At 72.2% G+C, this 113,350-nt stretch carries 103 protein-coding genes and 2 riboswitches (1 of these 105 cut by a window edge); of the genes, 35 read left to right on the top strand and 68 right to left on the bottom strand.

All coding sequences use genetic code 11. From position 1 onward, the window contains the following. From pgeF to rsmH, 12 genes are all read right to left on the bottom strand, one after another. Positions 1–644: the 5' portion of a peptidoglycan editing factor PgeF gene (gene pgeF, locus AB0G52_RS13270; RefSeq protein ID WP_132886263.1), read on the bottom strand. It extends 85 nt beyond the left edge of the window; 644 of the gene's 729 nt are visible here — the first part of the coding sequence; the start codon lies at positions 642–644; its stop codon lies beyond the left edge, outside the window. A gap of 10 nt (positions 645–654) precedes the next feature. Then, entirely contained in the window at positions 655–1,851 is a 1,197-nt protein-coding gene (ftsZ, locus tag AB0G52_RS13265) for a cell division protein FtsZ (protein ID WP_132886264.1), read from the bottom strand. A 279-nt stretch (positions 1,852–2,130) separates the two neighbouring features. Then, positions 2,131–2,925: an FtsQ-type POTRA domain-containing protein gene (locus AB0G52_RS13260; protein ID WP_361336363.1), complete on the bottom strand. Its 795-nt coding sequence runs from the start codon at positions 2,923–2,925 to the stop codon at positions 2,131–2,133. A gap of 29 nt (positions 2,926–2,954) precedes the next feature. Beyond that, positions 2,955–4,043: an undecaprenyldiphospho-muramoylpentapeptide beta-N-acetylglucosaminyltransferase gene (gene murG / locus AB0G52_RS13255; RefSeq protein WP_132886266.1), complete on the bottom strand. Its 1,089-nt coding sequence runs from the start codon at positions 4,041–4,043 to the stop codon at positions 2,955–2,957. 6 nt (positions 4,044–4,049) lie between these two features. Beyond that, positions 4,050–5,405 carry a putative lipid II flippase FtsW gene (gene ftsW, locus AB0G52_RS13250; protein ID WP_361336361.1) on the bottom strand — a complete coding sequence of 452 codons (1,356 nt, stop codon included), beginning with the start codon at positions 5,403–5,405 and terminating at the stop codon, positions 4,050–4,052. Positions 5,406–5,471: 66 nt separating this feature from the next. After that, a complete protein-coding gene (gene murD, locus AB0G52_RS13245; protein WP_207921603.1) occupies positions 5,472–6,905 on the bottom strand; it encodes a UDP-N-acetylmuramoyl-L-alanine--D-glutamate ligase in 1,434 nt (477 codons plus the stop codon). Then, positions 6,887–7,957, bottom strand: a complete 1,071-nt coding sequence (gene mraY / locus AB0G52_RS13240) for a phospho-N-acetylmuramoyl-pentapeptide-transferase (protein WP_132886995.1) — start codon at positions 7,955–7,957, stop codon at positions 6,887–6,889. The genes murD and mraY overlap by 19 nt, the downstream gene beginning before the upstream one ends. Beyond that, positions 7,957–9,384 (bottom strand): UDP-N-acetylmuramoyl-tripeptide--D-alanyl-D-alanine ligase, encoded by a 1,428-nt coding sequence (gene murF, locus AB0G52_RS13235; protein ID WP_361336359.1) that lies wholly within the window; start codon positions 9,382–9,384, stop codon positions 7,957–7,959. The genes mraY and murF overlap by 1 nt, the downstream gene beginning before the upstream one ends. 28 nt (positions 9,385–9,412) lie before the next feature. Then, positions 9,413–10,942 (bottom strand): UDP-N-acetylmuramoyl-L-alanyl-D-glutamate--2,6-diaminopimelate ligase, encoded by a 1,530-nt coding sequence (locus AB0G52_RS13230; protein WP_361336357.1) that lies wholly within the window; start codon positions 10,940–10,942, stop codon positions 9,413–9,415. Between the two features lie 178 nt (positions 10,943–11,120). Then, positions 11,121–13,100 carry a penicillin-binding protein 2 gene (locus AB0G52_RS13225; protein ID WP_361336355.1) on the bottom strand — a complete coding sequence of 660 codons (1,980 nt, stop codon included), beginning with the start codon at positions 13,098–13,100 and terminating at the stop codon, positions 11,121–11,123. Positions 13,101–13,105: 5 nt separating this feature from the next. Next, positions 13,106–13,687: a septum formation initiator family protein gene (locus tag AB0G52_RS13220; protein ID WP_132886271.1), complete on the bottom strand. Its 582-nt coding sequence runs from the start codon at positions 13,685–13,687 to the stop codon at positions 13,106–13,108. Positions 13,688–13,729: 42 nt separating this feature from the next. Next, on the bottom strand, positions 13,730–14,686 hold the full coding sequence (gene rsmH / locus AB0G52_RS13215; RefSeq protein WP_132886272.1) for a 16S rRNA (cytosine(1402)-N(4))-methyltransferase RsmH: 957 nt from the start codon (positions 14,684–14,686) through the stop codon (positions 13,730–13,732). Between the two features lie 355 nt (positions 14,687–15,041). On the opposite strand from rsmH, the gene AB0G52_RS13210 reads away from it, so the two are divergent. From AB0G52_RS13210 to AB0G52_RS13195, 4 genes are all read left to right on the top strand, one after another. Next, the gene (locus AB0G52_RS13210) at positions 15,042–15,590 is read left to right on the top strand and encodes a carbonic anhydrase (protein WP_132886273.1); all 549 of its coding nucleotides are present in this window, start codon (positions 15,042–15,044) and stop codon (positions 15,588–15,590) included. A 318-nt stretch (positions 15,591–15,908) separates the two neighbouring features. Next, the gene (locus AB0G52_RS13205) at positions 15,909–16,949 is read left to right on the top strand and encodes a MoxR family ATPase (RefSeq protein ID WP_132886274.1); all 1,041 of its coding nucleotides are present in this window, start codon (positions 15,909–15,911) and stop codon (positions 16,947–16,949) included. Beyond that, on the top strand, positions 16,949–18,292 hold the full coding sequence (locus AB0G52_RS13200; protein WP_132886275.1) for a DUF58 domain-containing protein: 1,344 nt from the start codon (positions 16,949–16,951) through the stop codon (positions 18,290–18,292). The genes AB0G52_RS13205 and AB0G52_RS13200 overlap by 1 nt, the downstream gene beginning before the upstream one ends. Further along, on the top strand, positions 18,292–20,676 hold the full coding sequence (locus AB0G52_RS13195) for a DUF3488 and transglutaminase-like domain-containing protein (RefSeq protein ID WP_361336352.1): 2,385 nt from the start codon (positions 18,292–18,294) through the stop codon (positions 20,674–20,676). The genes AB0G52_RS13200 and AB0G52_RS13195 overlap by 1 nt, the downstream gene beginning before the upstream one ends. 82 nt (positions 20,677–20,758) lie before the next feature. Here AB0G52_RS13195 and AB0G52_RS13190 read toward each other — a convergent pair whose 3' ends face one another. The 3 genes from AB0G52_RS13190 to AB0G52_RS13180 form a co-directional block, all read right to left on the bottom strand. Continuing rightward, positions 20,759–21,145: a DUF3040 domain-containing protein gene (locus AB0G52_RS13190; protein WP_132886277.1), complete on the bottom strand. Its 387-nt coding sequence runs from the start codon at positions 21,143–21,145 to the stop codon at positions 20,759–20,761. Positions 21,146–21,422: 277 nt separating this feature from the next. Beyond that, on the bottom strand, positions 21,423–22,193 hold the full coding sequence (locus tag AB0G52_RS13185) for a methyltransferase (RefSeq protein WP_132886278.1): 771 nt from the start codon (positions 22,191–22,193) through the stop codon (positions 21,423–21,425). Positions 22,194–22,323: 130 nt separating this feature from the next. Then, a complete protein-coding gene (locus AB0G52_RS13180) occupies positions 22,324–22,893 on the bottom strand; it encodes an SAV_6107 family HEPN domain-containing protein (protein WP_132886279.1) in 570 nt (189 codons plus the stop codon). A 189-nt stretch (positions 22,894–23,082) separates the two neighbouring features. On the opposite strand from AB0G52_RS13180, the gene AB0G52_RS13175 reads away from it, so the two are divergent. The 5 genes from AB0G52_RS13175 to AB0G52_RS13155 all read left to right on the top strand — a co-directional run bounded on the left by AB0G52_RS13175 (position 23,083) and on the right by AB0G52_RS13155 (position 29,068). Then, the gene (locus tag AB0G52_RS13175; RefSeq protein ID WP_132886280.1) at positions 23,083–23,865 is read left to right on the top strand and encodes an ATP-binding cassette domain-containing protein; all 783 of its coding nucleotides are present in this window, start codon (positions 23,083–23,085) and stop codon (positions 23,863–23,865) included. Then, entirely contained in the window at positions 23,837–25,921 is a 2,085-nt protein-coding gene (locus AB0G52_RS13170) for a YhgE/Pip domain-containing protein (RefSeq protein WP_361336349.1), read from the top strand. The genes AB0G52_RS13175 and AB0G52_RS13170 overlap by 29 nt, the downstream gene beginning before the upstream one ends. A 62-nt stretch (positions 25,922–25,983) precedes the next feature. Next, complete coding sequence (locus AB0G52_RS13165; protein WP_132886282.1) at positions 25,984–26,610, top strand: TetR/AcrR family transcriptional regulator; 627 nt, start codon at positions 25,984–25,986, stop codon at positions 26,608–26,610. A 287-nt stretch (positions 26,611–26,897) separates the two neighbouring features. Beyond that, positions 26,898–27,512, top strand: a complete 615-nt coding sequence (locus tag AB0G52_RS13160) for a DUF4126 domain-containing protein (RefSeq protein ID WP_361336347.1) — start codon at positions 26,898–26,900, stop codon at positions 27,510–27,512. A gap of 47 nt (positions 27,513–27,559) precedes the next feature. After that, positions 27,560–29,068 (top strand): NAD(P)/FAD-dependent oxidoreductase, encoded by a 1,509-nt coding sequence (locus tag AB0G52_RS13155; protein ID WP_361336345.1) that lies wholly within the window; start codon positions 27,560–27,562, stop codon positions 29,066–29,068. A 24-nt stretch (positions 29,069–29,092) separates the two neighbouring features. Here the strand turns inward: AB0G52_RS13155 and AB0G52_RS13150 are convergent, their stop codons facing one another. The 5 genes from AB0G52_RS13150 to AB0G52_RS13130 form a co-directional block, all read right to left on the bottom strand. Further along, positions 29,093–30,088, bottom strand: coding sequence for a hypothetical protein (locus AB0G52_RS13150; RefSeq protein ID WP_361336343.1), 996 nt, complete (start codon positions 30,086–30,088; stop codon positions 29,093–29,095). A gap of 56 nt (positions 30,089–30,144) precedes the next feature. After that, positions 30,145–31,068 carry a methylenetetrahydrofolate reductase [NAD(P)H] gene (metF, locus tag AB0G52_RS13145; protein WP_132886285.1) on the bottom strand — a complete coding sequence of 308 codons (924 nt, stop codon included), beginning with the start codon at positions 31,066–31,068 and terminating at the stop codon, positions 30,145–30,147. A 129-nt stretch (positions 31,069–31,197) separates the two neighbouring features. Continuing rightward, entirely contained in the window at positions 31,198–31,845 is a 648-nt protein-coding gene (thiE, locus tag AB0G52_RS13140; RefSeq protein ID WP_361336340.1) for a thiamine phosphate synthase, read from the bottom strand. Positions 31,846–31,885: 40 nt separating this feature from the next. Further along, positions 31,886–32,251, bottom strand: coding sequence for an Rv2175c family DNA-binding protein (locus AB0G52_RS13135; RefSeq protein ID WP_132886287.1), 366 nt, complete (start codon positions 32,249–32,251; stop codon positions 31,886–31,888). Between the two features lie 116 nt (positions 32,252–32,367). Then, positions 32,368–33,606, bottom strand: coding sequence for an FAD-dependent oxidoreductase (locus AB0G52_RS13130; RefSeq protein ID WP_361336338.1), 1,239 nt, complete (start codon positions 33,604–33,606; stop codon positions 32,368–32,370). A gap of 133 nt (positions 33,607–33,739) precedes the next feature. After that, positions 33,740–33,851: riboswitch (TPP riboswitch) on the top strand. On the opposite strand from AB0G52_RS13130, the gene thiO reads away from it, so the two are divergent. From thiO to AB0G52_RS13115, 3 genes are all read left to right on the top strand, one after another. Further along, the gene (thiO, locus tag AB0G52_RS13125; protein ID WP_132886288.1) at positions 33,849–35,018 is read left to right on the top strand and encodes a glycine oxidase ThiO; all 1,170 of its coding nucleotides are present in this window, start codon (positions 33,849–33,851) and stop codon (positions 35,016–35,018) included. (Overlaps the previous riboswitch by 3 nt.) Next, a complete protein-coding gene (thiS, locus tag AB0G52_RS13120) occupies positions 35,015–35,215 on the top strand; it encodes a sulfur carrier protein ThiS (protein ID WP_132886289.1) in 201 nt (66 codons plus the stop codon). Before thiO ends, thiS begins: the two co-directional genes overlap by 4 nt. Positions 35,216–35,220: 5 nt before the next feature. Beyond that, complete coding sequence (locus AB0G52_RS13115; protein WP_132886290.1) at positions 35,221–36,015, top strand: thiazole synthase; 795 nt, start codon at positions 35,221–35,223, stop codon at positions 36,013–36,015. Positions 36,016–36,276: 261 nt separating this feature from the next. Here the strand turns inward: AB0G52_RS13115 and AB0G52_RS13110 are convergent, their stop codons facing one another. Together AB0G52_RS13110 and AB0G52_RS13105 are read right to left on the bottom strand one after the other, a co-directional pair. After that, on the bottom strand, positions 36,277–36,714 hold the full coding sequence (locus AB0G52_RS13110; protein WP_361336335.1) for a MarR family transcriptional regulator: 438 nt from the start codon (positions 36,712–36,714) through the stop codon (positions 36,277–36,279). Further along, complete coding sequence (locus AB0G52_RS13105) at positions 36,711–37,193, bottom strand: MarR family transcriptional regulator (protein ID WP_132886292.1); 483 nt, start codon at positions 37,191–37,193, stop codon at positions 36,711–36,713. Before AB0G52_RS13105 ends, AB0G52_RS13110 begins: the two co-directional genes overlap by 4 nt. A 132-nt stretch (positions 37,194–37,325) precedes the next feature. Between AB0G52_RS13105 and pknB the strand changes: the two genes are divergently transcribed. Further along, complete coding sequence (pknB, locus tag AB0G52_RS13100; RefSeq protein WP_361336333.1) at positions 37,326–39,248, top strand: Stk1 family PASTA domain-containing Ser/Thr kinase; 1,923 nt, start codon at positions 37,326–37,328, stop codon at positions 39,246–39,248. 35 nt (positions 39,249–39,283) lie between these two features. Continuing rightward, complete coding sequence (locus tag AB0G52_RS13095) at positions 39,284–40,186, top strand: deoxyribonuclease IV (RefSeq protein ID WP_132886294.1); 903 nt, start codon at positions 39,284–39,286, stop codon at positions 40,184–40,186. 18 nt (positions 40,187–40,204) lie between these two features. On the opposite strand, the gene AB0G52_RS13090 is transcribed toward AB0G52_RS13095, so the two are convergent. From AB0G52_RS13090 to AB0G52_RS13065, 6 genes are all read right to left on the bottom strand, one after another. Beyond that, positions 40,205–40,708 carry a Pycsar system effector family protein gene (locus tag AB0G52_RS13090; protein WP_132886295.1) on the bottom strand — a complete coding sequence of 168 codons (504 nt, stop codon included), beginning with the start codon at positions 40,706–40,708 and terminating at the stop codon, positions 40,205–40,207. Further along, positions 40,705–41,790, bottom strand: a complete 1,086-nt coding sequence (locus AB0G52_RS13085) for a hypothetical protein (RefSeq protein ID WP_361336330.1) — start codon at positions 41,788–41,790, stop codon at positions 40,705–40,707. The genes AB0G52_RS13090 and AB0G52_RS13085 overlap by 4 nt, the downstream gene beginning before the upstream one ends. After that, positions 41,787–43,979, bottom strand: coding sequence for a hypothetical protein (locus AB0G52_RS13080; RefSeq protein ID WP_361336328.1), 2,193 nt, complete (start codon positions 43,977–43,979; stop codon positions 41,787–41,789). Before AB0G52_RS13080 ends, AB0G52_RS13085 begins: the two co-directional genes overlap by 4 nt. Beyond that, positions 43,976–45,025, bottom strand: a complete 1,050-nt coding sequence (locus AB0G52_RS13075; RefSeq protein WP_361336326.1) for a hypothetical protein — start codon at positions 45,023–45,025, stop codon at positions 43,976–43,978. The genes AB0G52_RS13080 and AB0G52_RS13075 overlap by 4 nt, the downstream gene beginning before the upstream one ends. A gap of 109 nt (positions 45,026–45,134) precedes the next feature. Beyond that, complete coding sequence (locus AB0G52_RS13070; protein ID WP_165939223.1) at positions 45,135–45,797, bottom strand: Crp/Fnr family transcriptional regulator; 663 nt, start codon at positions 45,795–45,797, stop codon at positions 45,135–45,137. A 223-nt stretch (positions 45,798–46,020) separates the two neighbouring features. Further along, positions 46,021–46,653 (bottom strand): sulfite oxidase-like oxidoreductase, encoded by a 633-nt coding sequence (locus AB0G52_RS13065; protein ID WP_132886299.1) that lies wholly within the window; start codon positions 46,651–46,653, stop codon positions 46,021–46,023. A 200-nt stretch (positions 46,654–46,853) separates the two neighbouring features. On the opposite strand from AB0G52_RS13065, the gene bfr reads away from it, so the two are divergent. Next, positions 46,854–47,336 (top strand): bacterioferritin, encoded by a 483-nt coding sequence (gene bfr / locus AB0G52_RS13060; RefSeq protein ID WP_132886300.1) that lies wholly within the window; start codon positions 46,854–46,856, stop codon positions 47,334–47,336. Here the strand turns inward: bfr and AB0G52_RS13055 are convergent, their stop codons facing one another. Both AB0G52_RS13055 and AB0G52_RS13050 read right to left on the bottom strand, forming a co-directional pair. After that, positions 47,337–47,561, bottom strand: a complete 225-nt coding sequence (locus tag AB0G52_RS13055; RefSeq protein ID WP_132886301.1) for a (2Fe-2S)-binding protein — start codon at positions 47,559–47,561, stop codon at positions 47,337–47,339. Positions 47,562–47,712: 151 nt separating this feature from the next. Next, positions 47,713–49,065: a class II 3-deoxy-7-phosphoheptulonate synthase gene (locus AB0G52_RS13050; RefSeq protein WP_132886302.1), complete on the bottom strand. Its 1,353-nt coding sequence runs from the start codon at positions 49,063–49,065 to the stop codon at positions 47,713–47,715. Positions 49,066–49,171: 106 nt separating this feature from the next. Here AB0G52_RS13050 and AB0G52_RS13045 point away from each other — a divergent pair, with 106 nt between their 5' ends. Together AB0G52_RS13045 and AB0G52_RS13040 are read left to right on the top strand one after the other, a co-directional pair. Next, the gene (locus tag AB0G52_RS13045; protein WP_071659820.1) at positions 49,172–49,228 is read left to right on the top strand and encodes a trp operon leader peptide; all 57 of its coding nucleotides are present in this window, start codon (positions 49,172–49,174) and stop codon (positions 49,226–49,228) included. Between the two features lie 101 nt (positions 49,229–49,329). Then, complete coding sequence (locus tag AB0G52_RS13040; RefSeq protein WP_361336322.1) at positions 49,330–51,237, top strand: anthranilate synthase family protein; 1,908 nt, start codon at positions 49,330–49,332, stop codon at positions 51,235–51,237. A 49-nt stretch (positions 51,238–51,286) separates the two neighbouring features. Here AB0G52_RS13040 and AB0G52_RS13035 read toward each other — a convergent pair whose 3' ends face one another. The 4 genes from AB0G52_RS13035 to AB0G52_RS13020 form a co-directional block, all read right to left on the bottom strand. Beyond that, complete coding sequence (locus AB0G52_RS13035) at positions 51,287–52,315, bottom strand: 6-phosphofructokinase (protein WP_132886305.1); 1,029 nt, start codon at positions 52,313–52,315, stop codon at positions 51,287–51,289. Positions 52,316–52,463: 148 nt separating this feature from the next. After that, the gene (locus tag AB0G52_RS13030) at positions 52,464–53,126 is read right to left on the bottom strand and encodes a response regulator transcription factor (protein ID WP_132886306.1); all 663 of its coding nucleotides are present in this window, start codon (positions 53,124–53,126) and stop codon (positions 52,464–52,466) included. Next, positions 53,123–54,337, bottom strand: coding sequence for a DUF5931 domain-containing protein (locus AB0G52_RS13025; RefSeq protein ID WP_361336319.1), 1,215 nt, complete (start codon positions 54,335–54,337; stop codon positions 53,123–53,125). The genes AB0G52_RS13030 and AB0G52_RS13025 overlap by 4 nt, the downstream gene beginning before the upstream one ends. Positions 54,338–54,388: 51 nt before the next feature. Beyond that, a complete protein-coding gene (locus AB0G52_RS13020) occupies positions 54,389–55,111 on the bottom strand; it encodes a lysophospholipid acyltransferase family protein (RefSeq protein ID WP_361336317.1) in 723 nt (240 codons plus the stop codon). A 211-nt stretch (positions 55,112–55,322) separates the two neighbouring features. Between AB0G52_RS13020 and AB0G52_RS13015 the strand changes: the two genes are divergently transcribed. Further along, positions 55,323–56,102, top strand: a complete 780-nt coding sequence (locus tag AB0G52_RS13015; RefSeq protein WP_361336316.1) for an alpha/beta fold hydrolase — start codon at positions 55,323–55,325, stop codon at positions 56,100–56,102. Next, positions 56,095–56,664, top strand: a complete 570-nt coding sequence (locus AB0G52_RS13010; RefSeq protein WP_361336314.1) for a hypothetical protein — start codon at positions 56,095–56,097, stop codon at positions 56,662–56,664. The genes AB0G52_RS13015 and AB0G52_RS13010 overlap by 8 nt, the downstream gene beginning before the upstream one ends. A 111-nt stretch (positions 56,665–56,775) precedes the next feature. Here AB0G52_RS13010 and AB0G52_RS13005 read toward each other — a convergent pair whose 3' ends face one another. The 6 genes from AB0G52_RS13005 to AB0G52_RS12980 all read right to left on the bottom strand — a co-directional run bounded on the left by AB0G52_RS13005 (position 56,776) and on the right by AB0G52_RS12980 (position 61,794). Next, a complete protein-coding gene (locus tag AB0G52_RS13005; protein WP_361336312.1) occupies positions 56,776–57,522 on the bottom strand; it encodes an endonuclease/exonuclease/phosphatase family protein in 747 nt (248 codons plus the stop codon). 148 nt (positions 57,523–57,670) lie between these two features. After that, positions 57,671–58,624: an ROK family glucokinase gene (locus AB0G52_RS13000; protein WP_132886312.1), complete on the bottom strand. Its 954-nt coding sequence runs from the start codon at positions 58,622–58,624 to the stop codon at positions 57,671–57,673. A gap of 55 nt (positions 58,625–58,679) precedes the next feature. Beyond that, on the bottom strand, positions 58,680–59,144 hold the full coding sequence (locus tag AB0G52_RS12995) for a DUF5304 domain-containing protein (protein WP_361336310.1): 465 nt from the start codon (positions 59,142–59,144) through the stop codon (positions 58,680–58,682). A 63-nt stretch (positions 59,145–59,207) separates the two neighbouring features. Continuing rightward, complete coding sequence (locus tag AB0G52_RS12990) at positions 59,208–60,362, bottom strand: ArsA-related P-loop ATPase (protein ID WP_361336308.1); 1,155 nt, start codon at positions 60,360–60,362, stop codon at positions 59,208–59,210. Positions 60,363–60,429: 67 nt separating this feature from the next. Next, positions 60,430–60,873 (bottom strand): SRPBCC family protein, encoded by a 444-nt coding sequence (locus AB0G52_RS12985; RefSeq protein WP_132886315.1) that lies wholly within the window; start codon positions 60,871–60,873, stop codon positions 60,430–60,432. A 123-nt stretch (positions 60,874–60,996) separates the two neighbouring features. Next, positions 60,997–61,794: a metallophosphoesterase gene (locus AB0G52_RS12980; RefSeq protein WP_132886316.1), complete on the bottom strand. Its 798-nt coding sequence runs from the start codon at positions 61,792–61,794 to the stop codon at positions 60,997–60,999. Positions 61,795–62,111: 317 nt separating this feature from the next. Here AB0G52_RS12980 and AB0G52_RS12975 point away from each other — a divergent pair, with 317 nt between their 5' ends. Continuing rightward, positions 62,112–63,908 (top strand): AMP-dependent synthetase/ligase, encoded by a 1,797-nt coding sequence (locus AB0G52_RS12975; protein WP_361336305.1) that lies wholly within the window; start codon positions 62,112–62,114, stop codon positions 63,906–63,908. A gap of 25 nt (positions 63,909–63,933) precedes the next feature. Here AB0G52_RS12975 and AB0G52_RS12970 read toward each other — a convergent pair whose 3' ends face one another. Further along, positions 63,934–65,517: a GMC oxidoreductase gene (locus AB0G52_RS12970; RefSeq protein WP_361336537.1), complete on the bottom strand. Its 1,584-nt coding sequence runs from the start codon at positions 65,515–65,517 to the stop codon at positions 63,934–63,936. 184 nt (positions 65,518–65,701) lie between these two features. Continuing rightward, entirely contained in the window at positions 65,702–66,844 is a 1,143-nt protein-coding gene (locus AB0G52_RS12965) for a glycosyltransferase family 4 protein (RefSeq protein WP_132886318.1), read from the bottom strand. 114 nt (positions 66,845–66,958) lie between these two features. On the opposite strand from AB0G52_RS12965, the gene AB0G52_RS12960 reads away from it, so the two are divergent. Then, positions 66,959–68,200, top strand: coding sequence for a glycosyltransferase family 87 protein (locus AB0G52_RS12960; protein ID WP_132886319.1), 1,242 nt, complete (start codon positions 66,959–66,961; stop codon positions 68,198–68,200). Here AB0G52_RS12960 and AB0G52_RS12955 read toward each other — a convergent pair. From AB0G52_RS12955 to AB0G52_RS12935, 5 genes are all read right to left on the bottom strand, one after another. Beyond that, positions 68,185–69,381, bottom strand: a complete 1,197-nt coding sequence (locus AB0G52_RS12955; protein WP_361336302.1) for a hypothetical protein — start codon at positions 69,379–69,381, stop codon at positions 68,185–68,187. The genes AB0G52_RS12960 and AB0G52_RS12955 overlap by 16 nt on opposite strands. A 30-nt stretch (positions 69,382–69,411) precedes the next feature. After that, entirely contained in the window at positions 69,412–70,428 is a 1,017-nt protein-coding gene (locus AB0G52_RS12950) for an NlpC/P60 family protein (protein ID WP_361336300.1), read from the bottom strand. Between the two features lie 433 nt (positions 70,429–70,861). Next, a complete protein-coding gene (locus tag AB0G52_RS12945; protein WP_132886320.1) occupies positions 70,862–71,896 on the bottom strand; it encodes an NlpC/P60 family protein in 1,035 nt (344 codons plus the stop codon). Between the two features lie 210 nt (positions 71,897–72,106). After that, positions 72,107–73,450: an NYN domain-containing protein gene (locus AB0G52_RS12940; RefSeq protein WP_361336298.1), complete on the bottom strand. Its 1,344-nt coding sequence runs from the start codon at positions 73,448–73,450 to the stop codon at positions 72,107–72,109. Positions 73,451–73,489: 39 nt separating this feature from the next. Continuing rightward, positions 73,490–73,729: a hypothetical protein gene (locus AB0G52_RS12935; RefSeq protein WP_132886322.1), complete on the bottom strand. Its 240-nt coding sequence runs from the start codon at positions 73,727–73,729 to the stop codon at positions 73,490–73,492. 152 nt (positions 73,730–73,881) lie between these two features. On the opposite strand from AB0G52_RS12935, the gene AB0G52_RS12930 reads away from it, so the two are divergent. Then, entirely contained in the window at positions 73,882–74,625 is a 744-nt protein-coding gene (locus AB0G52_RS12930) for a rhomboid family intramembrane serine protease (protein ID WP_361336535.1), read from the top strand. Next, a complete protein-coding gene (locus tag AB0G52_RS12925) occupies positions 74,622–74,903 on the top strand; it encodes an Lrp/AsnC ligand binding domain-containing protein (RefSeq protein WP_132886324.1) in 282 nt (93 codons plus the stop codon). The genes AB0G52_RS12930 and AB0G52_RS12925 overlap by 4 nt, the downstream gene beginning before the upstream one ends. A gap of 117 nt (positions 74,904–75,020) precedes the next feature. Here the strand turns inward: AB0G52_RS12925 and AB0G52_RS12920 are convergent, their stop codons facing one another. The 6 genes from AB0G52_RS12920 to AB0G52_RS12895 form a co-directional block, all read right to left on the bottom strand. Next, on the bottom strand, positions 75,021–76,382 hold the full coding sequence (locus tag AB0G52_RS12920; RefSeq protein WP_361336295.1) for an aminotransferase class V-fold PLP-dependent enzyme: 1,362 nt from the start codon (positions 76,380–76,382) through the stop codon (positions 75,021–75,023). Positions 76,383–76,546: 164 nt separating this feature from the next. Continuing rightward, a riboswitch (SAM riboswitch) is annotated at positions 76,547–76,663 on the bottom strand. Positions 76,664–76,784: 121 nt separating this feature from the next. Then, entirely contained in the window at positions 76,785–77,849 is a 1,065-nt protein-coding gene (gene trpD, locus AB0G52_RS12915; RefSeq protein ID WP_132886326.1) for an anthranilate phosphoribosyltransferase, read from the bottom strand. A gap of 134 nt (positions 77,850–77,983) precedes the next feature. After that, positions 77,984–79,621 (bottom strand): cytochrome bc complex cytochrome b subunit, encoded by a 1,638-nt coding sequence (locus tag AB0G52_RS12910; RefSeq protein WP_361336293.1) that lies wholly within the window; start codon positions 79,619–79,621, stop codon positions 77,984–77,986. Next, on the bottom strand, positions 79,618–80,676 hold the full coding sequence (locus tag AB0G52_RS12905; protein WP_132886328.1) for a Rieske (2Fe-2S) protein: 1,059 nt from the start codon (positions 80,674–80,676) through the stop codon (positions 79,618–79,620). Before AB0G52_RS12905 ends, AB0G52_RS12910 begins: the two co-directional genes overlap by 4 nt. After that, positions 80,673–81,485 carry a cytochrome c gene (locus AB0G52_RS12900; RefSeq protein WP_132886329.1) on the bottom strand — a complete coding sequence of 271 codons (813 nt, stop codon included), beginning with the start codon at positions 81,483–81,485 and terminating at the stop codon, positions 80,673–80,675. Before AB0G52_RS12900 ends, AB0G52_RS12905 begins: the two co-directional genes overlap by 4 nt. A gap of 78 nt (positions 81,486–81,563) precedes the next feature. Beyond that, on the bottom strand, positions 81,564–82,184 hold the full coding sequence (locus tag AB0G52_RS12895) for a heme-copper oxidase subunit III (protein WP_132886330.1): 621 nt from the start codon (positions 82,182–82,184) through the stop codon (positions 81,564–81,566). A gap of 178 nt (positions 82,185–82,362) precedes the next feature. Here AB0G52_RS12895 and AB0G52_RS12890 point away from each other — a divergent pair, with 178 nt between their 5' ends. Beyond that, positions 82,363–82,764 carry a hypothetical protein gene (locus tag AB0G52_RS12890; protein WP_132886331.1) on the top strand — a complete coding sequence of 134 codons (402 nt, stop codon included), beginning with the start codon at positions 82,363–82,365 and terminating at the stop codon, positions 82,762–82,764. Positions 82,765–82,886: 122 nt separating this feature from the next. On the opposite strand, the gene AB0G52_RS12885 is transcribed toward AB0G52_RS12890, so the two are convergent. The 4 genes from AB0G52_RS12885 to coxB all read right to left on the bottom strand — a co-directional run bounded on the left by AB0G52_RS12885 (position 82,887) and on the right by coxB (position 87,382). Then, a complete protein-coding gene (locus tag AB0G52_RS12885) occupies positions 82,887–84,146 on the bottom strand; it encodes an Ig-like domain-containing protein (protein WP_132886332.1) in 1,260 nt (419 codons plus the stop codon). 151 nt (positions 84,147–84,297) lie between these two features. Next, positions 84,298–84,696 (bottom strand): cytochrome c oxidase subunit 4, encoded by a 399-nt coding sequence (locus AB0G52_RS12880; protein WP_046727399.1) that lies wholly within the window; start codon positions 84,694–84,696, stop codon positions 84,298–84,300. Next, positions 84,693–86,426 carry a cytochrome c oxidase subunit I gene (gene ctaD, locus AB0G52_RS12875; protein ID WP_132886333.1) on the bottom strand — a complete coding sequence of 578 codons (1,734 nt, stop codon included), beginning with the start codon at positions 86,424–86,426 and terminating at the stop codon, positions 84,693–84,695. The genes AB0G52_RS12880 and ctaD overlap by 4 nt, the downstream gene beginning before the upstream one ends. Then, on the bottom strand, positions 86,423–87,382 hold the full coding sequence (gene coxB, locus AB0G52_RS12870) for a cytochrome c oxidase subunit II (RefSeq protein WP_132886334.1): 960 nt from the start codon (positions 87,380–87,382) through the stop codon (positions 86,423–86,425). Before coxB ends, ctaD begins: the two co-directional genes overlap by 4 nt. Before the next feature lie 303 nt (positions 87,383–87,685). Here coxB and AB0G52_RS12865 point away from each other — a divergent pair, with 303 nt between their 5' ends. Then, entirely contained in the window at positions 87,686–89,065 is a 1,380-nt protein-coding gene (locus AB0G52_RS12865; protein ID WP_132886335.1) for a cysteine desulfurase/sulfurtransferase TusA family protein, read from the top strand. Positions 89,066–89,113: 48 nt separating this feature from the next. Here AB0G52_RS12865 and AB0G52_RS12860 read toward each other — a convergent pair whose 3' ends face one another. Further along, on the bottom strand, positions 89,114–90,088 hold the full coding sequence (locus tag AB0G52_RS12860; RefSeq protein WP_132886336.1) for a carbohydrate kinase family protein: 975 nt from the start codon (positions 90,086–90,088) through the stop codon (positions 89,114–89,116). A 132-nt stretch (positions 90,089–90,220) separates the two neighbouring features. Here AB0G52_RS12860 and AB0G52_RS12855 point away from each other — a divergent pair, with 132 nt between their 5' ends. After that, positions 90,221–90,430 carry a hypothetical protein gene (locus tag AB0G52_RS12855; RefSeq protein ID WP_132886337.1) on the top strand — a complete coding sequence of 70 codons (210 nt, stop codon included), beginning with the start codon at positions 90,221–90,223 and terminating at the stop codon, positions 90,428–90,430. Between the two features lie 115 nt (positions 90,431–90,545). Continuing rightward, positions 90,546–92,573 carry a hypothetical protein gene (locus AB0G52_RS12850; protein ID WP_361336287.1) on the top strand — a complete coding sequence of 676 codons (2,028 nt, stop codon included), beginning with the start codon at positions 90,546–90,548 and terminating at the stop codon, positions 92,571–92,573. A gap of 61 nt (positions 92,574–92,634) precedes the next feature. On the opposite strand, the gene AB0G52_RS12845 is transcribed toward AB0G52_RS12850, so the two are convergent. After that, a complete protein-coding gene (locus AB0G52_RS12845) occupies positions 92,635–92,991 on the bottom strand; it encodes an iron-sulfur cluster assembly accessory protein (protein WP_030951236.1) in 357 nt (118 codons plus the stop codon). A 240-nt stretch (positions 92,992–93,231) separates the two neighbouring features. Between AB0G52_RS12845 and nadA the strand changes: the two genes are divergently transcribed. Beyond that, the gene (gene nadA, locus AB0G52_RS12840; RefSeq protein ID WP_132886339.1) at positions 93,232–94,416 is read left to right on the top strand and encodes a quinolinate synthase NadA; all 1,185 of its coding nucleotides are present in this window, start codon (positions 93,232–93,234) and stop codon (positions 94,414–94,416) included. Between the two features lie 15 nt (positions 94,417–94,431). Here nadA and AB0G52_RS12835 read toward each other — a convergent pair whose 3' ends face one another. The 6 genes from AB0G52_RS12835 to AB0G52_RS12810 form a co-directional block, all read right to left on the bottom strand. Next, complete coding sequence (locus AB0G52_RS12835) at positions 94,432–96,681, bottom strand: serine/threonine-protein kinase (protein ID WP_132886340.1); 2,250 nt, start codon at positions 96,679–96,681, stop codon at positions 94,432–94,434. A gap of 113 nt (positions 96,682–96,794) precedes the next feature. Beyond that, complete coding sequence (locus AB0G52_RS12830) at positions 96,795–99,908, bottom strand: efflux RND transporter permease subunit (protein ID WP_132886341.1); 3,114 nt, start codon at positions 99,906–99,908, stop codon at positions 96,795–96,797. 182 nt (positions 99,909–100,090) lie between these two features. Further along, positions 100,091–100,774: a response regulator transcription factor gene (locus AB0G52_RS12825; RefSeq protein WP_132886342.1), complete on the bottom strand. Its 684-nt coding sequence runs from the start codon at positions 100,772–100,774 to the stop codon at positions 100,091–100,093. Further along, positions 100,771–102,015, bottom strand: coding sequence for a sensor histidine kinase (locus AB0G52_RS12820; RefSeq protein ID WP_132886343.1), 1,245 nt, complete (start codon positions 102,013–102,015; stop codon positions 100,771–100,773). Before AB0G52_RS12820 ends, AB0G52_RS12825 begins: the two co-directional genes overlap by 4 nt. 103 nt (positions 102,016–102,118) lie before the next feature. Then, the gene (locus AB0G52_RS12815; RefSeq protein ID WP_132887004.1) at positions 102,119–102,397 is read right to left on the bottom strand and encodes a hypothetical protein; all 279 of its coding nucleotides are present in this window, start codon (positions 102,395–102,397) and stop codon (positions 102,119–102,121) included. A 28-nt stretch (positions 102,398–102,425) separates the two neighbouring features. Beyond that, positions 102,426–103,217, bottom strand: coding sequence for a PspA/IM30 family protein (locus tag AB0G52_RS12810; RefSeq protein WP_046727388.1), 792 nt, complete (start codon positions 103,215–103,217; stop codon positions 102,426–102,428). A gap of 199 nt (positions 103,218–103,416) precedes the next feature. On the opposite strand from AB0G52_RS12810, the gene AB0G52_RS12805 reads away from it, so the two are divergent. From AB0G52_RS12805 to AB0G52_RS12795, 3 genes are all read left to right on the top strand, one after another. Further along, positions 103,417–104,088 carry a DUF3043 domain-containing protein gene (locus AB0G52_RS12805; protein WP_165939224.1) on the top strand — a complete coding sequence of 224 codons (672 nt, stop codon included), beginning with the start codon at positions 103,417–103,419 and terminating at the stop codon, positions 104,086–104,088. Between the two features lie 80 nt (positions 104,089–104,168). Continuing rightward, entirely contained in the window at positions 104,169–104,873 is a 705-nt protein-coding gene (locus AB0G52_RS12800) for a methyltransferase domain-containing protein (RefSeq protein ID WP_132887005.1), read from the top strand. Positions 104,874–104,956: 83 nt separating this feature from the next. Continuing rightward, on the top strand, positions 104,957–106,033 hold the full coding sequence (locus AB0G52_RS12795) for a trypsin-like peptidase domain-containing protein (protein ID WP_132886344.1): 1,077 nt from the start codon (positions 104,957–104,959) through the stop codon (positions 106,031–106,033). A 59-nt stretch (positions 106,034–106,092) separates the two neighbouring features. On the opposite strand, the gene AB0G52_RS12790 is transcribed toward AB0G52_RS12795, so the two are convergent. Beyond that, entirely contained in the window at positions 106,093–106,305 is a 213-nt protein-coding gene (locus tag AB0G52_RS12790) for a hypothetical protein (protein ID WP_132886345.1), read from the bottom strand. A gap of 141 nt (positions 106,306–106,446) precedes the next feature. On the opposite strand from AB0G52_RS12790, the gene AB0G52_RS12785 reads away from it, so the two are divergent. Further along, positions 106,447–107,646 carry a bifunctional adenosylcobinamide kinase/adenosylcobinamide-phosphate guanylyltransferase gene (locus AB0G52_RS12785; RefSeq protein ID WP_165939225.1) on the top strand — a complete coding sequence of 400 codons (1,200 nt, stop codon included), beginning with the start codon at positions 106,447–106,449 and terminating at the stop codon, positions 107,644–107,646. 19 nt (positions 107,647–107,665) lie between these two features. On the opposite strand, the gene AB0G52_RS12780 is transcribed toward AB0G52_RS12785, so the two are convergent. Beyond that, on the bottom strand, positions 107,666–108,646 hold the full coding sequence (locus tag AB0G52_RS12780) for a class I SAM-dependent methyltransferase (protein WP_132886346.1): 981 nt from the start codon (positions 108,644–108,646) through the stop codon (positions 107,666–107,668). A gap of 141 nt (positions 108,647–108,787) precedes the next feature. Here AB0G52_RS12780 and cobT point away from each other — a divergent pair, with 141 nt between their 5' ends. The 3 genes from cobT (at position 108,788) to AB0G52_RS12765 (ending at position 112,541) form a co-directional block, all read left to right on the top strand. Next, positions 108,788–109,885 carry a nicotinate-nucleotide--dimethylbenzimidazole phosphoribosyltransferase gene (cobT, locus tag AB0G52_RS12775; protein WP_361336282.1) on the top strand — a complete coding sequence of 366 codons (1,098 nt, stop codon included), beginning with the start codon at positions 108,788–108,790 and terminating at the stop codon, positions 109,883–109,885. A gap of 105 nt (positions 109,886–109,990) precedes the next feature. Beyond that, positions 109,991–111,799, top strand: a complete 1,809-nt coding sequence (locus AB0G52_RS12770) for a phosphatidylglycerol lysyltransferase domain-containing protein (RefSeq protein ID WP_361336280.1) — start codon at positions 109,991–109,993, stop codon at positions 111,797–111,799. Between the two features lie 10 nt (positions 111,800–111,809). Continuing rightward, a complete protein-coding gene (locus AB0G52_RS12765) occupies positions 111,810–112,541 on the top strand; it encodes a hypothetical protein (protein ID WP_361336278.1) in 732 nt (243 codons plus the stop codon). On the opposite strand, the gene AB0G52_RS12760 is transcribed toward AB0G52_RS12765, so the two are convergent. Further along, positions 112,478–113,245 (bottom strand): hypothetical protein, encoded by a 768-nt coding sequence (locus tag AB0G52_RS12760; protein WP_132886350.1) that lies wholly within the window; start codon positions 113,243–113,245, stop codon positions 112,478–112,480. The two genes, AB0G52_RS12765 and AB0G52_RS12760, sit on opposite strands and share 64 nt — an antisense overlap. Positions 113,246–113,350: the final 105 nt, after the last annotated feature.

Genomic DNA, 113,350 nt, shown 5'->3' with positions numbered 1-113,350 from the left:
ACCGGCGACTGCACTCGGTCGCGCACCCCGGCGCGCGCCAGCTGTGCGTGCACCCCGGCGCTCACGTCGACCGCGGGAGTGCCCCAACTGGTCTCGGCGCGCGCCGCCGGCTCGACGGCGGCCACCTCGGCGCGCATGGTCTCCGGCACTTCGTAGCACCGGCCGCAGACGGCCGGGCCGGTACGGGCGACGATGCGGGCGGGGTCGGCGCCGAGTTCGGCCATCGCGCGGACGGCGGCGGGCACGACCCCGGCGACCATGCCGGGCCGGCCCGCGTGGGCGGCGGCCGCGATCCCCGCGACCGGGTCGGCGAGCAGCACCGGCGTGCAGTCGGCGGTGAGGACGGCGAGGGCGAGCCCGCGGCGCGCGGTGACGATCGCGTCGACCTCGGGCACCGGCCGGTCTCCCCACGGCTCGTCCACGACGGCCACGTCGTTCCCGTGGACCTGGTTCATCCAGACCACCTGGCCGGGGTCCAGGCCGAGCGACTTGGCGGCGGTCTCCCGGTTGGTCCGTACCGCCTCCGGGTCGTCGCCGACCGCCCCGCCCAGGTTGAGCTCCTCGTACGGAGCGGCGCTCACCCCGCCCCACCGGTCGGTGAAGGCGAAGTGCGCGCCGCTCACGGTCTCACGCTGTCCAGTCACGTCGTAAGGATCACTTGAGGAAGTCCGGTACGTCCAGTTCCTCGGCCGCGCTGTCCGTGTAGGAGCGCGACGGCGGGACCGGCGGGGCGACCGGGATCTCGGCCACCGGCTCGGGCGCCGGCTCCGGCTCCTCCTTGGGGGTCACGCTGCCGAGCGAGCCGAAGGAGGGGCGCTCGGGCTCCCGGCGGGCCGGCGCGGGCTCCTCGCGGCGGGCGGCGGCCGAGGACGAGCCGAGGACGTTGTCCCGGCGGGCCGGGGGCTGGCCGCCGTCGAAGCCGGCCGCGATCACGGTGACGCGGACCTCGTCGCCGAGGGCGTCGTCGATGACCGCGCCGAAGATGATGTTGGCCTCGGGGTGCGCGGCCTCGCTGACCAGCTGGGCGGCCTCGTTGATCTCGAACAGGCCGAGGTCGGAGCCGCCGGAGATGGAGAGCAGCACGCCCCGGGCGCCGTCGATGGAGGCCTCCAGGAGCGGCGAGGAGATCGCCATCTCGGCGGCGGCCACCGCGCGGTCGTCGCCGCGGGCGGAGCCGATGCCCATGAGGGCCGAACCGGCCTCGGACATGACCGACTTGACGTCGGCGAAGTCGAGGTTGATCAGGCCGGGGGTGGTGATGAGGTCGGTGATGCCCTGGACACCGGAGAGCAGGACCTGGTCGGCCGACTTGAAGGCGTCGAGCACCGAGACCTGGCGGTCCGAGATGGACAGCAGCCGGTCGTTCGGGATGACGATGAGGGTGTCGACCTCTTCGCGGAGTTCGGCGATGCCGTCCTCGGCCTGGTTGGCGCGGCGCCGGCCCTCGAAGGTGAACGGGCGGGTGACCACGCCGATGGTGAGGGCGCCGAGCGAGCGCGCGATGTTGGCCACGACGGGCGCGCCGCCGGTGCCGGTGCCGCCGCCTTCACCGGCCGTCACGAAGACCATGTCGGCCCCCTTGAGGACCTCCTCGATCTCCTCGCGGTGGTCCTCCGCGGCCTTGCGCCCGACGGCCGGGTTGGCGCCGGCCCCGAGCCCGCGGGTGAGTTCACGGCCGACGTCGAGCTTGACGTCGGCGTCGCTCATCAACAGCGCCTGTGCGTCGGTGTTGATGGCGATGAACTCGACGCCCTTGAGGCCGACCTCGATCATCCGGTTGATGGCATTGACACCACCGCCGCCGACACCGATGACCTTGATGACTGCGAGGTAGTTCTGCGGTGCTGCCACGTCGAAGGCCTCTCGCCTCGAATTAACGTTGCCGTCGCCGTGCGGTGTCCCGCGCGGGACGGCGGATGCCGAATGGGACGGTCCGTAGCGCCGACCCGAACCCTAACCCTGAAGTTTAGGGTTACCAGTGTGTCTGTTCCCTGGAGTCTTCTGAACAGGACACTAAGTCGACAAGTGGCGCCCGTTCAACGAACACGCCGAACCTCCCGTTTTTCTTTTCACCCTATGTGATCAGCCGTAGCAGTGCCCAACCAGGGTGCTGGCCTGCGCTGATGTGCGTCAACTCACTGATGACGCAGGGGCGGTGGGGACGCTCACGTCGAAGTGCCGTGCGCCGGAAGCTGCTTTCATGAGTGCGGTGAGCGTGCGCGCCTTCGCGGCACCGTTGTCGGCGCTGCCCCACTGCACGGTCCGGCCACCGGTCAGCAGCAGCGAGATGTCGTCGTAGGAACGGACCTTGAGGGTACGGGTGTCCCTGCGGACGGCGGCCGGGATGTCACGCGCGATCGCGACCGCCTCCCGCACCAGCCGGTCGGTGCCGAACCGGCGCAGGCTCGCGGTGGTCGAGCCCGACCGGGCAGGACTCAGCTCCAGCGCCGGGGCGCCTTCCGGCGCCTGCGACACCGTGGCGAAACGGACGCCCTTCTTGTCCACTTCCGTGAACATCCCGGCCTTCGCGATGAGCAGCACCGGAGTTCGCTCCGTCACTTTCAGCCCGATGCCGTGCGGCCAGGAGCGGACGACGTCAACCTCGTCGATCCGGGGCAGCTTTCGGCGCAGCCGGGCCTCGATGGCGTCCGTGTCGACGGAGACCATCGGCGCGCCGACGGGGACGGCGGCGGCCTCGCGGACCTGCTCCGGCGTCAGAACGGCCGTACCGGAGACGGAGACATGCCGGACCCGGAGCCACGAGGAGCCGTAGAACAGCCAGAGGGAGCCGCCGCCGAGGAGCAGCAGGAGCGCGGCCAGGATGACGATCGTACGAAGGCGGCGCTTTCGCAACAGCCGGGCGGGCGGCGGGCCGGACGACTCCTGCTGGCGTTCACCGCGCTCGGCGGTGGTCGATCCGGCCACGCTGCTCACTCGCCTTTCGTCATACGGTCCTACCGGCTTGAGGCAATCGCCTCGTACACCATGCCGACGAGCAGGTCGTCGGCGTCCCGCCGGCCGAACTCACTTGCCGCGCGGGACATCTCGTAGAGCCGGTGCGGGTCGGCGAGGACGGGCAGCACGTTCTGCTGCACCCACTCCGGGGTGAGTTCCGCGTCGTCGACCAGCAGGCCGCCGCCCGCCTTGACCACCGGCTGGGCGTTCAGCCGCTGTTCGCCGTTGCCGATGGGCAGCGGGACGTACGCGGCCGGGAGTCCGACGGCGGAGAGTTCGGCGACGGTCATCGCGCCCGCGCGGCAGAGCATCATGTCGGCCGCGGCGTACGCGAGGTCCATCCGGTCCAGGTAACTTACCGGGATGTACGGGGGCATTCCCGGCATCTGGTGCACCTGCGGCAGTTCGTTCTTCGGGCCGACCGCGTGCAGGATCTGGATGCCCGCCTGCTGGAGCCACGGCGCGACCTGCTGGGTGACCTCGTTGAGGCGGCGGGCGCCCTGGGAGCCGCCGGAGACGAGCAGCGTGGGCAGGTTGGGGTCGAGGCCGAAGCGGTGGCGGGCCTCGGGGCGGGCGGCGGCGCGGTCCAGGACGGAGATGGAGCGGCGCAGCGGGATGCCGATGTAGCGGGCGTCACGCAGCTTGCTGTCCGGCGTGGAGACGGCGACCCTGGCGGCGTACCGGGAGCCGATCTTGTTGGCGAGGCCGGGGCGGGCGTTGGCCTCGTGGATCACGATCGGCACCCCGAGGCGCTTGGCGGCGAGATAGCCGGGCAGGGCGACGTACCCGCCGAAGCCGACCACGCAGTCCGCCTTGGTGCGCTCCAGGATCTGCTCGGCGGCCTTGATGGTGCCGCGCAGCCGGCCGGGGACGGTGATCAGTTCGGGGGTGGGCTTGCGGGGCAGCGGCACCGCCGGGATCAGGGCGAGCTCATAGCCGCGTTCCGGGACGAGCCTGGTCTCCAGGCCGCGTTCCGTGCCCAGGGCCGTGATCCCCACGGTGGGGTCCTGCCTGCGCAGGGCGTCCGCGAGGGCGAGCGCGGGCTCGATGTGGCCGGCGGTCCCCCCACCAGCGAGTACGACATGCACCGAAATTCACCGCTCTCCGGACGAGCGCGCCGCCGAGGCGCGCCGTCGCATCGTGTTCCATCTCCGAGGTCCGCGAGAACCCCCGGCCCCCCGCTTTCTACCAAAGCGAGGTTGCCGCATCGCAAGCGCCGCCCGCGCAGCGGGCTCGTCGCGCGCGAAGGCGATCAGCAGCCCGATGGCGAACATGGTCGGCAGCAGGGCGGAGCCTCCGTAGGAGAACAGCGGGAGCGGGACGCCGGCGATCGGCAGCAGGCCGAGCACCGCACCGATGTTGATCACCGCCTGGGCGATGATCCATGTGGTCACGCCTCCCGCGGCATACCTCACGAAGGGGTCCTCCGTGCGTCCGGCCACGCGGATACCCGCATAGCCTAGAGCCGCGAAGAGGGCCAGTACCGACAGCGTCCCCGCCAGACCCAGTTCCTCACCGGTGACGGCGAAGATGAAATCCGTGTGGGCTTCTGGCAGTTGTCCCCATTTTTCCACACTCGCGCCGAGGCCGGAGCCGAAGAGCCCGCCGCTGGCCAGGGCGTAGATGCCGTGCACCGCCTGCCAGCAGTCGGCGACCCCGGTCTTCGGCTCGGTGGCGCCGATGCAGGCCAGCCGGGCCATCCGGTTGGGGCTGGTCTTGATCAGGATCACGCCGAGCACGCCCGCGATCGACAGCACGCCCGCGAACAGCCGGGTCGGCGCCCCCGCCAGCCACAGCACGCCGAACAGGATGGCGGTCAGGATGATCGCGGTGCCCATGTCGCCGCCGAGCATGATCAGCCCGAGCAGCAGGAACGTGACCGGGACCAGCGGCACCAGCATGTGCTTCCACTGGCTCAGCAGCCGCTTCTCCTGTTTGCGCGCCATCAGGTCGGCGCCCCACAGCACCAGGGCGAGCTTGCCGAACTCACTGGGCTGGATCTGGAAGGAGCCGCCCAGCGAGATCCAGTTCTGGTTGCCGTTGACCGACATCCCTATGCCCGGCACCTGCACCAGCGCCATCATGAAGACGGCGCCGGCGAGGATCGGGTAGGCGAGCGCCCGGTGCAGCTTCACCGGCATCCGGGACGCGACGAGCAGCAGCACGCCGCCGATGCAGGCGGCCAGGAACTGTTTGCGGAAGAAGAACGAACCCGGCAGGGACATCTGCAACGCGGTGACCTGGGAGGCCGAGTAGACCATCACGAGACCCAGCACGATGATCAGCAGGCTGCCGCCGAGGATCAGGTAGTACGCGGTCAGCGGCCGGTCCCAGGCCCGGTGGGCACGGGTGTGGAACCGCCGCAGCGGGTTCTCGCGGGCCGTCCGGGGCGCGGCGGGCCCGCGTGCCGCTCGCTGCACGGGCGGCCGGCCGGTGCGGCTACCGGGCATCAACGCCTCCGCTGAACGTCGAGCGTCGCACGCGTCCCTCCCAAGGTCGCCCGGCAGGCGGCCGGGTCAGGCGCCGAGTTCGCGAACGGCCTGTGCGAACGCGTCACCGCGCTGGTTGTAGTTGGCGAACATGTCCATGGAGGCACAGGCGGGGGCGAGGAGCACCGTGTCGCCCTCGACCGCCAGCCGCCGGGCCTCCTGGACCGCCGCGAGCATCGCCCCAGTGTCGGTCCGGTCGAGGTCGACGACGGGTACTTCCGGCGCGTGTCGCGCGAGGGCGTCCCGGATGAGGGCGCGGTCGGCGCCGATGAGCACCACGCCGCGAAGCCGCGGTGCCGACTTGGCGACCAGTTCGTCGAAGGTCGCGCCCTTCGCAAGACCGCCCGCAATCCATACGATCGACTCATATGACGCCAACGAGGCTTCTGCCGCGTGGGTGTTGGTGGCCTTCGAGTCGTCGATGTACGCGACCCCGTCCACGTCGGCGACGTGCGCGATGCGGTGGGCGTCCGGGGTGAAGCTCCGCAGACCGTCGCGGACGGCCGTGGCGGGCACCCCGAAGGCACGGGCGAGGGCCGCCGCGGCAAGGGCGTTGGCGATGTTGTGCGGGGCCGGCGGGTTGACGTCGGAGACCTCGGCCAGCTCCTGGGCGTTCTTGTGACGGTTCTCGACGAAGGCGCGGTCGACCAGGATGCCGTCCACCACGCCGAGTTGGGACGGCCCGGGGGTGCCGAGGGTGAAGCCGATCGCCCGGCAGCCCTCCTCGACGTCGGCCTGGCGGACCAGGTCCTCGGTGAGCTTGTCCGCGACGTTGTAGACGCAGGCGACCCGGTTGCCCTCGTAGATGCGGCCCTTGTCGGCGGCGTAGGCCTCCATGGAGCCGTGCCAGTCGAGGTGGTCGGGCGCGAGGTTCAGCACGGCCGCCGAATGGGCGCGGAGGGAGGGCGCCCAGTGCAGCTGATAGCTCGACAGCTCCACGGCCAGGACGTCGTAGCGCTCGTCCCCGAGGACCGCGTCGAGCAGCGAGACGCCGATGTTGCCGACGGCGGCCGTGCGCAGGCCCGCGGCCGTCAGGATCGACGCCAGCATCTGAACGGTGGTGGTCTTGCCGTTGGTGCCGGTGACGGCCAGCCAGGGGGCCGCGTCGGGCCCCCGCAGCCGCCAGGCCAGCTCGACGTCGCCCCAGACCGGGACCCCCGCCTCGGCGGCCGCCAGGAACAGCGGCTTGTCGGGCTTCCAGCCGGGCGCGGTGACGATCAGTTCGGTGCCCGCCGGCAGGGTCGCCCCGTCACCGAGCCGTACCGTGACGCCCAGCGCCTCCAGTTCGGCGGCCTGCTCACGGGCGCGGGCGTCGTCGCCGTCGTTGACGACCGTGACGAGCGCCCCGCGCGCGTGCAGCACCTTGGCCGCCGGGACACCGGAGACGCCGAGTCCGGCGACGGTGACGTGCTTGCCCTGGAATTCCGGGGACACCGAGGAGGTCACTTGGCCGCTGCCCATCCCGCGTAGAAGAGACCGAGTCCGACGATCACACAAACGCCTTGAATGATCCAGAAGCGGACCACCACAAGTACCTCGGACCAGCCCTTGAGTTCGAAGTGGTGCTGGAGTGGCGCCATCCTGAAGACGCGCTTTCCGGTGAGCCGGAAGGAGCCGACCTGGATGACGACCGACATGGTGATGAGGACGAACAGGCCGCCCATGATGGCGACGAGGAGTTCCGTGCGGGACAGGATCGCCAGGCCCGTGAGGACACCGCCGAGCGCGAGCGAGCCGGTGTCACCCATGAAGATCTTGGCCGGCGAGGTGTTCCACCACAGGAAGCCGAGGCAGGAACCCATCAGCGCGGAGGCGATGACGGCGAGGTCCAGCGGATCGCGGACCGTGTAGCAGGCGCTGGGGTTGGTCAGGGTCATCGCGTTGGCGCAGGACTCCTGGAACTGCCAGACGCCGATGAACGTGTAGGCGCCGAAGACGAGCACGGAGGCGCCGGTGGCGAGACCGTCCAGACCGTCCGTCAGGTTCACGCCGTTGGACATCGCGAGGATCATGAACAGCGCCCAGACCACGAACAGCACCGGCCCGATGGTCCAGCCGAAGTCCGTGATGAAGGACAGCTTGGTGGAGGCCGGGGTGTTGCCGATGGCGTCCGGGAACTGCAGCGAGAGCACCGCGAAGGAGATGCCGACGATCAGCTGGCCGGCCATCTTCGCCTTGGCCCGCAGGCCCAGCGAACGCCGCTTGACGATCTTGATGTAGTCGTCCAGGAAGCCGACCAGGCCCATCCCGCACATCAGGCCGAGCACCAGCAGACCCGAGTAGCTCGGGGAGTAGCCGGTGATCACCTTGGACAGGAAGTAGGCGGCGACCGTCGACAGGATGAAGGCGATGCCACCCATCGTCGGCGTACCGCGCTTGCTGGCGTGCTCGCGCGGGCCGTCGTCACGGATGTACTGGCCGTAGCCCTTGCGCGCGAGGAGCTTGATCAGCAGCGGCGTACCGATCAGCGTCAGGAAGAGACCGATGACACCCGAGAAGAGGATCTGCTTCATCATCGGGCATCAACACCCTCGGCACCGGACTCCAGGAGCGCCTGGGCAACGCTCTCCAGGCCCACCGAACGCGACGCCTTCACGAGTACGACGTCCCCCGGGCGCAACTCGCTGCGCAACAGGTCGACAGCCGCCTGTGCGTCGGACACGTGCACCGACTCCTCACCCCACGAACCCTCGTTGTATGCGCCCAGTTGCAGCCAGGAGGCTTCCACTCCCCCGACGGCGACGAGCTTGCCGACATTGAGCCGGACGGCGAGCCGTCCGACCGCGTCGTGCTCGGCGAGCGCCTCGTCCCCGAGCTCGGCCATCTTGCCGAGCACCGCCCACGTGCGTCCCCCCTTTGCCTGTGCGGCTGTGCCCATGGCCGCGAGCGCGCGCAGCGCGGCTCGCATGGACTCGGGGTTGGCGTTGTAGGCGTCGTTGACGATGGTCACGCCGTCCGGGCGCTCGGTGACCTCCATACGCCAGCGGGAGAGGGAGCCCGCCTCGGAGAGCGCGGTGGCGATCTCATCCACGGACATGCCCAGCTCATGGGCGACGGCGGCCGCGGCGAGCGCGTTCGACACGTGATGCTCACCGTACAGGCGCATGGTCACATCGCTTGCACCGGAGGGTGTGTGAAGGCTGAACGCGGGCTGTCCCGTGTCCGTGAGTCGTACGTTCTCGGCCCGTACGTCCGCTTCGGCCGACTCTCCGAAAAGGACCACCTTCGCCTTGGTACGGGAGGCCATGGCCCGCACCAACGGGTCGTCCGCGTTGAGGATCGCGACGCCGCCGTCGTCGGCCGACGGGAGCGCCTCCACCAACTCGCCCTTGGCCTGGGCGATCTGCTCCCGGCCGCCGAACTCGCCGATGTGGGCGGTGCCGACGTTGAGGACCAGACCGATCCGCGGGGGCGTCAGATCCGTCAGGTAGCGGATGTGCCCGATGCCGCGGGCACCCATCTCCAGCACCAGGAACCGGGTTTCCGCGGTGGCCGAGAGGGCGGTCAGCGGCAGCCCGATCTCGTTGTTCAACGAGCCGGGCGTGAACACGGTCGGCGCCTTGGTGCGCAGCACCTGGGCGATGAGGTCCTTGGTGCTGGTCTTGCCGGCCGAGCCGGTGAGGGCCACGAGGGTCGCGCCGAGCCGTCGTACGACATGCCGGGCGAGGGCGCCGAGGGCCGCTGGGACGTCGTCCACGACGATCGCGGGCACGCCGACGGGACGCGACGCCAGTACGGCGACCGCGCCCTGCGCGACGACCTGCGCCGCGAAGTCGTGGCCGTCCACGCGCTCGCCCACGAAGGCGGCGAACAGGCTGCCCGGTCCGGCCTCCCGGGAGTCCCGGACGACCTCCCCGGTGACCTGGACGGACGGATCCGGTATGTCGTGCGTCTGCCCGCCGACGACTGCTGCGATCTCGGCGAGGGAGAGGGCGATCACAAGTTCATCCCCTGGGTCTTCTGGATTTTCATCCCTGGGTTTTCCGGATGGCTTCGCGAAGCACCTGGCGGTCGTCGAAGGGACGGATCACGCCGGCGATGTCCTGGCCCTGCTCGTGGCCCTTGCCGGCGACGAGCACGGTGTCGCCGGGGTGCGCGCGGGCGACGGCGGCCTCGATCGCGGCGGCCCGCTCCTCGAAGAGCAGCACCTCGCCACGCTCGTGGGCGGGCACCGTGGCGGCGCCTTCGAGCATGGTCGCGAGGATGGCGAGGGGGTCCTCGGAGCGGGGGTTGTCGGAGGTGAGGACGGCCGTGTCGGCGAGCCGGGCCGCGGCGGCGCCCATCGGCGCCCGTTTGGTCCGGTCGCGGTCGCCGCCGCAGCCGAGGACGATGAGCAGCCGGCCCTTGGTGACCTTGCGCAGGGCCCGCAGGACGGACTCCACCGCGTCGGTCTTGTGGGCGTAGTCGACGACCGCGAGGTAGGGCTGTCCGGCGTCCACGCGCTCCAGCCTGCCCGGCACCCCCGGTACGGCGGCGACCCCGTCGGCGGCGGTCTGCGGTTCGAGTCCCGCGGCGGCGAGGGCGACGATCGCCGCGAGGGTGTTCGCCACGTTGAAGGGACCCGGCAGCGGCGACTTGGCGGCGATCCGGACGCCCTCGGGGCCGACGACCGTGAACGTGGAGTCCAGCGGACCGATGTGGACGTCGGTGGCCCGCCAGTCGGCGTCCGGGTGCCCCTCGGCGGAGTAGGTGACGACCGGGACGGTGGCCTCCCGGGCGAGCCGGCGGCCGTACTCGTCGTCGACGTTGACCACACCCCGCCTGCTGCGTTCCGGGGTGAACAGCTGCGCCTTGGCCTGGAAGTAGTCCTCCATGCCGGAGTGGAACTCCATGTGTTCCGGGCTCAGGTTGGTGAAGACGGCGATGTCGAAGACACAGCCGTCGACCCGGCCGAGGACCAGGGCGTGGCTGGAGACCTCCATGGCGACCGCCTCGACCCCGCGCTCGCGCATGACGGCGAACAGCGCCTGGAGGTCGGTGGCCTCGGGGGTGGTGCGCTCGGACTTGATGCGCTCGTCACCGATGCGCATCTCGACGGTGCCGATGAGTCCGGTGGCGCGGGTCGTCTTCAGGCCGCCCTCGACCAGGTAGGCCGTGGTGGTCTTGCCGGAGGTGCCGGTGATGCCGATCTGGAGCAGGTCGCGGCCCGGCCGGCCGTAGATGGTGGCCGCCAGTTCGCCCATCCGCGCCCGCGGGTCGTCGACCACCAGGACCGGCAGGCCGGTCGCGGCGGCCCGCTCGGCGCCCGACGGGTCCACCAGGACGGCGACCGCGCCGAGGCCGGCGGCCTGGGTGACGAAGTCGGCGCCGTGCGCGCGGGCGCCCGGCAGCGCGGCGTACAGGTCGCCGGGGCGCACCGCGCGTGAGTCATGGGTGATGCCCGTGACCTCCACGGCGTGGTGGGCGGGATCCGGCACGGCGGCACCCAGCTGATCGGCGAGCTCCGCGAGGGGTGTGGCGGAGTTCTGAACCGGTCGTGGCGGTCCCGGATAGGTCACGGAAGCGCCCTTCTGGGTGGTTTGGGACTGATCAGCGTGTGGCACGGCGGTGAGCGTACCGGGCGCACCCGCTCCGGGGCGAAGTGAGGGGCGCGGGGCGCCGTGGTTGCCGGGATCGGGGGTGATCGTTGTCACGGGCTCGTTCCTGGTGGTTCTGTGCGCGGTGCTGCGGCGCCGGTCAGGGCTTGTAGTCGACGGGCAGGTTCGCCGCCCTGGCGCCGGTCGGCGGGATCTGGAGGGTCTTGAGGGCGAACTCCATCACCTGCTTGTAGATCGGGCCGCAGATCTGGCCGCCGAAGTAGCTGCCGGCGGTGGCGTTCTGGATGGCGCAGTAGACGGTGATCCGGGGCTTGTCCGCCGGGGCGAACCCGGCGAAGGACGAGGTGTAGCCGCGGTACCTGCCGGTGGCCGGATCCACTCGGTTGGCGGTACCGGTCTTGCCGGCCACGTTGTAGCCGGGGATGGCCGCCTTGGCTCCGGTGCCCTGCTCGTCGTCGACGACCGACTCCAGCATCTCGGCCAGGGTACGGGCGGTCTTCGCGCTGACCACCCGGGTCTTCCTGGGCTGCGCGGCCGGCGTGAAGCGGCCGTCGGCGCCCTTGGTGCCCCGGATCAGGGTCGGATCGACGCGGACCCCGCCGTTTGCGATCGTCGAGTACACGGAGGCCGCCTGCATGGCGTTGATGGAGAAGCCCTGGCCGAAAGGGATCGTGTACTGCTGGGACGTCGACCACTTGTCCGGGGCGGCCAGGATGCCCTTGGTCTCGCCGGGGAAGCCGAGTCCGGAGTAGCTGCCGATGCCGAACTTGCGCAGGTACGAGTACAGGACCTGGTTGGCCTGTTCCTGGGTCCTGCCGAGCTGGCCGGCGGCGAGGATGGTGCCGATGTTGCTGGACTTGGCGAGCACGCCGTTGAGCGTGAGGTACCAGGTGTCGTGGTCGACGTCGTCCTTGAAGAGCCGGTCGCCGCGGTGCAGCCGGTTGGGCACCACCACGTGGGTGAGCGGGGTGGCGACGGCGCGCTCCAGGACGGCCGCCATCGACATGACCTTGGCGGTGGAGCCGGGCTCGTAGGCGTCCTGGAGGGCCGCGTTGCCCATCGCCTCCGCGTCGGCCGAGGACAGGTCGTTCGGGTCGAAGCCGGGCGAGTTCGCCATGGCCAGGATCTGGCCGGTCCGGGTGTCCTGGACGACCACGTAGCCGCGGTCCGCCCTGGACTTCTTGACCTGGTCGGTGATGGCGTTCTGCGCGGCCCACTGGATGTCGCGGTCGATGGTGAGCTCCACGTCGGTGCCGGGCACCGCGGGCGTCTCGGTGGAGGCCACGGTGGGCACCTCACGGCCGCCGGACTGGGCGTAGCGGATCTTGCCGTCCTTGCCGGACAGCTCCTTGTCGAGCTTCTGCTCGATACCGCCGCCGCCCTTGCCGTCGGCGTTGACCCAGCCCAGTATCCCGGCGGCCAGATCACCGTTCGGGTACACCCGCTGGCTGCTGGGGTCGGCGAAGACACCGGCCAGCACGTTGACGGTGTTGTTGTCGGTGGCCGCCTTGGTGACGAGCGTGGCCTTCAGGTCCTTGATCTGCTTCCAGACCTGCGGGGTCTGCCGGGTGGCCAGCCGTACGTAGCGCAGTTCCCTGTTCTGCGGCCGCAGCAGCTTGACGAGGGCGGCCTGGCTCTTGCCGAGGATGGGCGCGAGCAGCGCGGCGGCCTGCTCGGGGCCGTCGTCCACCTTGAGCTGCTTGCTGGTGAACATCGTGGGGTCGGCGGTGATGTCGTACGCGTCCTCGCTGATCGCCAGCGCCACGCCGTTGCGGTCGGTGATCCCGCCGCGCTCGGCGGCCAGGGTGTGCACGACGTACCGGTTCAGCTCGGCCTTGGCGGCGTAGGCGCTGGCGTCGACGGCCTGGACCTGGAGCAGGCGGCCGACGAAGACGAGCATGACCAGGGTCAGGGCCAGGCCGACCATGCGCAGCCGGGGACGGGGGCTGCCGAGGCGCAGCGGACGCTGGGCCGGGGGGCGGGCCGCGCTCGGGCGGCGCACCGGGCGGGCACCGGGGCCGGGCTGCCGCCGGACCGCGCCCCTGGGATCGCGGGGGTCCCGGGGACGGGGCGGCTTGGCGGGGCCGGGCACACGGCGGCGCGGTTCCCTGTCGGACACTGCCGTCACCTGCCGGAGGTCGGGGTCGGGGTGGTCACGGGCGTGGAGGCCGGACCGGGCGTCACCGGCACGGAGGCGTCGGCGGCCGCCGTGGGCGGTACGGGGGCGTCGGTCGCGGCCGTGGAGGGCTGGGCCGGGCTCTGGCCGGGGCCGGCGGGGGTTCCCGTGCCGAGGGCCTCGGGGGCGGGCGGCGCGGGGGTGGCGTCGGCCCCCTGGAGCAGGGCGGCCGGGCTCGGGACCCCCTTCACCGTGCCGTCCGGGTCGAGGAAGACCGGGTCGCCGCCGGGCACCATGCCCAGCTCGCGGGCCCGGCGCTGGAGGGCGTCGGGGGCCGAGTAGGCGTCGATGTCCCGCTGCAGGGCCTGTTCCTCGTCGGTGAGGTTCTTGGTCTGCTTCTGCAGGTCGTCGAGTTTGAACGAGCCCTCGCTGAGCGCCGAGTTCAGCACCAGCAGGCCGATCAGACCACCGCCGAGGAGCAGGACGACGAGCAGCACGAACGGGGTGCGGGCGGCCCGGGGGCCCCGGCCGGCCGGAAAGAGCCGGGCCAGGCGGGCGGCCCGCCCCCTCAGCTCGGGTTTCCTACTCACGTGTCCTCCGGAGGGTCCGGGAACCCGGCTCGCTCACGCCGCTCATTCAATGGACTCCCTGATGCGCTGGGCGCCACGAAGACGCGCGGGCGCGGCCCGGCGGTTCTCGGCGACCTCTTCCTCGGTGGGAAGTTCGGCACCGCGCGTGAGCAGCTTGAGCCGGGGCTGGTACTGCTCGGGCACCACCGGCAGGCCGGGCGGCGCGGTGGAGGCGGCGCCGGCCGCGAACACCTGCTTGACCAGACGGTCTTCGAGCGAGTGGTACGACAGCACGGCGATCCGTCCGCCGACCGCGAGGGCCTCGACGGCGGCCGGTACCGCCCGTTCCAGCACCGCCAGTTCGCCGTTGACCTCGATGCGCAGCGCCTGGAAGGTGCGCTTGGCCGGGTTGCCGCCGGTGCGCTTGGCGGCCTGCGGCAGCGCGTCCCGGATCAGCTCGACGAGCCGGGCGCTGTTGCTGAACGGCTCCTTCTCCCGCTCCCTGACGATCGCCGACACGATCCGCTTGGCCTGCTTCTCCTCGCCGTACTGGAAGAGGATGCGGACGAGGTCGCCGGCCGGGTAGGTGTTGAGGACCTCGGCGGCGCTGATGCCGGTGGTCTGGTCCATCCGCATGTCCAGCGGGGCGTCCTGGGCGTAGGCGAAGCCGCGGCCGGCCTCGTCGAGCTGCATGGAGGAGACGCCGAGGTCGAACAGGACGCCCTGCACGCGTGGGATGCGCAGCCGTTCGAGCACGTCGGGCAGCTCGTCGTAGACGGCGTGCACCAGGGTGGCGCGGTCACCGAAGGGGGCGAGCCGCTCGCCGGACAGGCGCAGCGCCTCCGGGTCGCGGTCCAGGGCGACCAGGCGGGCCTCGGGGAAGCGGGTCAGCAGCGCCTCGCTGTGCCCGCCGAGGCCGAGGGTGCAGTCGACGACCACGCTGCCCGGTGCCTCCAGGGCGGGCGCCAGCAGGTCCAGACACCGCTGGAGCATCACCGGGACGTGTCGACTCTGGCTCAAGAGGGCCTCTCAGTTCCGGCGCGGGGGACGCACCGCCGGGTCCCCGCCCGCTCGGTACGCGCGCCGCGCACGTGGGGAGACGGCCCGGACGCCGTGCCGGGGTCTCCAGGGGATTTCACCAGCGGGGAGGGCCTCGCCTCCCGCTTCGCGTCACTTTAGTCCACCGTGTCGCCCGGTCAATCAACCGGCCTGCGCGGCGCGTACCGGCATGCCGGAGGGGCCGCGATTGGCACGGAATCACTCGTACGGACCCGGTTTGCCCTCCCTGTGGGTTAGCTCACAACAAGCCACGATGACGTTCTTTGTCCCCTCTCACAGGAGGCCGTGCACACGCGTGACCAGTAACGTCGTGACTATGACGACTTCCGCAGCAGTTCCCACTGGATCCGAAGGCGCCATAAGCACCGGCGACACCGTGACCGACCGCCTGGTCGACGCCAACCGGACGTATGCCGACGCCTTCACCGACCCCGGCATGGACGCCCGCCCCGTGCTGCACGTGGCCGTGGTGTCCTGCATGGACGCGCGCATCGACCTGCACAAGGCCCTCGGGCTGCAGCTCGGCGACTGTCACACCATCCGCAACGCCGGCGGCGTGGTCACCGACGACGTGATCCGCTCCCTCACCATCAGCCAGCGCAAGCTCGGCACCCGCAGCATCGTCCTCATCCACCACACCAACTGCGGCCTGGAGTCCCTCACCGAGGAGTTCCGCTCCGAGCTGGAGATGGAGGTCGGCCAGCGTCCGCCGTGGGCGGTGGAGTCCTTCCGGGACGTCGACCAGGACGTACGGCAGTCCATGCAGCGCGTGCGCACCTCGCCGTTCCTGCTGCACACGGACGACGTGCGCGGCTTCGTCTTCGACGTCCGCACGGGCCTGCTCCGCGAGGTCGACCCGGCCTGACCGCCGCGGCACGGCCACCGTGAACCACGTCCCTCCGGTGCGACGGACCGCCCCCGGCTCCCGTCGCACCGCCCGTCCACCCCGGGAACACCCCGCCGAAAGCTGTCGGCCCGCTGTCGAATAGACGGTTGAAAAGCCGTAAGACCGACATAGTGCGGGCAGTTGTCCACAGGCGAGTGACACGAATCGGTAACGGCAGCAAGAATGCGGTGTGGGGCGTCACGCGGAACCATTCACGCGTGGTGTCCGTGATTCGGGGTGGGCCGGAGATGCGAGTCGAAGCACCGGCCCGGGCAAAAACGGGCCGAGGAGGGCCGGGTGACGACCTATGACGATCGAGCGAGCCTCACTGATCTGACCGCCACTGTGGAGCGCGTCCGCAGTTCGGTGGAGGGAGTGATCGAGGGCAAGCCCGAGGTCGTACGGCTTTCGCTGACCGTGCTGCTCGCCGAGGGGCATCTTCTGATCGAGGACGTCCCGGGCGTGGGCAAGACGATGCTGGCGAAGGCGCTGGCGCGGTCCATCGACTGCACGGTGCGGCGTATCCAGTTCACGCCCGACCTGCTGCCGTCGGACATCACCGGTGTGTCCATCTGGGACCAGCAGCGCCGGGACTTCGAGTTCAAACCGGGTGCGATCTTCGCCCAGATCGTGATCGGCGACGAGATCAACCGCGCCTCCCCGAAGACCCAGTCCGCGCTGCTGGAGTCGATGGAGGAGCGACAGGTCACCATCGACGGGCAGACCTATGAACTGCCCAGCCCTTTCATGGTGGTCGCGACCCAGAACCCGGTCGAGATGGAGGGCACCTACCCGCTCCCCGAGGCCCAGCGCGACCGTTTCATGGCCCGCGTCTCGGTCGGCTACCCGAGCGTGGAGGCCGAGTTGCAGATGCTCGACGTGCACGGCGCGGTCAACCCGCTGGACGACCTCCAGCCGGTGGCGCACGCCCATGACGTCGTGAAGCTGATCGAGGCCGTGCGCGGGGTCCACGTCGCCGAACCGGTCCGCCGGTACGCGGTGGAGCTGGTCGCCGCCACCCGCACCCACCCCGACCTCAGACTCGGCGCCTCCCCGCGCGCGACGCTGCACCTGCTGCGCGCCGCGAAGGCGTCCGCGGCCCTGAGCGGCCGGGAGTACGCCCTGCCGGACGACGTGCAGGCGCTCGCCGTCGCGGTCCTCGCGCACCGGCTGCTGCCCACCGCCCAGGCCCAGCTCAACCGGCGCACCTCGGAGCAGGTGGTCCAGGAGATCCTGCAGTCCACCCCGGTCCCGGCGGGGCCCCAGCAGCAGGCCGGCTTCGGCGGTCTGGGCCGGGGTGTGCCGGCGTATCCCCAGCAGCCCCCGCGGAGTCTGTGATGGGCGCCCCGGCGGAGGCCGACCGCGGGGAGCCGGGCGGGATCCGCACGGCCCTGGCCGGGCTGACCACCCGTGGCCGCTCCTTCCTCGCGGCCGGCATCGCGGCGGTGGTCTGCGCGTACGTCCTCGGGCAGCCGGATCTGCGCCGGGTCGGCCTGCTGCTGGCCGTGCTGCCGCTGATCTGCGCGACCGTGCTCTACCGCACCCGCTACCGGGTGGCCGGCAGCCGCCGGCTCTCCCCCGCGCGGGTACCCGCCGGCAGCGAGGCCCGGGTCCACCTGCGGATGGACAACGTCTCGCGGCTGCCCACCGGCCTGCTGATGCTCCAGGACCGGGTGCCCTACGTGCTGGGTCCGCGTCCCCGCTTCGTCCTGGACCGGGTGGAGCCGGGCGGCCGCCGCGAGGTCTCCTACCGGGTCCGCTCGGACCTGCGGGGCCGCTATCCCCTGGGCCCGCTGCAGCTGCGCCTGACCGACCCGTTCGGGATGTGCGAACTGACCCGCTCCTTCTCGACGTTCGACACCCTGACCGTCATCCCGAAGGTGGAGCCGCTGCCGCCGATCCGGCTCAGCGGCGAGGCCAAGGGGTACGGTGACGGACGGCAGCGCTCACTGGCCCTGGCCGGCGAGGACGACGTGATCCCGCGCGGCTACCGCTACGGCGACGACCTGCGCCGCGTGCACTGGCGTTCCACCGCCCGCTACGGCGAGCTGATGGTGCGCCGCGAGGAGCAGCCGCAGCGGGCCCGCTGCACGGTCCTGCTGGACACCCGGGGGCTCGCCTACGAGGGCGCGGGCCCCGACTCGGCGTTCGAGTGGGCGGTCTCCGGTGCCGCCTCCGTCCTGGTCCACATGCTCGAACGCGGCTTCTCGGTACGGCTGTTGACGGACACCGGCAGCTCGGTGCCCGGTGAGGGCGCCGACGGCTTCGCGGGCTCCCAGGAGTCGGCGGACGCGGCCGGGCTGATGATGGACACCCTGGCCGTGGTCGACCACTCGGACGGCGCGGGCCTGTCCCGGGCCTACGACGTGCTGCGCGGCGGGAACGAGGGGCTGCTGATGGCCTTCCTCGGCGATCTCGACGAGGAACAGGCCGCGGTGGTCGCGAAGATGCGCCGGCGCAGCGGCGGCGCCGTCGCCTTCGTGCTGGACCCGGACACCTGGGTGCGGGAGCCCACCGACGTACCCCCGCCGGGCCACGCCCCCGGGCAGCGGTTGCGGATGCTGCGCGAGGCCGGCTGGACGGCCGTCGGCGTGCCGCGCGGCGCCTCGCTCGCCGAGCTGTGGCGGCAGGCCGACCGGGAGCGTTCCTCGGTGGCCGCGGTGAGCGGGGAGGCACGGTGATGAGCGGACGGGCCCGGCTGGCCCTGACCGCGGCGGCGGCGACGCTGATGGCGTCCTGCGCCCTGCTGCCCCTGGTCTCCCCGAAGACCTGGCTGTTCCAGGCGGCGTTCCTGGTCGCGATCCAGACGGGTGTGGGCGCCGCCGCCCGGCGGGTGCCGCTGGCCCGGCCGCTGACGGTGGCCGCGCAGGCCCTGGCCGGTCTGCTGATGCTGACCCTGGTGTTCGCCCGTGGCCACGCGATCCTCGGGGTGGTCCCGGGCCCGGACACCTTCCGCCACTTCGCCGACCTGCTCCAGCAGGGCTCCGAGGACGTCAGCCGCTATGCGATACCCGCGCCGCTCTCCGACGGCATCCGGCTGATGGTGGTCGGCGGGGTACTGGTCGTCGGGCTGGTCGTGGACGCCCTGGCGGTGACCTTCCGCAGCGCGGCGCCGGCCGGGCTGCCGCTGCTCGCGCTGTACTCGGTGGCGGCGGGGCTGTCCGACGGTCCGGGCGACTGGCTGTGGTTCCTGGTGGCGGCGGCCGGCTACCTGATGCTGCTGCTCGCCGAGGGCCGGGACCGGCTCTCCCAGTGGGGCCGGGTGTTCGGCGGGGTCTCCCGGGCCCCGGGCGGCCCGGAGAGCGGTGCGGTGGCCCCGGTGCGCACCGGGCGCCGGATCGGCTTCGCGGTGCTGGGCGTGGCCCTGTTCGTGCCCTTCGCGATGCCGTCGATCGAGGGCGGCCTGCTGGCCGGCGCCGGCGCCGGGGTCGGCGTGGGCAACGGGAACGGCGGCACGATCTCCGCGGTCAATCCGCTGGTGTCGCTGCGCGACAGCCTCAACGTGGACGAGGACCGGCAGGTGCTGTCCGTCAGGACCACCAGCGACGACGTCTCCGACCTGTATCTGCGGATCGTCTCCCTGGACGACTTCGACGGCACCACCTGGAAGCCCGCCGAGCGGCACATCACCGGGGTGCCGGACACGTTCCCGACCCCGGCCGGCCTGAGCGGCGACGTCAAGCGCACGACGGTGCGGACCTCGATATCGGCCGCCGACTGGTACGCCCAGGACTGGCTGCCGATGCCGTATCCGCCGAGCGGCGTGAAGGTGGCCGGCACCTGGCGCTACGAGCCGGTCGGCATGACCCTGGTCGGCGACCACGGGCAGAACACGCGCGGGGAGACCTACCAGGTGACCAGCCTGGACGTGCAGCCGACGGCGGAGCAGCTGGCGGCGGCCCCGGAGCCGCCGCCGGCGCTGAAGAAGGAGTACACCGAGGTCCCCTCGTCGCTGCCGTCGGTGGTGGCGCGGACGGCCAGGGAGATCACCGCCGGCTCGTCCAGCCACTACGAGGAGGCGGTCAAGCTCCAGGACTACTTCGCGGTGACCGGCGGCTTCCAGTACGACACCCAGGTGGCGGTCGGCCGGGGCGAGGGCGCGATCGCGAACTTCCTGCGGCAGAAACGCGGCTTCTGCGTGCACTTCTCGTTCGCGATGGCCGCGATGGCCCGGACGCTGGGCATCCCGGCCCGGGTCGCGGTGGGCTTCGCACCGGGCACCCCGCAGTCCGACGGCACGGTGTCGGTGGGACTGAAGGACGCGCACGCCTGGCCCGAGCTGTACTTCGAGGGGGTGGGCTGGACCCGCTTCGAGCCGACCCCGACGCGGGGCACGACGCCGTCGTACACGGTGTCGGACACCCCCGGCTCGTCCGTGCCGAACGAGGCGCTGCCGTCCCAGGGCGCCTCGGCCGCGCCGTCCGCCTCGGCGTCGCAGAGCGCGGGCTGCACGCCCCAGCTGCGCAAGCAGGACGTCTGCGCGAGTCCGTCGGCCGCCGGCACGGTGCGGCGGAGCGGCGGCGGGCCGCCGTGGTGGCAGCTGGCGCTGTGGGCGCTGGCCGGGTTCGCCGTGCTGGTGGCGCCGCTGTCGCCGATGCTGTACCGGCGGCGGGTGCGGGCCCGGCGGCTGGGGGCCCATGACCGGACCCCCGCGGGGGTGGCGGCCCACACGCTGGCGGTCTGGCAGGAACTGACCGACACCGTCTGGGACTTCGGCATCGCCCCGGACGACTCGCAGACCCCGCGCGGCACCGCCGCCCGGATCGTCGGGCTGGGCCGTCTCGACCCGGTCGCCGCGGAGTCGGTGCACCGGGTGGCGGAAGCGGTGGAGCAGGTGCTGTACGCGCCGCGGCCACGGCTGACGGCGGGTCTCGCGGACGACGTCCGCAGGGTGTCGGCCGCGTTCGACAGCACGGCCACAGGCGCCGTACGGCTGCGGGCGCTGCTCGCTCCGCGGTCGTCCGTGCGCCTGCTGTGGGCGGCGTCGGCCTGGTGGGCCGGGCTGCGGGAGCGGCTGGCGGCCGCCCGTCCGGCGCTGCGGAAGCCGTCGGGGCAGCAGGGCTGACGGCGGGCGGGGACGACTGAGGGGTGACCGCCCGTGGCGGTCACCCCTCAGTCAGGTTCTGTGCGGCCTGTCGGCGAGTCCCTCACTGGCCCTGTTCGTCGCGGCGCCGCTGCCAGCGCTCCTCGATGCGGTCCATCACGGACCGCTTGGGCCGGACCTGGTGGCGCACCGGGCCGCCCGCGGGCTGCTCACCGGGCTTGGGAGCCTTGCGCCAGCCGGTGACGGCGAGCACCGCGCAGCCCAGCATGACGAGGAAGCCCACCACGCTGACCCAGATCTGCTGTGCGACCATGCCGGCCATGAGGAGCGCGATACCCACGAGGAAGCCGGCCACCGCCTGGTAGACCCGTCGCCGGGTGTACGTCCGCAGGCCGTTCCCCTCAAGCGCTGTCGCGAACTTGGGGTCTTCGGCGTACAGCGCTCGCTCCATCTGCTCAAGCATTCGCTGCTCGTGCTCCGAGAGCGGCACGGCGTCCTCCTCATCGTGCAGTCGCCGGGGCGACCCGGGGGGTCCCTTCAGGATAGGCAGGGAATCGCCCCCGTGAAACCCGCCCCTCTAGGCCAATTGGCCAACCGGAACCCGCCATGGCGGTCTCGGCTCGCTGAGGCTTCCATTCCCCAGCTACCGGCCCGTCATGCCGGGTGGTCTCCCTCGATCATACGGCGCAAACCCCTCGATCGGGCGGCCTGTGGCGTACTCCATCCGCCGCCGCGGCCCTGATCAGCGGGGTCGTCCCAGGAGATGCTCAGGTACCGTCCGCACCCGGCGTCTCGCCGAGGACGTGGAGCTGGGTGGCGAGGGCCCGGAAGGCGGGCAGCTCGGCGGCGGCCGCCTCCAGCCTGAGCAGGGCGTCGAGGGCACCGGGCTCGGTGTCCACCAGGACGCCGGGGACCAGGTCGGCGAAGACCCGCACGCCGTGCACGGCGGTCACGGCCAGCCCGGCGCCCTCGACCAGGCCGGTGAGCTGCTCGGCGGTGAAGCGGCGGGGCATGGGGTCGCCGCTGCCCCAGCGGCCGTCGGGGTCGTCGAGGGCCTGCTTGGCCTCGGTGAAGTGGCCGGCGAGGGCCCGGGCGACCACGGCTCCGCCGAGCCCGGCCGCGAGCAGGCTCAGGGCACCCTCGGAGCGCAGCGCGGCCACCGTGTTGCGCACGCCCTCGGCCGGGTCGTCGACGTGCTCCAGGACGCCGTGGCAGAGCACCACGTCGTGACCGCCGCGTTCGACCACGTCGAACAGGCCGAGGACGTCGCCCTGGACGCCTCTGACGCGGTCGGCGACGCCGGCCTCGGCGGCCCGGCGCTCCAGGGCGAACAGCGCGTTGGGGCTGGGGTCGACGACGGTGACGCGGTGCCCGAGGCGGGCGAGGGGGACGGCGAAGTTGCCGCTGCCGCCGCCGGTGTCGAGGACGTCCAGGGTGTCCCGGCCGGTGGCCTTGACCCGGCGGTCGAGGGCCTCCTGGAGGACCTCCCAGACCACGGCGGTACGGAGAGAAGCGCGGGGTCGTGTGGGGTCCGGCACGGCAGTTGACTCCTCGGCGCGGCACCGCCTGCTGCCCGGCGGCGCGAACTCGGTGCCTCCCCGGCCCGGGCGCGGGCGGAGGGAAGGCTTCAGGCTCTCTCCACCCTATTGCCTCCGCCGCCTCGCCTGGTCATCCCGCGTCGGGCAGCTCCCTTCCCGGCCGCGCCGTGCCGCCGTCCGGCCGCTCGTCCTCCTGGCGGCGCGGCTGGGGCAGCACCGGCTGCAGGACGAGCATCCGCTCGACGATGCGGACGAACATCCCGACGTCACGTATCAGGTCGTCGGCGTCGCGGCGGCCGGCCGCGCCCTGGATGCCGGCCTCGGCGCGGGCGCGGCGGGCGGCGCCCGAGGCGAACAGGGCGCTCCACTCGGTGAGCTCGGGGGCGACCTCGGGCAGCACCTCCCAGGCGCTGCGGATGCGGGGACGGCGCCGGGGCGAGGTCTCCGGCCGGGCCCGGGCGGCGAGCACGGCGGCGGCGGTGCGCAGGGCGGCCAGGTGGGCCGTCGCGTAGCGCTCGTTGGGGGTGTCGAGCAGTTCGGCCTCGTCGAGGGCGGCGCGGGCCTGGGCGAGCAGGTCGAGGGCGGCGGGCGGGGCCGTGGCCCGGCGGAGCACGGGGTGCACGTCGCTCGCCGGGCCGGTCAGTGAGGGGGCAGGGCCGGTGGCGCGGCGCCGGTGGGCGGCGGCTGACGAGTTGGCCATGACGAACCTCCTGTCGTCTGGGTGACGGCTCCCTCACACGGGGTGCCGTATGTGCCCATCGTGCGGTATGCCACTGACAATCCGTTCTGACCTGGGCTTTTGCTTCGCTCGTGGGTTCGGGGTAGTTTTTGTACTGACCAGTCAGTTCAAAAGACGAGCGATACGGAAGACACGGAGAAGGGGGTACCCGTGCACGGCGTGTCAGTCACAGCCGAGGGCCTCGGAGTGAAAGGCCCGCGGGGCTGGGCGTTCCGAGGGGTCACGGTGGACGCTGGGCCCGGGGCGCTGATCGCGGTGGAGGGGCCGTCCGGTTCCGGCCGGACCTGTCTGCTGCTGGCGCTCACCGGCCGGATGAAGGCCACCGAGGGCACCGCGACCGTCGGTGAGGCCCGGCTCCCCAAGCAGCTCGCGGCCGTCCGCCGGATCAGCGCGGTGGCCAACGTCGCCGGGGTGACCGACCTGGAACCGGCCCTGACCGTCGGCGAGCACCTGCGCGAACGGGCCCTGCTCCAGCGCCGGTTCGGCGACTCGCTGCGCGATCTGCTGCGGCCGCGCGCGGAGCGGGCGGCGCGCGCGGGGCAGCGGATCGACGACGCCCTGGCCGCCGCCGGGCTCGACCTGGAGGCACTGCCCAAGGGCGCCAGGACCGCCGTACGGGACCTGGAGCGGATCGAGGCGCTGCGGCTGTCTGTGGCGCTGGCGCTGATCGCGAAGCCCCGGCTGCTCGCCGTGGACGACGCGGACCTGAAGCTGTCGCAGGCCGAACGGGCCGAGGTGCAGACGCTGTTGGCGTCGATCGCCGAGTCCGGGACGACGGTCCTGGCGGTGTGCGGGGAGGCGATGACGGGGGCCGTCGTCGTCCGCACCGGGGCCGCCGTCCGGGAACAGGAGACCGAGGCGGCCCAGGCGCCGGAAGGCGCCGGAACCGGGGAGGAGGCCGACGATGCGTTCGCCGCGACTGGCCGCGCTTGAGCTCAGGCGCTTCGGGCGCGGGCGGCTGCCGCGCGCGGCCCTGGTGGCCCTGCTGGTGCTGCCGCTGCTGTACGGGGGGCTGTACCTGTGGTCGTTCTGGGATCCGTACGGGCACCTGGACCGCATCCCGGTGGCGCTCGTCAACGACGACAAGGGAGCGACGGCCGACGGCCGGAGGATCAGCGCGGGTGACGACATCGTGGCCGGGCTGCGGGACAGCGACACCTTCGACTGGCACGAGGTGAACGCCGCCGACGCCCGCCGGGGTGTCGAGGACGGCACGTACTACCTGTCGCTGACCATGCCGTCCGACTTCAGCGCGCGGGTCGCCTCCAGCGCGGGGAACGCCCCGGAGACCGGCGCGCTCCAGGTGCGCACGAACGACGCCAACAACTACATCGTCGGGCAGATCTCCCGCACGGTCTTCAACGAGGTGCGCTCGGCCGCGTCCGCCAAGGCGTCCCGGTCCTTCCTGGACCGGATCTTCATCTCGTTCGCGGACATCCACGGGCAGACCGAGAAGGCCGCCGAGGGCGCCGACACGCTCACCGGGGGCATCGGGAAGGCCGAGAAGGGCTCGAAGGACCTCGCGGACGGCCTGAAGGACGCGAAGACGGGCAGCGGCAAGCTCGTCGGGGGCATCGAGAAGCTGGACGCGGGCGCCGGCAAGCTGGAGACGGGCTCGCGGCAGGTCGCGAACGGCACCCAGCAGCTCGCGGACCAGGTCGACGGCGTCTACGCCAAGGTCGGCCCGTACCTGAGGTACAACGAGAAGACCATCGGCGACACCGCCCGGCTGGTCGCCGACTCCGCCGGGGCCGTCCGCGACAACCTGGGCGTCCTGGTGAGGACCGCGCCCGCGGCCGACAGGACGGCGCACGCCGCCGCCGACACCCTGGACCAGGTCTACCGGACCCGCTGCCCGGCGCAGCCGCTCACCGACCCGGCCTGCCCCGACCTGAAGAAGGCCAGGGACGCGGCCCACGACGTGGCCGACGTCGCCGACGACCTCGACACCCTGATCGCCGACCAGCACGGCGACCTGAAGACGCTCGACAGGAACCTCGGCACGCTGCAGACGCAGGCGCGGGCACTGGCCGACCGTGCGCCGCACCTCTCCGAGGACGTCGCCGACGCCGTCAAGAAGATCGACAAGCTGAACGAGGGCGCCGCCCAGGTGGCCGCGGGCGCCGCGAAACTGCACACCGGCCTCGGCACCGCCACCACCGGCGCCACCGGTCTGGACGCGGGCATCGGCAAGCTGGAGACCGGTGCGGACGACCTGAGCGGCGGGATGTACAAGCTCGTCGACGGCTCCGGCAAGCTGGCCGGCGGACTGCACGACGGCGCGGGCAAGATCCCCGACTACGACAAGAAGGACCGCGACCGGCGCACCGGGGTCATGGCGGACCCGGTCCAGCTCGCCTCCCACGACCTGCACAAGGCGACCAACTACGGCACCGGGTTCGCCCCGTACTTCATCCCGCTGTCCCTGTGGGTCGGCGCGATGGTCGCCTACATGCTGATCCCGCCCCTCAACCGGCGTGCCCTGGCGGCCGGTTCGGCGGCCTGGCGGATCGCGCTGGCGGGCTGGCTGCCGGTGGTCGCGATCGGGGTGCTGCAGACGGCCGCCCTGATGGCCGTGCTGCACTGGGCGATCGGGCTCCAGATGGTCCGCGCGGCCGGCACGGTCGGGTTCCTGTTCCTGGTGGCGGCCTGTTTCGCGGCGATCGTGCAGTGGCTCAACGCGCGCTTCGGGGCGGCCGGACGGATCCTCGTCCTCGCCCTGCTGATGGTCCAGCTGACGTCCGCGGGCGGCACGTACCCCGTGCAGACCAGCCCCGGTTTCTTCAACGCCGTCCACCCGTTCCTGCCGATGAGCTATGTCGTGGCGGCGCTGCGCAGGCTGATCACGGGCGGCGGGCTCGGGCCGGTGTGGCAGGCCTGCGCGGTCCTCGCGGCGTTCACCGCCGGGGCGCTCGCGCTCACCGCCCTGTCGGCCCGGCGCCGCCAGGTGTGGACGCTGGACCGGCTGCATCCCGAACTGAGTCTGTGAGGACCCTCATGACCTCCTCCTCCGTACCCGCCGGGGCCGGCGTTCCTGTGAGAATCAGGAGCATGGAAAGCAGCAGCACCACGGGCGGCGGCACGCGCCGTGAGGCCACCCGGCAGAAGCTCTACGAGGCCGCCGTCACACTCATCGCCGAACAGGGCTTCTCCGCCACCACGGTGGACGAGATCGCCGAGCGGGCCGGCGTCGCGAAGGGCACGGTGTACTACAACTTCGCGAGCAAGTCGGTCCTCTTCGAGGAGCTGCTGCGGCACGGCGTGGGCCTCCTGACCGCCTCGTTGCGGGAGGCCGCCGAGCGGACCGCGCGGGAGGGCGGCAGCCGGGTCGACGCCCTGGACGCGATGGTCCGCGCGGGCCTCGTCTTCATCGACCGCTACCCCGCCTTCACCCAGCTCTACGTGGCCGAGCTGTGGCGCACCAACCGGGCCTGGCAGTCCACCCTGATGGTGGTCAGGCAGCAGGCCGTCGCGGTCGTCGAGGGGGTGCTGCGCGAGGGGGTGGAGAACGGCGAGTTCAGCGACGAGATCGACGTCCAGCTGACGGCGGCGGCGCTGGTCGGGATGGTGCTGGTCGCGGCCCTCGACTGGAAGTCCTTCCAGCCCGAGCGTTCCCTGGACGACGTCCACGCGGCGCTGTCCCGGCTGCTCCAGGGACGGGTCAGCGGGAAGGGCTGAGCCCTTCCCGCCTCCCGTGCGCCCCCGTCGTCCCCCGGGTCTCCTCTCCCCCGTGTCTCGCTTCCGCCGACGCGGATCGGCGGAAGGAGCGGTCGGGGGCGCCGGCCGTTCCGCCGCCCCGTGTCGGCGGTGCCGGACCCGCGCCCCTTCTCCGTGCCTCCACTCTCCCGTCGGCACAGGTCGCGGCCCATCCGCGCGGGTACTCAACTCGCCGCCTGAGTACGCGTACTCAGCGGTGCGCACCCGGACCCGGGACGGGCGGCCGCACAGTGGTTACGATCACGTCCGTGTCGGTACTCCCCTTGGTCTTCACCAGCGGCTGGGCCAGCGGCGTCAACGCGTACGCGGTGGTGCTGCTGCTCGGTGTCTTCGGCGCGACCGGCCTGAGCGAGGACGTCCCCGGGACGCTGCAGCGCCCCGAGGTGCTGATCGTCGCGGGCGTGCTGTTCCTGTGCGAGGCGGTCGCCGACAAGATCCCGTACGTGGACTCGGTGTGGGACTCCGTGCACACGGTGGTCCGGCCGGTGGCGGGCGCCTGGGTCGGCGCGCTGCTCGCCGGACACAGCGGCTCGGTCAACGACGTGGTGGCCGGGCTGGTCGGCGGTTCCACGGCCCTGGCCAGCCACACCGTCAAGGCCGGGACGCGGATGGCGGTCAACGCCTCCCCCGAACCGTTCAGCAACATCGTGCTCAGCCTGGCGGAGGATCTCGGGGTCGGCGCGATCGTGGCGTTCGCGATGTTCCACCCGCTGGCGGCGGCGATCGTCGCGGCGGTGCTGCTGGCCGCCGGCCTGACCGTGCTGGTGTTCCTGGTCTCCCGGATCCGGCGGTTCCGGCGGCGCCGTGCCGAGCGCCGGGCGCAGCGGCGGCCCGCCGCGCAGGAGGCCCCGCCACCCGGCTGACGGCCCGCCGGAGGGGACTGTCGGTGGTGGTCGATAAAGTCGCGGGCATGGGACGGATTGCGGTGATCGGCGCCGGCATGGGCGCCATGGCGGCGGCCGCCCGGCTGGCCGTCGCGGGCCACCGGGTGACGGTGTACGAGCGCACGGAGACGTACGGCGGTGCGGTGCGCCGGTTCGAGCGCGACGGGTTCGCCTTCGACACCGGCCCCGCGCTGCTGCCGCTGCCCGCCGTGTACCGCGACCTGTTCGTCAAGACCGGCAAGGAGCCGCTGGAGGACTGCGTCGAGCTGGTCCAGGTCGACCCGTCGGCCCGGCACGTCTTCGCGGACGGCACGGTGGTGTCCCTGCCGAACGCGTCCCGCGCGGGGGTCGTCGGCGCCCTCGACGAGGCCCTGGGCTCCGGCGTCGGGCAGCGCTGGGGCGACTTCCTGGTGCGGGCCCGGGAGGCCTGGGACCGCACCCGGCGTCCGCTCCTGGAGGAGCCGCTGTGGCCGAACTGGCAGGTGCTGGCCGACCGCGAGCCGTACCCGTCGGTCCCGCACAAGAAGCTGCTGCGTACCCGCCGGGCGGCCACGCTCGCCGAGATCGGCGCCTGGGAGCTGCGCGACGAACGGCTGGAGGCCCTCCTGGGCTGGCATGCCCTCGCGTACGGCCTGGACCCGCGCAGCACTCCGGCGAGCGCCGCCGTGCTGCCGTACCTGGAGCACGCCTTCGGGACCTGGTACGTGCGCGGCGGCATGAGGGAGTTGGCGCGTGCGGTGTACGAGCGGTGCCTGAAGCGGCGGGTCGAGTTCGTCTTCGGCGCCGAGGTCACCGCGGTGCCGGTGAAAGACGGCCGCGCGGCGGGGGTGGAGCTGGCGGACGGGCGGGTGGCCGACGCCGACCATGTGGTCGCCGGGGTGAACCCCGTCCGGCTGGCCGCCCTCACCGGTTCGGCGCCGGGGCGTCTCGACGCCGACGCGGACGTGCGTGCCGACGTCGGCACGGTACGCCCGGTCCGCTTCAGCGTGCTGCTCGCGCTGCGGGGCGGGCGCGAGGCCGGTGCCGCGCACCGCACCGTCGTGCACGCGCCGGACGACCAGACCGAGTTGGACCTGCTGGTCGCGCCCGGCGGGGACCGGCCGGTGCGTCCGACCGTGACCGTGCTGCGGCCCGGCGACCCGGCGCTCGCGCCGGACGGCGACCACGAGTCCGTGGTGCTGTCGGCGGTGCTGTCGGGCGACGCGGGCTGGGAGCGGGAGAGCACGGCCCGGACCTACACGGACCTCCTCCTCGAAGCCGCCGAGCCCGCCGTGCCGGACCTGCGGGAGCGGCTGCTCTGGCAGGAGGCCCGGGCGCCGGAACCGGGCGCCCCGGGCTCCGGCGGGATCTCCGCACCCGCCCTGGCGGCGGGCCGGGGCCGCTTCCTGCACCCGGCCAACACCACCCGGCTGCCGGGCCTGTACCGGGTGGGCGAGTGGGCGCATCCGGGCGGCGGGCTGCCGCACTCGGGCATGTCGGGGGCGCTGGTGGCCGGGCTGATCGTGGAGGGACCGGAGTTCCGCGGCTCCCAGTGAGGGGAGCGGGCCGGGGCCGGGGGCTCAGAAACGGTACTGCTCGTCGTACCCGGTGCCGGGCCGGGCCTGCTGCTGCGCCTGGCCGTCGCCCTGGTAGGGGTACTGCTGCTCCTGCGGGAGTTCCCCGCCGAAGGTCTCGTCGGCGCGCTGCTGCGGGACCCAGACACCGCCCGCCGGGGTCTCGCCGTAGCCGCCGGTCCCGTACTGGCCCTGGGCGTAGCCCTGCTGGTCGTACTGCTGGGTGCCGTACGACGGGTCGTACCCGGCGTCGCCGTAGGTCTGGTTGCCGATGTACGGGTCGGAGTAGTTGGCGTACTGCTGCTGGCCGTTCACGTCGTAGCCGTACTGCTGCTGGCCGTAGCCCGAGTAGTCGTAGGCGTAGTTCTGGTCGGTGCCCTCGGCGGCGTAGCCCTGGTCCTGGCCCGCGGTCGCGTAGGCGGCCTGCTGGTCGCCGGTCGCGGCGTGGCCGGAGTCGCGGTACACGCCGTAGGAGCCGGTGTCGTCGGGCATCGGCTGTGGCTCGTACACCGCCGTGGACTCGGCGGCGGTCGGCTCGGTGGAGCGGGGACCCGGGGTGAAGACGTCGTCGTAGTCGTCGTCGCGGTAGGCGGGGGTGGCGCCGGTGGCGTGGCCGGCCTGCTGCTCGGCGTAGGCGGCGTCGGCGGCGTCCGGGTCGGTGGCCTCCAGGCCGGGGTTCTCGTCCGGTTCGCCGCGGCGGCGCTTGGTCAGGCCGAGGGTGAGGCCCCCGCCGTCACCGTCCGTGTCGGGGCGCTTGACCGCCCAGCCGGCCTCGAAGCCGCGGCGGAACGACAGCGTGACGTAGGTCTGGCCGACCGCGAAGGCGATCGCGCCCACGCCGATGACGATCACGGACGGGATCAGGACACCGAGGACGACGCCGAGGAAGCCCGCGAAGGCGAGCAGCCGCCAGCGCAGCCGCGCCTTGTACTGCAGCAGTACCTCGCCGAGCAACCACAGTGCGACGATGCCGAACGCTACGTAGAGGACCGTCCAGCCCATGTACGCCCCTCTCCCAGTGCCCGCTACGCAGTGTGTCGTACACCGGTGCGGCCGGTCTAGGCCTGCGGGGGATGGTGCAGGCCCAGGTTCTCGTAGATCTCCAGGGTGGCCGTGGAGTTGTTGAGCGTGATGAAGTGCAGTCCGGGCACTCCCTCGGCGAGCAGCCGAGCGCAGAACTCCGTGGCGAATTCGATGCCAATGGAGCGTACCGCCGCCGGATCGTCTTTCGCTGTGAGGATCCGCTCTTTCAGGGCGTCCGGGAAGACGGCGTTGCTGAGTTTGGGCAACCGTTCCAGCATCTTCACACTGGTGACGGGCAGGATTTCCGGAATCACCGGGGTCCGGCAGCCGGCCGCTTCGACCCGGTCGCGGAGCCGGAGGTACGACTCGGGCTGGAAGAACATCTGCGTGATGGCGTAGTCGGCGCCCGCGCGGCACTTGTCGACGAAGTACCGGACGTCGGTGTCCCAGTCGTCGGAGCGCGGGTGCATCTCGGGGAAGGCGGCGACGCCCACGCAGAAGTCACCCGACTCCTTGATGAGCCGGACGAGTTCGGCCGCGTAGGTCAGCCCCTGCGGGTGCGCCACCCACTGCCCCATCGGGTCGCCGGGCGGGTCGCCGCGCACGGCGAGCATGTTGCGGATCCCGGCGTCCGCGTACTGGCCGATGATGTTGCGCAGCTCGGCGAGCGAGTGGTCGACCGCGGTGAGGTGGGCGACCGGGGTGAGGGTGGTGTCGGCGACGATCTGCTGGGTCTCCTTGACGGTGCCCGCGCGGGTGGACCCGCCGGCGCCGTAGGTCACGGAGACGAAGTCGGGGGCGACCGCCTCGACCCGCCGGAGCGCGCTCCACAGGTTCCGCTCGCCCTTGGGGGTCTTCGGCGCCGAGAACTCGAAGGAGTACGTGGTCTTGCCGCTGGCGAGCATGTCGCGCACGGTGCGTGCGCGGTCAGTCCTGGTGGACGCGGTTCCTAGGGCCATACCCGCAGGTTAGTCAGGGGCGGACGGACACCCAACCAGACTCGGGACATTTGCCCGAATTGCCGACCCTGCGTCCGAATACTGGACAGGTTTTCGGACATCACGGCCCAGTGGGGCTCCCGGAGCCGGTCACGCCGAGTGGAGGCGCTTGGCGAACTCGGCCGCCGCCGCGCCCGGGTCGTCGGCCGCGGTGAGCGCGCGGACGACCACCACGCGGCGGGCGCCCGCCTCCAGCACCTGGTCGAGGTTGCCCAGGTCGATGCCGCCGATGGCGAACCAGGGGCGCTCGGTGCCCAGGGCCGCGGTGTACCGCACCAGGTCGAGCCCCGGGGCAGGCCGGCCGGGCTTGGTGGGGGTGGGCCAGCAGGGGCCGGTGCAGAAGTAGTCCACGCCGTCCTGGACGGCCGCCGCGGCGGCCTCCGCCTCGGTGTGCGTGGAGCGGCCGACGAGGACGTCCGGGCCGAGGATCGCGCGGGCGGCCGCGACCGGCAGGTCGCCCTGGCCGAGGTGGAGCACGTCGGCGTCGGCGGCGTGGGCCACGTCGGCGCGGTCGTTGACCGCGAGCAGCTTGCCGTGCCGGGCGCAGGCCTCGGCCAGGACGGCGAGGTGCGCCAGCTCCTCGGCGGCCTCCATGCCCTTGTCCCGCAGCTGCACGACGTCGACACCGCCCGCCAGCACCGCGTCCAGGAACTCGGCGAGGTCGCCCTGCTCCTTCCGGGCGTCCGTGCACAGGTAGAGGCGGGCGTCGGCCAGCCGGGCGCGGGCGGTGTCGGTCATCGTCGGGTCCCCCGTGGTGTCGTTGCCGGTTGCCGGTCGCTCAGACGGCGAGCGCCTGGGCGCGACGCTTCACCTCCGTGCCGCGATTCTCGCTGAGCGCCTGCGCGGGGGTGCCGGGCAGGGTCTCGTCCGGGGTGAAGAGCCACTCCAGCATCTCTTCGTCGTTGAAGCCGTCGTCCCGCAGCAGCGTCAGGGTGCCGGCCAGGCCCTTGACGACCTTGTTCCCGTCGATGAAGGCGGCGGGGACGTGCAGTGCCCTGTTCTCACCGCGGCGGACGGCGATGAGCTGGCCCTCCTTGACCAGCTGCCGCACGCGGGTCACCTCGACGTCGAGCATCTCCGCGATGTCGGGGAGGGTGAGCCAGGCGGGGACGAGAGCATCGATGTTTGCGTCAATCTCGGTCACGGGTCCAGGGTAGGCGCTCCGCCGGGTGGGGTGCGATCGGTAGTCGTCCGGGTGCGGCACGGTCGTGGCGTGTCGCGCCCACGTGGCGGAGCCGCACACGTCACGGTCCCGCGCCCCTAACGGGGCGCTGCGGTCGCGTCTTTCAAGGGGCGGGCGGGGTCTGACAGGGCCTCCGGGGCCATTCGGGTGCCCGCCTCGATCAGCCGTCGCCCTTGTGCCAGGTCCCGGGGGCGGCCCACCGCGAGGAGGGCTGCCAGGCGGTCGTCGCGCAGCCAGCAGACGCTCCAGGCCGGGCCCGTCGGGTCACCGCGCCAGACCATCCGGTCGGCGGACGCGTGGTGGCCCGCGTACTGGACGAAGCGGCCGAACTGCTCGGACCAGAAGTACGGCACCGGGTCGTAGACGGCGTCGGACTCGCCGAGGATGTTGGCGGCGACCGTGCGCGGGCCCTGGAGGGCGTTGTCCCAGTGGTGGATCAGCAGGCGTTCGCCGTAGCGGCCGGACGGGAAGGACGCGCAGTCGCCGACGGCGTAGACGTCCGGCGCGCCGGTGCGCAGGCGGTCGTCGGCGACCACGTCGCCGTGGGCGCCCAGTTCGATGCCGGAGCCGGCCAGCCAGCCGGTGGCGGGGCGGGCGCCGATGCCGACCACGACGGCGCCCGCGGGGACCCGCGCGCCGTCGTCGAGGACCACCGCGCCGGGTTCGACGCGCGCCACGCGCGCGTGCGTGCGCAGTTCGGTGCCGCTCTCGGCGTACCAGGCGGTCATCGGCGCGGCGACGTCGGCGGGCAGGGCTCCCGCGAGCGGCAGGCCGGCGGCCTCCACGACGGTCACCGCGCAGCCGGCGGCACGCGCGGCGGTGGCGAACTCGGCGCCGATCCAGCCCGCGCCGACCACCACGATGTCGTGCTGCCGGGCGAGCACCGGCCGCAGCCGCTCGGCGTCGTCCAGGGTGCGCAGCAGGTGGACGCCGGGCACCCCCTCGGTGCCGGGCAGCCTGATCGGCTCGGCGCCGGTCGCGAGCACCAGGACGTCGTACGGCACCGGTCCCGCCTCGGTGTCCAGCTCGTGGTCGGCGGTGCGCACGCCGACCGCCTCGCGGCCCAGCGCCAGCTCGATGCCGAGCGCCTCGAAGTCGACCTCGAAGGCCGAGCCCTCCGCCTTGCCGAGCAGCACGGCCTTGGAGAGCGGCGGCCGGTCGTACGGCTGGTGCGGCTCGGCGCCGATCAGCGTGACCGTGCCGGTGAAACCCCGCTCGCGCAGGGCGACGGCGGTCTGCACCCCGGCCATGCCCGCGCCCACGACGACCACGCGCCGCTCCTGTGACGTGCCCTGTCGCTGCGTCTGCCCGCTCACCTGATCACCATGGACAAGAACGATAGACAACTGACAAAGAGTCAGTCAGGGGGCATGCCGCGTGACCTGTTGCACAGCGCCCGGCGAGGGCGTCCTTACCGCGCCGGACGACTCGGGCTAGGGTGGCGGACGTACAAGCACACGCGGGAGCCCGGACGTACCGGGCTGAGAGGGAGGCTGGCGGCCTCCGACCGTACGAACCTGATCCGGGTCATGCCGGCGAAGGGAGGGGCTGGACGCCCATGTCCTCACGTACGTCCGACGTCCTCGTCATCGGGGGCGGGATCATCGGCCTGGTCACGGCCTGGCGGGCGGCGCAGCGCGGGCTCGCCACCACCGTGGTCGACCCGGCGCCCGGCGGCGGGGCCGCGCAGGTCGCGGCGGGGATGCTGGCCGCGGTCACCGAGCTGCACCACGGCGAGCAGACCCTGCTGGGGCTCAACCTGGCCTCCGCCCGCCGTTATCCCGGCTTCGCCGCCGAGCTGACCGAGCTGACCGGCCAGGACCTCGGCTACCGGCGCTGCGGCACGCTCGCGGTCGCCCTCGACGCCGACGACCGCGCCCACCTGCGGGAACTGCACGCCCTGCAGCGGCAGTCGGGGCTGGACTCGGAGTGGCTGTCCGGGCGGGAGTGCCGGCGCCTGGAGCCGATGCTGGCGCCCGGGGTGCGCGGCGGGCTGCGGGTAGACGGCGACCACCAGATCGACCCGCGGCGGCTGGCCGCCGCCCTGGTCACGGCGTGCGAGCGGGCCGGGGTGGCCTTCCACCGCGACTGGGCCGAGCGGCTGGACGTCGTACGGGAGCGGGCGGCCGGCGTCGTCACGCGCGCGGGACGGACGCTGGGCGCCGGGCAGGTGGTGCTGGCGGGCGGGAGCCTGAGCGGGCGGCTGGCCGGGGTGCCCGACGACGTGCTGCCGCCGGTACGGCCCGTGAAGGGGCAGGTGCTGCGGCTGACGGTGCCCCCGCGCCACGCGCCGTTCCTCAGCCGGACCGTGCGGGCCGTGGTGCGCGGCGGCAGTGTCTACCTGGTGCCCAGGGAGAACGGCGAGCTGGTCGTCGGCGCGACCAGCGAGGAGCTGGGCTGGGACACGACCGTCACGGCGGGCGGTGTCTACGAGCTGCTGCGGGACGCCCACGAGCTGGTTCCCGGCATCACCGAACTGCCGCTGACCGAGACCCGGGCCGGGCTGCGCCCCGGCTCCCCCGACAACGCGCCGCTGCTCGGTCCGACCCGCCTCGACGGGCTGCTGCTCGCCACCGGGCACTACCGCAACGGGGTGCTGCTCACGCCGGTCACGGGGGACGTGATGGCGGAGCTGCTGGCCGGCGGCGAGCCGCCCGCGGAGGCCCGTCCGTTCTCGCCGCGGCGCTTCGGCCCCGTTCTCGACGTACTCGTGGAGCAGACCGCATGAACATCTCCGTCAACGGGGAGCGCCGGGAGATCGCCCCGGGCACCGCTCTCGACACGCTCGTGAAGTCCCTGACGGCCGCGCCGTCCGGGGTGGCCGCGGCCGTCAACGAGACCGTCGTACCGCGCGCGCAGTGGCCGGCGACGGGCCTCGCCGAGGGCGACCGGGTGGAAGTCCTGACCGCCGTGCAGGGAGGCTGAGCGCCGTGGCCGACGATCCGTTCGTGCTCGGGGGTACGACCTTCTCCTCCCGGTTGATCATGGGTACCGGGGGTGCGCCCAGCCTGGAGGTGCTGGAGCGGGCGCTCGTCGCGTCCGGGACGGAGCTGACCACGGTCGCGATGCGACGGGTGGATCCCGGGGTACGGGGTTCCGTGCTGTCGGTGCTCGAACGGCTGGGGGTCCGGGTGCTGCCGAACACGGCGGGGTGCTTCACCGCCGGGGAGGCGGTGCTGACCGCCCGGCTGGCGCGGGAGGCGCTGGGGACCTCGCTGGTGAAACTGGAGGTCATCGCCGACGAGCGGACGCTGCTGCCGGATCCGGTGGAGCTGCTGGACGCGGCGGAGACGCTGGTGGACGACGGGTTCACGGTGCTGCCGTACACCAACGACGATCCGGTGCTGGCGCGGCGGCTGGAGGACGTGGGGTGCGCGGCGGTGATGCCGCTGGGGTCGCCGATCGGGTCGGGGCTCGGGATCCGCAACCCGCACAACTTCCAGCTGATCGTGGAGCACGCGCGCGTGCCGGTGATCCTGGACGCGGGGGCCGGTACGGCGTCCGACGTGGCGCTCGCGATGGAGCTGGGGTGTGCGGGGGTGATGCTGGCGTCGGCCGTGACGCGGGCGCGGGATCCCGAGCGGATGGCCCTGGCCATGCGGGCCGGGGTGGAGGCGGGGCGGCTGGCCCGGCTGGCGGGGCGCATTCCCCGGCGCTACTTCGCCGAGGCGTCCTCTCCTGCGGAGGGCCTGGCGGTGCTCGACCCGGAGCGCCCGGCGTTCTGACCCCGGCCCGCTCCCGCCCCCGCTCTCCCGCCCACGCACCACCCGAAACCGTTCACCGAAAAGGTGAACCCCTCCCGCGGGGGCAAAGCACCGTCGGCGGCCGCGGACAGCGGGAGATCGAGGCGGCAGCGCCGCCTCGGGACCGGGGCGACCGGCGGCGGGGACGTCTCGGGGCGCGAGCGTCCCCGGACGGAGCGCCCCGGGGCGGGAGCATCCCGGATGGGGGCGTCCCGGGCGGGAGCGCCCGGGTGGCAGGGTGGGTCAGGGGCGGGTGAGTTCTGTGTTGGCTCGGTCCGTGATCAGGGTCAGGACGCGGCCCGCCGTCGCCAGGTCCTCCTTCGGGATGCCGGCGTACAGGTGGGCGGCGATCTTCGCGCTCTCGGCGGCGGTGCGCTCGTACAGCTCGCGGCCGGTGTCGGTGACGCGGAGCCGGGACGCGTCCGCCGCCAGCAGCTCCGCGGCCGTCAGCTCCTCGATCACGCCGTGCACGGTCGCCTCGTCGGTCTTCAGCGCGCCGGTGACCTGGGCGACGAGGTCGTCACGGCCGGCGGAGTCACCGGCGACCACGGCCGCGCGGAGCGTGACGCTCTGGTGGAAGGTGATGCCGTAGCGGGTCAGGACGCCCTCCAGGAGGGCGCGCGGGGCGTGGTGGGCCAGGGCGATGACGCGGGCGTCGAGGGTGGGTGCGGTGGTGGTCATGGCTGCTCCTTCTCGTGCTCGGTGTGCGGATCAAGAGGGGCGTCGAGCAGGGTCACCAGGTCCTGGGTGAGCTGTCGGGCGCGCGGGCCGTGCTGCCCCCCGAGCGGCTCCAGCATCTGGTCCAGCAGGCCCTGGACCACGGCGATCGCCCGCCGCGTGACAGCGCGCCCCTGCTCGGTGAGCGTCAGCTGCATGGCCCGCGGGTCGCCGGGGTCGCGGGTGCGGGCGAGGAGTCCGGCGGCCTCCAGGGCGCGGGCGAGCTTCGAGACGTACAGCGGCTCCAGTCCGGTGTGGTCGGCGAGGCGGCGCTGGCTGGGCCGCTCCCCGGTGCGGCTCATGCCGTACAGGGACGCCAGCACCGCGTACTGGGCGTGGGTCAGACCCAGCGGCGCGACCGCCCGGTCGACGGCCACCCGCCACTTCATCGACAGGCGCCAGACCAGGAATCCGGCCGTGGCGCCCTCGGCTGTCTCACTCATGGCAGATACAGTACATGGCTACTATATCCATGGCTACTGTTTTCGCCGGCGAGCGTCACAGCTCCGCTGCAGTCCGCCCGGGAAAGCGGTCTCACCAGTGGGGCGATCGGTGCGGGCTCGTACACTCACGGGGTGGATACGACCCTTCAGGACCCCCTTGTCGGGCAGGTGCTCGACGGCCGCTATCGCGTCGACGCGCGGATCGCCGTCGGCGGGATGGCCACGGTCTACCGGGCCCTGGACGTCCGGCTGGACCGCGTGCTCGCGCTGAAAGTGATGCACCCGGCCCTCGCCGCGGACGGGTCGTTCGTCGAGCGGTTCATCCGGGAGGCCAAGTCCGTCGCCCGGCTGGCCCACCCGAACGTGGTCCAGGTCTTCGACCAGGGCACCGACGGCACGTACGTGTACCTCGCGATGGAGTACATCGCCGGCTGCACCCTGCGGGACGTGCTGCGCGAGCGCGGCGCCCTGCAGCCGCGCGCCGCGCTGGACATCCTGGAGCCGGTGCTCGCCGCGCTGGGCGCCGCGCACCGGGCCGGCTTCGTGCACCGGGACATGAAGCCCGAGAACGTGCTGATAGGGGACGACGGCCGGGTCAAGGTCGCCGACTTCGGACTGGTCCGCTCCGTGGGCTCGGTCACCAGTACGACGGGGGCCGTCCTCGGGACCGTCGCCTACCTCGCGCCCGAGCAGGTCGAGCACGGGTCCGCCGATCCGCGCGTCGACGTGTACGCGTGCGGTGTGGTGCTCTACGAGATGCTCACCGGGGAGAAGCCGCACGACGGGGACTCGCCCGCGGTCGTCCTCTACAAGCACCTCCACGAGGACGTGCCGCGGCCGTCCGCCGCCGTACCGGGTCTCGCCCCCGAGCTGGACGAGCTGACCGCCCTCGGGACCGCCCGCGATCCCGGCGCCCGGCCGCACGACGCGGTCGCCCTGCTGGCGGTGGTGCTGGAGGCGCGGGCCGCGCTCACCGACGCGCAGCTGGACGCCGTGCCGCCGCAGGCGCTGGCGGCCGGGCACGACATCGCCGAGGACCGGACCAGTGTCATACCCCGGTCGCTCACGGTGCCCCGTCCGCTGCCGGTCGACGAGGACGCCGACGGCGTGCTGCGGACCAGCCGGTTCGAGGCGGAGCCGGTGCCGGAGCGGCGGCGCGGCGGGCGGCGCGCGCGACGCGGGCCGGTCGCGCTGGTCGTCGCCGTCCTGCTCGTCCTCGGTGTCGGCGCCGGCGTCTGGTACATCAACTCCGGGCAGTTCACCAGGGTCCCGCCGCTGCTGTCGAAGACCGAGGCGCAGGCCACCGCCCGGCTGAAGGGGGCGGGGCTCGACGTCAAGGCGGTCGAGCACGCCTACAGCGACACGGTGCGGCGGGGCACGGTGATCAGCACCGACCCGGCGGCGGGTGCGCGGATCCGCAGCAACGACTCGGTGACGCTCACCATCTCCGACGGTCCCGAGACCGTGAACGTGCCGGACGTGCAGGGCCGGACACTGGCCGGGGCCAGGGCGCTGCTGAAGGCGGACGGACTGGCGGCGGGCATGGTGACGCGGGAGTTCAGCGACAGCGTGCCCAAGGGCTCGGTGATCAGCACGGACCCGGGTGCCGGGAGCAAGCGGCACGCCGGGGCGGCGATCGCGCTCGTCGTCAGCAAGGGCTCGCCGGTCGACGTGCCGGACGTCACGGGCGACGACCTGGACGAGGCCCGCCAGGAGCTCCGGCAGGCCGGGCTGAAGGTCACGGTCTCCGCGACCGAGGTCAACTCCGAGTACGACCAGGGACAGGTCGCCCGGCAGACCCCGGCGGGTGACGCCCAGCTCGCGGAGGGCGACACGGTCACGCTGACGCTGTCCAAGGGCCCGGAGATGGTGGAGGTGCCGAACGTGGTCGGGGCCGGCGTGGACGACGCGGAGAAGCTGCTGGAGCAGTCCGGCTTCCAGGTCAAGGAGGACCGCGGGCTGCTCGGGCTGTTCGGGAACACGGTGAAGAAGCAGTCGGTGGCCGCCGGGGAGCAGGCGCCCAAGGGGTCGACGATCACGATCACCATCCGGTGACCGGAGGCTCGCGGCGGGCGTGACACCCTTGACGGGTGAACAGCCAGCCGTCCCGTCCCGCCGAGAACCCGCCGTCCGGCCCCGCCCGCAACCCCGTGGGCGGCCACGTGCCCGTCGCCGGCGGCCTGCACTCCGTGGGCCTGTCCTACGCCCGTGAGCTGCGGGCCGAGACCGTGCAGGTCTTCGTCGCCAACCCGCGCGGCTGGGCCACCCCGGCGGGCAGCCCCCGGCAGGACGAGGCGTTCCGCGCGGCCTGCGCCGAGGGCTCGATCCCGGCGTACGTGCACGCCCCCTACCTGATCAACTTCGGTTCGGGCACCGAGGCGACCGTGGAGAGGTCGGTGGAGTCGCTGCGGCACTCGCTGCGGCGCGGCCGGGAGATCGGGGCGCTCGGGGTCGTCGTGCACACCGGCAGCGCCACCGGCGGGCGGACCCGGGAGGTGGCGCTGAAACAGGTACGGACGCACCTGCTCCCGCTCCTCGACGAACTCACCGAGGACGACGACCCGTTCCTGCTCCTGGAGTCCACCGCCGGGCAGGGCGCCTCGCTCTGTTCCCGGACCTGGGACTTCGGGCCGTACTTCGAGGCGCTGGACGCCCACCCCAGGCTGGGCGTCTGCCTGGACACCTGCCACGTCTTCGCCGCCGGGCACGACCTGACCGGGCCGAGCGGGATGCACCGGACGCTGGACCTGCTGGTGGACACCGTCGGCGAGGGGCGGCTGAAACTGATCCACGCCAACGACTCCAAGGACGTCGTCGGCGCGCACAAGGACCGGCACGAGAACATCGGCGCCGGGCACATCGGCGAGGAGCCGTTCCGCGCGCTGCTGAACCACCCGGCGACCGCGGGCGTCCCGCTGATCATCGAGACGCCCGGTGGCAAGGAGGGGCACGCGGCCGACGTGGCACGCCTCAAGCGGCTCCGCGACGGCTGACGCCCCGCCGACCGGGGTTCAGCCCGCCGCCAGCGGCACCGCCGCCAGCAGCAGGCCCGCGCCCAGCAGGGCCATCGAGCCGCGCAGCCAGCGGTACTTCGCCGAGAGGATCACGCTGACGTCCTGGAACTGGGTGAGCAGCCAGCCCACCGGGTCCGCCCCGGCCTCGGCGGCGGCACGGCGCAGCGTCTCCCGGTCGACGCCGCCCAGCGCGTCGGCGTAGAAGGTCGGGCCGGGTGCGGAGCGGACCGTGCGGGTGCGGGGCACGATCACCGCGAGCAGCAGCAGGGTGCCTGCCGCCCAGAGCGCCCCGCCCGCCGCGAGCAGGGCGAGGGCGATGCCGGAGACACCGGCCGGCGTCCCTCCGCCGAGCACCAGCGCCGGTACCGCGACGGCTCCCGAGAGCAGGACGGACGCCTTCACGTCCGCCCTGCCCAGGTCCTCGCGCACGGTCAGCAGCAGCCGTTCGGCGACGTAGTGCGCGGCGGCGTCCGCGGGGTCGGCGGGGACGTCCGGGTTCATCGGCGGGCCTCGGGGCTGGAGTCGTCCTCCACCCCCGTCCCCTCGCCGGGAACGGCGTCCGTCGGGGAGACCGGCGGGGCCGGCGGGATCGGCGGGATCGGCGGCGGCGCGTCGGCCGGAAGCAGCGGCGGCGCGGGCGGCATCGGCGGTATCGGCAGGGAGGTCGGGGCCTGCGGGAGCCCCTGGGGGAAGACGCCGGTGGAGACCGTACGGCTGTACTCGATGAGGGCCTGCACCTGGTCGTCGATCTGGTGGCGCTGCACCACGCCCTGGTTGATCAGGTTGGTGAGGTAGTCCAGGGCGCCCTTGCGCTGTTCGCGGGCCTGCTGCTGGAGGACGCCGAGGATCTCGTGGGCGCGGCTCGGGTCGGCGGCCAGCATGTGGGCGTACTGGACGGTCTCGCCCGCGCTGATCAGCTTCTGCGCGTCGTCGAGGTTGGCGGCGATCCGTGCCTTGTTGACGGTGTCGATGGCCTCCTGGACCATGCTGCCCTTCTCCACCGCGACCATCTGGGCCTGGTGGTCGGCGGCCGCCTGACCGAGGTCGATGCGGACGAACACCTGGGTGGCCAGGCCGAGTTCGGCGCCGAAGTCGCTCCACCGGCCGCTGGCCAGCTCGTCCTGGATGGCCTCGTCGACCTGCTGGGCCGAGTCCAGGCTGTAGCGGCGGCTGAGCCCGCGCAGCCGGGCCTCCAGCGAGGGCCTGAGCATCCGCTCCACGTCGACCACGCGCTTCTCGGCGGCGAGGTAGAAGTCGTGCACCTCCCAGTTGACGTCCGCGCCCGCCCGGAACCGGGACCGGTCGCCGTAGGTGGGCAGCTCCAGCTGGAAGGAGACCTGGTGCTGGCCCCGGGCGATCCAGCACACCGAGGTGGGCTTGCCCATCAGCGGCTTGTTGACGTGCTCGGCGCCGCGGACGGTGATGACGCTGTAGCCGCCGTTCTTGTAGTAGAGCACCGAGGCGACCTGGCTGTTGCGGTGCCGGTAGGCGGCCTGCGGGGCGAACTCGCGGACGAAGGGACCTCTGAGGTCGTGCGGAAGGACGAACTCCTGGTCCTGCGGGGGCCATTGGTTGTAGGTCATGATGCGCTCGCTCCCTGGACCGCCCCCCACAGGCGGCGGACCTGCTGTTCGTTCAGTGGTTGGTCGGGGTCTTCGGTGAGTTCCTTGATGAGCGCCAGCAGCCGGTTGCGGTCGTCGTGGCTGTGCACGAGCAGCGGCAGGAACCGCTCCAGCCGGTCGGCCCAGGGCTGGTCGGCGGAGCCGCGCAGCCAGTCGGACACGGTGTCGACGGCCGCCTCGTAGGACCGTGGGGTCTGCAGGGCGGTCCAGAGCAGCCCGGCGAGTTCCGGGGCGAGGGCGGGCCGTACCTCGGCGAGGGCGAGCATCAGCGGCCAGTCCCCGTGGCCCTCCAGGTCCTCGTGCGGGTTCCAGAGGTCGCTGACGGGCAGGCCGGCCAGGTAGACCGTGGTCTGCAGGCCGAGGTCCTGCTGGGGCCTGCGGGCGTCGGAGAGCCAGGCCCGGATCCGGCGCAGGGTCTGGCCCTCGGGGTGGGCACCGGCGAAGTGGGCGACCTGGACCGCCGCGGCGGAGCGCAGCTTGCCGTCGTCGCGGACGCCGATGCCGCCGAGCAGGTCGAGGGAGTCGCGGACGCTGTCGGTGGCCCGGCCCCGGCCGAGTACCGCGCCCGCGGTCCAGCGCAGTTCCTCGTCACCGTACCGGGCCCAGGAGCCGACCAGGGCGCGGATGGCGGGGCCGACCTCCGGTGAGCCGAGGGCCACGTCGAGGACGGTCGCGGCGAACAGCCGGCGCGGGGCCCGCTCGGACCGGGCCATCGGCGTGACCAGTTCGTGCACGGTGTGGGAGAGGTCGAGGCGGCACAGATGGCCGGCGGCGACGGCGGCCCGGACCCAGACCTGGGGCCGGGTGTCCTCGCAGAGTCCGGCCAGCCAGCGCAGTACGGGTCCGCGGGCGTTGTGCCGGTGCTGCCACAGGTGGCCGAGGACGGCGGGGGCGAGGGCCTCGCCGGCGAACCGCACGGTGCGCACCGGCACCTCCTCGGTGCCGACCTCCTCCGTGCCGAGTTCGGCGACCGCGCGGGCGGAGACCAGGCGGGCGTCGACGCCGTCGCTGAACAGCGGGCGCCCGGGGGTGGCCTCGGGGTCGACGGTGACGGCCAGTTCCCAGGCGAGCACCTCGGCGGCCTCGGCGACGGCGCTGAGCGACGCCCCGTCGAGGACGGCGACGGCGATCCGGTAGGCCGCGTCCCGCAGCCGCTCCGGGGTCTCGGAGCGGATGCCGCCCGCGAACCATTCGGCGGCCTGGTTCTCGGCGAACCTCCGGCATTCGTCGAGGAGTTCGTCGTGGCTGAGCTTGCCCTGGGTGTGCCGGGCCAGCAGGGTGGCGAAGCGGGCCGCCTCCGCGGGCCGCAGGTCGTTCAGGCCCCGCGCGGCCAGGACGTCGGGGTCGAGCGCCGTCGCCCGGGCACGCTCGTAGTCGGGTCCCGGGCCGTCGAGTTCGAGGGCGAGGTGGCCTTCGAGCACGGCGGTCTGGGCGGCCGGGGTGTGGGCGCGGTAGTAGCGGGCGCCGCGGGCGAGCACGTCACCCGGTTCGGGGGTGGCGAGCAGGACCGCGTAGGCGTCGTTGCGGCCGAGCAGTTGGCAGAGCCGGTCCAGGCCGGTCTCGTCGGGCAGCGCGGTGCCGGGTTCCAGCGCGTAGCCGTGGCCGCCGCGGATCTGGTCGTCGTCGAGCTTGTCCAGGTCGGTGCGCGGGTCGAGCCGGGAGACCTGGCCGCCGGTCAGCCTGTCGAGGAGGGACAGCGCGGTGTAGGCGCGGCCGGTGCCGGGCTGGCCGAACAGCACCAGGAGCCTTCCGGTGCCCAGTTGGTCGAGGTAGTCGTCGTAGTCCGGGGGCTGCGTGAAGACCTTGCGGAGCCGGAGCAGTTGGTCCTCCGGCAGCGGGCCCGCGAGCACGCGCTCCGTCGTCTGCCGGCCGTAGAAGTTCATGGTGCCGACGGAGCCGGAGCTGACCAGGGTGCCGGATCCGTACTGGCTCACGGTCGAGCGGTAGACGCGGGAGGCGGCGGCCGCGGCGCCGGGGAGCGCCTCCTCGCCGAGCGGGTCGGCGGCCGAGCCGCCGATGACGTCGGCCTTCTCCGGCTCGGGTGCGCCGGCGGGCTCGGCGCCCTGCGGCTTGTCCGGATCGGCCTTCTGCTGCGGCTGCTGCTGGGGTTGGGGGGAGGCCGGGGGCGGCTGGGGGGCCTGTGCGTTCACCGGCCACCGCCGTCGGAGAAGTTGATGGTGTCGATGGTGCCGCCGACCACGATCCGCCCGTTCCCATGCTGATGAACGTTCTGCACGACCCGCTCCCCACCGACACCACCGTCCCCGGAGGCCGGGGGATTGGCGGACGCCGCAGCACCGGCGGAGGCCGGGGAATCGGTGGGCGCCGCAGTATCGGCAGGCGCCGGACTACCGGCGGGGGCCGGGGAGTCGGCGGGGGCCGGGGAGTCGGCGGGGGCCGCGGCACCGGCGGAGGCCGGGGAATCGGTGGGCGCCTCAGTATCGGCAGGCGCCGGAGTACCGGCAGGCGCCGGACTACCGGCAGGCGCCGGACTACCGGCGGAGGCCGGGGAGTCGGCGGACGCCGCAGCATCGGCGGAGGCCGGGGAGTCGGCGGGCGCCGGAGCGTCGACGGAGGCCGGGGGCTCGGTGGCGGTCGGGTCGGCCTGGTGTGGTTCGGGGGGTTCGGGGCGGCCGGGGACCATGAACCAGGCGGTGGTGCGGCCCTCCTTGAGGTCCACGTCGTGCCGGCGGTAGTGCCCGGGGTCCACCCAGCGTCCGCCAGGCAGGATGAAGTCCTCGTGCACCCGGTCGGAGGCCGCCACCACCAGGGGCGCCCCGTCCGCCGCCTTGAGGATCGCCTTCGTGACGGTGCAGTCGGCCAGCCGGCAGGCCAGGTCGACGGCGCGCCCGGAGCGCCCGTGGGCGTCGGCCGTGACCCGCCCGATGTGCAGGCCGACGCGCAGCCGCAGCGGCTTTCTGAGGTGCTGGTTGGTCTCCCGCAGGTTCTGGTGGAGGTGTTCGATCCACTCCCCCACCACCCGGACGGGCGGTACGTCGGGCGTCAGCACCCCGAGGATGCCGTCACCGCGGTCCTCCTGGTAGAGCCGCGGCGGGCGGATGCCGGCCCGTTCGAACGCGGTGCCCGTGACGTCGTAGAGTCTGCGCCGCATCTCGGGTTTCTCGGTGTCGGACAACAGGCCCGAGCCCTGTGCGTCCACGTTGACGATGAAGCCGTACGCGGCTTCCCCCTCCATCGCTTTCTCCTCCCTGCGTCCCGCCGGGCTCCCGGCCGCCTGGCTGCGATGGTCGCGGAGCCGGCCGGTCGTCGCTGTAGCCGTTTACACAGCACGGGACTCGGTGTTCTCAGGTCTCGTGCGGTTGTCCGGCGGCGAGCAGGCGGAGCGGGTCCAGGTCGGCCACGGCCAAGGTGCCGGGGCCGGTGCGGACCAGACCCTGCTCCCGTAACAGGCGCAGCGCCTTGGCGACCGCCTCGCGGGTGGAGCCCACGGACGCGGCCAGTTCGTGCTGCGCGAGGGGCAGCCGTATGGTCACGGCCTCACCCTCCTGGTGGCCGGCCCGGTCGGCGAGCTCGACCAGGCGCTCGGCGAGCCGTTGCAGCACGGTCATGGAGGCCAGCGCCCGGCGCTCGTGGTCCGCGCTGCGCAGCCGCTCGGTGAGCTGGATCGTCATCAGCGCGTTGGCGTGCGGCCGGGCGGCCAGGAACCGGCGGAACCGCTCTCCCGGTACGACCAGACCGGTCACCTCGCCGAGGGTGCTGATGGAGGCGCTGCGCGGACGGCCGTCCAGCGCGGCCATGTCGCCGACGACCTCACCGGCCCTCCTGAGGGCCAGGATCAGCCGGCCGCCGCGCTCCGTCGGCGTCCACACCGTGCACCAGCCGCTGAGCAGGACCACCGCGAACGTGGTGCGGTCACCCTCCGAGACGACCGTGTCGTACGGCGGGTACTCGTGCCGGGTGCCCAGGGCCGCCAGTGCCTCGCGGTCCCCCGGACCCAGACCCCCCATGAAGGTATGCCGCTCTCCGAACAGCCCCACCGTCGTCCCCCGACCGCTCGCCCCCGAACCGGATCACAAGCGGAACCCCAAGGGCCCCTCGGATCCGTGTCCGCCCGGCGCGTCTCCCGCCAGGCAAGGATCTCAGCGTAGCGCTCTGGGCACCGTATGTGTCCGCTGTTACCGGAACGAGCCCGAACCCACTGCCGGCCGTCCTGCGGCGGTCCCGCCGGGGTCAGACCACGGGGCCGTCCCCCGGTTCCTCCTGGTAGGAGTAGCGCTGTTCCTTCCAGGGGTCGCCGATGTTGTGGTAGCCGCGCTCCTCCCAGAAGCCGCGGCGGTCGGCGGTCATGTACTCGATGCCGCGGACCCACTTGGGGCCCTTCCAGGCGTACAGCTGGGGCACGATCAGACGCACCGGGAAGCCGTGCTCGGCGGTGAGGAGTTCGCCGTCCTTGTGGGTGGCGAAGACGGTGCGCTCGGCGGCGAAGTCCGCGAGGCGCAGGTTGGAGCTGAAGCCGTACTCCGCCCAGACCATCACATGGGTGACGTCGGGGGCGGGCGGCGCGAGCTCCAGGACGGTCCGCGCCCGGACGCCGCCCCACTCCGCGCCGAGCATGCTGAACTTCGTCACGCAGTGCAGGTCGGCGACGACGGTGGTGTACGGCAGGGCCGTGAACCGCTCGTGGTCCCAGGTGTGGGCGTCCCCGTCGGCGGTGGCGCCGAAGACCCTGAACTCCCAGCGCTCGGGCCGGAACTTGGGCACCGGGCCGTAGTGGGTGACGGGCCAGCCACGCTGGAGCCGCTGACCCGGCGGAAGCCCGGAACCTGCGGCTTCACTGGACGCGCGCCCCACCGGATGACCCATGCCCTCCATCCTGACAGACCGCGGGCGGTGCACCGGACCAGACGAACCCTCCGAAGATCACCAAAGGCCTCGAATCCCGCCAAGAGCGGACTTACCCACTAAGTACGCACTTACTGGACGATCTTCTGCGCCGGTGCAATCATGCGCCGCAAACATCCCCATCCGTCCGGTACGGAACCCATGCGGAAGGAGCCTCTGCGATGCAGGGCGACCCCGAGGTCATCGAATTCCTCAACGAGCAGCTCACCGGCGAGCTCACCGCGATCAACCAGTACTTCCTGCACGCGAAGATGCAGGAGAACTTCGGCTGGTACAAGCTCGCGAAGTACACCCGGCACGAGTCGTTCGACGAGATGAAGCACGCCGAGGTGCTCACCGACCGGATCCTGTTCCTGGAGGGGCTGCCCAACTACCAGCGGCTGTTCCACGTGCGCGTGGGACAGACCGTGAAGGAGATGTTCGAGGCGGACCGGCAGATCGAGGTGGAGGCGATCGACCGGCTCAAGCGCGGGATCAAGGTGATGCGCGAGAAGGGCGACATCACGTCCGCGAACATCTTCGAGGACATCCTGGCCGACGAGGAGCACCACATCGACTACCTCGACACCCAGCTGGAACTGCTGGAGAAGCTCGGCGAGGCGCTCTACCTCGCGCAGCTCATCGAGCAGCCCGAGAGCAGCTGACTAGGCCGCCTCGTCCAGCCCCGTGAGTGCCGGGCGGCCCTGGTCGGCGAGTTCCCGGCGGGGGCAGGCGCCACGGCCGAGGATCGACTGGATGCGGCGCACGCACGACCCGCAGTCGGTGCCCGCCTTGCAGGCGGAGGCTATCTGGCGGGGGGTGCAGGCGCCGTCCGCCGCGTGCTGCTTGACCTGGGCCTCGGTGATGCCGAAGCAGCTGCAGACGTACACGCGGTTCCACCTCCCTGCGGGACGGTCATTCCTCCTGCCACCCCGCTTTTCGGTGAGGCAAACCTAACCTTACCCATCGTCCGGGAACCGCAAAAGCGCGAGGGGCGCGGATCAGGTGTGATCCGCGCCCCAGAGCAGTCGCTCAGCACGCTCACTGGTCCCGGTACATCTCCGCCACCAGGAACGCCAGGTCGAGGGACTGGCTGCGGTTCAGCCGCGGGTCGCAGGCCGTCTCGTAGCGCTGGTGCAGGTCGTCGACGAAGATCTCGTCGCCGCCGCCCACGCACTCGGTGACGTCGTCACCGGTGAGTTCGACGTGGATGCCGCCCGGGTGGGTGCCGAGGGTCTTGTGCACCTCGAAGAAGCCCTTGACCTCGTCGAGCACGTCGTCGAAGCGGCGGGTCTTGTGACCCGAGGCCGCCTCGAAGGTGTTGCCGTGCATCGGGTCGGTCACCCACGCCACCGTGGCCCCCGACGCGGTGACCTTCTCGACCAGCTCGGGGAGCGTGTCGCGGACCTTGTCGGCGCCCATCCGGACGATGAAGGTCAGCCGGCCCGGCTCGCGGTCCGGGTCGAGGCGGTCGATGTACCGCAGCGCGTCCTCGGCCGTCGTGGTCGGGCCGAGCTTGAGGCCGATCGGGTTGCGGATCTTCGAGGCGAACTCGATGTGCGCGCCGTCCAGCTGCCGGGTGCGCTCACCGATCCACACCATGTGCCCGGAGACGTCGTACAGCTTGCCGGTGCGGGAGTCGACCCTGGTCAGGGCGGACTCGTAGGCCAGCAGCAGCGCCTCGTGCGAGGAGAAGAACTCGACGGTCTTGAACTCCTCCGGGTCGGTGCCGCAGGCCCGCATGAAGTTCAGCGCGTTGTCGATCTCGCGGGCGAGCTGCTCGTAGCGCTGGCCCGACGGGGAGGACTTCACGAAGTCCTGGTTCCAGGCGTGCACCTGGCGCAGGTCCGCGTAACCGCCGGTGGTGAAGGCACGCACCAGGTTCAGCGTCGAGGCGGACGCGTGGTACATCCGCTTGAGCCGCTCGGGGTCCGGGATCCGCGAGGCCTCGTCGAAGTCGAAGCCGTTGACGGAGTCGCCGCGGTAGGTCGGCAGCGTCACGCCGTCGCGGGTCTCGGTCGGCTTGGAGCGCGGCTTGGAGTACTGGCCGGCGATCCGGCCCACCTTGACCACGGGCACCGACGCCGCGTACGTCAGCACGGCACCCATCTGGAGGAGCGTCTTCAGCTTGTTGCGGATGTGGTCGGCCGACACCGCGTCGAAGGCCTCGGCGCAGTCGCCGCCCTGCAGGAGGAACGCCTCGCCCTTGGCGACGGCCGCCATCCGGGCGCGCAGCTGGTCGCACTCGCCCGCGAAGACGAGCGGCGGATACGACTCCAGCTCCGCAACGACTGCGCGCAGAGCCTCGGGGTCGGGGTACTCGGGCTGCTGCGCCGCGGGCAGGTCTCGCCAGGTGTTGCCAGCGCTCGCGCTGGTCTTAGCGTTCACGGTCACCTCGTAAACATTACGGGGTCGTGTCGCCATATTTTCCTCCGGCTCGACTGGTGAGACACCGCGCTTGTCCTGTGGACAGGGCGGGTGGTGGGGTAGGGTTTCCGGCATGTTCGCGCACTCGACCCAGAACTGGTGGTGGACCGCTTCTCCGGCGGCCCACTGACTGCGCGTACGCACGACTTCGCGAAGGCCGCCCGAGGGGCGGCCTTCGGTGTTTCCGGGGTCGTTCCTCTCCCACCTGCCAGAGGACCGCAGAGGAACACCATGGACCTGACCCAGTTGCTCCACGACGACCGACCCTTCGCCCTGCTCCGCCGACGCACCCCCGGCCACGACGAGAACACGGTGGAGGTCCTGGTCGGGCCGGTCACCGCCCGGGAACGGCTCGCCGACCTGCCGGAGGAGGGCCTCGCCCTGGTGCCGTTCCGGCAGATCCGCGAGCGGGGCTTCGACGTGCGCGACGACGGGACGCCGTTGCTCGTGCTCACCCCCGAGCTGGTGGACCGGGTGCCGCTGGCCGAGGCCCTGGCCGGGCTGCCCGCCCACGACGTGCGCGTGGAGCGCGGCGGCTTCGACGTCGACGACGACGCGTACGCCGGGATCGTCGGCCGGGTGCTGCGCGAGGAGATCGGCCGGGGCGAGGGCGCGAACTTCGTGATCCGCCGGACCTACCAGGGGGAGATCCCGGGCTTCGGGCGCGCCGACGCGCTGGCCCTGTTCCGGCGGCTGCTGGCGGGCGAGCGGGGCGCGTACTGGACGTTCGTCGTGCACACCGGGGACCGGACGCTGGTCGGGGCCAGCCCCGAGGTGCACGTGCGGGCGTCCGGCGGCACGGTGGTCATGAACCCGATCAGCGGCACGTACCGCTATCCCGCCGAGGGCCCGACCCCCGAGCACCTCCTCGGCTTCCTCGCCGACGGCAAGGAGATCGAGGAGCTGTCGATGGTCGTCGACGAGGAGCTGAAGATGATGTGCACCGTCGGGGACATGGGCGGTGTGGTCGTCGGCCCCCGGCTCAAGGAGATGGCGCACCTCGCGCACACCGAGTACGAGCTGCGCGGGAAGTCCTCGCTGGACGTGCGGGAGATCCTGCGGGAGACCATGTTCGCGGCGACCGTGACGGGGTCGCCGGTGCAGAACGCCTGCCGGGTGATCGAACGGCACGAGGTGGGTGGGCGCGGTTACTACGCGGGCGCCCTGGCGCTGCTCGGCCGGGACTCCGGCGGCGCCCAGACCCTGGACTCCCCCATCCTCATCCGCACCGCCGACATCGACGCGCGCGGGCACCTGCGGGTCCCCGTCGGCGCCACGCTGGTGCGCGGCTCGGACCCGGCGGGCGAGGTCGCCGAGACCCACGCCAAGGCGGCGGGGGTGCTGGCGGCGCTGGGGGTACGACCGGCACGGCCGCGGGGTGAGGAGCGGCGCCCCCGGCTGGCGGACGACCCCCGGGTGCGGGCCGCGCTGGACGGGCGGCGGGCGTCGCTCGCCCCGTTCTGGCTGCGGATGCAGGAGCGGACCGGGGAGCTGACCGGGCACGCGCTGGTGGTGGACGGGGAGGACACGTTCACGGCGATGCTCGCGCACCTGCTGCGCTCGGGCGGTCTCGACGTGACCGTACGGCGCTACGACGAGCCGGGGCTGCGGGCGGCCGTGCTCGCGCACGCGGGCCCCGTCGTGCTGGGTCCGGGCCCCGGTGACCCGTCCGACCTGCGCGATCCGAAGATGCGGTTCCTGCGGGAGCTGACGGCGTCCGTGGTGCGCGAGCACCGGCACGGGGTGCTGGGCGTCTGCCTCGGGCACGAGCTGATCGCGGCGGAGCTGGGACTGGAGATCGTCCGCAAGGAGGTCCCCCACCAGGGGGCGCAGACCACCGTGGACCTGTTCGGGCGCCCGGAGACCGTCGGGTTCTACAACAGCTTCACGGCCCGCTGCGACGAGGACGCGGCCCGTGAGCTGGCGGCGCACGGGGTCGAGGTGAGCCGGGCGGCCAACGGCGAGGTGCACGCCCTGCGGGGGCCACGTGGTGCCGGAGGCGCGCTGAAAAACGCAGTCGCCGGGGTGCAGTTCCATCCCGAGTCGGTGCTCACGCTGAACGGGGTGAGCGTGGTGCGCGAGCTGGTCGCCGGGTTGCGGGGCGCCCGGACGCTCCCCGAGCGGCGTCCTGCCCGGTAGCCGAGGACGGGTCCGGGGCCGTACGCCGGTACGGCCCCGGAATCCGGCGTCAGCCGAAGAACACCCCGGCCTCCTCGTACAGCTTCGGGTCGACGGTCTTCAGCTTGGCCGTGGCCTCCGCGATCGGCACCCGGACGATGTCGGTGCCGCGCAGCGCGACCATCGTGCCGAAGTCGCCGTCGCGGACGGCGTCGATGGCGTGCAGGCCGAAGCGGGTGGCCAGCCAGCGGTCGAAGGCGCTGGGCGTGCCGCCGCGCTGGATGTGCCCGAGGACGGTGGTCCTGGCCTCCTTGCCGGTGCGCTGCTCGATCTCCTTGGCCAGCCACTCGCCGACCCCGGAGAGCCGGACGTGCCCGAAGGAGTCGAGGGACCCGTCCTTGAGGACCATGTCGCCGTCCTTGGGCATGGCGCCCTCGGCGACGACCACGATCGGCGCGTAGGAGGCCTTGAAGCGGGAGGTGATCCAGGCGCACACCTGGTCCAGGTCGAAGCGCTGTTCCGGGATGAGGATGACGTTGGCGCCGCCCGCGAGACCCGAGTGCAGGGCGATCCAGCCGGCGTGCCGGCCCATTACCTCGCAGACCAGGACCCGCATGTGGGACTCGGCGGTGGTGTGCAGCCGGTCGATGGCCTCGGTGGCGATGCCGACGGCGGTGTCGAAGCCGAAGGTGTAGTCGGTGGCGGACAGGTCGTTGTCGATGGTCTTCGGTACGCCGACGACGGGCACGCCGTACTCGCCGGTGAGGCGGGCGGCCACGCCCAGGGTGTCCTCGCCGCCGATCGCGATCAGCGCCTCGACCTCCAGCTTGGCGAGGTTGTCCTTGATCCGGCGGATGCCGTTCTCCTGCTTGAGCGGATTGGTCCGGGAGGAGCCGAGGACGGTGCCGCCGCGGGGCAGGATGCCGCGCACGGCGGGGATGTCGAGGCGGACGGTGTCGCCTTCGAGGGGTCCGCGCCAGCCGTCCCGGAAGCCGACGAAGTCGTAGCCGTACTCCTGCACGCCCTTGCGGACGACGCCCCGGATGACGGCGTTGAGCCCGGGGCAGTCGCCGCCTCCGGTCAGTACTCCGACCCGCATGGAAATGTCCCTTCGCCGCGGTTGCCTGGTGGGGCTCACGCTAGTGGTGATCCAGGTCACACAGGGATGGGCGGGAAGGGCAATTCCGGTGAATCCGTGGGCGGTTGGTTTACTTGCCGTCAAGCGCGAAGATCACATCAGCTGTGGATCATTCGTCGTCGAGGCCGCGCTCTATGGCATACCGGACCAGTTCCACCCTGTTGTGCAACTGGAGTTTGCCGAGGGTGTTCTGCACGTGGTTCTGGACCGTGCGGTGCGAGATGACCAGACGCTCCGCGATCTGCTTGTAGCTCAGCCCCTTGGCCACCAGCCGCAGCACCTCGGTCTCCCGGTCGGTCAGCCGGGGCGCGTCCGGCCGGCCGGCGTCCGCCGAGGGGGCCGGTTCGGAGGCCAGCCGGCGGTACTCGCCGAGGACCAGCCCGGCCAGACCGGGCGTGAACACCGGGTCCCCGACGGCGGTACGGCGCACCGCGTCCAGCAGCTCCTCCGTCGACGCCGACTTCAGCAGGTAGCCGGTCGCGCCGGACTTCACCGCCTCCAGGACGTCGGCGTGCTCCCCGCTCGCCGACAGCACGAGCACCCGCAACGCCGGGTTGTGGCCCACGAGTTCCTTGCAGACCTGGACGCCGGGCTTGGCGGGCAGGTTGAGGTCGAGGACGAGGACGTCCGGCGCGGCGGCCTTGGCGCGGCGCACCGCCTGGTCGCCGTCCCCGGCGGTGGCGACCACCTCGAAACCGGACTCGGCCAGGTCCCGGGCGACCGCGTCGCGCCACATGGGGTGGTCGTCGACCACCATCACCTTGATGCTCATCGTCGCTCCGCCTTCCCCGGGGAGACCTTCGGTACCTTCAGCTCCACTTCCGTGCCCTGCCCGGGAGTCGAGAACAGCTCGGCGCTGCCGCCGAGGTCGCGCAGCCGCCCGCGGATCGACTGGGCCACCCCGAGCCGCCCCTCCCCCTCGGCCTGGGCGAGCCGCCCCTCGGGGATGCCGGGGCCGTCGTCCCGTACGGTCACCACGATCCCGTCGGGCTCGTCCTCGACCAGGATCCAGGCCCGCGCCCGCTCCCCCGCGTGCCTGCGCACGTTGTCCAGGGCGGCACCGACGGCGGCGGCCAGTTCCTGCGCCGCGCGCGCCGGCAGCTCCACCGGCGCACCGGGCTCGGCCAGGCTGACCCGGGAGCCGGCGTACCGCGCGAGCAGCGTGCGCAGGTCGACGGGTCCCGACTCGTCCGGCTCCTCGACCAGGCGTACGACCGCGCCCTCCGCCTCGTCCTCCGAGACCCGGGAGGCGGGCAGCAGGCCGCCGGAGACCAGGGTGCGCAGGGCCACCTCCTGCTCCCCCGCCATCCGCCCCAGTTCGGCCGCCTCGCCGCCGAGGACCGTACCGCGCCGCTGCACCATGGCCAGCACCTGGAGCACGCTGTCGTGGATGTCCCGGGCGAGCCGCTCCCGCTCCCGGGTGGCCGCCTCGATCTCCAGGGCGCGGGCGAGGGTGCGCTCGGAGGCGCGGGCCACCTCGACGACGTAGCCGATGGCGATGGAGGCGACCCAGACCAGGATCACGTTGTGCACGGTGTCGCGGGCCGGCTGGCCGCGCTCCATGAGGTTGGCGGCGGCCACCGGCGTGGAGGCGAACGCGGCCCAGCGCCAGCCGCCCTTGAGGGCGTAGGCGAGGACCGAACCCGCCGTCCATATCGACGGCAGCGTGGCTCCGCCGCGGTCGATGTGGCCCTGGGTGACCACCCAGGGGGTCAGCACGATGCCGGTGAGCGCGACGGCGAGGTCCACGGCGAGGAAGCGCCTGGTGCAGGCCGCCGCGCCCTGGACGCGGGGCAGGGTGGCCAGCGTCCAGGCGGTCAGGACGGCGTAGTAGGCGATGGCGACGCCCGGCCGGTCGTAGTCCTCGTAGGCGGAGGCGAACAGGCCGATCGCGTAGAGCAGGGTCAGCACGCGGTAGCCGGTGAGCGCACGCCACAGCGGCTGCTCCACCGACATCCGTACGACACGTTCCCGCTCGGTCATCTCCCCCGGCCCCCCAGTCCCCCTCACGCGCCCCCGCGCCACCGCCCGGTGCTACGACCCGGCGGTCTTCTTCTCCGCCTTCGCCGCGTCCTTCTCCGCCTTCGCGGCCTCCGCGAGCTGCCGCTTGGCGGCGGTCGCGTAGATGTCGACGTACTCCTGGCCGGACAGCTTCATGATCTCGTACATGACCTCGTCGGTCACCGCGCGCAGCACGAACCGGTCGTGCTCCATGCCCTGGTAGCGGCTGAAGTCCAGGGGCTTGCCGATGCGGATGCCCGGACGCATCAGCTTGGGCATCACCTGCCCGGGCGGCTGGATCTTCTCGGTGTCGATCATGGCGACCGGGACGACCGGGGCGCCGGTCGCCAGCGCCACGCGCGCGAGGCCGCCGGGCTTGCCGCGGTAGAGCCGGCCGTCCGGCGAGCGGGTGCCCTCCGGGTAGATGCCGAACAACTCCCCGCGCTCCAGCACCTCTATGCCGCTCTTCACCGCCGCCTCGCCCGCGCCGCGCGCCCCGGAGCGGTCCACCGGGAGCTGGCCGACGCCCTTGAAGAAGGCGGCCGTGAGGCGGCCCTTCACGCCGGGCGTGGTGAAGTACTCGGCCTTGGCGATGAAGGTGACCTTGCGGTCGAGCACCGCGGGCAGGAAGAACGAGTCCGAGAAGGACAGGTGGTTACTCGCCAGGATCGCCGGGCCCTCGGACGGGACGTTCTCCAGGCCCTCCACCCAGGGCCTGAAGGTGACCTTGAGCGGTCCCCCGATAGCGACCTTCATCGCGCCGTACAACAACCGAGTGCCTCCTGTTTCCGTAGATCAGACCTTAACCCGCGGCGCCGGGAATGGCCCCGACGACCCTGGTCGGTGTCAGTGCCGTCGCGTACGGTGAAGCACATCGGAAGTCGTCGTTTCCACCTCCCGCAGTTCCCACCTCACGCAGTTTCCCTGGTTCCCCGTGGTTCCCCCTCTCACGAATTGGAGAGCGAAGGTGCCGGTTCTCCCCGGAGCCGAGCCGTACCGCCATGCCGGCGGAGAGGTCGGTGTGCTCCTCTGTCACGGCTTCACCGGCTCGCCCCAGTCGCTGCGGCCCTGGGCCGAGCACCACGCCGCGCACGGCCTGACGGTGTCCCTGCCCCTGCTGCCGGGCCACGGCACGCGCTGGGAGGACATGCAGGTCACCGGCTGGCAGGACTGGTACGCGGAGGTGGACCGCGAGCTGCGGCTGTTGCGCGAGCGCTGCTCCCGGGTGTTCGTGGCGGGTCTGTCGATGGGTGGCACGCTGGCGCTGCGGCTGGCCGCGAGGAACGGGACGGGTGTGGACGGCGTGGTGATCGTCAACCCGGCGAACAAGGTGCACGGCCTGTCGGCGTACGCCCTTCCGGTGGCCCGGCACCTGGTGCGCACGACCCGGGGCATCGCCAGTGACATCGCCAAGCCGGGTGCCGCGGAGGTGGGGTACGACCGGGTGCCGCTGCACTGCGCGCACTCGCTGCGGAACTTCTTCCGTACGGTGGACGGCGAGTTGCCGCGGGTGACCCAGCCCCTGCTGCTCCTGCGCAGCACCCGGGACCACGTGGTTCCGGCGGTCGATTCCGCCCGGATCCTGAGCCGGGTGTCCTCCGCGGACGTAACGGAGGTCGTGCTGGAACAGAGTTACCACGTGGCGACGTTGGACCACGACGCGGACCGGATCTTCGAGGAGAGCCTCACCTTCATCGGACGGCTCGCACCCAGTGTCGGCAAGGAAGGGACGGCCGCAGTTGGCTGAGCACGACTCCGACCGCGAGGACCGCGAGCCGGACGAGAAGGGAGTGCCCTTCGACGAGGCCGCCGCCTGGGCGGCGATCGTCGCGGGCTACGGCGAGGAGCCGCCGGACCCGCCGGGTACGACGCCGTTCAAGCCGGTGAAGGACCTGGCGCTGCCGCCGATGGAGGAGGACGAGGCCGCGGCCGGTCCCCAGGCCGCTCAGGAGAAGCCACCGGCGAGACCGCTGGGCAGTTCCGTCTCCTTCGCGCCGGGGGTGGGCCCCGGTGACTACACGGCGCCCGAGGCGTCCGAGGACGACTTCGACGAGGACGACGAGGGCCACTTCGTCCCGCCGGAACCGCCGCCGCTGCCGACCGCCGACACGACGGCCAGGTTCGCCTGGCTGGGTGTGGTGGGCGGGCCCGTGCTGCTGCTGATCGCGGTGCTGCTGGGCTGGGACATGACCTGGTGGCTGGCGACGCTGGGGATCGGCGGGTTCCTCGGCGGGTTCGTCACGCTGGTGACCCGGATGAAGACGGACGACGACGAGGACGGCGACCCCGGCCGGGGCGCGGTGGTCTGAGCGCCGCCCTACGACGCAGGAATTCTGAGGACGGCCGGCACGGGCAGGTGGTCGGTGGCCGTCTTCAGGGCAGAACCCCCTGACGCCGCCCTCGCACTCCTCGGCCCCGGTTCAGGACGCGGGCAGCCGAAGGACGGCCAGCACGGGCAGGTGGTCGGTCGCCGTCTTCAGGTCCGCTTCGGTGATGCCCGGCTGGTCGACGGGGACGCCGCAGCCGAGCACCTCGATGCCCTTCGTCGCGAAGATCGCGTCGATGCGCTGGTGCGGGTCGGTGGACGAGGAGGTGAACCCGCCGCCCCAGGGGGCGGTGACACGGCAGTCCTGGTAGGCGTCGGCCAGGCGGCGGAAGGTGCGGCCGTCGGGCCGGTCGTTGAGGTCGCCGCCCGCGACGGCGTGCTCCACGCCCAAGCCGGCGACCCGGTCCAGGAGCATGCCGCCCTGCTCGTAGCGCTCGTCCTGCTGGAGGCTGAGGTGGAAGCTGACGACGCCGAGGCGGACGCCGCCGAACCGGACGACGGCGGTGGCGAGGCCGCGGCGGTGCAGCCCGGGGGTGAGCGGGAGCAGCACGTCCTCGGTGCGCTCGACGGTGGCGCGCAGGTCGCACAGGATCGCCGGGCCGGCCGCGGTCGCGCCGCCGGTGAGGATCACCAGGTCGCAGGCGGAGGCCAGGCGGGCGAGCTTCTTGCGCCAGCGGAAGAAGCGGGGGGCTTCCTGGACGAGGACCAGGTCGGGGGCGCAGGCCTTGATGACGCGGGCGAGGGCGTCGGTGTCGTCGCGCAGGGAGCGGATGTTGTAGCTCAGGACGCGGATGACGGCGGAACCGTCGGACTCTGTGTGGGAGTTGGGGAGCGACGCCATATTGATCAATGTACGCCCGGAGAGCGGCTGAGCGCCTACCGGGGTGGGGCGCGAGGCGGGTGCGCGACTGCCGGTGCGTGGTGGCTTGTCGCGCAGTTCCCCGCGCCCCTGAGGGGTTGCGGTTGCCGCATCCCGGACATCCGGGGCGTCACATGATCGGGTCCGGCTCTCTCGCCAGGTCCGCCGCTCCTACCAGTCCCGCCTCGTTGCCCAGCTGGGCCGCGATGACCTCGGCCACCGGACGCCAGTTGCCGCCGACCAGCCAGCGCTTGTAGGACTTGCGGATCGGGTCGAGGACCAGTTCGCCCTCGTCCGAGAGGCCGCCGCCGACGATGAAGGCCGACGGGTCGAAGAGGGAGGCGAGGTCGGCGAGACCGGCGCCGGCCCAGCGGGCGAGCTCGCGGTAGGAGTCGACGGCGACCGGGTCACCCTGGCGGGCGGCCATGGAGATGTGCTTGCCCTCGATGCCGTCGGGGCTGCCGTCGCCGAGGCCGAGCAGGATCTCGGCGGCCTCGGGGGTGGCGTTGGCCCGCTGCTTGGCGTAGCGGACGAGGGCCCGGCCGGAGGCGTACTGCTCCCAGCAGCCCTGCGAGCCGCAGCCGCACAGCAGCCCGTCCGGGACCATCCGGATGTGCCCGAACTCGGCGGCGACCCCGAAGTGCCCGCGGCGCAGCTTGTTGCCGATGATGATGCCGCCGCCGAGGCCGGTGCCGAGGGTGATGCAGATGACGTTGCGGTGGCCCTTGCCGGCACCGAACTTGTACTCGCCCCAGGCGGCGGCGTTGGCGTCGTTCTCCACGACCACGGGGAGACCGACGCGGGCCTCGACCTTCTCCTTCAACGGCTCCTGACGCCAGTCGATGTTGGGCGCGAAGTAGACCGTGGAGCGCTGCCGGTTCACGTAACCGGCGGCTCCGATGCCCACGCCGACGATCTCGTGCCCGGCGCGGGCGCCCTCTACGGCGGAAGCAATGGCGTCCACGATGCCCTCGGGCGTACCCGGGGTCGGCACCTTGTGGGTCGAGAGGATGTTGCCTTCCTCATCGACCACGCCGGCCGCGATCTTCGTGCCGCCGATGTCGACGCCGATGGTGAGTCCCATGAATCCCTCAGTTTCGGTCGAGCCCCGCTACGGCCAACCGTACCCGAGAGGGCTTTCAGTCGAGGTCGATGCGCTCGCCCGGGGCGGTGCCGTCGCCCTTGTCCCGGCGGTCGGCGGTGGTCCAGCGGGTCTCCTGGGCCTGGACCGCGGAGCGGTAGGCCGCGAGGAGTTCGCCGCCGGCCGCGGCCAGGTGGTCGAACACGTCCGGGTTGCGCTCTATGACGGGCTCGACGGCGTTCTTCGCCTGCTGCACGACCTGCCGGACCACCTGCTGGGCGGCGGGCCCGGCCACCGCCCCGAGGAGCGGGGTCTGGAGGCCGGAGAGCCTGTCGGCGACGGCGTCGACGAGCTTGCGCAGCTCCTCGGCGGCCGACCCCGGCGGGGGGCCGTACTGGGCGCGTCGGCGGACCTTCTCGGCCTCCAGGTCCTCGGCGCAGGCGGTGGCCCAGGCGTCGGCGTCCGTCGCCCGTGCCTCGTCCGCGGCCTCGGAGGCGCCGGCTGTGGGCTGCTCTTCGCTCATGACGGACTCCTGACTACGGTTCGTCCCTACGACGTTACCCGAACGGGCGTACCGGTTTCACCGTCAGCGCGGCCACAGCTCCGGGTCGGGCGCGAAGCGCAGCCGCAGCTCGCCGTCGCGCAGGGCGGCCCCGGCGACCGTGCAGCGGCGCAGCGCGGAGGGCAGCGCGACGATCCTGCGGAAGCCGCCGACGGTGATGACGACCTCGTCGCCGCGCCGGACGAGGTCGAGGTCGTCCCGTATCGCGCCGGGCAGCGGGATGTGCCAGACCAGGACGCCGTCCCCCTCGATCAGGTCGGCGACGGGCCACTCGACCGGGGCGGGCTCCGTGTTGACGCCGGGCACGGCGAGCGCGGCGAGGTCGTCGGTGCCGCGCGGGTCGTGGCCGAGGTGGGCGACGGGGGCCACCGGGTGGGCCTGAGCCCACTCCGCGAGGGCCTTGCGCTGCTGGGCGACGAGCCCGTGCAGGGGGGTGTCCTCGGGCAGCACGCGGTTGGCGACCAGGGTCTCGGTGGGCAGGCCGCGCAGGGCCAGTCCGAGGCGGGCGGCGCGGACGGCGTCGGCGCCCGCCGGGCCGGGCTCGGCGACGAGTCGTACGGCGGTGCGGCGGTCGCCGAGGACGGCCTCGACGGCCGCGAGCTCCACGTCCCAGCGGGCGGCGGTCTCGTAGAGCCAGTCGGCGGGCATGGGGACGCCGGCGAGCCGGCCGAGGACGGGCCGCAGGGCACGGGCGGCCTGCCGCTCGGGGGGCAGCAGGCGGCGCAGGTAGCGGCGGAGTTCCTCGGGCAGGGCGAGCAGGTCGAGGGCGCGCGGGGCGGCCGGCAGGTCGACGACGAGCAGGTCGTAGCGGTCGGAGAGGGCCGCGTCCCGCAGGGCCCGCAGCAGGGACAGCTCCTCGGCGCCGGGGAGGGGGGTGAGTTCCTCGGCGTCCAGGCGGGAGGCGCCGAGCAGGTCGAGGACGTTCGCGGCGCGGGTCTGGAAGGCGGTGAGGTCCTCGCGGAAGCGGACGGCCGCGTCGGGGCGCCAGGCGGTGAGGGTGGCGGTGACGCGGGTGGGTTCCGGTCCTGTCGCCGTGCCCAGGGCCGCGCCGAGGGTGTCGGTGCGGTCGGCGCCGAGTACGAGGGTGGGGGTGCCCGCAGCCGCGGCGCGCAGGGCGGTGGCCGCGGCGACCGTGGTACGGCCGCTGCCGCCGGGGCCGGTGATCAGGATGGTGCGCATGAGGGTGAACCGTAACGGACCTGACGGCGTGGGCAGGGTGCCGCTGCGCCCACCCGGCGCACGCGACCTACTGCTCCCCCGCCTCCACCCTCTTCTTCAGCCCCGCCAGCGCGCGGTCGATGATGACCTTCTCGGCCTTGCGCTTGATCATCCCCAGCATCGGGATCTTGACGTCCACCGTCAGCGAGTACGTGACCTCGGTCGCCCCCGCCCCCGCCGGCTTCAGCAGGTACGACCCGTCCAGCGACCGCAGCATCTGCGACTTCACCAGCGTCCAGGAGACCTCGTTGTCACCGGTCCACGTGTACCCGAGCGTCTGGTCGTCCTTGATCGCACCCGCGTCCATGACGAGGCGGACCTGCTCGGCGCGCCCCCGGGCGTCGGTCTTCAGCACCTCCGCCTCCTTCACCTCACCGGTCCAGTCCGGGTACCGGGCGAAGTCGGCGATCACCGCCATGACGTCGGCCGGGGCCGCCTCGATCGTGATGCTCGAGCTGGTGTGTTCCGCCATCGCCGTGGCTCCTCCGGATGCGGGCCGGTATGAAGAGGTCGCTGCACGCGCGTGCGCACGCGTGTGCAGCGTGAAGGCTACCGCGCGCCCGCCCGGCCGACTTCACCCCCATGTCCGGGGCTGTCACCATTCCAGCGCCCAGGGCCGCCCCGCACTGGCGAAGTGCCCGACGTTCACGCACTCGGTGGCCCCGATCCGCATGCGTTTCACCAGCGGCTGGTGGACGTGTCCGAACAGGGAGTAGCGCGGCCGGGTGCGCCGGATGGCGTCCAGCAGCGCACGGCTGCCCCGTTCGAAGCGGCGCGCCACGGTGTCGTAGACCAGCTCGGGGACCTCCGGCGGGATGTGCGTGCAGAGCACGTCGACCTCGCCGACCGCCTCGATCTTCGCCGCGTACTCCTCGTCGGAGATCTCGTAGGGGGTGCGCATCGGGGTGCGCAGGCCGCCGCCCACGAAGCCGAACACCCACCCGCCGATCTCCACCCGCTGCCCGTCCAGGACCGTCGTGCCCGGCCCCGCGTACTCGGGCCACAGCTGCGGCATGTCGACGTTGCCGTAGGTCGCGTACGTCGGCGCCGGGAACGCCGCGAACAGCTCGGCGTACTGCTTGCGCACCGCCTTCTCGATCGCGCTCGCCCGGTCCATGCCGATCCCGCCCCACAGCCGCGCGCCCAGCTCCCGGGCCTCCTCGAAGCGGCGGGCGGTGCGCAGTTCGACGAGACGGTCGGCGTTCTCGACGCCGAACAGGTCGGGGAAGATGCCGCGGGAGTGGTCGGCGTAGTCGAGGAAGAGGACGAGGTCGCCGAGACAGACCAGGGCGTCGGCGCCGTCGCCGGCCCTGGCCAGGTCACGGGCGTTGCCGTGGACGTCGCTGACGACGTGGACGCGGTTCCTTCGGGTGCCGGGGGGTGTGGCTGCCATGGTGATCAAGGGTAGGTCGGGCGGCGCACTTGTGAACAGGCGATGGGCGGACCTGCGGTTACTGGTCAGTCACTAAGGCCGTGGACTACCGTACGCAAAGGAACACCCACCTGTGTGACGCAGCGAACATCTCGCCGGGACCCCCTGTCGAAGAAGCCATACCGGCGGGTAACGTCCGGGCAGTCCAGTCGTGCTCAGGATTTCAACCAACGGATCTTCCGGCCCGCGGCGAAGCCCTGAGTACCTGCCCGAGCCGTGGACCGCACCGTCGCATCGCACAACGTCGTGGCGCCGGCGCCCTATGAGGAGCAGCAGTCTTGCGCGAGTTCAGCCTTCCGGCTTTGTACGAGGTCCCCGCGGACGGAAATCTGACCGACATCGTCCGCAGAAACGCCGCGCAGCATCCGGACGTCGCCGTGATGGCCCGCAAGGTCGGCGGTGTCTGGCAGGACGTCACCGCCACCGCCTTCCTCGCCGAGGTGCACGCGGCCGCCAAGGGCCTCATCGCCGCCGGGATCCAGCCCGGCGACCGGGTCGGCCTGATGTCCCGCACCCGCTACGAGTGGACGCTCCTCGACTTCGCGATCTGGTGCGCCGGCGCGGTCACCGTGCCGGTGTACGAGACCAGCTCGCCGGAGCAGGTGCAGTGGATCCTCAGCGACTCCGGGGCCACCGCCTGCATCGTGGAACTCGACAGCCACGCGGCCGCCGTGGAGTCGGTGCGCGAGACACTGCCCGCGCTCAAGCACGTCTGGGGGATCGAGGCCGGCGCTCTGGAGGAGCTGGGCGGGCTCGGCCAGGGCGTCACCGACGCGACCGTCGAGGAGCGCAGCTCGCAGGCGAAGGCGGACGACCCGGCGACCATCGTCTACACGAGCGGTACGACCGGGCGCCCCAAGGGCTGTGTCCTCACCCACCGCAGCTTCTTCGCGGAGTGCGGGAACATCGTGGAGCGGCTGCGCCCGCTGTTCCGCACCGGCGAGTGTTCCGTGCTGCTCTTCCTCCCGCTCGCGCACGTCTTCGGCCGGCTCGTGCAGATCGCCCCGATGATGGCGCCGATCAAGCTGGGCTGCGTCCCGGACATCAAGAACCTCACCGACGAGCTGGCCTCCTTCCGGCCGACGCTGGTCCTCGGCGTCCCCCGGGTCTTCGAGAAGGTGTACAACTCGGCGCGCGCCAAGGCGCAGGCCGACGGCAAGGGCAAGATCTTCGACAAGGCGGTGGACACCGCGATCGCGTACAGCAAGGCGCTGGACACGCCGTCCGGGCCGTCCCTCGGCCTGAAGATCAAACACCGGACCTTCGACAAGCTCGTCTACAGCAAGCTGCGGGCGGTGCTCGGCGGCAAGGGCGAGTACGCCATCTCCGGCGGCGCCCCGCTCGGCGAGCGCCTCGGGCACTTCTTCCGCGGCATCGGCTTCACGGTCCTGGAGGGCTACGGCCTGACCGAGTCCTGCGCGGCGACCGCGTTCAACCCCTGGGACCGGCAGAAGATCGGCACGGTCGGCCAGCCGCTGCCCGGTTCGGTGGTCCGGATCGCGGACGACGGCGAGGTGCTGCTGCACGGCGAGCACCTGTTCAAGGGCTACTGGAACAACGAGGCCGCGACCGCCGAGGCGCTGGCCGACGGCTGGTTCCACACCGGGGACATCGGCACCCTGGACGAGGACGGCTACCTCAGGATCACCGGCCGCAAGAAGGAGATCATCGTCACCGCGGGCGGCAAGAACGTCGCCCCGGCCGTGATCGAGGACCGGATCCGCGCGCACGCGCTGGTCGCGGAGTGCATGGTGGTGGGCGACGGGCGGCCGTTCGTGGGCGCGCTGGTCACCATCGACGAGGAGTTCCTGGGCCGCTGGGCGGCCGAGCACGGGAAGCCGGCGGGTGCCACCGCGGCGTCGCTGCGTGACGACCCGGATCTGAACGCTGCGATCCAGGCCGCGGTCGACGACGGCAACGCCGCGGTGTCGAAGGCGGAATCGGTGCGGAAGTTCCGCATTCTGTCCTCCCAGTTCTCGGAGGAGTCGGGCCACCTGACGCCGTCGCTGAAGCTCAAGCGCAATGTGGTGGCGAAGGACTACGCGAACGAGATCGAGGCCATCTACCAGAAGTAGGCCGGCGCGTGCGGCTCGACGGGGCTCAGAAGTCCTCGGCCAGAACCCGTTCCATCGTCCGCTCGGCGAGCGCGGTGATGGTCACGAACGGGTTCACGCCGATGTTCCCGGGGACCAGTGAGCCGTCCGTGACGTACAGCTTCGAATAGCCCTTCACCCGGCCGTAGTCGTCGGTCGCCTGCCCCAGGACGCAGCCGCCCAGCGGGTGGTAGCAGAAGTCGTCCGCGAACACCTTGCTCGACGACCCGAACAGGTCGTACCGGTAGATCGTCGCGTTGGCCGCGTTGATCCGGTCGAACAGCTTCTTGGCCATGGCGACCGAGACCGCGCTCTGGGCCGCGGTCCAGCCCAGCTTCACCGCGTCGCTCGCGGAGTCGTAGGTGAACGTGGCGCGTTGCGGGTTCTTCGTGATCGCCAGGTACAGGCTCACCCAGGTCTCGAACCCGATGGGCAGCGGCGCGATCTCCGCGAAGACCGGGTTGTCGGTGTTGGCCCAGTCGTCGATGCCCATCACCGGCATGGTCGACTGGTTGGCGCCGGTGGTGTCCCAGACGTGGTTGGCGCGTCCGAGCATGGTGTTGCCGTTGGTGCTCCAGCCGCTGCCCACGCTGGGACGGAGCGCGGGCAGCGTCCCGGTGTCCCTGGCCCGTACGAGCAGCTCGGTGGTGCCGAGGCTGCCGCCGCCGAGGAACAGGTAGGTGCAGCTGTACTGCTTGCTCTCGACCACGGCCCCGGTCGTGTCGATCCGGTCGACGCTCAGCACGTACGACCCGTCGCCGGCCCGGGTGACCGCCTTGACCTTCTCCATGGTGTGGATGGTCAGGTTGCCGGTGCCCAGTGCGGCGGCGAGGTAGGTCTTGTCGAGGCTCTTCTTGCCGTGGTTGTTGCCGTAGATGACCTCCTGGGCGAGCGCGGACTTCGGGACGGTGCCGGCGGCCTCCTGCGCCATGTACCCGAAGTCGTAGACGTTCGGTACGAAGGTGGTGGTGAGCCCGGTGTTGGCGGCGGCCTTCCGCGAGGTCCGGGCGAACTGGTACCACTCGGTCGACTCGAACCAGGTGGGGTCGACGGAGTTCACGCCGAGCATGGCGCGGGCGCGCGGGTAGTACGTGGTGTACATCGCGCTCGCGTCCACGGTCGGGAACTGCTCGGTGAAGTACGACTGGCGGGGCGTGACCGCCATCCCGCCGTTGACCAGGGACCCGCCGCCGACGCCCCGTCCCACGTACACGGACATGTTGTCGTAGTGCACCCGGTCCAGGACGCCGGGATAGGCGGTGATGTCCTTGTTGACGACGTCCAGCCAGAGGAACGTGGCGAGCGGCGCCTCGGTGCGGGTCCTGAACCACATGGACCGCCGGTCCGGGGCGGCGGTGGAGCAGAAGATCTTTCCGTCGGAGCCCGCCGTGTTCCACAGCTGCCCCATCTCGATCATGAGGGTGCGTACCCCGGCCTGGCCGAGCCGGAGCGCGGCCACGGCCCCGCCGTAGCCCGAACCGACCACGATGGCGGGCGCGTTGTCGACGGCGGCGGCCTCCTCGGCGGCCTGCGCCGACTGGAGCTGGACCCGGGTGAGACCGGCCGCGGCGGCGGTCTGGAGGGCGATCATGCCCAGAATGTGACGTCTCGTCAGCTGACGCTGCATCAGTTTTGCTGCCATGCGCGCAGCATGTGCGGATTTTCCGGTTCCGCCTAGCCCCGCGACGAAGTTAGTGACAACGCGCCCCGAAAGGGGCGCGGGGAACTGCGCGACAAGCCACGACGCGTCCGCAGCCGAACCTCGACCCGCTCTTCTAGAGCAGCGCCTTCAGCCGCTCCGCGAGGAGATCCCACCGCCACTTCTCCTCGACCCACTGCCGCCCCCGCTCCCCCATCCGCCGCCGCAGCTCCGCGTCCCCCAGCAGCACGACGATCCGTTCGGCGGCCTCCGCCACGACCCCGCCCCGCACCACCCACCCGGTCTCCCCGTCCAGCACCGCGTCCGGCGCGCCGCCGGAGTCCCCGGCCACCACCGGCAGCCCGGTCGCCGAGGCCTCCAGGTACACGATCCCGAGCCCCTCCACGTCCAGCCCGCCCCGCCGGGTCCGGCACGGCATCGCGAACACGTCCCCCGCCCCGAAGTGCGCCGGCAGCTCGGCCCACGGCACGGCCCCGGTGAACCGCACCGACGCCTCGACGCCGGTCTCCCGGGCCAGCCGCCGCAGGTCGCCCTCGTACGGGCCGCCCCCGACGATCAGCAGCACCGCGTCCGGCTCGGCGGCCAGGATCCGCGGCATCGCGCGGATCAGCGTGTCCTGCCCCTTGCGCGGCACCAGCCGCGAGACGCACACCACCACCGGCCGGTCGGTCAGCCCCAGCCGCGCCCGCACCTCGGCACCCCCGGACCCGGGGTGGAAGGTCTTCTCGTCCACGCCCGGCGGCAGCTGCACCATCCGGCCCGCCGCCCGCGCACTGAGCGCGGTCGCGATCCGGGACCGGGTGTACTCGCCCAGGTAGGTGATCGTGTCGGTCGTCTCGCCGATCCGCCCGAGCAGCCGGCGCGCGGCGGGCAGCTGGGCCCAGCCGGCCTCGTGCCCGTGCGTGGTGGCCACCAGCCGCTCGGCACCCGCCCGGCGCAGCGCCGGCGCCATCAGCCCGAGCGGCGCCGCCGCCCCGAACCACACGGACGTGCACCCGTGCTCCCGGAGCAGCCCGGCCGCGGTGCGGGTCGCCCCGGGCGTCGGCAGCAGCATCGTCGTACGATCGCGTACGACGGTGAAGGGCTGCTCCGCGTCGAACGCGGCGGTGGCCAGGGCGCCCTCCCGGCTCCGCTTCCACGTGGACGCGTAGACGACGAGCCGCTCGGGGTCCAGCCGCAGGGCCATGTTGTGCAGGAAGGCCTGGATCCCGCCCGGCCGGGGCGGGAAGTCGTTCGTGACGATGAGGGTCTTGTGCATCGCCGCAGACCTTACCCGCACCGCCCGTCCGGCCGTGCCTCATGGCTCCCGCACAGGCTCGCGGGAGATCATGTGGCCCGACCGGACACGGCACGCCGAAGGACAGGGGCTCAGGTGGACACGACGGGCGTGAAGCGTGCCCTGGCGTCGCTGCTCGGCGTCTGGGGGGTCACCCGGCTGGTGCTGCTGCTCTTCGTCCTCAAGGTGTTCGTCCTGCCCGGCGCGGACGTCACCACCGACGTGTCCGTGATCTACCAGGGCTGGTACGAGGTCCTGCGGCACGGCACGTTCCCGCTGGACGACGTCACCTGGCAGTACCCGCCGGCCGCCGCCCTGGCGATCCTCTCCCCCGGCCTCCTGCCCTTCCTCGCCTACCCGACCGCCTTCTTCGTGCTGGCCCTCCTCGCCGACCTGGTGGTGCTGTCCCTGCTGCTCCACACGGGCCGGCGCCCCGGCCGCACCCTGCGCGGCGCCTGGGTCTGGGTGCTCGGCGTGCCGCTGCTCGGCCCGACCGTGTACGCCCGTTACGACCTGATGGTCACCGCCGTCGCGGTGGCCGCGCTGCTCGCCGGGGCCCGGCATCCCCGGATCATGGGGGCGCTGGCCGGGTTCGGCGCGATGGTCAAGGTGTGGCCGGCGCTGCTCCTGGTGGGTGCGGTACGGCGGCGGGCCTGGGCGTGGGCGGCGCTCACGGCGGGCGCGGTCGGAGCGCTGTTCGCGGTGGCCGTGCCGGGCGCGTTCGCGTTCCTGGCCTTCCAGCGGGACCGGGGCACCGAGGTGGAGTCGCTCGGCGGTCTGGTCCTCCACGTCGCCCGGCACTTCGGCTGGCACGGCGAGGTGCTGCTCCACTACGGCTCGATCGAGTTCCTCGGCCCGCACGTGCGGGCGGTGAGTTCGGCGGCCCTGCTGCTCACCGTGCTCGCCTTCGGCTGGCTGCTGCTGTGGCGGCTGTCGGCGGCCCGTTTCCGCTCCCACACGCTCGCGGACGCGGCGTTCACCGCCGTGCTGATGTTCACGGTCACCAGCCGGGTGATCAGCCCCCAGTACCTGGTGTGGCTGGTGGGCCTGGCCGCCGTCTGCCTGTGCTTCCGGGCCGGCCGGATGACCGTGCCGGCCGTGCTGGTCCTGCTGGCCGCCTTCGTGACGGTCCTGGAGTTCCCGATCGGCTTCTCGCACGTCGTGGTGAGCGACTGGTACGGCGTCACTCTCCTGCTGCTGCGCAACGGCCTGCTGGTCGCGGCGACCGGTACGGCCGCGCGCGTGCTGTGGCGGTCCACCGTCGCCGTGGTGCCGTCCCCGCCGGTGCCCGTCCGGCGGGCCGCCGGGTCGGAGAAGCTCACTCAGTCGCCGAGCTGAGCCGTCAGGTAGGCGCGCCAGCGTTCGGTGAAGGCCGGCAGGGTGGTGCCGAGCTCCGTGCGCAGGGCGTCCTCCACCGCGCCCGTGCGGGCCGGGTGGGCGCCGACGGCCCGGTAGAAGGCGCCCAGCCGCTCCTCGCCCCAGTGGGCGGCGATCATCCGGCAGGCCAGCCAGCCGCCCTCGTAGGCCTGGGCCAGTTGGGTGGGGTCGTCGGTGAAGCCGAACTCCTTGTCCGCCGGGAGGGCCGCCGGTACCTGTCCGGACCGGACGGCGCGGGCGAGTTCCGGGGCGGCCTCGGCGGGGGTGCGGCCGGTGTCGAGGTAGCCGATCCAGTCGGCGTAGCCCTCGGAGAGCCACAGCGGGGTGGCGGGCGTGGTGTGGGCGCGGGTGGCGACGTGGGTGGTCTCGTGGGTGAGGACCACCTGCTTGCCGACCGGGGCGAGGACGGCGTACGCCTCCGGGTTGAGGATCACGCGGTCCGCCGGGGTCCGCCCGGAGCCTCCCACCTCCCCGGTGGTGACGGCGGCGATCCCCCGGTAGTTGGCGGCGGGCGCGCCGAGCAGGCCCGCCATGGCGTTCAGCGACCTCGGCACGAGCAGGACCACCCGCCGGGTCCAGTCCCCGCCCCAGGCCTTGGTGACCTCCGGGACGGCGGTGTCGGCGAGGCGGGCGTAACCGCGCAGCGCGGTCTCGGACTGGCCGACGCCGAGGACCAGGCTGTGGGTGCCCCGGACGGTGCGTACCGTGCCCTGGTCCCACAGTTGCTGGCCGGTCTCCTGGGCGGGCCGGTCACGGGTGACGTACCACCTGCCGTCGGCGGTGCGGTCCAGGGTGAGCGTGCGGGCGGCGGTCACCGGCGCCGCGTCGTAGTCCCGGATCCGGTAGCTGAGCTGGGCGTCGGCGGTGGCCCCGGCGCCGTCCCGGTGCACGGCGGTCACCCGGTAGCTCCACTGCGCGAGCGGTACGGCCCGCAGGTCCGCGTACGAACCGACGGTGCCCGTCTCGCCGTACGCGCGCCGGTCGTGGCCGAGGACGGCGGCCGCGCGCCGGTCCAGGACCCGCTGCACCTGGGCCGTCGCCGTGCCGGCCGACGGCTGTCCGCCACCGCATCCGGCCAGCGGCAGGAGCAGCAGACACAGCCCCACCGCCCCTGAGCGCCCCGCCCGCCAACTGCCAGCCACGTGCCGATCGTACGGGGCGGGGCGCGGAATTCAGGGCCGGGTGACGGAGGACACCGGCATCATCCCGACCGGGTCGTAGCGGACCGGGGCGCCCGGGTAGGGGGCGTGGATGACCTGGCCGTTGCCGACGTACATCGCCACATGGCTGGCGTCGGACCGGTAGACGACCAGGTCACCGGGTTGCGCCTGGGAGAGCGGGACCTGGTGGCCGGCGTAGCGCTGCTCCTGCGAGGTGCGCGGCAGGTGGATGCCGGCGTGCGCGTACGACCACTGCATCAGGCCCGAGCAGTCGAAGCCGGAGGGGCCGCTGGCGCCCCAGACGTAGGGCTTGCCCAGGGCGGAGCGGGCGGCGGCGATCGCGGCGGCCGCGCGGGCGTCGGGAGGGAGCGCGCCGGTCAGGTCGGCCAGGGCGGCGCGGCCATCACCGCGGGAGGCGTGCTCGAAGGCGGCGCGGTCCGCGGTGGGCAGCGCGTTGAGCAGGGTGCGGGCCTGGGCGAGCTTGCGTTCCACGACGGCCTTGTGGGAGGCGACCGCGCGGCGGCTGCGTTCCAGTTCGGCGAGTTTCCCGGCGGCCTCGGCGCGCTCCTGGGCGAGTTCGCGCATCGCCGCCTGGAGTGCGCCGAGCTGCCCGGCCCGGCGGACGTCGATGCGGTCGAGGAGGGACGCCCGGTCGAGGTACTGCTCGGGGTCGTCGGAGAACAGCAGGGCCACGGTGGGGTCGAGGCCCCCGGCGCGGTACTGGGCGCCGGCCAGCGAACCGAGCGCCTCCCGCATGGTGTTGATGCGCTGCTGCTGGCGGGCGATCCGGTCCTGGGAGTCGTTCACCTCCCGGCGCAGCGTGCCGGCCTGTTCGTCGGCCTTGTCGTAGGCCTGGGTCGCCTCCTCGGCCTGCTGGTACAACCGGTCCACCTCGGCCCGGGTGTCGGTGCGCGGGGCGGCGCTCGCGGGTACCGCGCCGAGGGCGGCGGCCGCGGCCGACAGCGCACAGAGGGCGGCACCCGCGCCCCGGTTGAACCCGGACGGTGCGAGACGGCGATGAGACCCCAAGGGAGCCCGCACTCCTTCCGATCGTCGGAGGCCGGCGGTCTTCCCCGGTTCCGGGGGAACGCGCCGGCACTGACGCCCTCCCCCGCCCGGCGGGCGGGGGATTCCGGTCCGCGCCGCTCGGCGGCGCCACCGCGGGTTCCTGCTTCACGGGCCGCGGCCCACCCTTGCGGGTCGGTCTCGCGCAGCCTCCACAGGCCTGACATTCCGCCCGTCCGGCGGTAGGTCCGACGATTTCCGTCTTCGGACGCGGCGATGCTAGCCGCGCCGGGACACCTCGGCCAAAGACCCGCCACGGGGCACGACGAGAAGCCCCGCCTCTGACGCAGGTCAGGGCGGGGCGGGGGTCATATCAGGCTGACAGGATTCGCCCGTTCGGGCGCCACAGCGAGTTGATCTTCGGCCGTACGGGTGGCGCGATGACCGGATGGGGTGGTCAGATCCGGACGCCGAACTCGAAGGTCATGTCGCTCATCGCCTCGTAGCGGACGACGGCACCCGTGTGCGGGGCGTGCAGCACCTGGCCGTTGCCCGCGTACAGGCCGACGTGGTGGTAGTCGCCGAAGAAGATGACCAGGTCGCCGACCTTGAGGTCGCTCGCGCTGTAGATGCGGGTACCGGCGTTGGCCTGCGCCTCGGAGGTGCGCGGGATGGTGACGCCGGCCTGGGCGTAGGCCCAGGAGGTCAGACCCGAGCAGTCGAAGGAGGACGGGCCGGAGGCGCCGTAGACGTAGGGCGAGCCGAGCACGGACTGGGCGGCGGCGAAGGCGGCGGCGGCCCGGCCGGAGGCGGAGCCGGTGTTGCCGAGGTCCACCCGGGCGGTGGCACGGCTGGCGGCCTGGGCCTGCTCCTTGTCGAGCGCGGCCTTCTCCTTGGCCGTCAGCGTGTTGAGCAGCTTCTGCGCGTCGGCGAGCTTGCCCTGGACGGCGGTCTTCTGCTTGGCCAGCTCGGCACGGGTGGCGGAGAGGTCCTTGAGCTTGTCCGAGGCCTCTGCCCGCTCCTGGGCGAGTTCGCGCTGTTTGTCCTGGATCTTCTTCAGGGCCTCGACCTGCTGGCTGCTCAACTGGTCGAGCGTGGAGGCCTTGTCGAGGTAGTCGTCGGGGTTCGACGAGAGGAAGAGCTGGACGGAGGGGTCTATGCCGCCGGAGCGGTACTGCGCGGTGGCCAGCGAACCGAGGCTGTCCCGCAGCTTGTTGAGGTCCTCCTGACCACGAGCCACGTTGTCCTGGATCGTGGAGATCTCCTTCTGCAGCTTCTGCTGCTTGTCCTTGGCGCCGTCCAGCTTCTCGGTGGCCTGCTCGGCCTCCTCGTAGAGCTTGTCGACCTTCGCCTTGACCTCGTCCTTGCTCAGCTTCCCGCTGGGCGCCGCGTTGGCGGCGTTGGCACTGAGGACTACGGCCGCCGCTGCTGCGGTGGTGAGCACGGTCACGCGTGCACGGCTCGGCTGCTTGGGTCGACGATGGGACGCCACGGAGACGGGCTCCTTCGTTTGAGTGATCACCCGTGTGGAGGTTCGAGGCCAGACCTTAGTGACCCTCTTGTGATCAGTTCAAACCCGGGAGCCAAAAATCTGGTCACGCAACGCACTCTTTGCACATAACTAACCTGTCGTGATGCCGGATTGACGCTACGTTGCGTGACTGATCGGTCAATTCGGGCATTGCATATGCGCGTTGCACTTTCAGGACAGTCGCTTCAGAAGCATCGCAGAAGCCACCGGCCGGGCACCCGCCTTCGCGACCCCGTCGGCGACCTCGCGGTCGGTCGAGGCGACGATCACCGGGCGGCCCGGCGGCTCGGCGCGCACCAGCTGGCGGATCAGCTCGTCCGCGGTGACACCGGGCTTCGAGAAGAGCACCCGGACCCCGCGCGGCGGGGCGAGCAGCACCGGCGCGGCCAGTTCCGCGCCGTCGAAGACACAGGTGACCTCGGCGCCGGTCGCCGCGGCGAGCTGGGAGAGCTGGCCGAGCAGCCGCAGCCGCTGCTTCTCCAACGGCATCTGCGGATAACCGGTCTTGGTGACGTTGTAGCCGTCGACGACCAGGTGCGCCTGCGGCAGGGCGAGGAGCTGGTCGAGAATGGCCGGGTCGTGCTCGGACAGGGCGCGCGCCGCGATGTCCTTCGGGGTCATCCGGCCCGGCTCGACCGCGTCCACCGTCTCGGCGGGGCGCACCGACACCGGCGGCAGGGCCAGTTCGCGGCGCAGGCCCTGGGCCGCGTCGAGCACGGTGTCCAGCAGCAGCCGCAGTCTCATGTCCTCGACGCTGCGCCCCTCGCGGGCGGCCCGGCGGCTCGCCTCCAGGGCGGCCTCGACCTCGCCGAGCCGCGCCTTGAGCCGCCGGCTCTCGCTCTCGGCGGCGGACACCTGGCTCTGCCCCTCGGCCCGCACCGTGTCCAGCTCGCCCTGCATCTTGCGCAGCGCGGCCTCACCGCGCCTGACGTCGCTGACGGCCGCGCGCAGCTTGCGGTGAAGCGATTCGGCTTCCTTCTTCGCCGCGTCCAGCTCGGCGCGCAGCCGCTCCGTCTCGCTGCGCGTCAGCTCCCGGGCCCGGTCCAGTTCCTCGCGCAGCCGCTCCAGCTCGGCCCGGCTCTCCTCGCCGGCCCGCTCGGCGTCCGCCCGCTGGGCCTCCTCGCCGGCCGCCGTCACGAGCTTCACCCAGTCGGTGGGGCGCAGTACATAGGCCGCGGCCGCCACGTCGAGCGGGTCCGCGGCCGGGGGCGGCGAGCCGGAGTCCAGGGCGCCGGCCAGTTCCGGCTGGGCCTCTCTCAGCTTCTCCCCGATCCGCTGCCGGAAGAGGGGGTCCGTCTCCAGCGCGGCCGCCATCGCGTTGCCGGCGAACTTGGCCCGGCGATTGGGGGCGAACCGGGCGTACTGCCGCAGCTGCGCGGGCAGTTCGCCGACGGTCAGCCCGCCGAACCCGTCCGAGACGATCTGCACGACCCGCCGTCGCACGCCGTCGGGCAACGGACGGTCAAGCACCTCGGCGGTGCCGTCGCCCGGCCCCCCGCCCGTGGTCTCCACCATCCGTCACACCCCATCACCTGTGCGGTGCCGCTCCCGGTCTCAGGAGCCGGCGCCCGGCCTGTCCACGAGTTCCACCTGGTCCACCGCGTTGCACCAGCGGCAGCGCACCGACTCGATGGTCTCACTGACCACCTCGCGCTCCTCGACACTGGGCTCACCGGCCAGGTCCAGGTGCACGTACTCGACGACCTTCGACGAGCGGGTCACGTCGAAGCGCGTGAGGTTGCCGCAGAGGGTGCAGCGCCACCGCGTGGAGGCGGTCGGCAGGGGAACCGTCATCGTGGCTTGTTCGCTTCCTTCTAGTGTCCGTGACGCGCCGTCCTGACGCGTGTGGCTCGTACCCTACGGCCTGGTGGGCACCCGACGCCGCCCCGTCCACGGCGGCGAGGCGATCTGCGTGGTTGCGTCCCGTTACGCCATGCTCTATGTCCATGATCGGCAACTGGAACACGACGGCCGCCCGGACCCTGCGGGGCCTGCGGGGGACGTCCGCGCCCATGACGTACGCCCTGATCGCCGTGTGCTGCCTGGTCTTCGTCCTCGGGCCCGCCTCCGGCCTCACCCCCTCTTACGGCACCGGGGCGGCCCTGGCGGCGGCGCAGCGGGCGTATTTCCGGGGGTGGGGGGTGGTTCCGGCCGATCTGTTCGACGGGCCGGCCGGCGAGCTGCTCACCCCGGCCACGGCGCTGTTCATCCACGGCAGCTGGGTGCACCTGCTCGGCAACATGCTCTTCCTCTTCGTCTTCGGGGCGATGACCGAGGAACGGATGGGCCGGGTGGAGTTCACCCTCTTCTACCTCGGCTGCGGCTACCTCGCGCTGCTCGGCTACGCGGCGGCCAACGCCACGTCCCAGCAGTCACTGGTGGGGGCGTCCGGGGCGATCTCGGCGGTCCTCGGGGCATTCCTCTACCTGTTCCCCAGCGCCCGTGTGACCAGTCTCCTGCCCTTCCTCTTCTTCCTGCCGCTGCGGTTCCCGGCCTGGGTGGTGCTGCCGTTCTGGGCGGCCCTGCAGTGGCTGGCCCTGGACCGGGCCCCCTCCGGCCCCGGCGTGGCCTACCTCGCCCACCTGATCGGCTTCGGCCTCGGCTTCGGCTACGCCTGGGTGAGATATGGCCGTACGACTAGAGTGAGAGCCGCCCCAGCTCCGGCTCCCGAGGGAGAGAACCAGCCGTGATCACCGCGATCGTCCTCATCAAGACCAGCGTGGACCGGATCCCCGAGATCGCGGAACAGATCGCCGCGCTGGAGAGCGTCAGCGAGGTCTTCTCCGTCACCGGTACGTACGACCTGATCGCCATGGTCCGGGTGCAGCAGCACGAGGACCTGGCCGAGGTCATCCCGGGCCGGATCAGCAGGATCCAGGGCGTGGAGGCCACGGACACGCACGTCGCGTTCCGCACGTACTCCCAGCACGACCTGGAGGCGGCGTTCGCGATCGGCCTGGACAGCTGAGCGCCCCAGAGGGGCGCGGGGAACTGCGCGGCCAGCCCCCACCGGCCCGCAGTGTGGTCCCCAGCGGGTGCGTCGTGGCTGGTCGCGCAGTTCCCCGCGCCCCTTGCGGGGCGCTGATCACACCGCCGGGACGCAGCGGCCCTCTTCCGTGCGGTACGACCACTTCGCGCCGTCGGCGACCAGCTCGCGCACGGCGTTCACGAAGCGCTCCACGTGCTCGTCCGGGGTGCCCGCGCCGAAGCTCACCCGGATCGCGTTCAGCGCCTTCTCCCCCGGTGCCGCCTCCGGCGCCCCGCACTCGCCCTGGGCCTGGGGGTCGGCGCCCAGCAGGGTCCTGACCAGGGGGTGGGCGCAGAAGAGGCCGTCGCGGACGCCGATGCCGTACTCGGCGGAGAGGGCGGCGGCGAAGTGGGAGCTGTTCCAGCCCTCCACCACGAAGCTGATCACGCCGACCCGCGGGGCGTCGTCGCCGAACAGGGAGAGCACCCTGACCTCGGGGATCTCGGCGAGGCCCGCGCGGACCCCGGCGATCAGGTGCTGCTCGCGGGCGACCAGGGCGTCCCAGCCCACCTCGGTCAGCGCCTTGCAGGCGGAGGCGATGGAGTAGGCGCCGATCACGTTGGGCGACCCGGCCTCGTGCCGCGCGGCGTTCTCGTGCCACTCCACGGCCACCGACCCGTCCTCGCGCCGGGTGACCTTGCGGCTGGCGCCGCCGCCCGCGAGGTACGGCTCGGCGGCCCGCAGCCAGTCGGCGCGGCCGGCCAGGACGCCGGAGCCGAAGGGGGCGTACAGCTTGTGCCCGGAGAAGGCGACCCAGTCGACGTCGAGGTCGCGGACGGAGACCGGGTGGTGCGGGGCGAGCTGCGCGGCGTCCAGGACGATCCGGGCGCCGTGCGCGTGGGCGGCGGCGGCCAGCTCGCGCACCGGCCACAGTTCGCCGGTGACGTTGGAGGCGCCGGTGACGCAGACCAGGGCCGGGCCGTGCGGGTCGCGGTCGGCGAGGGCCCGCTCCAGGGTCGCCACGGCCTGCCGCGGGGTGCGGGGGGCGTCGAGGTAGCTGACCCGGGCGTCCTGCCAGGGCAGCAGCGAGGCGTGGTGCTCGGTCTCGAAGACGAAGACCTGGCAGTCGGCGGGGAGGGCGCGGGCCAGGAGGTTCAGGGAGTCCGTGGTCGAGCGGGTGAAGATCAGCTCGTCGTCGGGGCGGCAGTCGAGGAACTCGGCGACGGTCTTCCGGGCGTTCTCGAAGAGCTCCGTGGACAGCTGGGAGAGGTATCCGGCGCCGCGGTGGACGCTGCCGTAGTACGGCGCGTACGCCGCCACGTCGTCCCAGACCCGCTGGAGGGCGGGGGCACTGGCCGCGTAGTCGAGAGCGGCGTAGCCGACCTCCCCGCCGGTGACGAGCGGGACGGTGACGTCCCGGCCCAGAACGGGCAGCGGGGCACAAACGGTACGGGCAAAGGCGGCGGTGGAGACAGACATGGGTGAACTCCCGTGGGCGCGGCTGGACTCCGCCATGCGAGCGGACGCGCTCGAAGCAACGGCGGGAAGGAAAGAGGGGGGTGCGGAGGCGGGGCTCTGCGGCCCTATCGCATTCGCTTGCTCACGGAAGGCTCCTCGACGACCAGGACCCCTGGTGTACGAGGGGTCCGCGCTTGCCGTGGACCTCGCTGCCCACGACCTGGTCCTCACCCGGGGCACCCCGCCACGGACGGAGGGTTGCCGGACAGTCGGCCGGGGCCTCATGACTGTCACTCATGACCTGGGAAGAAACGTAGGTGAACTGATCGCGGACGCGCAACTCCTGTCCGGATGACGAAACAAACCGAGGGCTGCGCACGGCTCCGGCACCGGTGCCGGGCTCCACCGCAGCCCTCTGGTGTGCTACTTGTGGGTCGCTGCTGCCCAGCGTTCCAGGGCTCGCTTGGCCGCGCCCGAGTCGATCGACTCCGCGGCGCGGGTCATGCCCGCCGAGAGCTGCTCGGGCAGCGTTCCTGGGCCCGGGTCCAGCGCCACCAGCGCCGCCGCCGAGTTGAGCAGCACCGCGTCCCGTACCGGGCCCGTCTCCCCGTCCAGGAGCCTGCGGGCGACCTCCGCGTTGTACGACGGGTCGCCGCCCCGCAGCGCCTCCACGGGGACCAGGTCGATCCCGACGTCACGGGGGTCGAAGGTCTCCTCCGTGACCTTGCCGTCGCGGACGGTCCAGACCCGGGACGTGGCGGTCGTCGTCAGTTCGTCGAGGCCGTCGTCGCCGCGGAACACCAGGGAGGAGTTGCCGCGCTCCGCGAAGACGCCCGCGACCACGGGGGCCATGCGGGGGTCCGCGACGCCGACCGCCTGGGCCCGGACCCGCGCCGGGTTGGTCAGCGGGCCGAGGATGTTGAAGACCGTGCGGATGCCCAGCTGGCCGCGCGCGGCGCCCGCGTACCGCAGCGCCGGGTGGAACTTGACGGCGAAGCAGAAGGTGATGCCGGCCTCCTCGGCCACCTCGGCGACCCGCTGCGGGGTCAGGTCGAGGTTGACACCGAGCTTCTCCAGCACGTCCGAGGCCCCGGAGGCGGACGAGGCCGCCCGGTTGCCGTGCTTGACCACCTTCGCACCGGTGCCGGCCACCACCAGGGCGGACATCGTGGAGATGTTCACCGTCTTCGCGCCGTCGCCGCCGGTCCCGACGATGTCGACGGTGCGGCCCGGCACCTCGATGACGTTGGCGTGCTCGTACATCGTGCGGACGAGCCCGTTGATCTCGTCGACCGTCTCGCCCTTGGCCCGCAGGGCGACCACGAAGCCCGCGATCTGGGCGTCGGTGGCCTGGCCGCGCATGATCTGGTCCATCGCCCAGGCCGTCGCGTCGGCGCTCTGGTCCTGGCCGTACAGCAGCGCGTTCAGCACCGCGGGCCAGGAACGGCCCGCCGCGGTGTCGCCTCCAGCGGGGGTCACAGCGCTCATGGGGCCGCTCCTGAGTGTCGTACCGGCGTAAAAACGGTTTCCGGACCCACCCTATCCAGCCCCGGGCACGGCGAAGGGCCCCCGTCCGTACACCGGACGGGGGCCCTTCGACCGAGGCGTGGCGACGCCGTCGATCAGTGGTGGCCGTGGCCGCTCGTGATCTCCTTGTACTCCTCCACGCTCGGCTTCGGGATCTGGTTGTCCTCGCCGTAGTAGGCGTTGCTCAGCTTGGCGCGGAGCTTCTCGGACCCCTTGATCTTGCGCTCGACACCGTTCTCGTCCACCGCCGGGCCGACCTGGGCCGGCTCGTACTGGTGGTGGGCGGTGAGGGTGTGCAGCTGCTCCTGCGAGAGCGGCTCGTGGACCTCGATGAACTCACCGTGCGGGAGCCGCTTGATGATGCCGGTCTCGCGACCGTGCAGCACCTTGTCGCGGTCCCGGCGCTGGAGGCCGAGGCAGATCCGCTTGGTGACGATGAACGCGATCACCGGTCCGGCGAAGAAGAAGATCCGGACGAACCAGGTGACGTCGTTGATCGACAGGTGGAAGTGGGTGGCGATCAGGTCGTTGCCACCACCGATCAGACCGACCATGTACACGGTGACCCAGGCGACACCGAAACCGGTGCGGGTCGGGGCGTTGCGCGGGCGGTCCAGGATGTGGTGCTCGCTCTTGTCCCCGGTGATCCAGGACTCCAGGAACGGGTAGACCGCGATCGCCGCGAGGACCAGGCCGAACAGGACCAGCGGGATGAAGACGCCCAGGACCAGGGTGTGGCCCCAGAGGTTGATCTCCCAGCCGGGCATGTAGCGGATCAGACCCTCGGCGAAGCCCATGTACCAGTCGGGCTGGGCGCCGGTGGACACCTGGTCCGGGCGGTACGGGCCCATGGCCCAGATCGGGTTGATCTGGGTGGTCGCCGCGATGGCCGCGATGACACCGAAGACCAGGAAGAAGAAGCCTCCGGCCTTCGCCATGTAGACCGGCAGCAGCGGCATGCCGACGACGTTCTTCTCGCTCTTTCCGGGACCCGCGAACTGCGTGTGCTTGTGGTAGAAGACCAGGATCAGGTGGCCCACCATCAGGCCGAGCATGATGCCCGGCAGCAGCAGGATGTGGATCGAGTAGAACCGGGCGACGAAGTCGTGGCCGGGGAACTCGCCGCCGAAGAGGAAGAACGAGATGTACGAGCCGACGATCGGCATCGACAGGATCGCGCCCTCGGTGAAGCGGACACCGGTGCCGGAGAGCAGGTCGTCCGGGAGCGAGTAACCGGTGAAGCCGGTGAACATGCCGAGGACGAACAGCAGGAAGCCGAACAGCCAGTTGATCTCACGCGGCTTGCGGAACGCGCCGGTGAAGAACACGCGCATCATGTGCACGAACATGCCGGCGAGGAAGATCAGCGCGGCCCAGTGGTGGATCTGCCGGATGAGCAGACCACCGCGCACGTCGAAGGAGATGTGCAGGGTCGAGTTGAACGCCTCGGACATCAGCTGGCCCTGGAGCGGGACGTAGCTGCCGTGGTACTCCACCTCGTTCATCGACGGGTGGAAGAACAGCGTCAGGTACACACCCGTCAGGATGATGATGATGAAGCTGTACATGCACACTTCGCCCAACATGAACGACCAGTGGTCGGGGAAGATCTTGCGCATGTTGGACTTGGCGAGGGAGTAGATCCCGAGCCGTCCGTCGGCCCAGTCGGCGACGCGCTCGCCGGCCGGTGCCTTCCCGCGGGCGCGGGACTCGGAGTTTTCTGAAGTGCTCATCCGCGCTCCCAGAATGCAGGACCGACGGGCTCCTCGAAGTCGCCGAGCGCCTGGAGGTAGCCCTCCTCGCTCACGCCGATGCGCAGCTGCGGCAGGGCGTGACCGGCCGGGCCGAAGATCACTCGGGCACCGTCGGAGAGGTCGAAGGTGGACTGGTGGCACGGGCAGAGCACGTGGTGGGTCTGCTGCTCGTACAGCGAGATCGGGCAACCGACGTGGGTGCAGATCTTCGAGTAGGCGACGATTCCCTCGTGCGACCACTCGAGCTCGCGCTTGTCCTTGATGTTGTCCGGCTGCAGCCGGACGATCATCAGGGCCGCCTTCGCCATGACGTTCTGGAAGTCCTCCTGGTCCTCCTCGACGCCTTCGGGCTTGGCGAAGGTCAGCGAGCCGACGGCGACGTCGGAGGGGCGCAGCGGCTCGTTGGTGTTCATGTTGACGAGCAGCTTGCCCTTCGACCACGCCGTGTGCCGCAGCGAGGTGCCGGGCAGCGGGCCGAGGTCGCGCAGCAGCACGACACCGGAGAGCGGGACCAGGGTCAGCGCGCCGAACATGGTGTTGCGGATCAGCTTGCGCCGGCCGAGCGCCGACTCCTTGGCGCCCTGCCGGAAGTCCTCGTGGACCTTGGCACGGACCTCGGGAGAGGCCTCGATCGGGTGCCGCTCGTCGGCGACCTCCACGTCGGACATCAGGGTGCGGGCCCAGTGGACCGCGCCCGCGCCGATGCAGAACAGCGCCGTACCGAGGGTCATGCCCAGCGCGAAGTTCAGCGCGCTGATGTGACCGAGCGGGAAGACGAAGATCGACTTGTCGTGCGGGATCGTCACGTACGAGGCGATGAAGCCGACGGTGGCCAGCATCGAGATCGTGAACAGCATGGCCACGACGCGCTCGGACCGCTTGGCGGCCCGCTCGTCGATGTCCTGGATCCGGTGCTCGTGGGGCGGCAGACCCGGGTCCGCGAACGGATCCTTCTCGTCCGCCACGCTCACGGCGCCGTGCGCGTGGTCCTGCTCAGCGGGCAGGTTCTCTTCTGGAATGTCTTGGCTACTCATGACTTCTTGGCCTTTGCGGTCCGAGCGGCGACCCAGACGGCGACCGCGATCAGGGCACCGAGACCGAAGATCCACGCGAACAGACCCTCGCTGACCGGCCCGAGGCCGCCCAGGTTGAGACCGCCGGGGTTCTCCGTGTCAGGGCTGTTGACCGCGTCGATGTACGCGATGATGTCCTTCTTGTTCTTCTCCGTCAGCGTGGTGTCGGGGAAGGACGGCATGTTCTGCGGGCCCGTCTGCATGGCCTCGTAGATGTGCTTCGGGGCTACGCCCTCGAGGTTCGGGGCGAACTTGCCCTTCGTCAGCGCGCCACCCGCGCCCACGAAGTTGTGGCACTGCGCGCAGTTGGTGCGGAAGAGCTCACCACCCTTGGCGATGTCGGCACCGTCCGAGCCGTACTGCTCCGAGGTGGGGACCTCGGGGCCGGCGCCCAGCGAGGCGACGTACGCCGCGAGCTGGTCGATCTGCGCCTGGGTGTAGATGTTCTTCTTCTTGACGACCTGCGGGCCCTGCGAGGTGGCGGCCGGCATGCGGCCGGTGCCGACCTGGAAGTCGACGGCCGCGGCGCCCACGCCCACCAGGCTGGGGCCGTCGGACGATCCCTGACCCTTGGTGCCGTGGCAACTGGCACAGCCGACCGAGTAGAGCTTCTGGCCCTCCTCGATCGTCAGGGACTGGGAGGTCTCGTCGGCCTGAGCCTTGCCCGCGGGCGCGAGAAAGGCGTAGGCCCCCCCAGTGCCCACCAGCGCGAGGAGTAGGACGACGACCGCCGCCAGCGGATGGCGTCGTCGTGCGGAGAGCTTTTTCACGGATTACCCCGGTGTCAGGATCTTCTGCGTCGATGCTTCTGGAATGTGCGCTTCTACGGCGCGTGGAGCCGGCCCCGGCTACTTGATCAGGTAGATCGTGGCGAAGAGGCCGATCCAGACGACATCGACGAAGTGCCAGTAGTAGGACACGACGATGGCCGCGGTCGCCTGCTCGTGCGTGAACCTCTTCGCCGCGTAGGTGCGCCCCAGGACGAACAGGAAGGCGATGAGGCCGCCCGTCACGTGCATGCCGTGGAAGCCGGTGGTCAGGTAGAACACCGAACCGTACGGGTCGGAGGAGAGCGAGATGCCGTCCTCCTTCACCAGGTTCGTGTACTCGTAGATCTGACCGCCGATGAAGATCGCACCCATGATGAAGGTGAGGATGAACCAGCCCCGGAGCTTCTTCACGTCCCCCCGCTCGGCGGCGAACACGCCGAGCTGGCAGGTGAGGGAGGAGAGCACCAGGATCGTGGTGTTGGTCGCCGAGAAGGGGATGTCGAGATGACTCGCCATCTCCTTCCAGTGAGCCTCGCCGGTCACCGATCGCAGGGTGAAGTACATCGCGAAGAGGGCCGCGAAGAACATCAGCTCGGAACTCAGCCAAATGATGGTTCCGACGCTGGTGAGGTTCGGCCGGTTGACCGACGGGTGCGCGTGCCCGGTATCTACTGTCGTTGCTGTCGCCACGACCGACATTATGTCGGTCGCTTATCTCGCGCTCACTCCGGGGGGTGCCGTTCGGAGTGTCCGCCCCGTGTGTACTGCCCGGATGGCCCATCGAAGCGGTGTTCCAACTGGTGTTGGCGGGGAGTTCAGGGGGGTAGCATCCGGCGCATCGGTCCTGTCCGTACGACGCTGACGTCTCGGAGGAACAATGCAGCCGACCGCCACGGTGCTGGTCTACAGCGACGACTCCAACACCCGCGAGCAGGTACGGCTGGCCGCCGGCCGGCGTCCTGCCCCCGACGTGCCGTTCGTCGAGTTCCTGGAGTGCGCGACGCCCCAGGCGGTCGTCGCCGAGCTGGACAGGGGCGGCATCGACGTCTGTGTCCTGGACGGGGAGGCCGTGCCCATGGGGGGCATGGGGGTGTGCCGTCAGATCAAGGACGAGGTCTTCGACTGCCCGCCGGTGCTGCTGCTGATCGGGCGGCCGCAGGACGCGTGGCTGGCCACCTGGAGCCGGGCGGACGCCGCTGTGACGCTGCCGGTGGAGCCGGTGGAGTTCGCGGGGGCGCTGGCGTCCTTGCTGCGGAAGAAGAGGTTGCTGAGCGCCTAGGAGGGGGTGGGGCGCGGTGAGTGCGCGGGTGCGGGCCGGTGGGGGCCGTTCGCGCGCACGCGACGGCAGCCGCATGTCGACTACCGCCCCGCGCCCCTGGGTCGGCTGCCCTGGAGGGCGTTTCACAGGGCTGCCGGCTGGACCCTCGCCGCGTCTGCCGGTGGGGTGGCCGGGGTGGTGTTGACGAGGGCGCTGCCCTTGGTCCAGTCCTTCCAGGGGATGTTCCAGTCGCCGAAGCCGTTGCCGAAGTGCTCCATCTCCTCGCCGTTGGAGTTGACGACCTTCACCAGGTCTCCCGGGCGGACGTTGTCGAAGAACCACTCGGCGTTCGAGGTGCTCATGCCGGTGCAGCCGTGGCTGACGTTCGCGTACCCCTGGGACCCCACCGACCAGGGCGCGGCGTGCACGTACTCGCCCGACCAGGTGACCCGGGTGGCGTAGTAGACCGGGAGGTCGTACGAGTCCGAGGTGCCCTCGGCGATGCCGACGGTGGTGCCGCGCATGCGTACGAAGTACTGCTTCTCCAGGACGACCTTGACGCCGTTGCGGGTCTCGTAGCCCGGTTTGCCGGTGGTGACGGGGATCTGGTCGATCTCCTTGTCGTTCCGGTACACCGTCATCTGGTGGGCGGAGGCGTCCGTGAGGGCGAGGATCTTGTCGCCCGTGGTGAGCTTCAGGGGCTTGGCCGCGCCGCCCCAGAGGCGGTCGCTGATCCGGACGCCGTCCAGGTTGCTGTGCACCTGGATGGTGGCGTGGGCGGGCCAGTAGTCCTTGGGCCGGTAGTGGAGCTCCTTGTCGCTCACCCAGTACCAGGAGCCCTGCACGGCGGGCACGGAGTCGACCCGCAGGGCGCGCTCGACGACGGCGCGCTGGGCCTTGTCCTTCACCGCGTGGTCGAGTTGGGCGGTGACGGGCTGGCCCACGCCGTACTCGCCGTCCTTGGGTCCGAAGGTGACCTTCAGCCGTTGCTGGGTGGCGGGTTTGCTGGTGTCGAAGGTGAGGACCTCGCGGCCGGGCGCGCCGTCCTCGTCCTCGGTGCTGACCTGGACCGTGTAGTGGGCGTTGGCGGCCAGCGGGGAGGTGCTGTGCCAGCGGTGCCCGTCGGCGTCGAGTTCGCCCGCCACATGGCGACCCGTGGCGTCCTGGGCGGTGACGTCCGTGATCCGGTCGTCGTCGCTTTTGGCGACCACCTCGAGGGGCTTGTCGGGGTCGGCCTGCTTCCCCTTCTCGGTGGGGGCGTTGAAGGAGACCTGGTCCGCCGCGTCGTACGGCTTGGCCGACAGCGGGTTGCCGTCCGAGCTGCAGGCGGTGACGCCCGCGCCGAGGGCGGTCACCAGCAGGGCGCAGCCGGCGACGGTACGGGCGCACGGAGAAAGACTCATATGGTCACGCTATGAGATGTTCTCCGGCTCGGCGCGGCAGCTGACCCGTACGGGGGACGGGCGCTGCGCCGAAGGCGGGAGCCGCCGGAAAGAGCGGGAGCCCGGACCCTCCTGACGGAGGATCCGGGCTCCCGGTGCGCTCGGCGCGTGCTTACTGGGTGCGGTTCTCACCGCGGTAGTACTCGAACACCCAGCCGAAGAGGCCGATCATGATGATGGGCGCCGAGAAGTACAGCAGCCACCAGCCGACGGCGACACCGAGGAAGGCCAGCGCGCCACCGACACCGAGGGCGAGGGGCTGCCAGCTGTGCGGGCTGAAGAAGCCCACCTCGCCGGCCTCGTCCGCGACGTCGGCCTCCTTGTTGTCCTGGGCACCGGCGTCCACCCGCGAGGCCGTGAAGCCCAGGTAGAAACCGATCATGATGCACAGGCCGAAGGCCATGAAGAGCGCCGTGGTACCGGCCGCCTCCTTCGACCACACGCCATAGACGATCGCCATGGCGAGGACGAAGACGCTCAGCCACACGAACATGCGGCCCTGGATCTTCACTTGCCGGCCTCCTTGCTGCCCGCGACAGCGGCGGCGGCGTGGCCGTGCTCCAGCTGCTCCAGGGCGGCGATCTCAGGGTGGTGCAGGTCGAACGCCGGGGATTCGCTGCGGATCCGCGGCAGGGTGAGGAAGTTGTGCCGCGGCGGCGGGCAGGAGGTCGCCCACTCCAGCGAACGGCCGTAACCCCACGGGTCGTCGACCTCGACCTTCTTGCCGTACTTGGCCGTCTTCCACACGTTGTAGAGGAACGGCAGGATCGACAGGCCGAGCAGGAAGGAGCTGATCGACGAGATGGTGTTCAGCGTGGTGAAGCCGTCGGCCGCCAGGTAGTCGGCGTACCGGCGCGGCATGCCCTCGGCGCCCAGCCAGTGCTGCACCAGGAAGGTGCCGTGGAAGCCGATGAAGAGCGTCCAGAAGGTGATCTTGCCGAGCCGCTCGTCGAGCATCTTGCCCGTCATCTTCGGCCACCAGAAGTGGAAGCCGGAGAACATCGCGAAGACGACCGTACCGAACACCACGTAGTGGAAGTGGGCCACCACGAAGTACGAGTCGGAGACGTGGAAGTCCATCGGGGGCGAGGCCAGGATGACACCGGTCAGACCACCGAAGGTGAAGGTGATCAGGAAGCCGGTGGCCCAGAGCATCGGTGTCTCGAAGGACAGCGACCCCTTCCACATGGTGCCGATCCAGTTGAAGAACTTCACACCGGTCGGTACCGCGATCAGGAAGGTCATGAAGGAGAAGAACGGCAGCAGCACACCGCCGGTGACGTACATGTGGTGGGCCCACACCGTCACGGACAGACCGGCGATCGCGATGGTGGCCGCGATCAGACCCATGTAGCCGAACATCGGCTTGCGGGAGAAGACCGGGATGACCTCGGAGATGATGCCGAAGAAGGGCAGCGCGATGATGTACACCTCTGGGTGTCCGAAGAACCAGAAGAGGTGTTGCCACAGCAGCGCTCCGCCGTTCGCCGCGTCGAAGACGTGTGCCCCGAATTTCCTGTCCGCCTCCAGCGCGAACAGCGCGGCGGCGAGGACGGGGAAGGCGAGCAGGACCAGGACGGCGGTCAGCAGCACGTTCCACACGAAGATCGGCATGCGGAACATGGTCATGCCCGGCGCACGCATGCAGATGATCGTGGTGATGAAGTTGACCGCGCCGAGGATGGTGCCGAAGCCGGAGAAGGCCAGACCCATGATCCACATGTCGGCGCCGAGGCCCGGCGAGCGGACCGCGTCCGACAGCGGGGAGTAGGCGAACCAGCCGAAGTCGGCCGCGCCCTGCGGGGTGAGGAAGCCACCGACGGCGATCGTCGAGCCGAACAGGTAGAGCCAGTAGGCGAACATGTTCAGCCGCGGGAAGGCGACGTCCGGCGCGCCGATCTGGAGCGGCATGATCCAGTTCGTGAAGCCGGCGAACAGCGGCGTCGCGAACATCAGCAGCATGATCGTGCCGTGCATCGTGAACGCCTGGTTGAACTGCTCGTTCGACATGATCTGCAGACCGGGGCGAGCGAGCTCGGCGCGCATGAGCAGCGCCATCACTCCACCGATCAGGAAGAACGCGAACGACGTGACCAGATACAGCGTTCCGATGGTCTTGTGGTCGGTGGTGGTGAGCCACTTGATGACCACGTTGCCGGGCTGCTTGCGCCTGACCGGCAGCTCATCTGCGTAAGAGCCTTCAGCTGCCGCGGCACCCTGGGGTTCGTTGAGGATGCTCACAGGTTGTTCGTCTCCCGGTTCTTCTCGTGGCTCGTCTGCGCGATGCCGGCGGGAATGTAACCGGTCTGCCCCTTCTTGGCGAGGTCCTTGAGGTGCTGCTGGTACCGCTCGGGGGAGACGACCTTCACGTTGAACAGCATCCGGGAGTGGTCGACGCCGCAGAGCTCGGCGCACTTGCCGAGGAAGGTGCCCTGCTGGTTCGGGGTCACCTGGAACGAGTTGGTGTGGCCCGGGATGACGTCCATCTTCATCAGGAACGGCACCACCCAGAAGGAGTGGATGACGTCACGCGAGGTCAGGACGAAGCGGACGGTCTTGCCCTCGGGGAGCCAGAGCGTCGGACCGGGGTTGCCGGTCTGCGGGTTCCTGGTACCCGGCGTACCGACGTCGTAGACACCGCCGGCGGCGGCCGGGAAGTCCTTCTTGAACCGGTCCGGGATCGCGTCCAGGTTCGCGTCGGTCTTCGCGTCTCCGGTGACACCGTCGACGGGCGTGATGTAGTTGAAGCCCCAGCTCCACTGGAAGCCGACCACGTTGACCGTGACGTCGGGCTTCTTGCTGAGGCTCAGGAGCTTCGTCTCATCGCGCGCGGTGAAGTAGAACAGCACCGAGATGATGATGATCGGGACCACCGTGTACAGGGCCTCGATCGGCATGTTGTACCGGGTCTGGGCCGGAACCTCGATCTTGGTGCGGCTGCGCCGGTGGAAGATGGCGCTCCAGATGATCAGACCCCACACCAGCACGCCGACGGCGAGCGCGGCGGCCCAGGACCCCTGCCACAGGGAGAGGATCCGCGGAGCCTCTTCCGTGGTCGGGGTGGGCATGCCAAGGCGGGGGAAGTCCTTGTATGTGCAACCGGTAGCGGTCGCAAGGACCAGGCCCGCGGTCATTGCCTGCAGCAGCTTCCGCCGCATCGGGCGCCGCGGCGAGCGGTCGGAGCCGTTGGGACTCACGTAGCGCCTTCCCGAGAGTCTCGCCCGCGCGGTTCGGCTGCGGCCTTCTCGCTGGTCGGTCGCCGCCCTGCGTCGGGCAGGGGTTTGGATGTTTATGCGGACCAAACCCTAGCCGACGCCCTTCGGGGGTTCGCGGGGAGGGGGGCATACGCGTCGCCTGTCACTCGGTTGGGGTGGGAATGGGCGCCCAATAGCTCGGGTTGTCGCGGTTTGCGTTGCGGGTGCGGACCCGTGGGGGCTGATCTGCGCAGTTCCTCACGCCCCCTGCGTCAGCAGCCCTGAGGAACGTCTTAACGTTGCCCTGTGTCCTACTTTGACGCCGCGTCCGCCGCTCCTCTCCATCCCGTCGCCCGTCAGGCGCTGTTGGCCGCCCTGGACGACGGGTGGGCCGATCCCTCCCGGCTCTACCGTGAGGGGCGCAAGGCGCGGATGCTGCTGGACGCGGCGCGGGAGGCGGCGGCCGAGGCCGTGGGCTGCCGGCCGGACGAGCTGACGTTCACCTCTTCGGGTACGCGGGCCGTCCATACCGGCATCGCCGGGGCGTTGGCCGGCCGCCGCCGGACGGGACGCCACCTGATCGTGTCAGCCGTCGAACACTCCTCCGTCCTCCATTCGGCCGAGGTGTGGGAGACGGAGGACGGAGCCGTGACCCGGGTGCCGGTGGGGCGGACGGGAGCGGTGGACGCCGGTTCCTACGCGTCCGCGCTGCGCCCGGACACCGCGCTCGCCTGTCTCCAGTCGGCCAACCACGAGGTGGGCACCGTGCAGCCGGTGGCGGAGGTGGCCGAGGTGTGCCGGGCGGCCGGGGTGCCGTTGCTGGTGGACGCGGCGCAGTCGCTGGGGTGGGGGCGGGTGGAGGGTGACTGGTCGCTGCTCGCGGCGAGTGCGCACAAATGGGGCGGGCCGGCCGGGGTGGGGCTGCTCGTCGTACGCAAGGGCGTGCGGTTCGCCGTCCAAGGGGCTGCGGACGAACGGGAGTCGGGGCGGGCGCCCGGCTTCGAGAACCTGCCGGCGATCGTCGCGGCGGCGGCGTCGCTGCGGGCGGTGCGGGCCGAGGCCGCGCAGGAGGCCGTACGGCTGCGGGAACTGACGGCGCGGATCCGGGCGCGGGTGGCGGAGTCGGTGCCGGACGTGGAGGTGGTGGGGGACGCGGAGCGGCGGCTGCCCGGGATCGTCACCTTCTCCTGTCTCTATGTCGACGGCGAGACACTCCTCCACGAGCTGGACCGGGAGGGTTTCTCGGTGTCCTCGGGGTCGTCCTGCACGAGCAGCACCCTGACACCGAGCCATGTCCTCAAGGCGATGGGCGTCCTGAGCGAGGGGAACGTCCGGGTGTCACTGCCGGCGGGTGCGGCGGAGGCGGACGTGGAGCGGTTCCTGGAGGTGCTGCCGGGGGCGGTGGCGGGGGTGCGGGAGAAGCTGGGCGCGCCGACGCCGGCGACGGTCGTGCGGCAGGCGGAGGACGTGCTCGTCGACTCACTCGGCAAGCGCTGCCCGATCCCGGTCATCGAGCTGGCGAAGGTCATCGGGACCGTGCCGGTGGGCGGCCGGGTGCGGGTCCTGTCCGACGACGAGGCGGCACGGCTCGACATCCCGGCGTGGTGCGCGATGCGCGGCCAGGAGTACGTCGGTGCGGAACCGGCGGAGAGAGGAACGGCCTACCTGGTACGCCGGGTGAGCTGAGCGCCGCCGCGTGGGCGCGACCGGCGCCCACGCCGCCGCACCCGCGACTCAGACCAGGTGCCGCCGGACCTCTTCGGCCGCCTCGTCCCCGTACGCCTTGGTGAACCGCTCCATGAAGTGCCCCCGGCGCAGCTGGTACTCCTGCGTGCCCACCGTCTCGATGACGAGCGTCGCCAGCATGCACCCCACCTGCGCCGCCCGCTCCAGCGAGACCCCCCACGCGAGTCCCGACAGGAAGCCCGCGCGGAACGCGTCGCCCACGCCCGTCGGGTCGGCCTTGCGCTCCTCGTCGGGGCAGCCGACCTCGATCGCCTCCTCGCCGACCCGCTCGATCCGCACCCCGCGCGCGCCGAGCGTGGTGATCCGGTGGCCGACCTTCGCGAGGATCTCCTCGTCGCTCCAGCCGGTCTTGGTCTCGATCAGCCCCTTCTCGTACTCGTTGGAGAAGAGGTACGTCGCGCCCTCCAGCAGTATCCGGATCTCGTCGCCGTCCATCCGGGCGATCTGCTGGGAGAAGTCCGCCGCGAACGGGATCGCGCGGGCGCGGCACTCCTCCGTGTGGCGGAGCATCCCCTCGGGGTCGTCCGCGCCGATCAGGACCAGGTCGAGGCCGCCGACCCGGTCGGCGACCGTCTTCAGCTCGATCTGCCGGGCCTCGCTCATCGCGCCCGTGTAGAAGGAGCCGATCTGGTTGTGGTCGGCGTCGGTCGTGCACACGAAACGCGCGGTGTGCAGGGTCTCCGAGATGCGGACGGACTCCGTGTCGACGCCGTGCCGGTCGAGCCAGGCCCGGTAGTCGTCGAAGTCGAAGCCCGCCGCACCGACCAGGATCGGCCGGGTGCCGAGCTGTCCCATGCCGAACGCGATGTTCGCGCCGACACCGCCCCGGCGCACGTCCAGGTTGTCGACCAGGAAGGACAGCGAGACGGTGTGCAACTGGTCCGCGACCAACTGGTCCGCGAAGCGGCCGGGGAAGGTCATGAGGTGGTCGGTGGCGATGGAGCCGGTGACTGCGATGCGCACGGCTGGGACTCTCCTGAGGGGAGGCGTGATTGACAGTTAACGCTACCGGGTCGGCGCGGGCGGCCTGAAGGTGCCAAAACTACCCGATAGTAGATCTTTCTTCGCGGCCTCTGGCGTGCATACGGTGCCGTCATGACGAACCTCAAGGTCCACGCCCCCGCTCCGGCCGACCTCGACGGCGACCTGGCGTCGCTGCGGGGGGACTGCGCCCGGATGGCCCCGCACTGGGTGGTTCCCGATCTTGGCGATGCCCGGCCGGTGCCGCCGTCGCTCATCCACGGGGTGGTCGTGCCGAAGAAGTCCGCCAGGCTGCTGGACGCGATGTCCGAGTACGGCGACTAGGGCTCCGCCGGATTCCGCCCGGCGCGTTCCCAGGGAACCGCGCGCCCCCCTTCCGCGTCCCATCGCCGTCCCCCGTGCAGGGGAGGCGGGATACGACACGGCAAGGAGCGATGCGGTGAAGAGCGAGCGACCCGAGAACGACGAGGACGCGGCCGCGGACGCAGCACCCGAGACACCGGAGCCGAAGGGCACCCCCGGCCCCGCGACGCGCCCCGAGGCCGACCCGAGGACGGAAGCAGCCGCCGCGGAGCCGAAGACGCCCCCCTCCCCCGCCCCGGCTGACGCCGACGAGCCAGAAGCGGCCCCCGCGGCCCGCGCCGAGGACGAAGCGGGCGTCACGTCCCCGGAGACCCCGGAGACCGCCGCCGACCCCGCAGCCGACCCGAACACCGAAGCGGCCGAGGCGGCCCCCGAAGCCGCCTCCGCCCCCGCAGCCCGCGCCGAGGACGAAGCGGGCGTCACATCCCCGGAGCGCGCCACCGACCCCGCAGTCGCCCCGGAGACCGAAGCAACCGCCGCCAGGGGCCCCGAAACCGCCACCCCCGCACCCGCCCCGAAGGCCGGGTCGGCTGGCGCCGGTGAGCCCGGGGCGGCCACCGCCCCCGCAGCCGACCCGGCCCCCGAAGCCGCCTCCGCCCCCGCAGCCCGCGCCGAGGGCGACGCGGGTGTCGTCGCGTCGGCGGAGGGCGGGGGCGGGGCGGGGTCCGGGGTGGAGCTGGTGCCTCGTTTTGAGGGGGACGGGGACGGGCGGCCCGTGCGGCGTCGGTCGGGCGCGCTCGTCGTCGCCTCCGTGGCCGCCGCCGTACTCCTGGTCGGCGGCGGAAGCGCCTACCTCGTGGCGGGCGGCGGCGGCTCCGGCAGCGGAGCGGGGGCCGCCGGCGGCAGCGCTCCCCCGGCGCTCGCCCTGGACGGCTACTCCGCCGGCGGCAACGGCATAGCCCCCGGCGAGCCCAATCCGTACGGCGTCACCTACCGCGCCGGCGGCACCCTCCCCGACGGGCCCGCCTCCGCCGCCGTGTACCAGCCGTCCGGCGAGGTCTCCAAGGACCGGGTGGCCGCGCTGGCGAAGGCGCTCGGCATCACCGGGGCCCCGGTGGCCGAGGGGCAGGTGTGGAAGGTCGGCACCGACAACGACGGCTCCGGCGGGTCCCTCCAGGTGAACAGGGCCGCCCCGGGCCTGTGGACGTACAGCCACTACGCCCCCGGCACCGACGCCTGCACGTCCACCGTGACCTGCGTCAAGGATCCGGCATCACCGGCCGGTGCCCCGGTGGGCCCCGCCGCGGCGGAGAAGGCGGCGGCCCCGGTGCTGAAGGCGCTGGGCGAGGACGCGGCGAAGCTGGACGCGAGCCAGGTGATGGGCGCGCAGCGGGTGGTGCGGGCCGATCCGGTGGTCGGCGGCCTGCCGACGTACGGCTGGACGACCGGGCTGACCGTCGGCAGCCAGGGCGAGCTGGTCGGCGGCAACGGGATGCTGGCGGCGCCGGTCAAGGGCGACACGTACCCGGTGCTGGGCGCGGCCAGGACGCTCGCGCTGCTGAACGCGGCGCCCGGCACCGGGCACCGGATGGGCATCGGCGGCTGCACCCGTTCCGTGCCCCTGAAGGACCGGCTGGAGCAGCCGTGCGACGCGTCGAAGCCGTCCGTCTCCCCGGCGGTGAAGGCGGTGGTCGAGAAGGCGGTGTTCGGGCTGGCGGCGCAGTCGGTGGCCGGCCGGCAGGCGCTGGTGCCCTCCTGGCTGTTCCAGGTGCGCGGCGCGGGGTCGGCGGACCCCTACACGGTCACCTATCCGGCGGTGGACCCCAAGTACCTGGCGTCCGCGGCCACCCCCTCGGCGAGCACCGGCGCCACGCCGAGGGACGTGAAGGTCGACGGCTACACCACGGACGGCCGCGAGCTGGTGGTGGCCTTCACCGGCGGGGTGTGCGCGGACTACAAGGTGACGGCGGACGGGGGCGCGGCTCAGGTCGCGGTGAAGGTCACGGCGACCCCCTGGCCGGACAAGGTCTGCGTGATGATCGCCAAGCAGTACCACCGGGCGGTGCGTCTGGAGGCGCCGCTGGACGGCCGGAAGGTGGTCGGCACGGACGGCAGGGCCGTGCCGAAGGAGCGGCCGACGACGCTGGACCCGCAGCTGGGCTGAGAACGCCCGAAGGCGGCGGCCCCGGAAGGGGGCCGCCGCCTTCGTCCGTCTGCCCGTCGGCTCAGCTGAAGGAGTCGCCGCAGGCGCAGGAGCCCGTCGCGTTCGGGTTGTCGATCGTGAAGCCCTGCTTCTCGATGGTGTCGACGAAGTCGATCGACGCGCCACCCAGGTACGGGGCGCTCATCCGGTCGGTGACGACCTTGACGCCGCCGAAGTCCTTGACGACGTCGCCGTCGAGGGACCGCTCGTCGAAGAAGAGCTGGTAACGCAGGCCGGAGCAGCCACCGGGCTGGACGGCGACACGCAGGGCGAGGTCGTCGCGCCCTTCCTGGTCGAGCAGGGCCTTGACCTTGGCCGCGGCGGCGTCACTCAGGATGATGCCGTCGGTGGCGGTGCTGGTCTCGTCCGATACGGACATCTACATCTCTCCCGGGTTGTACGGAGACTGCTTGCCGACGAGTGCAACCGGCGGGTCCGCTGATTCATTCCGGGCCGGCGTGCGCGTTCTCGCGTTCTCGCTTTTTCTCTACCTCTTCATGCTCGCACATGTGCGGCACCGGGATTGATGTCACATCGACGCTATGGCCATCGTCAAAGTGACGTGAAGCAGTTATGATAGATAACGTCAGAAAGACGAAAAGTAGAAAGGGTGCGTGCCGTGACCACCGCCCAGATCCCGGAGCTCGACGTACAGCCGTCTCCGCTCGCCCTGCTGCTGCTCGGCCGTGAGGCCGACCCGAGGAGTGAGCGGGGTGTCGAGTGTCCCGGCGACCTGCCCTCGCCGTCCGACCCGGACCTGGTCGCCCGCGCCCGCGCGGCCAAGGAGAAGCTCGGCGACAAGGTCTTCGTGCTCGGCCACCACTACCAGCGCGACGAGGTCATCCAGTTCGCCGACGTCACGGGCGACTCCTTCAAGCTGGCCCGGGACGCGGCCGCCCGCCCGGAGGCCGAGTACATCGTGTTCTGCGGTGTGCACTTCATGGCCGAGTCCGCCGACATCCTGACGTCGGACGACCAGAAGGTGGTCCTGCCCGACCTCGCCGCCGGCTGCTCCATGGCCGACATGGCGACCGCCGAGCAGGTCGCCGAGTGCTGGGACGTGCTGACCGAGGCCGGGATCGCCGAGCAGGTGGTCCCCGTGTCGTACATGAACTCCTCCGCGGACATCAAGGCGTTCACGGGCAGGCACGGCGGCACCATCTGCACCTCGTCGAACGCGCAGCGGGCCCTGGAGTGGGCGTTCGAGCAGGGTGAGAAGGTGCTGTTCCTGCCCGACCAGCACCTGGGCCGGAACACGGCGGTGCGGGACATGGGGATGTCCCTTGAGGACTGCGTCGTCTACAACCCGCACAAGCCGAACGGCGGCCTCACCGCCGACCAGCTGCGTGCCGCGAAGATGATCCTGTGGCGCGGCCACTGCTCGGTGCACGGCCGTTTCTCGCTGGACTCGGTCAACGACGTGCGCGAGCGCATCCCGGGTGTCAATGTGCTGGTCCACCCGGAGTGCCGGCACGAGGTGGTCGCCGCCGCCGACCAGGTCGGCTCGACGGAGTACATCATCAAGGCGCTGGAGGCCGCGCCCGCCGGTTCCAAGTGGGCGATCGGCACCGAGCTGAACCTGGTCCGCCGGCTCGCGAACCGTTTCGCCCCGGAGGGCAAGGAGATCGTCTTCCTCGACAAGACGGTCTGCTTCTGCTCGACCATGAACCGCATCGACCTCCCCCACCTCGTGTGGACCCTCGAGTCGCTGGCCGAGGGCAACCTGGTCAACCGGATCGAGGTCGACAAGGAGACGGAGACGTTCGCCAAGCTGGCGCTGGAGCAGATGCTGGCGCTGCCGTAGCCGCCTCCCCGCGGGTCACCCCGAGCCGGACTTCCGCTCGGGGTCCGCGGGATCGAGGCTGAACAGGGTGCCGTCGGGGGTCACGACGGTCAGCGCGCCGCCGTAGAGCAGGACCTGGGGATCGGCGGCGCCGCCCGTCGAGGCGCGTTGCACCCGGGGGTCGGTCTGCCACAGGAGCGCGCCCTTGCGGGTGTCCACGGCGGCCACCCGGCCGCTGGGGCTGGCCAGGTAGAGGGTGCGGGTGCGGGGGTCGTAGGTCGGGGAACCGGAGTTCTCCACGCTGGTGCGGGTGTGCCAGAGTTCTCTGCCGGTCCGCGGGGACACCGCCGTGACCTGGCCGTTCGAGGCCGTGATCCACAGCGTGTCGGAGGCCAGCGTCACCGAGCCCTCGTACGTCCTCGCGAGCTTCGTCGTCGACCGGCCGCCGGTCGTCGGGTCCGTCAGGAGGATCCTGGCGAACGTGGAGTCCTGCAGGGACACCGAGCCGCTCCCGTCGGCGGCCAGGACCAGGGCCGGGTGGCCGTCGAGCAGGCCGAGGAAGCCGCTCTCGAAGGGGACCTGCTGACGCGCCAGGACCGTTCCGTCGGTGCGGTCCAGCTGGAGGATGGTGGCGTACTTCGCGTTCTGGTCCGTGGGGTAGCACTGGGCGTACAGGCCGGTGCCGGGCGACACGAACGTGCAGTAGGTGCGGGCGGGCAGGCTCATGGTCCAGCGCGCCTCGCCCGTGCGGGCGACGCGGGCCGTCACCGTCCGGCCGTCGCTCTCGGCGGTCAGGACCAGGTCGCCCGACATGACCAGGCCGGCGTTGTCGTCGTGGGTCCTGCGGCTCCACAGTTCGTCGCCGCTCGCCGCGTCCAGGGCGACGACGTGGGCCGGGTCGCTCGCGGCGCCCTGCTCGGCGACGGTCTCGTGGACCACGACGACGCCGTCGTAGGCGCCGAGGACCGAGGAGTGGTACTCGGCGTAGTCGGTGCCGGGCGGTGCCAGTGAGGCCCGCCAGGCCGTCCGGCCGGTGCGTCCGTCCAGTCGGACCGGCAGGACCCCGTCGCCCCCGCAGTAGACGGCGTCACCCTGGCCCAGGCACGCGGACTGGCTGTCCGGCGGCGCGCCGTCCAGCGCCCTGACCTCTCCCCGGTCCGCCGGCTTGAACACCGTGGTCCCCCAGGGCCGCCAGCCGGCCGGGGGCGCCGTCCAGCGGGAGGCCGTGGCGGAGCCCGCCGTCCGGGGGGTGTCCGGGAAGCCCGGTCCGAACCGGATGTACCCCAGCAGGCCCAGGGTCAGCACGCCCACCGTGCCGGCCGCCGCCCAGCGGACACGGCGGCCCCGGACCCGGTCCCGGCGGCGGCCGGAGCCGGTGCCGGTCTCCGCTCCGGGCGGCCGGGCCGCGCCGCGCAGGCCCACGGTCCCCGGGTCGTCCGCCGCTGTCCCGGGCACCGCCGGGTCGTCCGCCGCCGGTCCGGGCAGGACGTCCGCCAACTCCTGTGCCAGCTCGTCCAGCCGGGGCCGCCGGGCGGCCTCCTTGTGCAGACAGCGCTCCAGCACCGTACGCAGCGGACCGGCCACGCCGTCGAGCACGGGCTCGTGGTGGACCACCCGGTAGGCGGTCAGATAGGGGCTGTCGGCGTCGAAGGGGCCGTGCCCGGTGACGCAGTACACCAGCAGCGCGCCCAGCGAGAAGACGTCCGAGGCGGGACCGACGGTCCGGGCGTCGGTGAGCTGCTCCGGGGACATGAACGGCGGGGTGCCGATCATCTGGCCGGTCTCGGTGAGGGTCTGGTGGTTCTCGGCGGCACGGGAGATGCCGAAGTCGATGACGCGGGGACCGTCCTGGGCGATCAGCACGTTGGCCGGTTTGAGGTCCCGGTGCACCACCCCGGCCCGGTGGATGTCGCGCAGCGCCTCCACCAGCCCGAGGGCCAGCCGCCGCAGTTCGGCGCCGCGCAGCGGGCCGCTCGCGCGCAGCCGGTCGGCCAGCGAGCGCCCGGCCACGTACTGGGTCGCCATCCAGGGCCGGGCGGCCTCGGGGTCGGCGTCCACGACGGGCGCGGTGAAGGCACCGCTCACCCGGCGGGCTGCCTCGACCTCCTGCCGGAACCGCGAGCGGAAGACGGGGTCCTCGGCGTACTGGGCGTGCACCACCTTGACGGCGACCTCGCGTCCGGAGCGCGACCGCCCCCGGTAGACGGCGCCCATGCCCCCGGACCCGAGCCGGTCGACCAGCTTGTAACCGCCGACGGACCTCGGGTCGTCCTTGCGCAGCGGCACGCTCGAACCCCTCCTCGCCGCATGACCGTTCGAGGCGTCAGCATACGGAACCGGCACCGCACCGGCGGCCGTACCCGGTGGTGTCCCGGGTACGGCCGCCGGTCACGGGACCGTCATACGGCCGCGGGCTCCGGCTCCTCGGCCGCCGGGGCGGACCCCTCGGACGGCAGGCGCTTCTTCGCGGCCCGCTTCCCGGCCCGGCGCTCCTTGCGCAGTTCGAGCATCGCGTACAGCGTCGGCACCAGCAGCAGCGTCAGCAGGGTGGAGGTGATCAGACCGCCGATGACGACCACCGCGAGCGGCTGGGCGATGAAGCCGCCCTCGCCGGTGACCCCGAGGGCCATCGGGAGCAGGGCGAAAATGGTCGCCAGGGCGGTCATCAGGATCGGGCGCAGCCGGTGCCGGCCGCCCTCGACGACGGCCTCGACCACGCCGTACCCCCGTTCGCGGTACTGGTTGATGAGGTCGATCAGCACGATCGCGTTGGTCACCACGATGCCGATCAGCATCAGCATGCCGATCATCGCGGGCACGCCCATCGGGGTGCCGGTGACGACCAGCAGGCCGAGCGCGCCGGTCGCCGCGAACGGGATGGACACCAGCAGGATCAGCGGCTGGACCAGCGAACGGAAGGTCGCGACCAGCAGCATGAAGACGATCGCGATCGCCGCCAGCATCGCCAGACCGAGGTTCTTGAACGCGCTGTCCTGGTCGGAGGTGACGCCGCCGATCGAGGCCGTGGCGCCCGCCGGGAGCTTCAGCACCTTGATCTTCGACTGGAGTTCGGCGCTGACCGCGCCCGTGTTGTCACCGGTCGGCTTGGCGGTGACGGTCGCGGCGCGCCGGCCGTCGATGCGCGTCAGCGACACCGGCCCGGCCACCACCTTCACGGTGGCGATGTCACCGAGCCGTACCGGGCCCAGCCTGAGGGCGCGCAGCTGGGCGAGGGTCTCGGCCGGCTTCGCGGACTTCACGACGACGTCCCGCTCGGTGTCGTCGAGGGTCGCCTTGGCGGCCGTGGTACCCCTGACCGCCTGGGTGACGGCGGCGCCCAGCGTCTGGTCGTCGAAACCGGCCGCGGCCGCCTTGGAGTTCGCCCGCACCGAGATCCGCGGCACGCTCGTGGACAGGTCGCTGGTGACGTCGGTGACGTCGTCCAGCCGGGCGACCGCGCCGCGGACCTGCTCGGAGGCCTTGCGCAGCACGCCCGGGTCGGCCGCCTTCACGACGACGCTCAGGTTCTGGCTGCCGAAGCCGTCACCGGCCGACACCGTGGTCGTACCGACGCCCGGGAGCTTGTGCAGCCCGTCCTCGATGGCCTTCTGCACCCGCTCGTACGACTTCGCGTCGTCCAGCATCACCGAGTACGACGCCTGGTTGGTGTCGGTGCCGCCGCCGAAGGCCGCCATGAAGCCGGACGAGCCCACGGTGACCTGGTAGTCCTTGACGCCGTCGATGGAGGCGAGCAGCTTCTCGACCTTCTTCGCCTGCGCGTCGGTCGTCGCGAGGCCGGTGCCGGGCGCCAGCTCCTGCTTGACGGTGAGGACCTGCTGGTCGCCCTGGTCGAAGAAGTTGGTCTTCAGCAGCCCGGACATGCCGAAGGTGAGGACCAGGACGACCACCGCGACCAGCACGCTGGTGAGGCGACGCCGGGTCGCGAAGCGCAGGACCGGGACGTACGCCCGCTGCAGGCGGCTGTTCGCCTCCTTCTCCTCGGCCTCGCGACGGGCTTGCTCGGCGTCCTCGGGGGTGCCCTTGGGCGCGCGCAGGAACCAGTACGACAGGACGGGCACGACCGTCAGCGACACCACGAGGGACGCCAGCAGCGCCGCCGTCACCGTGATGCTGAACGAGCCGAACAGGGCGCCCACCATGCCGCCGACCAGGCCGATCGGCAGGAAGACGGCGACCGTGGTGAGGGTGGAGGAGGTGACCGCGCCGGCCACCTCGCGGACCGCGCCGAGGATGGCCGCCTGGCGCTCCTCGCCGTAGCCGAGGTGGCGCTTGATGTTCTCCAGGACCACGATCGAGTCGTCGACGACCCGGCCGATGGCGATGGTGAGCGCGCCGAGGGTGAGCATGTTCAGGGACAGGCCCCGGGTCCACAGCACGATCAGCGCGAGGACGACGGAGAGCGGGATGGACACCGCCGTGACGAGGGTCGAGCGGACCGACGCCAGGAAGACCAGGATGACCAGGACCGCAAAGAGCAGCCCGAGTGCGCCCTCGGTGGTGAGGCCCTTGATGGACTTGGAGACCGCGGGGCCCTGGTCGCTGACGACCGTGACGGTGGCGCCGGAGCCGAGGTCCTGACGGAGTTTCGGCAGCTTGTCCTTGACCGCGTTCGAGATGGAGACCGCGCTGCCGTCGTGGTCCATGGTGACGTTCACGGCGAGGCTGGGACGGCCGTCGGTGCGGGTGAGGGAGTCGGCCGGGGCCTCCTGCTCGCGCACCGTGGCCACGTCGCCGAGGCGCACGGGCTTTTTGACGCCCTGCCCGGTGACCGTCAGGTCCTCGATCTGGCGCAGCGAGGTGAGACCGCCGCCGACCTGGACGGTGCGGTTGGCGCCGTCCTCGGTGAAGGAACCGGCCGCGACGGTCGCGCCGGCCGCCTGGAGCGACTGGGCGAGGGCGGCGGGGGTGAGCCCGGCCCGCGCCAGCTTCGCGTCGCTGGGCGTGACGGTGACCTGGACGTCCCGCACGCCGGTGACCTGGACGCGGCCCACCCCGTCGATGTCCTTCAGCTCCGGCACGACCGTCTTGTCGAGCTGGTCGGCGAGCGCCTGCTGGTCCTTGCCTGAGGTGACGGCGAGGACCACGGTCGGCATGTCGTCGGTGGAGCCGGAGACGACCTGCGGGTCGACGGAGTCCGGGAGCCGGGCGCGGTTGACGGCCAGCTGGACGTCGGCCACCAGCTGCTTGGTGTCGCTGCCGTAGTCGAAGGACGCCATGATCACGGCGTTGCCCTCGCTCGCGGTGGAGGTGACGCCGGTGACGCCGTCGACGCCTTCGAGGTTGTTCTCGATCGGCTCGACGACCTGCTTCTCGACGACGTCCGGGGCCGCTCCCTGGTAGGGGGCGATCACGGACACCATGGGCAGGGAGATGGTGGGCAGCAGTTGCTGCTTGATCTGGGGGACCGCGATCGCTCCGAAGACGAGCGCGATCAGTGACATGAGGCCTATCAGGGCCCGCTGCGCGAGGCTGAATCTGGACAGCCAGGACATGGGTCGTGGTCTCTTTCCGATGAGCCGCTGTGAGCGGCGGACAAGCTGCTGTGAGCGTCGAAGGGGGCACCTGTGAGCGCCCACCGCACCACCCTCGCCCATGCGCGGACCCGGTCGTGTAGGCCCAGGGTGCCGTTCCCCGGTCCGACGCCTACTCCGCCCGCAGTACACCCGGGTGGAGATCACTCCATCCTCGGACGGACCAGCCCCGACTCGTACGCGATCACCACGAGCTGTGCCCGGTCCCGCGCGCCCAGCTTGGCCATGGCCCGGTTGACGTGCGTCTTCACGGTCAGCGGGCTGACCTCCAGGCGCTCGGCGATCTCGTCGTTGGAGTGCCCGCCGGCGACCTGGACGAGGACCTCGCGCTCCCGTCCGGTGAGTGCGTCGAGGCGTCGCGCGCGGGCGGGGTCGCGGCCGTCGTCGCCCGCGTCGCCCTGGGCGAGGAAGCGGGCGATCAGGCCCTTGGTGGCCGTCGGGGAGAGCAGCGCCTCGCCGCCGGCGGCGACCCGGATGGCGCTGAGCAGTTCCTCGGGCTCGCTGCCCTTGCCGAGGAACCCGGAGGCGCCCGCGCGCAGCGCCTGCACGACGTAGTCGTCGACCTCGAAGGTGGTCAGGATGACCACCCGGACCTGGGCGAGGGCGGGGTCGGCGCTGATCAGCCGGGTGGCGGCGAGGCCGTCGGTGCCCGGCATCCGGATGTCCATCAGGACGACGTCGGCCTGCCGTTCCCGGGTCAGCAGCACCGCCTCGGCGCCGTCGGAGGCCTCGCCGACCACCTCCATGTCCGGCTCGCAGTCGACGAGGACGCGGAACGCGCTGCGCAGCAGTGCCTGGTCGTCGGCGAGCAGGACACGGATCGTCATACGGAATCCCCCAGAGCGCCGGTACGGCGGTTCGCACGGTCGTTGGTGTCGGCCTTGACCGGCAGGATCGCATGGACGCGGAAACCGCCGCCGTAACGGGGACCGGCGGTGAGGGTGCCGCCCACGGCGGTGACCCGCTCGCGCATGCCGAGCAGGCCGTGGCCGCCGCCGGCCTCGGCGGCCGTCTTCTCGCCGGAGCCGTCGTCCAGGACGGTGACCTCGATCGCCGGGCCGACGCGGACGACGCTGACCTCGGCCTTGGCGTCGGGGCCCGCGTGCTTCCGGACGTTGGTCAGGGCCTCCTGGACGATGCGGTAGGCGGCCAGGTCGACGGCGGCGGGCAGGGTGGTGCCCTGGTCGGCGCGGGCGACCTCGACCTGCAGGCCGGCGTTGCGGAAGGTGTCGGCGAGCTCTTCGAGGACGTGCAGGCCGGGGGCCGGTTCGGTGGGGGCCTCGGGGTCGCCGGACTGGCGCAGCAGGCCGACGGTGGCGCGCAGTTCGTTCAGCGCGGAGCGGCTGGCCTCGCGGACGTGGGCGAGGGCCTCCTTGGCCTGGTCGGGACGCTTGTCCATGACGTGCGCGGCCACCCCCGCCTGCACGTTGACCAGGGCGATGTGGTGGGCGACGACGTCGTGCAGGTCGCGGGCGATCCGCAGGCGCTCCTCGGCGACCCGGCGGCGGGCCTCCTCCTCTCGGGTCCGCTCCGCGCGCTCGGCGCGCTCCCGGATGGCCTGGACGACGGCGCGTCTGCTGCGCACGGCGTCGCCCGCGGTGGCGCCGATGCCGGTCCAGGCGAAGATCGCGAGGTTCTCCTGGGCGTACCACGGGAGGGGACCGGCGGCCATCGCTGCGGTGGTCAGCACGATCATGGTGAGCAGGCCGGCCCGCAGGGTGGTGCGGCGGTCGGTGCGCGCGGCGACCGTGAAGAGGGCGACCACGGCCGCCATCGCGACGGGGGCGCGGGGGTCGCCGGTGACGCACTCGACGACGGAGGCGGCGCCGGTGAAGGCGAGGACCGCCTTCGGGGCGTGCCGGCGCAGCACCAGGGCAGCGGCGGCGAGTGTCATCAGGACGAGGCTGAGCGGGTCGGGGGTGCGGACACCCCACCGCACCCCGTGTGCACCGTGCGGGACGACGAGGGAGCCCGCGACCATGCACACGAGGACGCCCGCGGCGATGGCCGCGTCCAGCGCGAGGGGGTGGGCGTCCGCTCTGCATCGGGCCCGGTCGAAGGTGCTCACGGTCTGAACGGTACGTCGGCTTCCCACACCCCGGAACCGCCCCCCGAACCGAGGGCCGGGTCCCGCCGGACCGGCACGGGGCCGGGTGTCCGTCGGCGTGGGGTCAGCCCGGGATGAGGCCGTCGTCGCGGAGCAGGGCGCGGACCTCGGCCAGGGTGGCGTCCGGGGACGGGAGGATGAGGTCGGAGGGTTCCAGGGCGTCCGCCGGGAGCGGTTCGCCCAGCTCCCGGACCTTGTCGAGGAGGGCGCCCAGGGTGCGGCGGAAGGCTGCCTCGTCGCCGGACTCCGTCTCCGCCAGGAGCTCGTCGTCCAGCCTGTTCAGCTCGGCGAGGTGGCTGTCGGCCAGCCTCACCTGCCCCTCCCCCATGATCCTCACGACCATGTCGGCCATGTCGCCCTCCAGGCGTCGGCTACTGCTTGTCGAAGCGCGGGGTGTCCTGCGGCTGCTGCGACTGCTGCCCCTGACCGGTGCCGCCCTCGATCGCCTGCTGGGGCGACCCTCCGGCGAGCTCGGCCTTCATGCGCTGCAGTTCCAGCTCCACATCCGTACCACCGGAGAGCCGGTCCAGCTCGGCCGCGATGTCGTCCTTGGCCATGCCGGTCGGGTCGTCGAGCGCCCCGGAGGCGAGCAGCTCGTCGATGGCGCCGGCGCGGGCCTGGAGCTGCTGGGTCTTGTCCTCGGCGCGCTGGATGGCCAGGCCGACGTCGCCCATCTCCTCGGAGATCCCGGAGAACGCCTCGCCGATGCGGGTCTGGGCCTGGGCGGCGGTGTAGGTGGCCTTGATGGTCTCCTTCTTCGTGCGGAAGGCGTCCACCTTGGCCTGGAGGCGCTGCGCCGCCAGCGTGAGCTTCTCCTCCTCGCCCTGGAGCGTGGCGTGCTGGGTCTCCAGGTCGGTCACCTGCTGCTGGAGGGCGGCGCGCCGGGACAGCGCCTCGCGGGCGAGGTCCTCACGGCCGAGCGCGAGCGCCTTGCGGCCCTGGTCCTCCAGCTTGGAGGACTGCTGCTGGAGCTGGTTCAGCTGGAGTTCCAGGCGCTTGCGGGAGGTGGCGACGTCGGCCACGCCACGGCGCACCTTCTGGAGCAGTTCGAGCTGCTTCTGGTACGAGTAGTCAAGGGTCTCGCGCGGGTCCTCGGCCCTGTCCAGGGCCTTGTTCGCCTTCGCGCGGAAGATCATCCCCATACGCTTCATGACACCGCTCATGGGCTTCGCGCGCCCCCTTCTGACGGACTCCGGCTCACCGATCCTGCAACAGAACCCACAGTACGGGCCCTGCATCCATTACCGCACTGTTCGGGGACCGATGCGCTCATCCCCAAGGACGACTGCGGCCGGCCCCGCTCCGGCAGAGGTAGTAGGTGCCCCCCGGAGTGAACCGTCTGCAACGTCCCCTCTGTCCCCAATGGAGACGACTGGCGTTGCCGGATCGTTCCCCACCGCACTAGGGCCCACACCCCGGCACCCCGTACCCTTGGGTTTTGTGTTCCGTAGCCGTGCCAAGGACGAGAAGGCCCCCGCCGACAAGGCGCTGACCGACTCCAAGCAGCCCCGTGACCCGCAGGCCCCCAAGGGCAGGCCCACGCCCAAGCGCAGTGAGGCCCAGACCCAGCGCCGCAGCGTGGCCAACACGCCCACGACGCGCAAGGACGCCGCCAGGCGCCAGCGCGACGAGCGGCGCACCGCCATGGAGCGGCAGCGCCAGGCGCTGGCCACCGGTGACGAGCGGTACCTGCCGGCCCGTGACAAGGGCCCGGTCCGCAAGTTCGCCCGTGACTGGGTCGACTCCCGCTTCAACGTGGCGGAGTTCTTCCTGCCGCTGGCCGTGGTCATCCTGGTCATGAGCGTGGTCAACAACACGGCGGTCAAGAACATCGCGCTGCTGCTGTGGCTCGTGGTGATCGTGCTGATCGTGCTCGACGCGGCCGTCAGCGGTCTTCGGCTGCGCAAGCGGCTGGCCGAGCGCTTCCCGGACCAGAACAAGAAGGGCGCCGTCGCCTACGGTCTGATGCGCTCCCTCCAGATGCGCCGGCTCCGGCTGCCCAAGCCGCAGGTCAAGCGCGGAGAGCGGCCCTGAGCGCAGAGCCGTTCTCCGAGGACGCGGCGAAGGCCTGGCTGGGCGGCCTGGGAGCGCTGCGTGACGTCGTACGTCAGGAGCTGGTCGCCCGGCAGCTCGACGAGCAGATAGCCGGACGGTTCCCGGTCGGGCAGCGGCTGCGGGTGCTCGACGTGGGGATGGGGCAGGGCACGCAGGCGCTGCGGCTGGCCCGGGCCGGCCACCAGGTGACCGGCGTGGAGCGGGAACCGACGATGGTCGCGGCCGCGCGGCAGGCCCTGGCCGGTGAGCCGGAGGGGATCCGCGACCGGGTGCGGATCGTCCAGGGGGACGGGCGGGACACGGGTGTCCACTTCCTGCCGGGCAGCTTCGACGTGGTGCTGTGCCACGGGGTGCTGATGTACGTCGAGGAGCCGGACGCGCTGCTGGCCGGTGTCGCGCGGATGCTGGCCCCCGGCGGGCTGCTGTCGCTGCTGGTGCGCAACGCCGACGCGCTCGCCATGCGCCCCGGCCTGAGCGGCGACTGGGCGGGTGCGCTCGGCGCCTTCGACTGCGTCTCGTACCGCAACCGGCTGGGGCTGGAGGTCCGGGCCGACCGGCTGAGCGCGCTGACGGCCGCGCTCGCCGGGATCGGCGCGCCGCTGCACTCCTGGTACGGGGTACGGGTGTTCACGGACACCGTCCCGGACGGCACCGCACTGCCCGACGACGTGGAGACCCTGCTCGCGGCGGAGGAGCGGGCCGGGCGGACGGACCCCTACCGGTCGGTGGCGGCGCTGCTGCACCTGTGCGGAGTGCGCGGCTGACGTACCCGTTCGGGCGAGCACCGCTTGCCCGTTCGGACGAGCAGCGCGAGCCGGGCGCCGGGCGCCGCGGCGAGACTCGGGGCATGGATGTCTCCCCCGCCCGCCGGACCCTCCGTGCGGCCGCCGTGCTGGGCTGCTGCTGCCTCGTTCCCGTCTCCGGGTGCACCGCCTTCGGGCGCGGCGGAACCGAGGAGACCTCGGCCGACCGGGCCGCCCACGCGGCGGCCGTGCCGCTGGCGGCGGCCGACCTGCAGAACCAGTACCAGAAGGTCATCAGGAACGTCCTGCCGTCGGTCGTGCAGATCCAGGCCACCAGCGACCTGGGCTCGGGCGTGGTCTACGACGAGAACGGGCACATCGTCACCAACGCGCACGTCGTCGGGAACGAGAAGAAGTTCAAGGTGACGACCGCCAACAACGAGGAACCGCTCACCGCGACGCTCGTCTACTCCTACCCCGAGCAGGACCTGGCGGTCATCAGGCTCGACAGGGTCCCGAAGGGGCTGCGGGCGGCCTCCTTCGGGGACACCGAGAAGGTCCAGGTCGGGCAGATCACGCTGGCCATGGGCTCACCGCTCGGGCTGTCGTCGAGCGTGACCGAGGGCATCGTCTCGGCGACCGGACGGACCGTCAGCGAGAACCCCTCCGGCGGTCCGGGCGCCACCATCCCCAACATGGTGCAGACCTCGGCCGCCATCAACCCCGGCAACAGCGGCGGCGCTCTGGTCAACCTCGACGGCCAGGTCATCGGCATCCCGACGCTGGCCGCGAGCGATCCCGACCTGGGCGGCAGCACGGCGCCGGGGATCGGGTTCGCCATCCCGGGCTCGATGGTCAAGACGGTCGCCGACCAGATCATCAAGCAGGGCAAGGTCACCGACTCGGGGCGGGCCGCGCTCGGCATCACCGGGCGCACGGTCGTCGACGTGAACTACCAGCCGTCGGGGGTGGCCGTGGTGACGGTGAAGCCGGGGGACGCGGCCGACAGGGCGGGCATCCGGCCCGGGGACATCATCACCAGGGTGGGGGGCGACGACATCACCACGATCACCTCACTGGCCGAATCGCTCGCGTCGGACCGGCCGGGGCAGCGGACGACGGTGACGTTCACCCGGGACGGCGTCCGGCGGACGGTGGAGGTGACACTGGGCGAGCAGTGACGCGGCGACGGTGGGGCGGCCGACCACGGCCGCCCCGACCGGCGTGCACGGACGGGTCCTCAGGCCTCGTCCGCGTGCAGGCTCATCGGGCCGTAGATCTCGGTGGCGTCCTCGTAGAGCCGCACCTGGTCGGCGCCGCCGGCCAGCAGGTCCTTCCACTGTTCGCCGAGCCAGGACTCGGCGTCGCCCTGGGTGGTGAACTCCTCGGGTTCCACCGCGGGCTGGACCTCCGTCCCGTCGGCCTTCTCGAATCGCCATGTCCATGCCGTCATGCAGGCCTCCTTTGATCCAACTGAGGCATCGTATAAGGGCGCCGGGAAAAACTCCGCTGGTTGGGGGGCAGGTACGGGCCCGGCGGGCCGCCGGGGGCGGCGGCTGAGGCGGGAACCGCCGGGGCGGGTGAAAATCAGGGCGTGGAAGTGACTTTGCTCGGTACCGGTGGGCCTGGCGGGCTGCCTCGGCCCGGTTGTCCCTGCGCGGCCTGCGCGTGCGCTGTCGGGGTGGCGGCGCGGGCCGCCACCGCCGTCCTCGTCGACGGGGCGCTGCTGCTCGATCTGACGCCCGGCGCGGCGTTCGCGGCGGCGCGGGCCGGACGGTCCCTCGGGGGCGTGCGCCAGGTGCTGCTCTCGCACCCGCACGACGGGCCCGCCGTGGAGGTGCCCGCCGGGCTGCCGCAGCCGGGCCGGGTGCCGGACGGACGGGAGCTGGCGCTGCTGACGGGGCATCGGGTGCGGGCGGTGGCGATGGACGCGGGCGGCACCGGGTACGCGGTGACCGGGCCCGACGGGCAGCGGCTGCTGTACCTCCCGCCGGGCGGTGCGCCGGCCGGTCTGGAGAACGGCCGCGCCGACGCGTTCGACCTGGTGCTCCTCGACGTCGTGGGGCGGCCGGACGCGCTGGCGAGACTGCGCGCGGTCGGCTCGGTGGGGCCGGCCACGGACGTGGTCGCCGTCCACCTCGACCACGACGTGCCGCCCGGTGCGGAGTCGCGGCGCCGGCTGGCGGCGGCCGGGGCCCGCGCGGTGCCCGACGGCGCGACGCTGACGGTCGGCGGGTACGAGGAGGTGCCCGACGTGCCCCGCCGGACGCTGGTGCTGGGCGGGGCGCGGTCGGGGAAGTCCGTGGAGGCCGAGCGGCGGCTGGAGTCCTTCCCGGACGTGCTCTACGTCGCCACGGGCGGCACCCGCGGCGGGGACACCGAGTGGGCGGCCCGGGTGGCCGCGCACCGGGAGCGGCGGCCGGGGTCGTGGCGTACGACGGAGACGTGCGACCTGGTGCCGTTGCTGGCGCAGGACGGTCCGGCGCTGCTGGTCGACTGTCTGTCGCTGTGGCTGACGGACGCGATGGACTCCGTCGGGGCGTGGGACGACACGGAGTGGGCGTCGGGCGGGGAGAAGGCACTGCGGGAGCGCGTGCTCGGACTGACGGAGGCGGTACGGGCCACCCGGCGGACGGTGGTGGCGGTGTCGAACGAGGTGGGGTCGGGGATCGTGCCGGCCACCGCCTCGGGCAGGCGGTACCGCGACGAACTGGGCCGCCTGAACGCGGCGTTCGCGGCCGAGTGCGAGCAGGTGGTGCTGGTGGTGGCCGGGCAGGCGCTCGTACTGCGGTGAAGAGGGCCGGGGCGGGCGCCTATCCGCCCCGTCCCTTCCGGGCGATGATCCGGTACCCGTTGGAGAACGGCGTCCGGCGCAGCAGCGGGGCCGCGGCGCGGTCGACGGCCAGCGCCAGCGCCACCAGCGGAGCCGTGGCCGGCAGCCACCGCTTCGGCAGCACCCGGCCCAGGGCCAGCGTGAGTGCCGCCGAGAGGTCGCACGGCAGGTGCGGCGCGCTCCTGTCGGTCCTGAGGATCTCGCACCCCTGCGCCTCCAGTTCCGCCCGCAGGTTGGCCGGCGGCACCAGGTGCAGGTGGCGGGGCTGGCCGTACGGGACCCACCACTTGCCGAGGAGCCGGGCGGAGGCGCTGCGCGGGTTCGGGATCTCGATCAGCAGGTGCCCGCCGGGGCGCAGCACCGTCAGGGCGGCCCGGAGTTCGGCCCGCGGGTCGGGGGCGTGCTCCAGGTGCCGGAACATGCTGACGACGTCGTAGCGGCCGCGGAGCCGGGCCAGGAGCGGGGGCGAGGTCAGGTGGCCGCAGTGGCCCTCCTCGACCCGTCCCTCGGCCCGGGCGGTCAGCACCCGCACGGTCGGGTCCAGGCCGTCGAAGGAGGTGTACGGCAGCAGTTCGCGCGCCGTGTCCGGGAAGTGGGCGTGGCCGGTGCCGATGTCCAGCCAGCTCTCCGGCTCGTGCAGCGCCGGCATCGCGCGCACCGCGGCGCGGTGCCGGCGGCGGCCCGCGCGGGTCGCGAGGAAGCGGTCGGTGTAGTCCTCCAGGCGGCCCTCGTAGTGGTCCTGGTGGTAGAGGGCGAAGCCGGCCGCGGACAGCCGGGGGTTCTGGAAGGCGTGGGCGCAGTCCCGGCACTCGTCGACGGTGAACGTGCCGGGCCGGTGGTGCAGGAGGTCGGGCGCGCGCAGCCGGGTGCGCAGGCGTCTGGAACCGCACCAGGGGCAGTCCTCGCGGCGCGGCTCGTGGAACCGGTCGGGGCCCGGGGCGAGTTCGGGCGTGGGTGGCATGGGCGGCTCCCTGTGCTCCCTGAACGCAATCCACTGCAAACCGGAACGTATGGGATACCGATCTTGCCTGCAAAGCCGCCGTGCGGGTGGGGTGCCGATCTGACGCCGAACCGCTGGTTGCGTGCCGGTACTGTTCGGCGAATGAGCTCGCTTAATCTCGACGACTTCACCGATCTGATCGAGCGCCCCGACGGCGGTGTGCGCCGGGACGCCGAGGCACGCCGGGAGCGGCTGGTCGTGCCGCCCGGGTCGCTGGGCCGCCTCGACGACCTGGGCGAGTGGCTGGCCGCCGCCCAGGGCTCGGTTCCGGTACGGCCGGTGGAACGGCCCCGGGTGCTGCTCTTCGCCGGTGACCACGGCGTCGCCGAACTCGGCGTCTCCGCACGGCCGGCGGGCGGCGCGGTGCTGCTGGTACGGGCGATCCTGGAGGGGTCCAGCCCGGTGGCGGTGCTGGCCCGGCGGCTCGGGGTGCCCGTGCGGATCATCGACATGGCCCTGGACTGCGATCCGGACGCGCTGCCGGAGGAGGTCGTGCGCCACCGGGTGCGCCGGGGCAGCGGCCGTATCGACATCGAGGACGCGCTGACCGCCCAGGAGGCCGAGACGGCGTTCCGGGCGGGCGTCGCGCTGGCCGACGAGGAGGCCGACTCGGGGACCGACCTGGTGGTGCTCGGGGACGTCAGCGTCGGCGGCACCACGGCGGCGGCCGTCCTGGTCGCGGCGCTGTGCGGGACGGACGCGTCCGTGGTGACCGGGCGGGGCGGGCTGCCCATCGACGACCTGGCGTGGATGCGCAAGTGCGCGGCGATCCGGGACGCGCTGCGGCGGGCGCGGCCGGTGCTCGGGGACCAGCTTCAGCTGCTGGCGACCGTCGGCGGGGCGGACCTCGCGGCGATGACCGGGTTCCTGTTGCAGGCGGCGGTGCGGAAGCTGCCCGTGGTGCTGGACGGGGTCGTGGTGGCCGCGTGCGCGCTGGTCGCGCAGCGGATCGCGTTCCGGGCGCCGGACTGGTGGCTGGCCGGCCACGACAGCGGGGAGCCCGGTCAGGCGAAGGCGCTGGACCGCATGGCCCTGGAGCCGCTGCTGGCCCAGGGCGTGACGGTGGGCGAGGGAGCGGGAGCCCTGCTGGCCCTGCCCCTGGTCCAGTCGGCCGCCGCCCTGGCCGCGGAACTCCCGGAGAAGCCAGAGAAGCCGGCGGAGCAGGAGAAGCCGGCGGAGCAGGAGAAGCCGGAGGAGTAGCGGCCGGCGGGGACACGGCCGGGACGGCACCGCCGGAAGGCGCCGTTCCGGCTGATCGCCGTTGCGGCGGAGTGGGGGGACGCGACGCCCATATGATCCTGCTCCATGGGAGATGCCCGATTTGCCGTTGAGCAGCGTGACGGACGTGAGAGAGGGCGAGGGGCCGGGGTTTCCCAGCGGGCCGCCGCCTTTGCCGTCTGGTACTTGCGTGCCGTCGCCTTCGTCAACTTCCTCAGCGCGGTGTGGGTGTCGCTGGGACAGGACGTACGGCGGCACAACCAGGAGAACTACTTCACCCCGTACCTCCTGACCGCCGGCTTCGCCTCCGGCGTGTTCACCGCGTTCCTCGCGATCACCATGCGCCGCCGCAAGCGGGCCGCGTGGATCCTCAACCTGGTGCTGAGCGGGCTCTTCCTCGCGCTCCTCGCCTTCGCCATGGCGTTCCCGGAGATCCGCGGGTACGCCCAGAACTGGATCTCGCTCGCGCTGACCGCCGCCTTCGTGGGGGCGCTGCTCGCCGGCCGCCGGGAGTTCTACGCCAAGGGCGACCGGGCCAACCCCCGGCTCGCCGCCACCGTAGCGGTCGGCGGCGGTGTCGTCGCCTCGCTGCTCGCCGCGCTCCTCGTCACCGTCACCGACCAGGCGCCGCACGCCTCCCGTTCGACGTTCGCGGAGCGCTGGCACTACGGCACGCTGCGGCTGGTGTCGGTCGCCGCCGACCCCTCCCGGTTCCCGTACATCGCGCCGCCCAACTGGGTGAACGTCGTCATCAACGTGCTCAGCACGCTCCTCGTCCTCGCCGTCTTCTACGCCGCCTTCCGCTCCCGCCGGGCCGTCGACCCGATCACCGACGACGACGAGAAGCAGCTGCGCGTGCTGCTGGAGCGGCACGGCGAACGGGACTCCCTCGGGTACTTCGCGCTGCGGCGGGAGAAGAGCGTGGTGTGGTCGCCGACCCGGAAGGCGGCGGTGGCCTACCGGGTGGTCGGCGGGGTGAGCCTCGCCTCGGGGGACCCGATCGGGGATCCGGAGGCCTGGCCGGGGGCGATCGCGCCCTGGCTGGCCCAGGCGCGGGCGCACGGGTGGATCCCGGCGGTGATGGGGGCGAGCGAGGAGGCCGGGACCGTGTACGCGCGGCACGGGCTCGACGCGCTGGAGCTCGGGGACGAGGCGATCGTCGAGGTGGCCGAGTTCACGCTGGAGGGACGGGCCATGCGGACCGTCCGGCAGGCCCACAACCGGGTCGGGCGGGCCGGGTACTCGGTGCGCATCAGGCGGCACGAGGACATTCCGGCGGACGAGATGTCGTACCTGGTCCGGCGTGCCGACGACTGGCGGGACGGGGCCACCGAGCGCGGGTTCAGCATGGCGCTGGGGCGGCTCGGGGACTCCCGGGACGGGCAGTGCGTGATGCTGGAGTGCAGGGACGGCGGCGCCGGGGACGGCACGGGTGAGCTGCGGGCCCTGCTGTCGTTCGTGCCGTGGGGGCCCACCGGGCTGTCCCTCGATCTCATGCGGCGGGACCGGGACTCCGACAACGGCCTGGTGGAGTTCATGGTCATCGAACTGCTCCGGCGCGCCGGAGAGATCGGGATCACGCAGGTCTCGCTCAACTTCGCGATGTTCCGGTCGGTCTTCGAACGTGGCGCGCGTCTGGGCGCGGGACCGGTGCTGCGGCTGTGGAGGTCTCTGCTGAGTTTCTTCTCCCGGTGGTGGCAGATCGAGTCCCTGTACCGGGCGAACGCCAAGTACCGGCCCATCTGGGAGCCCCGGTTCCTGCTCTTCGAGAAGAGCGCGGACCTGCCGCGCATCGGCCTCGCGTCGGCGCGCGCGGAGGGGTTCCTGGAGGCCCCGGGACTGCCCGGGTGGGTGCGCCGCAGGCAGCTGGAGACGCAGAGGGACACGCACGGATGAGGACCGCCGCATGACACCGCTCGCCCGCTGGGCCCAGGCCGAGTGGGGGCTGCTGTACGCCACCGTGCGCGGACCGCTGGCGAAGCGGCGGCTGGCGGCGGTGCCGATGACGGTCGCGGCGGTCTGCCTGACCGCGCTGCTGCAGTTCACGCAGAACCAGCCGTGGGGGTACGGCCCCGTGCAGCACGCCGGGGCCGTGCGGGCCGCGGATCCCTGCTGGCTGGCCCTGCTGCGCACCCCCCTCTCCCTGTTCGTGCCGGCGCTCGACCTGCCGGTGTGGGGCGCGCTGGCGCAGGTCCTGGTCGTGTTCGGCATCGCCGAGGTGTGCCTGGGCTGGTGGCGGACCCTGACCATCGCGTACGCGGCGACCCTCGCCGGGACCCTGTACGCCCGGCTCGGCTGCGCACTGGGCCCGCACGGCCCGCTGGGGCTGTCGGCGACGGACGCGCGGGTGGTGGACACCGGCCCGTCGGCCGCCGTCGTGGGGCTCGCGGTCTTCGTGGCCTGGCGGTACGGCGCGTACCTCACCGCGGGCGCGGTGGCCGCGGCGATGGTGGTCGAGGTGGCGCTGAAGGAGAACCTGGCCGGCAAGGAGCACCTGGCGGCCATCGCGGGGGTGGCGGTCCTGTGGGCGGCGGTGCGGGCGGGGCGGCGGTTGCGGCCGCGGTACCGGCGGGGTCACTGGGGACCGGGCAGCCGTACCGGTTCGGGGCGGTCGGGTTTGCCGCCGATCCAGTCCTGAAGGGTGCGGCTGAGCCGGGACCAGCGGCGGTCGTGGTGGTAGGCGCGCAGGCCGGCCCTGGCCCGGGCGCGCGGCCGGTTGCCGTAGCAGCGGCGGGCCCAGGGGGAACCGGGGCGGGCCAGGCGGACCGCGCCGACGAGGGCGACCAGCGGGACGATCACACCGAAGATGGCGACCCGGGTCTTGCCCTTGCTCAGGGCGACGAGCGAGAAGGCGAAGTTCGCCACGACGTTCGCGATGACGGTTCCCCGGTCCTGCAGTTCGCCGGTGGAGATGTCGTTGACGCCGAACGGGGAGAACCCGGCGAGCAGCAGCCCGACCAGCGCGGCGGTGATGACCACGACCTCGACGCTCTTGCGGCCCTCCTCGGTCCAGTAGACGTCGTCGAGGTGGAGGATCAGGGCGAACTCGTCGAGGACCAGCCCGGCACCGATGCCGAAGACGATCGCGGCGGCGGCCGCGCCGAAGCCCTGCCGGCCACCGGCCACCGCCCCGAAACCGCCGATGACGGTGAGGACCACCCCGGGCACCACGTGGTGGATGTGCAGCCCACCCGCCTTCACGTTGCCGAACGGCCCTTTCCCGGCGCGGATGAGCCGGGTGATGACCCGGGTGACGACGAAGGTCAGGACGAAGGCGGTCAGGGCCAGCAGCAGCGGGAGCTTGCCGGGCTCGACGATGTTCCGTTCCAGCCAATGTCCCATGTGCGCACTTTATCCCCGCGAACCGGCCGCGACCGCGGGCCCCGAAGGACCGCCCGGAAGCCCACCAGGCGGAGCGGCTCAGAGCGGACCGGCTCAAAGACGAAA

Source organism: Streptomyces sp. NPDC021562 (assembly GCF_040640875.1).
Lineage (GTDB): Bacteria > Actinomycetota > Actinomycetes > Streptomycetales > Streptomycetaceae > Streptomyces.
Note: the sequence above shows the minus strand (reverse complement) of the source record. Positions and strands in the feature narration are given on the sequence as shown.

Bases quoted from the DNA above. Each gene is read 5' to 3' on its own strand.
- ftsW (WP_361336361.1), bottom strand. From the start codon at position 5,405: ATGCCCGGTAGCCGCACCGGCCGGCCGCCCGTGCAGCGAGCGGCACGC.
- murD (WP_207921603.1), bottom strand. From the start codon at position 6,905: ATGGGCAGCGGCCAAGTGACCTCCTCGGTGTCCCCGGAATTCCAGGGC.
- mraY (WP_132886995.1), bottom strand. From the start codon at position 7,957: ATGAAGCAGATCCTCTTCTCGGGTGTCATCGGTCTCTTCCTGACGCTG.
- AB0G52_RS13210 (WP_132886273.1), top strand. From the start codon at position 15,042: ATGACGACTTCCGCAGCAGTTCCCACTGGATCCGAAGGCGCCATAAGC.
- AB0G52_RS13200 (WP_132886275.1), top strand. From the start codon at position 16,949: ATGGGCGCCCCGGCGGAGGCCGACCGCGGGGAGCCGGGCGGGATCCGC.
- AB0G52_RS13195 (WP_361336352.1), top strand. From the start codon at position 18,292: ATGAGCGGACGGGCCCGGCTGGCCCTGACCGCGGCGGCGGCGACGCTG.
- AB0G52_RS13180 (WP_132886279.1), bottom strand. From the start codon at position 22,893: ATGGCCAACTCGTCAGCCGCCGCCCACCGGCGCCGCGCCACCGGCCCT.
- AB0G52_RS13170 (WP_361336349.1), top strand. From the start codon at position 23,837: ATGCGTTCGCCGCGACTGGCCGCGCTTGAGCTCAGGCGCTTCGGGCGC.
- AB0G52_RS13165 (WP_132886282.1), top strand. From the start codon at position 25,984: ATGGAAAGCAGCAGCACCACGGGCGGCGGCACGCGCCGTGAGGCCACC.
- AB0G52_RS13155 (WP_361336345.1), top strand. From the start codon at position 27,560: ATGGGACGGATTGCGGTGATCGGCGCCGGCATGGGCGCCATGGCGGCG.
- AB0G52_RS13150 (WP_361336343.1), bottom strand. From the start codon at position 30,088: ATGGGCTGGACGGTCCTCTACGTAGCGTTCGGCATCGTCGCACTGTGG.
- metF (WP_132886285.1), bottom strand. From the start codon at position 31,068: ATGGCCCTAGGAACCGCGTCCACCAGGACTGACCGCGCACGCACCGTG.
- thiE (WP_361336340.1), bottom strand. From the start codon at position 31,845: ATGACCGACACCGCCCGCGCCCGGCTGGCCGACGCCCGCCTCTACCTG.
- thiO (WP_132886288.1), top strand. From the start codon at position 33,849: ATGTCCTCACGTACGTCCGACGTCCTCGTCATCGGGGGCGGGATCATC.
- thiS (WP_132886289.1), top strand. From the start codon at position 35,015: ATGAACATCTCCGTCAACGGGGAGCGCCGGGAGATCGCCCCGGGCACC.
- AB0G52_RS13110 (WP_361336335.1), bottom strand. From the start codon at position 36,714: ATGACCACCACCGCACCCACCCTCGACGCCCGCGTCATCGCCCTGGCC.
- AB0G52_RS13105 (WP_132886292.1), bottom strand. From the start codon at position 37,193: ATGAGTGAGACAGCCGAGGGCGCCACGGCCGGATTCCTGGTCTGGCGC.
- AB0G52_RS13090 (WP_132886295.1), bottom strand. From the start codon at position 40,708: ATGAACCCGGACGTCCCCGCCGACCCCGCGGACGCCGCCGCGCACTAC.
- AB0G52_RS13085 (WP_361336330.1), bottom strand. From the start codon at position 41,790: ATGACCTACAACCAATGGCCCCCGCAGGACCAGGAGTTCGTCCTTCCG.
- AB0G52_RS13075 (WP_361336326.1), bottom strand. From the start codon at position 45,025: ATGGAGGGGGAAGCCGCGTACGGCTTCATCGTCAACGTGGACGCACAG.
- AB0G52_RS13070 (WP_165939223.1), bottom strand. From the start codon at position 45,797: ATGGGGGGTCTGGGTCCGGGGGACCGCGAGGCACTGGCGGCCCTGGGC.
- AB0G52_RS13065 (WP_132886299.1), bottom strand. From the start codon at position 46,653: ATGGGTCATCCGGTGGGGCGCGCGTCCAGTGAAGCCGCAGGTTCCGGG.
- bfr (WP_132886300.1), top strand. From the start codon at position 46,854: ATGCAGGGCGACCCCGAGGTCATCGAATTCCTCAACGAGCAGCTCACC.
- AB0G52_RS13040 (WP_361336322.1), top strand. From the start codon at position 49,330: ATGGACCTGACCCAGTTGCTCCACGACGACCGACCCTTCGCCCTGCTC.
- AB0G52_RS13035 (WP_132886305.1), bottom strand. From the start codon at position 52,315: ATGCGGGTCGGAGTACTGACCGGAGGCGGCGACTGCCCCGGGCTCAAC.
- AB0G52_RS13030 (WP_132886306.1), bottom strand. From the start codon at position 53,126: ATGAGCATCAAGGTGATGGTGGTCGACGACCACCCCATGTGGCGCGAC.
- AB0G52_RS13025 (WP_361336319.1), bottom strand. From the start codon at position 54,337: ATGACCGAGCGGGAACGTGTCGTACGGATGTCGGTGGAGCAGCCGCTG.
- AB0G52_RS13020 (WP_361336317.1), bottom strand. From the start codon at position 55,111: ATGAAGGTCGCTATCGGGGGACCGCTCAAGGTCACCTTCAGGCCCTGG.
- AB0G52_RS13005 (WP_361336312.1), bottom strand. From the start codon at position 57,522: ATGGCGTCGCTCCCCAACTCCCACACAGAGTCCGACGGTTCCGCCGTC.
- AB0G52_RS13000 (WP_132886312.1), bottom strand. From the start codon at position 58,624: ATGGGACTCACCATCGGCGTCGACATCGGCGGCACGAAGATCGCGGCC.
- AB0G52_RS12995 (WP_361336310.1), bottom strand. From the start codon at position 59,144: ATGAGCGAAGAGCAGCCCACAGCCGGCGCCTCCGAGGCCGCGGACGAG.
- AB0G52_RS12990 (WP_361336308.1), bottom strand. From the start codon at position 60,362: ATGCGCACCATCCTGATCACCGGCCCCGGCGGCAGCGGCCGTACCACG.
- AB0G52_RS12985 (WP_132886315.1), bottom strand. From the start codon at position 60,873: ATGGCGGAACACACCAGCTCGAGCATCACGATCGAGGCGGCCCCGGCC.
- AB0G52_RS12980 (WP_132886316.1), bottom strand. From the start codon at position 61,794: ATGGCAGCCACACCCCCCGGCACCCGAAGGAACCGCGTCCACGTCGTC.
- AB0G52_RS12970 (WP_361336537.1), bottom strand. From the start codon at position 65,517: ATGATCGCCCTCCAGACCGCCGCCGCGGCCGGTCTCACCCGGGTCCAG.
- AB0G52_RS12965 (WP_132886318.1), bottom strand. From the start codon at position 66,844: ATGCACAAGACCCTCATCGTCACGAACGACTTCCCGCCCCGGCCGGGC.
- AB0G52_RS12940 (WP_361336298.1), bottom strand. From the start codon at position 73,450: ATGGTGGAGACCACGGGCGGGGGGCCGGGCGACGGCACCGCCGAGGTG.
- AB0G52_RS12935 (WP_132886322.1), bottom strand. From the start codon at position 73,729: ATGACGGTTCCCCTGCCGACCGCCTCCACGCGGTGGCGCTGCACCCTC.
- AB0G52_RS12930 (WP_361336535.1), top strand. From the start codon at position 73,882: ATGATCGGCAACTGGAACACGACGGCCGCCCGGACCCTGCGGGGCCTG.
- AB0G52_RS12920 (WP_361336295.1), bottom strand. From the start codon at position 76,382: ATGTCTGTCTCCACCGCCGCCTTTGCCCGTACCGTTTGTGCCCCGCTG.
- trpD (WP_132886326.1), bottom strand. From the start codon at position 77,849: ATGAGCGCTGTGACCCCCGCTGGAGGCGACACCGCGGCGGGCCGTTCC.
- AB0G52_RS12910 (WP_361336293.1), bottom strand. From the start codon at position 79,621: ATGAGCACTTCAGAAAACTCCGAGTCCCGCGCCCGCGGGAAGGCACCG.
- AB0G52_RS12905 (WP_132886328.1), bottom strand. From the start codon at position 80,676: ATGAGTAGCCAAGACATTCCAGAAGAGAACCTGCCCGCTGAGCAGGAC.
- AB0G52_RS12895 (WP_132886330.1), bottom strand. From the start codon at position 82,184: ATGTCGGTCGTGGCGACAGCAACGACAGTAGATACCGGGCACGCGCAC.
- AB0G52_RS12890 (WP_132886331.1), top strand. From the start codon at position 82,363: ATGCAGCCGACCGCCACGGTGCTGGTCTACAGCGACGACTCCAACACC.
- AB0G52_RS12885 (WP_132886332.1), bottom strand. From the start codon at position 84,146: ATGAGTCTTTCTCCGTGCGCCCGTACCGTCGCCGGCTGCGCCCTGCTG.
- AB0G52_RS12855 (WP_132886337.1), top strand. From the start codon at position 90,221: ATGACGAACCTCAAGGTCCACGCCCCCGCTCCGGCCGACCTCGACGGC.
- AB0G52_RS12845 (WP_030951236.1), bottom strand. From the start codon at position 92,991: ATGTCCGTATCGGACGAGACCAGCACCGCCACCGACGGCATCATCCTG.
- AB0G52_RS12830 (WP_132886341.1), bottom strand. From the start codon at position 99,908: ATGTCCTGGCTGTCCAGATTCAGCCTCGCGCAGCGGGCCCTGATAGGC.
- AB0G52_RS12825 (WP_132886342.1), bottom strand. From the start codon at position 100,774: ATGACGATCCGTGTCCTGCTCGCCGACGACCAGGCACTGCTGCGCAGC.
- AB0G52_RS12815 (WP_132887004.1), bottom strand. From the start codon at position 102,397: ATGGTCGTGAGGATCATGGGGGAGGGGCAGGTGAGGCTGGCCGACAGC.
- AB0G52_RS12810 (WP_046727388.1), bottom strand. From the start codon at position 103,217: ATGAGCGGTGTCATGAAGCGTATGGGGATGATCTTCCGCGCGAAGGCG.
- AB0G52_RS12805 (WP_165939224.1), top strand. From the start codon at position 103,417: ATGGAGACGACTGGCGTTGCCGGATCGTTCCCCACCGCACTAGGGCCC.
- AB0G52_RS12795 (WP_132886344.1), top strand. From the start codon at position 104,957: ATGGATGTCTCCCCCGCCCGCCGGACCCTCCGTGCGGCCGCCGTGCTG.
- AB0G52_RS12790 (WP_132886345.1), bottom strand. From the start codon at position 106,305: ATGACGGCATGGACATGGCGATTCGAGAAGGCCGACGGGACGGAGGTC.
- AB0G52_RS12780 (WP_132886346.1), bottom strand. From the start codon at position 108,646: ATGCCACCCACGCCCGAACTCGCCCCGGGCCCCGACCGGTTCCACGAG.
- cobT (WP_361336282.1), top strand. From the start codon at position 108,788: ATGAGCTCGCTTAATCTCGACGACTTCACCGATCTGATCGAGCGCCCC.
- AB0G52_RS12770 (WP_361336280.1), top strand. From the start codon at position 109,991: ATGGGAGATGCCCGATTTGCCGTTGAGCAGCGTGACGGACGTGAGAGA.
- AB0G52_RS12765 (WP_361336278.1), top strand. From the start codon at position 111,810: ATGACACCGCTCGCCCGCTGGGCCCAGGCCGAGTGGGGGCTGCTGTAC.
- AB0G52_RS12760 (WP_132886350.1), bottom strand. From the start codon at position 113,245: ATGGGACATTGGCTGGAACGGAACATCGTCGAGCCCGGCAAGCTCCCG.